Raw genomic sequence first — 105,611 nt, forward strand, 5'->3', positions numbered from 1 at the left:
GCCGTACATGAACAGGCCTTTGCGATCGAGCTCGTTGAAATGCTCCCACGTCGCCCATTTCGGCACGAGGTTCGAGTTCGCGAGCAGCACGCGCGGGGCGTCGGGATGGGTCTGGAACACGCCGACCGGCTTGCCGGACTGGATCAGCAGCGTCTGGTCGTCGTCGAGATCGCGCAGCGACGCGAGGATCTGGTCGAAGCAGGCCCAGTCGCGCGCCGCGCGGCCGATGCCGCCGTAGACGACGAGGCCCTGCGGGTTTTCCGCCACCTCGGCATCCAGGTTGTTCTGCAGCATGCGGTAGGCCGCCTCGGTCAGCCAGCTTTTACATGTGAGCTCGCTGCCGCGCGGGGCGCGGATGACGCGGGTGGGATCGAAACGCGGATCTCCGGCGGGAGAGGCTGTGGTCATGACGGACTCCTCGATAAGCGTTCCAGAAAGTCTAAGTTGTCTATACAACTCCGTCAAGGGCGATCATTGAACCTTGCGATACACCTGGCGGCCGCCGACCCAGGTCTCGAGGACGCCGATCTTGTGAATGTCGTAGGGCGATATCTTGAAGAGGTCGCGGTCGATGACGATGAAGTCCGCGTACTTGCCCGCTTCGAGGGAGCCCTGCGTCTGTTCCTGGTGGCCGGCGTAGGCCGCGTCGAGCGTGAAGCAGCGCAAGGCCTCTTTCAGCGACATCTCCTGCTCGGGATACCAGCCGGCGATCGGATTGCCGTTTGCGTCCTGGCGCGTGACGGCCGCGTGGATGCCGAAGAACGGATTCGGCGCCTCGACGGGGAAATCCGAGCCGCACGCGATGCGCGAACCCTGCGCGAGGAACGTGCGCCACGCGTACGCACCCTTGATGCGCTCGGGGCCGATGCGCTGCTCGGCCATGTTCTTGTCGGACGTCGCGTGCGTCGGCTGCATCGACGGGATGATGCCGATGCGCTTGAAGCGCGGGATGTCGGCCAGGGTCACGACCTGCGCATGCTCGATCCGGTGGCGCAGCGCCTGGCCGCGGTTGGCCGGGATCTCCTTCGCGAAGGTGTCGAGGATTTGCCGGTTGCCGGCGTCGCCGATCGCGTGCACGTTGACCTGGTAGCCCTTCTTCATGGCCTTGGCGATCATCGCGTCGATCTCGCCGTTCGAGTGGAACAGCAGGCCGTGCGAATGCGGATCGTCCGTGTACGGCGCCAGCAATGCGGCGCCGCGGCTGCCCAGCGCGCCGTCGGCGTACAGCTTCACGGCGCGCAGCGCGTACATGTCGTGGCCGTACGTGTTCAGCGGGCCGTTCTGCGCCAGTTGGTCGAAGTCGGCGCCGGTGCCACCGATCATCGCGTAGATGCGCGCCGTCAGCTTGCCGTGGTCCGCGTAATCGCGGTACAGCCGGTCCTGGGCGATGCCGATGCCCGCGTCGTGCGCACTGGTGAGGCCGACGCTGGCCATCGTGCCCAGCGCGCGGTCGAGCATCGTGCGCGCTTCCTGTTCGGTCGGTTGCGGCAGCACTTTCTGGATCATCGCCTGCGCCGCATCCACCAGCACGCCCGTCGCATGGCCGGCGGCGTCGCGCACGATCTTGCCGCCGACGGGGTCCGGCGTCTGGTCCGTGATACCGGCCAGCGCCAGCGCGCGGCCGTTGGCCCAGCCCGCGTGGCCGTCGACGCGCTCCAGCCACGCAGGCCGGTCGGCCACGACGCCATCGAGTTCCCGCGCGGTCGGGAAGCGCCCGAGCTTCCAGTTCTCCTGGTTCCAGCCACGCCCACGCACCCACGCGGCCCTGGCGTTGCCGCGCGCGTAGTCGCCGATGGCGGCCAGGGCCTGCGGCAGCGACGTCGTGGTGGACAGGTCGAGCTGCGTCAGCATCTCGCCCAGGCCGAACACGTGGCCGTGCGCGTCGATGAGACCCGGCAGCACGGTGCGGCCGGCCATGTCGACGCGCTTCGCCTGCGGGGCCTTCGCAGCGACGTCAGCGGCGGTGCCGACGGCGAGGATGCGGCCGGCGTCGTCGAACGCGAGCGACGCGAACTGTACGACGTCGCCCTTCGCGTTCAGCGTGTAGCCGTTGGCGTTGTCGATGACGGTGGTGGCGTGGGCCGTGGCGGTGGTGAGGGCCAGGGCGATCAGGGTGTGCCTGAGTTGCTTGTGGCGGGGGCGCATCGGGGTCTCCGTTGTCGTTGTGGATGAACCGGGGTACGGCTCAGTAGCAAGAAACAGAGTGTATAGAAATTTACATTGTGGTCAATCGCGGGCCTGTGGTTAGATCGCAAGAACCGGAGGGTGCGGCGTTTTACGCGGTGGTCCAATCGTGTTTTTTCACCGGAGATAACGATGCACACCCTGTACGATTACCTGCCCTCGCAGAACGCCTGGAAAGTCCGCCTGTTGCTGAACCATCTCGACATCCCCTATCGCACGGAGATCGTGCGCATCTTCGAAGGCGAAGGCCAGCGTCCCGACTTCCTTGCCGTGAATCCGACCGGCGCCGTGCCCGCGCTGCGCCTGCCCGACGGCCGCACGCTGGCCGAATCGAACGCCATCCTGACGTACCTGGCGCACGGCACGCCGTATCTGCCTTCCGATCCGTTCGGCGGGGCGAAGGTGCAGCAATGGCTGTCGTTCGAGCAGGACCACGTGGCGTCGATCGCGACGCTGCGCCACTGGACGCTGACGGGCAAGCTGGCGCGGCGCGCGCCGGCGCTGGTCGACCGCCTGCGCCGCGTCGCGGACAAGGCGCTGGCGATCCTCGACCGCGAACTGACGCAGCGCCCGTTCATCGCGGGCGCCGCGTACACGATCGCCGACATGTCGCTGTTTGCGTACGTCCACCGGGCCATTGATGCCGGGCTGGCGCTGGCTGACTACCCCGGCATCGTCGGGTGGATCGCCCGCGTGCGCGCGCAACCGGGATTCCTCGGCACCGTGTACCCGTACTCGATCGATCCGTTTTCGGGCGGCGAGCTGCCGTAAAGGGCGGGCTTACTCGAGCTGGATGCGCGTGATGTAGTACCCCGCGTAGGCGGCGCCCTGGCCTTGCCAGATGAGCGTGTCGATGGTCTTGCCGGCCGCGTTGATGTCCTTCAGCGGCACTTCGACGGCGGCCCACGTCTTCGCCTTCAGCTGGATGGCGAAGTCGGCCTCGATCGCCTTGCCGTCGGCCATGGCCTTGACCATCAGGGTCTGGCCGCCGTTCATGCCGCCGTTGATGACGAAGGTCAGCTTGCTGTAGCCCTCGGTGGAAAACGGTTCGTGGTGCAGGGCGAGCGCGCTCCACGGCTCGCCTTCGACGCGGATCGGCTTGCCGTTCCCGACCGGCACCGACAACTGCGTCTTCGCCCAGCTCCAGTTCTGGAAACCGTTCTTCAATTCGTCATCGTAAATGACGAGGGGTTGCGGCAAGTCCCCGGCCCGGGCCAGGCTCCCGCCAGACACGCTGGCCACGCCGAGGGCGGCCAGGAACAGGCGACGCGATACGCTCATGGTTGTCTCCGTTGGATTATCTTTTTTTATGCCTGCTAAGGTGCAGGTTTGTCGATGCTACGACGGAAACGTATGCATGCCCAACATCTGGTAAAAATTCTACTTCCCTTAGCACATTTCATAAAACCGGGGTCAGAGCCCGGTATTTGGAAAGATCCGCCTGAAAATGGTCCGAATACTTTGTACAGTTGATTTTCCTCGCTGTCTTCGGACGACGGTTTTGTATCGTCTCGTCTTCCGTAACGTTTCGCTTTCGCCATGCCACGTCCGCGCCGCCTTGTCCTGCCGTCGGTACCGCTCCATGTCATCCAGCGAGGAAACAATCGGATTCCGTGCTTCACCTGTCGAAGCGACTATCTGGTGTATCTCGACATATTGCGTGAATGCGCATACGACTGCGGTTGTGCTCTGCATGCCTATGTACTGATGACCAATCACGTCCATTTGCTATTGTCTCCAGATGATGAGCATGGAGCCAGCGTACTCATGCGGCGCCTGGGCCAGCGTTACGTTCAATACTTCAACCGTCGCCACACGCGTACGGGCACCTTATGGGAAGGCCGCTTTCGTTCCTGCCTCGTGCTCGACGAGGACTATTTTCTGGCATGTCAGCGCTACATCGAGTTGAATCCTGTGCGCGCACACATGGTGGACAAGCCAGAACATTACCCCTGGTCCAGCTACCAAACAAATGCCCTCGGACACGATAGCCCGCTGGTCAAGCCGCATCTCGCATATTTGCGCCTGCACCATGAAACGATCACGCGCCAGGCTGTGTACAGGCAGCTATGCGAAGACGCATTGCCCGATCGACTCATTTCCGAAATCAGGGTCGCCAGCAATGGCAATCGTCCTCTCGGCCTGGCAGCACCAAGCGAGACGACGCTAGACTAAGCGCTGGAGCAATTTCCAAAAATCGGGCTCTGACCCCGGTTCTCAACAAGCGTCGTGGAAGATGATCCCGAGCGTGTGCCGCTGCCCGCTGCGCACGCGGCTGACGCCGTGGCGCATGTTGACGCGGTAGATGCCGCGCGTGCCGTTGACGGGGCGCGTGTGCACGGGGAAGACGACGGCATCGCCCTGCCCCAGCGGCACCGCTTCGACCCGCGACTGCATGCGCGGACGCTGTTCCGTCAGGACGAATTCGCCGCCGCTGAAATCGACGCCGGGGCGCGACAGCAGCACGGCCACCTGCAACGGGAAGACAAAGTCGCCGTACAGGTCCTGGTGCAGGCAGTTGTAGTCGCCCGGACCGTATTGCAGCAGCAGGGGCGTCGGGCGCAACTGGCCGGCCGCGTGGCAGCGCGCCAGGTAGCCGGCATGCGCGTCCGGGTAGCGCTCCTCCAACCCGAGCGCCGCCTGCCAGCGGTTGGCGATGCGCGCCAGCGGCGGGTACAGCGCCGTGCGCAGGTCCGCCAGGCCAGGCGGCAGCGGATACGCGTAATAGCGATATTCTCCGCGCCCGAAGCCGTGCCGCTCCATCACGACGCGGCTGCGGAATTGCGCGTCGTCGCCATAGCCGGCCGCATACGCCGCGCACTGCTCCGCATCCAGCAGGGACGGCAGCACGGCGCAGCCGAAGGCGTCGAGGTCGTCGGCGACGCGGTCCCAGTCGATACTCATGACGCCTCGGCCTCGCGCTTGAGCAGCGCCTGCTTGCGTTCGACGCCCCAGCGGTAGCCGGAGATCGAGCCGTCGTTGCGCACCACGCGGTGGCAGGGAATCGCCACCGCCACCGGATTGGCGGCGCAGGCGCCGGCGATGGCGCGCGCGCCCTGCGGCATGCCGAGGCGCGCGGCCAGTTCGGCATAGCCGACCGTCTGCCCGGCCGGAATCTGGCGCAGCGCCTGCCACACGCGCTGCTGGAACGCGGTGCCGCGCACGTCGAGCGGCAGGTCGAGCCCGAGACGCGGCGCCTCGACGAAGGCGACGACCTGCGCCACCGTGCGTTCGAAGCCGGGTTCGGCGCCGATCAGCTCGGCCTTCGGAAAGCGGTCCTGCAGGTCGCGCACGAGGGCATCCGGATCGTCGCCCAGCAGGATGCAGCAGATGCCCTTGTCGGTCGCGGCGACGAGCAGCGCGCCCAGCGAGCACTGCGCCACGGCGAAGCGGATGGCTTCCCCGCCGCCGCCCGCGCGATAACGCTTCGGCGTCATGCCCAGCACGCCGGACGACGCGGCATAGAAGCGGCCGCTGGAATTGAAGCCGGCGTCGTAGGCGGCCGCGGTGACGCTGCCCGCCTGCGCCAGCCCCTGCTTCAATCGCTCGGCCCGGCGCGCCGCCGCATAGGCCTTCGGCGTGATGCCCGTGTGCGCCTTGAAGATGCGGTGGAAGTGGAAGCGGCTCATGCCGCAGGCCTCGGCCAGGCTGGCGAGGTCCGGTTCGTCCTCGGCGGCCTCGATCAGGCGGCACGCCTTCGCCACGGCCTCGGCCTGGCGTTCGGCCAGCGGCGGCGCGTCCGGGCGGCAGCGCAGGCAAGCACGAAAGCCCGCCGCCTCGGCATCGTGCGGCGTCGCGTGGAAAGCGACGTTGGCGCGGCGCGGTGTGCGCGACGGGCACGAGGGCCGGCAATACACGCCCGTGCTGCGCACCGAATAATAAAACTGGCCGTCGGCTGCGCGCGCGCGGGCGACCACGGCGGCCCAGCGCTCGTCGTCGGTGAGCCAGGCGGCAGCGGATTGGGGGAGGGTGGCGGTATTCATCTCGGTCTCCAGATTCTCGATGGCCCCATCGTAAGCGTTGGCGTTCCGGCAAACACTTCGGGTCTTGCTTTCGAATTCGCGATGCTAGAATGTCGCCTCCCCGACGAGGTGACAGATTCCGGAGAGTAGTTTGGACGAACAGATCGCGCAAGACAGCACGCCCATTTTCCAGCGTATCAAGGATTATCTGCTCGGCGAGATCGCGTCGGGCCGTTGGAAGGAAGGCGACCTGGTGCCGTCCGAGCAGGCGCTCGTGCGCCAGTTCGGCGTCTCGCGCATGACCGTCAACCGCGCCGTGCGCGAGCTGACGGCGGAACAGGTGCTCACGCGCCGCCAGGGTTCGGGCACCTACGTCGCGCCGCAGAAGTACCAGGCGACGCTGGTCGAGATCCGCAACATCGCCGACGAGGTGCGCGCGCGCGGCCACGTGCATGCGAGCCATCCGCGCCTGCTGGAACAAAGCCCGGCGGGCGAGACGCTGGCGCGCCAGTTCGAACTGGAACCCGGCACGCCGCTGTTCCATTCGCTGATCGTGCACGACGAGAACGGCCGGCCGATCCAGGTCGAGGACCGCTGGGTCAATCCGGCCTGCGCGCCCGCCTACCTGGACCAGGACTTCGCGCGCATCACGCCCAACGAACACCTGATGGAAGCGGCGCCGCTGCAGGGCGCCACGTACAGCATCGAAGCGCTGCCGGCGCCGCGCGAAGTGGCGGAGATGCTCGGCATCGGGACCGGCACGTCGTGCCTCGTGCTCAAGCGCCGCACGACGTCGGGCGGCCGGGTGGCCTCGGTCGTGACGATGTGGCACCCGGGACATTTATATAAATTCACCGGCAGCGTCGGCTAATTGTGGTGATAATTGGTGAGGTCAATCAAGAACCTTGAGCATGTTGAGATTTTGTACAAAGCTCACGAACACGTTCCAAAAAAATCGGTTATTATTCCGATTAAACCCCGCCTGACATCCTCTTGCAGCTCTTCCACTATTGAATATTGCACACATTGGCACCACCTTTGTGCAGCAAGCCAGTCTGACAAATATGGGAACCGGCTGACACTACCGAGCAGGATCGACGAGAGTCCGAAAGACCTGCAGGCGTTAATTACTTACCTCTCTTGAGGAAAACATGAGCGAAAACATCAAACACATCAGCGATGCATCTTTCGAAACCGACGTGCTCAAGTCCGAGCGCCCGGTCCTGGTCGACTTCTGGGCCGAGTGGTGCGGCCCCTGCAAGATGATTGCCCCGATCCTGGAAGAAGTCGCGAAAGAATACGACGGCAAGCTGCTGATCGCGAAGATGGACGTCGATGCCAACCAGGCCGTTCCGGCCAAGTTCGGCATCCGCGGCATCCCTACGCTGATCCTGTTCAAGAACGGTGTCGCAGCCGCCCAGAAAGTCGGCGCGATGGCAAAAGGCCAGCTGACTGCTTTCATCGATAGCAACATCTGATACCATAGGTGGCGGCAGCGCGCCCGCACTGCCGCCTGTTCCGGACCGGGTAGGCGATCGATTCCGATCCTATCCCTTTGATTAACCCACGCAGTTCCCTCCCCTACCTTTACTTTCCCGTCACGGGACACCCGACACATGCACTTATCTGAACTGAAGGCAATGCACGTCTCCGCCCTTCTGGAGATGGCGATCAGCCTGGATATCGACAACGCAGCTCGCCTGCGCAAACAAGAACTGATGTTCGCGATCCTCAAGAAGCGCGCGAAACAAGGCGAACAGATTTTCGGCGACGGTGCGCTCGAAGTGTTGCCGGACGGGTTCGGTTTCCTGCGTTCGCCGGATGCGAGCTACATGGCTTCCACCGACGACATCTACATCTCGCCATCGCAGATCCGCCGTTTCAACCTGCATACGGGTGACTCGATCGAAGGCGAGGTCCGCACGCCGAAGGATGGCGAGCGCTACTTCGCGCTGGTGAAGGTAGACAAGGTCAACGGAGAATCGCCGGAAGCCTCGAAACACCGCATCCTGTTCGAGAACCTGACGCCGCTGCATCCGAACGAGCCGCTGCGCCTCGAGCGCGACATGAACGGCGCGGAAAACATCACCGGCCGCATCGTCGACCTGATCTCGCCGATCGGCAAGGGCCAGCGCGGCCTGCTGGTCGCCTCGCCGAAGTCGGGCAAGTCGGTCATGCTGCAGCACATCGCCCACGCGATCACCGCCAACCACCCGGACTGCACGCTGATCGTCCTGCTGATCGACGAACGTCCCGAGGAAGTGACGGAGATGCAGCGCTCGGTGCGCGGCGAAGTCGTCGCGTCGACCTTCGACGAACCGGCCACCCGTCACGTGCAGGTCGCGGAGATGGTGCTGGAGAAGGCCAAGCGCCTCGTCGAGATGAAGAAGGACGTCGTGATCCTGCTGGACTCGATCACCCGCCTGGCACGCGCCTACAACACCGTGATCCCGGCCTCGGGCAAGGTGCTGACCGGCGGTGTCGACGCCAACGCGCTGCAGCGTCCGAAGCGTTTCTTCGGCGCCGCGCGTAACGTCGAGGAAGGCGGCTCGCTGACGATCGTCGCGACCGCGCTGATCGAGACCGGCTCGCGCATGGACGACGTGATCTACGAGGAATTCAAGGGCACCGGCAACATGGAAGTCCACCTCGAGCGCCGCCTGGCCGAGAAGCGCGTCTATCCGGCGATCAACCTGAACAAGTCGGGCACCCGCCGCGAGGAACTGCTGATCAAGCCGGACCAGTTGCAGAAGATCTGGATCCTGCGCAAGCTGCTGTACTCGATGGACGAGATCGAGGCGATGGAGTTCATCCTCGACAAGATGCGCGCGACCAAGAACAACGTCGAATTCTTCGACCTGATGCGTCGCGGCGGCTGATCCTCCAGCCCTGGCATCGAACGGAAAAGGCGAGTCGTACTCGCCTTTTTTGCTTTATGCGCTACGATTCATCTAGGTCAAGCCGAGGAGTGTCCAGGCGCGGAGAATCCGCACCAAGACAACCAAGGAGGCCAAGATGATCTTCAACGAATTACGCGACGTCCCGGCGCGGCACGACAAGGACGTCGTGCTCGACCGCCGGCTGACGGTTCTCGAAACCCGCTTCGACACCACGCTGACCATGTTACCCAACAAAGCAGACCTGTCGGAACTGAAGGCCGAACTCAAGGCCGACATCCATGGCGAATCGGCCCACCTGAGCAAGTGGATGGCGGCAACCGCCGTCACGATGCTCATCGGCTTCGGCCTCGGCTTCGGCGGCATGATCCTCACCATGATGTCGCGCCTGCACGGCGCCTGAACGGTGCCGAAACCGCAACGGTTGCCTTGGGTGCAGGGCTGGCTTATAATCGCCGGTTCCGTATCCAACCCTGGCAAGTGATCGGCAATCGGGTCAAGAAGCAGGTCGACCGACGAAGTGCCGTTTGGCTACCAACTTAAACCAAGGCAAAACCATGAAGACCGATATCCATCCGGATTACCGCGAAGTCGTGTTCCACGACCTGTCCTGCGATTTCAAATTCATCACCCGCTCGACCATCTCGACCCGCGAAACCATCAATTTCGAAGGTAAAGACTACCCGCTGGTCAAGATCGAGGTGTCCGCTGAATCGCACCCGTTCTTTACCGGCAAGCACAAGATCGTCGACACCGCTGGCCGCGTTGAAAAATTCCGCCAGAAGTTCGGCTCGGTCGGTTCGAAGACCAGCGTCGCCAACGGCTAAGTCCCCGACGAGCGAACATCCGGGAAGCCTCCTGGCCTCCCCAAAGGAAGCCCAGGGGCTTCCTTTTTTTTCGTCGTCGCCCACCCGCGTTACGCCTCGTAGCAATACCACCCGCGACGCTTTGCCACGGTCCCCTTATACTACGCGACATTAATTTATTGCATTACTTCGCGCGCTATCGATGAAACCCGTCCGCCTACCCGCCGCCGCCACCCTCGCGCTGCCACGCTGGGCTTTGTACGCACTCGGCCTGTTGTACATCCTGCCGGGCCTGATCGGGCGTGACCCGTGGAAGGATGACGCCGCCAGCTTCGGCATCATGTGGACGATGGCGCACGGCGGCATCCAGGATTGGCTGATGCCGCACATCGCCGGCCTGCCCGCGCCCGAGGAAGGGCCGCTGGCGTTCTGGCTCGGCGCACTGTGCATCAAACTGTTCGGCTGGCTCCTGGGCGACGTGCTCGGGGCGCGCATCTCGACCATCGGCATCTTCGTGCTGGGCACGGTATCGCTGTGGCACACGGCATTCCACCTCGGCCGGCGTTCGGAAGCCCAGCCGCTGCGCCTGGCCTTCGGCGGCCAGCCCGAGCCGGACGATTATGGCCGCACGCTGGCCGACACGGCCGTCCTGATCTACCTTGGCTGCCTGGGCCTGCTGCTGCACAGCCACGAGACGCTGGCCGTCACCCTGCAGGGTGCGCTGCTGTCCTGGTTCCTGTTCCGCTCGGTGCGCTACATCGAGGACAGCACGCCGCGCAACGCCGTGTACGTCGGCGTTGCGCTGGGCCTGCTCACCTTGACGCGCGGCTTCGCGCCGCCGCTGGCCCTGCTCGCCGCCCTCTACCTGTGCATCCGCTTCCTCAAGCTGCCGTCGGCCTCCCTGCTGCGCCATCTCGGCCAGGCCGCGGGCACCGCGCTGCTCATCACGCTCGTATGGGCCATCCCGGCCACGCTGGCGCATCCGTACGGCCTGTCGCCCGTCGGCGGCTGGCTGGCCTGGAATGCCGAGCAGCTGAGCGTGCCGGGCTGGCATGCGATCAAGGCGTTCTTCCGGGTCGGCATCTGGTATTTCTGGCCGGCGTGGCCATTCGCCGCTTGGGCCGCCTGGGCCTGGCGCCGCCAGCACGGGCTGCTGCACATCATCCTCCCGACCTTCTTCGTCGGCGTGCTGACGCTCGTGATCCTGTGCGACCCGATTCCCGAAAGCGGCGACCTGCTGAAGCTGTTGCCGCCGATGGCGCTGATGGCCGCGTTCGGCCTGCCGACGATGAAGCGCGGCGCGATCAATGCGATCGACTGGTTCTCCGTGATGGTACTGACCCTGCTGGGCGGCCTCGTCTGGGTGTTCTGGATCGCCAAGCTGACGGGCTGGCCCGCGCAATTCGCCAAGAACGCCCTCAAGCTGGTCCCGGGCTTCAAGCCGGAATTCGGCATCGTCGCCTTCCTCGTCGCGGCCGCGACGACGGTCGGCTGGATCTTCCTCGTGCACTGGCGCCTGTCGCGCCAGCCTTCCGTGCTGTGGCGGGCCGTGGTGCTGTCGTCGGGCGGCCTGATCCTGCTGTGGGTGCTGCTGATGACGCTGTTCCTGCCGGACCTGAACTACGGCAAGAGCTACGCCAGCGTGGCCCAGCAGATCGCCGCGCGCCTGCCGGCCGGCGCCGACTGCATCGACACGAACGTCGGTGCGCCCCAGCGTGCGTCGTTCGCCTACTTCGGCCACTTGCCGTTCGCCCCCGTCGACGGCGGCGCGTGCAGCTACATGCTGCTGCAGGACAGCGTCGGCCAGAAGGGGCCTGCCCAGTCGGGCGCGATGCAGAACGGCGCGCTCGTGCGCGGCGGTGCGGCGCTGCCGTTCCACGGCCGCGACTGGACGCTGCTGTGGGAAGGCCGCCGCCCGTCCGACCGCGACGAACGCTTCCGCCTGTACCGGCGCGTGCGCTGAGCGCTCAGCGGCGCCGTACGTCCGCGCGCACGCGCGCGGGCTGGCGCCGGCGCCATGCCAGCGTCGTCAACACGCCCAGGCCGGCCAGCAGCATGCCCCAGGTCTGCGGCTCCGGCACCGGCGAGATCGTCAGATCCGCCCCGAACGCCCCGCCCCCGACACCGCGCACCTCGCCATTCACCTGGACCGCGTAGGCGCCGCTCGTCAGCCCGAAGCCCGACAGCGCCCACGAATCCGGCGCATCGGCACCCGAACCCGTCAGATCGATGCCCGCGATGGCGGTCCCCAGCACGGCCTTCGTGACCGGATCGTAGCGGTACAGGGAGAGGCCCGTGATCAGGAGGTCCTTCGTCTGCGGCGTGTTCAGGTAGGCCGACGTCAGCGAGGCGGCCGCGTCGAACGGCGTGCCGACGTCGAACGTGAAGACGTCGCTGAAGGTGCTGCCGGTGGTCGACTGTGCGAACGTGTCGCCGAAATGCGCGTTGAAGCCGCCCAGGCCATCGTCCGTCGTGACGACCGGGGCCGTGCGGTTGACTGTCGCCGCCCCCGCGCCTTGCGCCATCAGGGCCGCGCCCGCGACCATGGCCAGAACGAGAGATTTGAGTTTCATGATAGTTCCGTTGAGAGATTAATCGGACTCGCTATCCAGGAGCAGGTGTCTTTACACCGATCCGTCGGAACAGCTTAAGTTCCGAAAGCCTGACTAACCGTTAGATCTCGCACAAATTTCTATCATTTCTGAATAGAAAAGAATTTTCCGACCAGGAACCTTTCATTCCAAAACAATTCTTCTCGGAAAAAGCGAATTTGAGAAAGGTCAATCCGCCCTGGGGGCGCTTGATCAAAATGGAATTTGTAGCTGGTCCCAGCCGTCGTTCAACGTAAGGAGTGCGACATGAAAAGCGTGACGTTTTCCGAAATCGAGCGCGTCCGGAAGGAAGCGCACCGCCCCACCTCCCCCGCTCCCGCGCAACGTCGGATACTTCTCTTGCTGAGCATGGTGCTGGGCCTGGCTGCGCTGGCCTTCGCCTTCCACCTCGTCGATCCGACGGCGCCGCTCGGCTACATCGTCGTGCCGGTACTGCTGGGTGGCCTGCTGCCGGCGATCGCGCCCACGCTCCCCGGCCGCCTCGAGGTCACGACCCGCTTTTCGGCCTGCCACCTGGTCGGCACCTTGGACGATGCAATGGAACGTCTCGGCTACGCGCCGGCCGAACGCGGCCCCGGCACCGTGCGCTACCGCATGCGCGCGGCACGCTGGCCTGCGGGGAAGAACGCCGACATCACGGTAACCGTGCGCGACCACATGCTCGAAGTCGCCGGCCCCGTGCGCACGCTGCACGCGCTGCGCCAGCAACTCAGCTGCTGACGAACCTCACACCTTCATCGGCAGGATCACCATCTGCAAGCCTTCCAGGTGCAGGCGGCGCTGCACCGCCAGCGACGCCTGGTTGTGCAGCAGCCGCGTAAACCAGTTGTCGGATGCGAAGATCAATTTACTGGTGAAGAAAATCGAGTTCGGATACTCGCGGTTGATCTGCTCGCACATGCGGGTCACCTCTTCCACCGCATCCGTGCCGAAGCCGATGTACGACGCCGACGCCATCCCGTGGCTCTGGCAGAAATCGACGAAGTATTCCAGTGTCCGCGCCGCATCCTTCCGCATCTTCTCGAGCGCGCCCTCGCCGCCGTAGGCATGGGCGTCGACCGTGCGCGCGTTCACGAACAGGAAATTCTTGAAGTGGCCGGGGAACATGCGCAGCACCCACAGCAGCGCATGCAGGCCGCCGCCGCGCGAGTTACCGACGATGAAGACGGCCGTCTGCGCATCCGGTTCCGGATCGACGGCTTCCTTCACCGGGCCGAACGGCTGGTTGGCGAACACGCGGTCGACGGAACGGATGGCGCGCTTGGTTTCGCGGTAGTGGTTGCGGATGAAGATGCACAGGCCCGCGATGGCCGCGATGATCAATGCCGTGGCCCAGCCGCCCTGCGTGAAGCGCTCGACGAGCAGCACGGCGAGGATGCCGGCGCAGATGATGAAACCCGTCAACGACAGCAGGAAGCGCCGGACCCAGCGCGCATCCTTGCGATGACGCCACCAATACAGGCACAGGCCGAACAGCGAGATCGCGAACGTGAGGAACACGGAGATCGAATACAGCACGACGAGCAGCGTGACCTGGCCGCGCGTCCAGAACAGGATCGCCAGCGCGGCGACGCCCATCACGAGGATGCCGTTCTGCGTGACGAGGCGCGTGGACAGGTAGCGGAACTGGTGCGGCACCCACGAATCGCCCGCCATGTTCGACAGCACGGACGGTCCGCCGAGGAAGCCGGTATTGGCCGCCACGAACAGGAGCCCGGCCTCGAACGCGAGGACGACGGCGAGCACGATTTGGTTCACGAGCTCGCCGCCCAGGCCCATGCTGGCGATGATGCGGCGGAAGGTGGTCGCGTTCAGCGTCTCGCCCGCGGTCGGCTGCGCATCCCACAGCAGGTACAGCAAAATGATGCCGCCGGCCGTGACGGCCAGCGACAGGGCCATGTAGAACATCGTCATCTTGCCCGTGCGGACGCGCGGCTCGGCCAGCAGGTTGACGTTGTTCGACACGGCCTCGAGGCCCGTATAGGTACCGCCGCCCTGCGAATACGCGAGCAGCAGCATGCCGGCCACGCCGGCCCAGCCGATCTCGCCGGCCAGCGAACCCGTCTCGGCGACCGTACTGGGCACGAGCTGCGGCAGGTGCGACGCATGCGCGACGATGCCGTACACGATCAGCACGAGGTGCGTGGCGACGAAGCCGAGGAAGATCGGCAGCAGGATCTGGATCGCCTCCTTCAGCCCGCGCAGGTTCATCACGATCAGGAGGCCGATGAAGAACGCCTCGGCCCAGAGTTTATAGGGCTGGAAGCCGAGCGGCAGGAACGACGCGAGCGCATCGACGCCGGACGCGATCGAAATCGCGATGGTCAGCACGTAGTCGAGGATCAGGGCGGCGCCGGACACGAGGCCGAGATACGGCCCGACGAGCTTGGTGGCCACGCGGTAGCCGCCGCCCCCGGTCGGGAACAGTTCGATCACCTGGTTGTACGCAAGCGCGATGATGAAGACGGTGACGGCGGTGGCGACGGCCATGTACAGGCCGAGGTGGGTATGGGCGCCGAGCGCGCGAAAGGTTTCTTCCGGACCGTACGACGAGGAGGACAGGCCGTCCGCCCCGAGCCCGACCCAGGCAAGGAAGGCGACCAGGGCCATCGAGTGACGCGTCTCGCTCTTCATGGGGTCGAGCGGCTTGCCGAGGATGATCTCGCGTATTTTCTTATTCTTCATCGTACAGGCCGTCTTGCCGGACGGCGCGTTTGCTCAGGTAGGCGAGATCATACGCCGGAACGCCCCCTGCGCCCACTGCGGGCGCACGCACTCTGGTCAGTTTTGCATTCCATGTGCTAATATGCGCGCCTGCGCTTGCAGCCTCTGTGGCGGAATTGGTAGACGCACTTGACTCAAAATCAAGCGCCGAAAGGCGTGCCGGTTCGATTCCGGCCGGAGGCACCACCTACTCATCCGTAGTAGTCCCGCAAAGTCCAAGAAGCCGCGTTTCTCCCCCTGGGAACGCGGTTTTTTTGTGCGTCGAAGTTTGAGCTCGTCCATTACCAGCCATCGTTTTTGTCGTAAGCGGATGCTGCGCTGTCGGGCAACGCATACAAGCCGCGACCCAGCTTGAGCAGCCGGCGTTCGTCGGTCAGCGACGCGAGTATTGCGAGCGATACGCCGGCGCAGTCCACAACGCGTGTACTCGGCACGCCCTTGAATCGTGCCAGCTCAAGAATTTGGTCGGCCTGGAGCTTTATCTCACCACCCCATACAAAACCTCGACCGGCGTCGCGCAAAGAGGCGGGTTTTCGTCATGACGGAATTTGTCCTGCCAACCTTGTCAAAGGTTGCCCATTTGAAACAAAAATATAGATATTGAACAGCTCCGCATTACAATAGCAATTAGCTCAACAGCAACGACAGCAGTCGATGTCCGCTATCCCCTATTACGAACAGCACGCAACTCGGCTGGTTACTCAGTACGAGTCGCTGTCTTTTGAGGACGTCCACGCGGACCTGATCGGCATACTGCCGGCGTCGGGAAGCACGGTCCTCGATATCGGCGCAGGTTCCGGCCGGGACGCGGCGTGGCTCGCGGCAAAGGGATACGACGTCGTGGCCGTCGAGCCATCCGAAGCCATGCTCGCCCACGCGCGCGCAAAACACACGTTGAGCCGGATCCAATGGCTGTCCGACAGCCTGCCTGACCTCGCGAACGTGCGCCGCCTCGGCTTGAGCTTCGACCTCATCCTGCTGTCCGCCGTCTGGATGCACATTCCTCCATCCGATCGGCAGCGTGCGTTGCGCAAGCTGGCGACGCTGCTGGCGCCGAAAGGACGTATCGCCATCAGCCTCCGGCTCGGCGCGCCCGACACCGAACGCGCGATGCACGAGGTCTCGCTGCCGGAACTGGCCGGCCTTGCCCAGCAATTCGGGCTGCGCATCGTCCACACCAGCGACAGCCAGGACAAGCTGGGGCGGAGCGAAGTGTCGTGGACGAACGTCGTGCTGGGGCTTCCCGACGACGGCCTGGGCGCCCTGCCCCTGCTGCGGCACCTGATCCTCGTGGACGAAAAGTCGTCGACGTACAAGATCGCGCTCCTGCGCGTGCTTGCCCGCAGCGCGGATACCGCTGCGGGACTGGCCCGCTACGACGCGGATTCCGTGGTCGTGCCGCTGGGTCTCGTATCGCTGTTCTGGCTGCGCATGTACAAGCCCCTGATCGAACACGCCCTGCCCCAGATGCCGCTCACGCGGCTCGGGACCGGCCCCGGTTTCGTCACCAACAGCTTCACCTCGCTGCGGCCCGTGACCGCGGTCGAACTGCGGATCGGCTCCGTGTTCAGCGACCAGACGGCGAAGCACCTGCACCAGAGTCTTTCCGAGATTTCGCAGGTAATCCGCAACATGCCCGCGAACTACCTGCGCTGGCCCGCGAGCGACAAACCGATCTTCGACGTCACGCGGCGCCGCATGGCATCGACGCCGTCCCCGCTGCAGATCGACGAAGCCTTCCTGTGGAGCCTCGGCGACTTCCGCATCCCGCTCGAGATCTGGCAGGCGCTCACGCATTACAACGTGTGGATCGAGCCCGTGCTCGTGTCGGAGTGGGTCAGGCTGATGGAGTCCTATTGCAACGACGGGCGACCGGACGTTCGCGCCCTCGCCCACTCGCTGCTCGCATGGGTGGATCCCGCGCGCGACACCGGCTTCGCGAGGGCGGCGGTCGACCGCATGCGCGCGGCCGGCAAGCCGGTGTACTGCGTCTGGTCCGGCGCGCGCCTGCGCGACGAGTACGACGTCGACCACTGCTTCCCGTTCGCCGCCTGGCCCTGCGGGGACGCATGGAACCTGATGCCGGCGTCACGCCAGGTCAACATCCAGAAGTCGAACCGGCTCGTCACCCAGGCCGCGCTGGAACGCGCCAGCGACACCATCAGCAGCTGGTGGAACGACGCCTTCCTGAGCCAGGGCGACGGTCTGAGGCGCCAGTTCTTCCTCGAGGCGTCGCAGACGCTGCCGATTCTCGTGGCCACGCCGGAGCCGGCCGACGTCATCGACGCGATGAAAGTCCATCGCATCAGGTTGAGCAAGGATCAGGGACTGCGTCCTTGGGAGCCGGCCAATACCTCCGATCGCAACCGGGCAGCGGCCGCAAGCCTCCCATCGATGCATCAACCGACTATCGAATGAGTTCGCACACATGAAAACTATCTTCGTCATCGTCATCCTTGCCGTTCTTCTAGCGGGAATCTTCGCAGTGCAGTTGAAGACGGCGAAGGGAAAAGGTCGCACCGGTGCGTACCGCCGCCGCAGATTCATGACCGATAACGAGGAGGAGTTCTTCGGCCGACTCGTCGTAGCACTTCCTGACCATTACATTTTTCCGCAGGTCGCGATGTCAGCCCTGCTCGACACGGCGAGTAGCGACAAGCGAACAGCCCATGGCGACCGATTGCGGATCGCCCAGCAGCGCGTCGATTACGTCGTCTGCACCCGACGCTGCGAGGTCGTCGCGGTCGTCGAACTGGACGACAAGACGCACTCGCGCGCAAAGGATGAACTGCGGGACGCGCGACTCGAACAGGCGGGCATACGGACTATCCGCTTCCAGGCGCGTAACAAGCCAAAGGTCGAGGCCATCCGGGCCATGATTCTCGGCCCCACGGTGACCGAGGCCGGCAAGGCTGCAACCGAACCTACCGGTCAGGGTGCCGTGCCTGCCGGCGCTACGTCACTCACACAGCAATAGTCCGCGCATGCGCCGGATTTCGTCATGACAAAATTTGTGGTTCGGGCTGCCGTGATGGCGGCCCTTCCATCATTGCGAACGACGGCGAACTCGCAGACACGCCCGACAGCTCCGATGTGATCCGGTAGTTCAACCATCGTCCCGACCGGGCATCGCTGCAAATGGACGACACGAATCAGGGCTCTTAGCCACCGTGCCGGCAGGCTTAAGGCCAGCGTCTATCGAGCGCGGGTAGTCAGGACAATCGGATAACATGCCGGGCGGTAACTCGACCGAGTCAGCGCCGTCGTCTGAGTGCGCGTCTGCGCCAAGGCCTGATGTCATGGCCGCCTCGGGAGGTTCTGTCGACGACAGCTGCGACTAGGGCGACGTGCAGTGAGCGGTGTCGGACGGTGTGCGCAAGGGGACTGGCGATGCAGGAAGTATCACGTGTCTGGAACGATCTGAAGCGAAAAGAAGACCAGTTGACGTGGAGCGGTGGCCATCCTGGTCACGGCGAACAGTACGACAGCATGGGACGGCCCGCCGGTACCTCGGCTCACCTGGGCGGCGCGTGGGGCTATGACCAGCTCGGCCGCGTAAATCGTGTGCGCAAGGCGCTGCACAACTCCGGGCCGCTGGCGCAGCGCATGATCGTCGAGCGCCTCGCTGGTATCGACTTGTCGATGATCGCCTCCATCCTTGTGTCGGCGTGCCAGGACCTGGCACTGATCTACGGTGGCTCGACCGTTATCGGTGGATTCATCGGCGGTGTCGGCGGCGCCTTCTTTGGTGGCATCGGTGCGGTGCCGGGCGCTGCCGCCGGCGCCGCCGCGGGCAGCTACGTCGGCGGTCTCATTTTGAGCGTGCTGGGCCTGAAGTCGCTGGTGGAAGGCATCGCAGAGGCGATACCGGCCGCGCTGCGGCACTACCAGAAAGGCATCGCGGAAGCATGGGGTCCCGAGCGGCAGGACGACCGCTTGCGCCTGGGCCTGGGTATGCGCGGCGACACCGCCGTGGCAGCGTTCGACCTCGCCAACGGCCACGTGATCGTGATGATGGCGATCCTGTCCGTCATGACGGCGTATATGTCGCGAGGGAAGGCTGACCGGGTGGTCCTGCTGAACGAAATCGAGCGCAGCCCCCGGCTTGGTCCGCGCGTCGCGGCCTGGGTTGAGCAGAACGAAGAGCGGCTACGTCGGCAACCGGCGCTGCAGGCGACTCATGGAGGCGCTGGCGGTCCGCACGGACCCGCGCAGGAGCCGCCGCCATCGCGGCCGCGTGACGGACGACGCGAGAGCGAGGGATCCCGCCCGCTCCTGATGCCGACGGCGAAGGTTCCGTGTTTCAAGACCAACGGCTTGCCGTCGACTCGCTTTCCTGAATTCGACCGCCAACTGGCCGGGCAGGAGACCGGGCTCAACGACATGACGGTGGCCGATTACCTCGATGGTCGCGACGCGTTCGAAACCCGCACGGTGGTGCGCAATCCGAATATGGCGCGCACGGCCCGTACAACCCATAAAGGCAAGCTGGAACGCAAGTTCTTCAACACACTGCGCAACCAGGGATTGTCTGGCCTCGAAGCGACGGCGAAGGCCGCCGAGATGGCGACCGACCAGATGAAAGTCCTCGCCGCACTGCATAATCCGGATATGGTCGCCGGCGGGAGGGACGTGATCGCCGGGTTTGGCGACCGCTCGATCAATTCGCGTATCGGAGCACAATGGAAGGCGTGGACTAAAGAGAACGGCGCGAGAACCACTCGACTGGCCGAGCTGGACAAAGCCGCCGAACGCGTACCCGAATCGCTGCGCACTACAATGAAAATGAACGCAAAACTTGAACGCTGCAAATGAGGATACCCCCAAACATGGATGAGGATTTCGCTCTTTTTCTAACGCATTTTGGACCACCGATTGACAGGCGTTACGTGCCACCCTCGACGATTGATCGTTACCGCGGCAAACTCCCTGACCAGTTGCTGGCATACTGGGAAGAGTATGGCTGGTGCGGCTATGCGGACGGGTTATTCTGGACCGTGAATCCCCAGGAGTACGAGCCAGCACTGGAGGCATGGATCGGCGAGACCCCGTTCATGGAGCAGGACGCCTACCACGTCATAGCACGCAGCGCTTTCGGCACCCTATACCTCTGGGGCGAAGAGACCGGAGACACACTCAGCGTGATGGCGCCGGCCTCGACCTGTTTCACCTCGCCTCCCGATGACGACATCGACCGCGATTTCCAAATGCGTTTGTTCTTTGGGGGGATGTCGCGCGGGGCCAATGATGTCGAGGGCCTGTTCGCGCCGGCGTTGCAACAGTTGGGGCGCCTCGCGCACGACGAAATGTACGGCTTCGTTCCGGCGCTCGCGCTCGGTGGCGCTCTAACGCTCTCCAACCTGCGCAAGGTCAAAGCAGTCGAGCACCTCGTCATCCTTGCACAGCTTGCGCCGCTTCACGTAACTGAAATCTGATCGGCGGGCGCCGTCCGGCCGCGTGACCGGCCTCAGTCCAGGCCTGCGATGGCGCAGCCGCTTCCCGCCAAAGGACGCTTGACATGGATGAAGATTTCGCCTGCTTCTTGGCAGAGTTTGGACCGGCGATCGATAGGCGCGACGTGCCGCCATCGACGATCGCACGCTATCGCGGCAAGCTGCCGGACCAGTTGTTGGCGTACTGGGACGAGTACGGCTGGTGTGGCTATGCGGATGGGTTGTTCTGGACCGTCGATCCTCAGGAATACGAGCCTGCGCTCGAAGCGTGGATCGGCGATACACCATTCATGGAACAGGACGCCTACCACGTCATCGCACGCAGCGCTTTCGGTAAGCTTTACCTCTGGGGCGAAGAGACCGGGGACACACTCAGCATATTCGCGCCAGCCTCGACCTGTTTCGCATCGCCTCCCGACAACGACATCGACCGCGATTTCGAAATGCGTTTGTTCTTTGGGGGAATGTCGCGCAAGGGCATTGACGTCGAGGGCCTGTTCGCGCCGGCCCTGCAGCATTTGGGGCGCCCCGCGCACGACGAAATGTACGGCTTCGTTCCGGCACTCGCGCTGGGCGGCGCTCTAACGCTCTCCAACCTGCGCAAGGTCAAGGCGGTCGAGCACCTCGTCCTCCTTGCACAGCTTGCGCCGCTTGACGTAACCGTAATGTGATCGGGCGGGTGCCGTCCGGCCGCGTGACCGGCCTCAGTCCAGGCCGTGATGGCGCAGCCGCTTCCCGCCAAAGGACCCTTGACATGGATGAAGATTTCGCCTGCTTCCTGGCAGAGTTTGGACCGGCGATCGATAGGCGCGACGTGCCGCCATCGACGATCGCACGCTATCGCGGCAAACTGCCGGACCAGTTGTTGGCGTACTGGGACGAGTACGGCTGGTGCGGCTATGCGGATGGGTTGTTCTGGACCGTTAATCCTCAGGAATACGAACCTGCGCTCGAAGCATGGATCGGCGATACGCCGTTCATGGAACGAGACGCGTATCACGTCATCGCCCGCAGTGCGTTCGGCACGCTTTACCTGTGGGGCGAGAAAACCGGCGACACGCTGCGTATCTTTGCGCCGGCGTCGTGCTGCTTTTCGTCTATGCCGGATGAAAGCATCGATCGCGACTTCGCCATGCGCGTGTTCTTCGGGGGATTGTGGCGCCACTTCAATGACGTCGAAGGCTTGTTCGCACCCGCATTGCAAAAGCTGGGACGCCTTGCACACGACGACATGTACGGCTTCGTTCCGGCGCCCGCGCTCGGTGGAACGCTAACGCTCGCTCACCTGCAAAAGGTCAAGGCGGTCGAGCACCTTGCCTTCATCGCGCAGCTCGCGCCGCTCCACGTGATCGAAGTCTGATCGGCAATAGCTGGCGCAACGTCAGCCTTTCCTCGCCTCGAAACGACAGTGAACCAAGATTCACGACAAAGGTCAAAGTGATCAGCGGGATTCCGCGTTAGAAAACCGCATCCATACCCTAAACGGTTGAGCATCCATGGGTGTATCCATGCCACAGCCGAGCCCGCCACGAAAACCCAGCAGCCACGCGCCTTCCAGCGAACTCATCGATTCCGGCCAGGCACCACCTACTCATCCGTAGTAGTCCCGCAAATTCCAAGAAACCGCGCTTCTCCCCCCTGGGGAACGCGGTTTTTTTGTGCGCCGAAGTCTGAGCCGGCAGTCCGCTCCTGATTGCCCGGCGCCCGCCGGATTCACTGCGTTCAGAGAAACCGCAGGCGGATCGGGTACACGCCAGTGATGGATTCCACGCAGCCTTCGGCGACCAGAATCGGCGCCAGCACGGACGCCAGCCTGCGCGACTTGGCCGGGTAGTGTTGATTGATCCAGTAGCCAAGCGTGCCGGGCTCGACATCGCCGGTCATGTTGGCACCGAGACCAGCTTCCTCGCCCGCTGGAAAATCGTTCAGCAAATCTTGCAGGAAGTCACTGTCGATGGTGAACGGCGTCTCGCTCCAGACGCCCGAAAATCCGATGTGGACGTTGCCCGCGTAGCTGATGTTGGGTGTCTTGCCGTTCAGCGTGCTGATCAGCGTGCGCGGCAAACCCGCATGATCGCGCCTGAGCCGTGCCGCCCCCGCCCGCTGGATGTGCTTGCGTTGCCGCTCGTCGATGCCAGCCCCCGGCGCGTTCTCCTTCAGGCAGCTGACGTCGTAGCCGATCATGAACAGGCTCGCTTCGAACGCATGCATGCGGTCTTTTGCCGCCTCTGCCGCGAACAGCCCGGGCGCTTTCTCCGACACCGCGGCCATCAGCCAGCCAAGCCGGATCTTTGCGCTGCACCAGTCGGCGGCCGTCGCGGCGGCGGCGGCGGGTGCGTACGACAGCACGCCGGGGCTCTGCGCATCCGCGAACAGGCTGTGCACGGAGCGGTCGGACGGTGTCGCCGGAAAGGCCAGTTCGGATGGCAGCGGTGCGCCTGCCTTGCCCTGCGAGCGGCGCCACAACTCGACGAGCGCAGCGATCGCCGCCGCGACCCGCGAATCGTAAATCGGCAATCCGTCGTGCGATGCGAGCGCGTGGACCTTGGTCAGCATCGAGTTCATCTTCACAGCCTGCGGCCGACTGGCGTCAACGACGGCGACGTCGAGCGCGAATGCGCGGCTTGATGTGCCCAGGTATTCCGCCAGCTTTCCCTCCGCATGCAACGCTTTCAGGAACGGCATGGCGCCTTTTGCATCGTTACGGTTACCACCCCACGCGAGGACGCGGCGGCAGACGTCCAGCACCTCGTCCTCGTTGCGGCCGGCGATGGCCCGCTTCAACGCATCGCCCAGTTCGTGCAGATAATCCCGCGTTTCCTGCCAGTTGCCTGTTTCGCTGCCCTTCGTTCGCCAGCGGTAATGCCGCAGCAAGTCCAGTCCAGAAACGTCCGTACGGATGCCACCCGGGACGAAGCGCGACGATTTGATGTCGAGCCGGATCGACAGGCTACGATAGTGTTCAGCCAGCCAGTCCGTGAATGCGGCGACGTCCGACGACGCGATAAATGCGTTTCTGTTCATGCGATAAACTTTCTTTAAAGAAACTTTGATCCGAATTATAGCAATGCGGGTCAAGCGCGCGTTTCGGTCAAAAATAACGCCAGCGTTCGTCGTCGAACCTGGCGCCCGGGGGCACGAGGCCGGCGTCGATCAATGCGCGGAAGAGCAGCGTCTTGAGTTCATCCGCACCGGCCGCGGTATATTCGCCGTTGTGATGCGATTGCGCGGGAATGAAGCGCGCCGGCCGCTTCGCCGGATCTTCTTCCGTGATGTCGACGGTTACGTGGATGATCAGCCCCGGCGTCCCGTCCGCCGGCCGGATCCCGCGCGTGCCGATTGTCGCGAACGTATGGTCGCGGCTGACGTACACGGCCAGGCCACCCGGCGGATCCCTGACCGGTTCATGCTCCTCGTGCAGGGTTCTGGCGCTGTAGAAGAAACCCATGGATGCGGGCCCAGGCGTCGAACGGGGATGCAGCAGGGCGCCCACCGAAGGACAGCGCTGGACGAAATACCCGCCGAGTGCGGCGTACACCTGGTTCAGAGCCGTCTGCACCTGCCGGATGGTTCGGTCATTCAACGTGCGCGCGTACGCCGGCGCCAGCTCGAACTGCTGCTGTTCGATGGCGGCCTCGTCCCCGCCCCACCGGGCCGGATGTGGATCGATGGGCAGAACGGTGCGCGCCAGCGTGCGTCCATCCGGCGCGACGCATCCCGACCGGTAGTGCGCCTGCACGCCGCGGTACCACTGGCTCTCCGGCGCGAAATGGCGGTCCACGATTTGTACCAGCGTTGGATTGGCGGGGATCACGAGCCGGTCGCGCACGACGTCCGCGAGTAGCGCCCCCGTCGTGCGCACGTGTCCGTCGACGCGGGCGAAGCACGCATTCGCATCCGCGATCCTGTCCGCATCGACCGTGTCGTCGGCGTGGATAAACCCGCGCGCGAGATGCCCGGCCAGCCGGTTGACTTCACGGCAAAGTCCGTCGACTTCGACATACACGCGGTAATACACTGGCCAGTGCCGGACGATCACGTGCGGACCGGTAAACATGCCGAACACCAGGTTGCCCAGCTCCGTCAGTTCGCGCAACAGGTGTGGCGCGCTCGTCGTCTGCTTCAATGCGTTCTCCTTTCGATATCCGATTCCCGCGGCTTGTTGCCCGGCACCGGTACCGATATAGTGCGACGGATTAGCGACAAAATACGTCGGGAACCATGCCCAGAGATTCCACCGAACGACAGCTGGCCCGCAGGCTGGCGATCATCGACCTGTTGCCCCTTCTGCCCGAGCACGGTACCGGACAGGGGGCGACAGTCGACCAGCTCATCAACAGGCTGGGAGACACCTTCGCGGTGGATCGGCGCACGTTCGAACGTGACCTGCGGGACCTCGCCGACCCGCAGGGTCCGTGGCGGCGACAGTTCGGCCTCGAGGTGGAGTCCCGTCCCAGCGCGGACGACGGCAGGGTCAACGAATGGTTCACGACCGCGCACAGCAAGATCCCTCTGTTCAAATCGGTGACGGCCGTCGACGCGCTGGTGGCCAGCTTCGCCCGCCAGGAACTGGGGCCGTTCCTGCCGCGCGACGCGCGCCGGGCGCTGGACGAGCAGGTCGCGACGATCGAACGGAAACAGCGGCATCTGCACCAGACCGACGCGCATCGGCAAGTCATCGCCTACCAGGACAAGATCCGCCGCCTGCCGGACGGCCGGCCGATGGGACCTGGCAAGGTGGCTCAGGCGCATCTGCAGACCGTCAACGACGCCTTGATGAAGCATCTGATGCTGCGTCTCGTCTATCGCGCGGCCAGGTCCGAGGTGAACAAGACGCATCGCGTGTATCCCGTCGGCCTCGTGATTCATGATCGTACGCTGCGCCTGCTGGCTGTCGACGAGGCCGAGGTCACCCTGGATCCAGCGGCGATGACGGTCAAGAGTTTCCACCTTCACCGCATGCGGGAAGTAGCCCTGGGCGATCCGGTCGCGCGCAACATCAGGGTGCCCACGTTGGACGAGGCGCTCGCGCGCGGCACGCTGGAGATGTGGTCGAAGGGCCGTATCACCCTTCACCTGCGCTTCGCCGGCGGCGAGAACGCGGACGTCTTCGCGCGTACACTGGAAGAGATGCCGTTGTCCGACGACCAAACCATCTTCCTCAACATGGCCGGACAGCGGGAATTGATGGCCACCGTGACCAATACGTCGACGCTGCGTCGCATGTTGCAAAGCATGGCCCGCGAAGCCAAGGTGCTGGCGCCAGCCGATCTCAAACAGGAGATGTGCGCCTTCCTGGCCGAGGCGCTCGCCTTGCAACAGGGCGACTGACGGAACGGCCAGACAGCCTTGACCGGCACGCCGATCGCCTGCCCGATCCCGGTCGCATGAACGGTCAGCGCGACTTCACGCCCCAGCCGTCGTACTTGTGCACGATCGCGCTCGAGGTCCCGTCGCGCTCCATGGCTTCCAGGGAACCGTTCATGCGCGCGACGAGCGCATCCGGCACGGCGCGGTTGCAGGCCAGGTAGACGCGGATGCGGTTGAACACGAGGACCGGGACCACCTTGCCCGCGTAGCCCAGGCGGTCGAGCGTGAGGCTGCCGCGGCGGATGCTGGCGGCCCACAGGTCGATGCGGTCCATCATGAGCTTGCGGGGATTGATCAGGTCGTTCGGCGCGGGGTCGACGTTGAAGCCGCGCGCGCGCAGGAACTGGTCGCGCGCGTCGCCGTTGTAGGTGCCCACGCGGTAGGCGCGCGCGTCGTCCAGGGTGCGCACGTCGAAACGGCGGTCGGCGCGGCCCATCAGGACCCACTCGGCCTCGCCGATCGGTCCGATCCATTTGAAATGCGATTCGCGCTCCGGCGTGCGCGTGGTCGAATAGACGCAGGCGTCCTTGCGTTCCAGCGCGGCCGTGTAGGCGCGCTTCCAGGGCAGCAGGTCGATCGAATAGGCGATGCCGGAGCGGACCATGATCTCGCGCACCATGTCGGTACCGATCCCCGTCACGCGGTCGCCTTCGCGCATGCTGTACGGTGCCGAGGTCTCGGTGGTCAGGTACAGCCGCGGCGCCGGCTCCGCCCGCGCCCACGTGCAGGCTACCGCCAGCAATGCGGCAAGAACTGTCGTTTTCATACGTTCGCACCCAGTGCGGGCGTCCCCGGCGGACAACCCGTTTAACTAGCATAGCAGCAACATCGCGCACGCGGCAACGCATAACAAGCCGGCAATGTTGACCACTCACCGGTAGCGTATTTGCGACATTTTGCCGAGTCAGTTGGCGTTAAATTCTTCCAAGCAAGACTTTCAGTGGTGAAAGTGCCATACTTTGGCCATTCTCACCAAAAATCACACGCCATGCTGTCCGTGTTCACGCTTCCTTCCGACCCGTCGCTGCTCAGCTACGGGCTGTACACGCCGAAGCTCGTCGCGTTGTCCATCCTCGTCGCCATCTTCGCATCCTGGATGGGCCTGCAAATCGCCGGCCAGGCCGCCGCCAACCGCGCCCAGCGCTGGATCATCCTCGGCACGGGCAGCCTTGCGCTCGGCGCCGGCGTGTGGGCCATGCACTTCATCGGCATGCTCGCGTTCGACCTGTGCACGGAGGTCGACTACGATCCGTCCGCCACCATCCTCTCCAGCCTGCCGAGCATCGGCGCCTCGTTCGTGGCGCTGACCCTGATCGCGCGCGAGCGCCTGGGCGGCTGGGGCCTGCTGGCCGGCGGCGTGATCGTCGGCGCGGGCATCGGCGTGATGCACTACGCGGGCATGACCGGCATGCAGATGGGCCTGGAACTGCGCTACGACCCGTTCATGTTCGGCCTGTCGATCGTCGTCGCCGTCGTGCTGGCGACGCTGGCGCTGTGGGTGCGCTTCGGCCTGTCCAGCCTGTCGCACCGGCTGAGCGAACAGCGCCGCCTGCTCCTGGCCGCCATCGTGATGGGCTGTGCCATCGCCGGCATGCATTACACGGGCATGGCCGCGGCGCGCTTCGTCGGCCACACGGTGACGCCGGCGACCCACAAGACCAGCACCTTCCTCGCACTGGCGATCACGCTGATCACCGTCGCGTTCACCGTCTTCGTGCTGGCCGCCAACGGCCTGCTGCGCTACCGCCAGATGTTTCGCGAACTGTCGCGCAGCGAGGCGTGGATGCGGGCACTGCTCACCACCACCGTCGACGGCGTGATCACGGTCGACCGCCAGGGCACCATCCGCGAGTTCAATGCCTCGGCCGAGCGCATCTTCGGCTGGCGCCGCGACGAGATCGTCGGCCACAACATCCGCCTCGTGATCGGCAACGAAACCGCGTCCGAGGAAGTCGGCCTGCTGCACTCGCTGCGCATGGGCCAGATCAGCCCCAGCGCGCGCGGCGCCGAGGTGACGGGCCGCCGCAAGGACGGCAGCATCGTGCCGATCCGGCGCGCCCTCGGCCATGCGCGCCTGGACGGGCAGGACCTGTTCGTCTGCTTCATCACCGACATCACCGACCGGCGCAAGATGGAGCAGGCGCTGCGCGCCAGCGAGCAGCAGTTCCGTTCGCTGATCGGCAATATTCCCGGGATCTCGTACCGCAGCAGCCTGATCGAAGGCGAGGCGCCGATGCTGTTCATCAGCGACGCCGTCGAGCGCATCACCGGCTATCCGGGCCGCGACTTCCTGGGCGCCACGCCGCGCCGCACGTTCGCGCCGCTGATCCATGCGGCCGACCGCGTGCGCGTGTCGGAAACGATCGCCACCGCGCTGCGCGAGGACCGGCCGTACCTCGTCGAATACCGTTTATTGCATGCGGACGGCAGCACCCGCTGGATGTGGGAAAACGGCACCGGCGTGCGCAACGAGGCGGGCGAGCTGTGCTGGCTGGACGGCGTCATCCTCGACATCACGGAGCGGCGCGAGATGGAAGACGCGCTGCGCGTGGCGAAGGAAAACGCCGAACAGGCGGCCGCGGCGCGCGCGAGCTTCGTCGCCAACATGAGTCACGAGATCCGCACGCCGATGAATGCCATCCTCGGCTTCACCGACGTGCTGCTGGACGGCGAGCTGAACGTCGACCAGCGCCGCCACCTGGACACGATCCGCAGCTCGGGCCGCGCCCTGCTGCGCCTCCTCAACGAGATCCTCGACACCGCCAAGCTGGAAAAAGGCGCGGTGGAGCTGGAACATAACGACTACAACCTGCTGTCGCTGATCGACGAGCTGTCGTCGACGCTGGCCGCGAACGCGCGCGCCAAGGGCCTGCACGTCGACATCCATTACGATCCGGCGCTGCCGACCTGCCTGCGCGGCGACGAGCTGCGCGTGCGCCAGGTGCTCACCAACCTGCTCGACAACGCGATCAAGTTCACGGAACAGGGCAGCGTCACCCTGCGCGCCGACCTGAAGGACGAACACCTGCACTTCACGGTCAGCGACACCGGCATCGGCATCGCGCCAGAGCGCCTGGCCGCCATCTTCGAACCGTTCACCCAGGCCGACGCGTCGATGACGCGGCGCTTCGGCGGCACGGGCCTCGGCACGACGATCTGCAAGCAGCTCGTCGAGCTGATGGGCGGCCGCATCTGGGCCGAGAGCGAACCGGGCCGGGGCACGACCTTCCATGTCGTGCTGCCGCTCGCACTGGCGCGCTTCGCCCCGCAGCAGCCGCGGGTGCGCACGGCCGCCGCGCTGCCGCCGCTGCGCGTGCTGGTGGCGGACGACGTGCCGCAGAACCAGGAACTGCTGCAGCTGCTGCTGGCGCGCCGCGGCCACACGATGACGGCCGTCGGCGACGGCGCCGCCGTCGTCGAGATCGCGGCCCGCGAGCGCTTCGACGTCATCCTGATGGATTTCCAGATGCCGACGCTGGACGGTCTCACTGCCACGCGCATGATCCGCGAACAGGAAGCCGCCACCGGCCGGGCGCGCGTGCCGGTCATCGCCATGACCGCCAGCGTGCTGGCCGAGCACCGCCGCGCCAGCGCCGAGGCGGGCATGGATGGCTTCGCGAGCAAGCCGGTCGACTGGTTCGCGCTGTCGCACGAGATCGCGCGCGTGCTGGGCCTTGGCCCCGGCCACCACGCGGACGACCTGCCGGCGCAGGAACGCCAGACCCTCAATCGTCACGCCGGCCTGCGCCGCTGGAGCGACAAGGAAGACGCGTGGCTGGAAGCCCTCGCCCACTTCGCCGCCCAGCACGACGGCCTCGGCGCCACGCTCGCGGCCCACGCCACGGCGGCCGACTACCGCGCGCTGCGCATGCACGCGCACAAGGTGCGCGGCATCGCCGCCAACCTCGGCCTGGAACTGCTGGCCGATGCGCTCGCCAAGCTGGAAGGCCTCGTCGACGGCGACAGCGGCAAGCTGTATCCGGCCGCCGAGTCCACGCTGGAAGCGTCGCTGGAGGACCTGCGCGGCCTGCTCGACACCGCGCTGGACGCGATCCGCGCCGCCCTGCCGAAGCCGGCCGCCGCCAAGCCGCAGGCGGCCCGCCCCGTGGCCGACCTGGACCGCGCGCGCCGCGCCGGCAACGTGCTGCGCGATGCGCTCAAGCGCGGCGGCCTGGACGACGCCGCGCTGGCGGGCCTCGCCGCCGCCACGAGCGGCCATCCGCTCGCCTCCCGCGTCGCGCAAGTCCACGCCGCCATTTCCGATTTCGACTTCGACCTCGCCCTGCAACAACTTGACACCGTGCTGGCCGCCATCGACGAGCCGACACAGGAGACCATCGAATGACCACCGTCAACCAACCGCTGATCCTCGCGGTCGACGACGAGGCCAGCAACCTCCAGCTGCTGCGCCAGATCCTGCAAGACCACTTCCGCCTGCGCTTCGCCAAGGACGGCCCGCGCGCGCTCGAACTGGCGCGCGAAGAGACGCCCGACCTGATCCTGCTCGACGTGATGATGCCCGGCATGAGCGGCTACGAAGTGTGCGCCGCCCTCAAGGCCGATCCGGCGCTGGCCGCCGTCCCCGTCATCTTCGTCACCGCACTGAACGACACGAGCGACGAGGTGGAAGGCTTCGAGGCCGGCGCCGTCGACTACATCACCAAGCCCGTCAGCCCGCCGATCGTGCGCGCACGCGTGCGCACCCACCTGTCGCTCGTGCGCATGGAAGAACTGCGCGCGTCGCGCCTGGAGATCGTCCAGCGCCTCGGCCTGGCCGCCGAATACAAGGACAACGAGACGGGCCTGCACGTCATCCGCATGAGCCATTTCGCGCGCATCCTGGGCCTCGCGGCCGGCATGACGGAAGCGGAAGTGGACGACCTGCTGCACGCCGCGCCCATGCACGACGTCGGCAAGATCGGCATTCCCGACCGCGTGCTGCTGAAACCCGGACCGCTCGATCCGGACGAATGGAAGATCATGCAGAGCCACGCGCAGATCGGCGCCGAGATCATCGGCCACCACGACCATGGCGTGCTGGCTCTGGCGCGCAACATCGCCCTCACGCACCACGAGAAATGGGACGGCAGCGGTTATCCGAACGGACTGGCCGGCAAGGACATTCCGCTCGAAGGCCGCATCTGCGCCATCGCCGACGTGTTCGACGCGTTGACGTCGATCCGGCCGTACAAGAAGGCGTGGACGGAACAGGAGGCGCTCGACTTCCTCGTCAAGCAGAAGGGCAAGCACTTCGACCCGGAGCTGGTCGACCTGTTCCTCGCGCAGATGCCGGCCATCCGCGCGATCCGCGAGCGGTGGGCGGAGCAGGAAGTGGAACCCGCGGCAGCGCCGATGCAGGCGGCGGCGTAATCAGCCGAGGCGTGGCGCGGCCGCGAGCCGCACTTCCGCCCGGCGCGCCACCAGTTCCTGGTACAGGCGCGCATAGTTGTCGGCCATCTGCGCCGACGTGAACAGCTGCCAGTAGCGCGCCTCCGCGCGCTGGCCCATCTCCTGCGCCATCTGCGGATCGTGCCACAGCCGCGTCATCGCGGCGCGCAGCGCCTCGTGGTCGGACGGCGGCACGACCAGGCCGGTCTCGCCGTGCACGTTGATGTACGTGGTGCCCGTGCCGATCTCGCTGGAGATCATCGGCTTGCCGTACATCGCGCCTTCCAGCAGCGAGATGCCGAAGGCTTCCGAGCGCAGGTGCGACGGGAAGGCGACGGCGTAGCAGAGCTTGAGCAGCGCCGCCTTGTCGAGGTCGTCCACGGCGCCGACGAACTGCACGCGCTTCAGGCCCAGGCGCTCGGCGTGCGCCTTCAGTTCCGCCTCGATCGGCCCCGCACCGACGATCACGACGGGGTAGTCCGTGCCGGCCACGGCGTCGAGCAGGATGTGCAGCCCCTTGTAGTAGCGCAGCACGCCCACGAACAGGAAGAATTTCGGGCCCACCCGCGCGCGCCAGTGGTCCAGGCGGGCCTGGTCCGGTTCCGGGTAGCCGGATTTGTCGAGGCCGAACGTGATCACGCGCGTCTTGTCGCGGTAGCGGTCGAGCACGGCCGACGACGCCAGGTAGTTGGGCGACGTCGCGACGATCGTGTCGACGCTTTCCAGGAACCGGTGCTTCAGGGGCTGGTACAGCTTCAGCAGCGCTTTCTGGCGCACGATGTCGGAGTGATACGTGACGACGGTCGGCTTGTCGATGCGGGCGATGAAGTGCGCCAGGTCCATGAACGGCCACGGGAAGTGGTAGTGCACGACGTCGGCTTCCGCCGCCATGCGCGCCAGCTTGCCGATCGCCTGCACCGACACCGCGTTCGACGCCACCTCGAAGTTCAGCGGCACGCGGTGCACCGTATGGCCTTCGTAGTCGAACGGTTCCAGGCGCCGGTCGCGCGACAGCGACAACACCTGGTTCGTGATGCCCAAACGCCCTGTTCCCACGCACATCTGACGGATGACCTGTTCGACACCGCCGACCGAATCGGGGAAATAGGTCTTGTAGAAGTGCAGGACACGCATGGGCTGGGACATGGAGGCAGTCTGGTCAGAGTAAAGAGCGGTAGACGGCGGCGGTCTGGCGCGCCGTCGCGTTCCAGGTCAGCTGGGCGGCGCGCGCGCGCCCGGCCGCGATGCAGCGCACCCGCACGGCGGGTTCGCGCGCCAGCGTGAGCATGGCGTCGGCGATCGCGCCGGTGTCGAGCGGATCGACCTCCAGTGCCGCGCCGGCCGTCACTTCCGGCAGCGACGTCGTGTTCGACGCGACGACCGGCACGCCGGACGCGAACGCCTCGACGACCGGGATGCCGAAGCCTTCGTACAACGACGCGAACACGAACACGCCCGCGCCCGCGTAGACGTGGCGCAGTTCGGTGTTGTCGGTGAGGCGGTTCAGCCAGACGACGTTCGCGCCGTCCTGCACAGCGGCGGCGATGCGGCGCAGCAGTTCTTCCGAACGCGCACCGGCACTGCCGACGATGACGAGCTGGCGCTCCGCGCGCACGGCGGGCGGCAGCGACAGGTAGGCGTCCAGCAGGCGCTCGACGTTCTTGCGCGGCTGCAGCGTGCCCACGAACAGGAAATATCCCGGACGCAGTCCGTTGGCCTGCAGGGTCGTCGCCACGGCATGCGCCGGCGGGGGCGCCAGCCATTCTTCATCCACGCCGCACGGCACGACGGTGATGCGGCGCTCGTCGATGCCGAAGCAGTCGACCAGTTCGTCGATGGCGAAGTGCGACAGCGCGATCACGTGGTCGGCCTTTTGCGCGGCCTTGCGCTGCAGCCAGTTCTTCAGGCCACGCATGCGCGGGTTGCACCACTCGGGATGTTTCACGGGCAGCGCATCGTGCAGGCTGGCGACCACGGGGCAATCCATGCGCACGACGCGGTAGTCCGTCACGTGGAACACGTCGACGGGCATGTGCACGCGGTGCGCGTCCGGGGTCATGAGGTCGACGAAGGACGCGCGTTCGAACGTATGGGGCAACGCTTCGCCCTTCGTCACGGGCCCGGCGCTGCGCAGGCGCGGCCAGGAATACGGCCGCATCGCGCAGCCGGCGTGCGGCAGGTGGCGCAGCAATGCCTGCGTATAGACGCCGATGCCGTCCAGGTGTCCGCCCGTGAACGCGGGTTCGATCATGGTCGTGCCGATGCCGATGCGCAGGTCCGGCTGCACGAGCGCATCGTTGGCGGCCTCGGCGGAACCAGGGAGCGCGCGCAGGCGGTCCTGGAGGGCGGGCGCGCCGTCCGGTCGTCGTTTAGGGAGGCCCAGTTCGATCATGGTGGTGTCCAGGCCGGTCGGGACCCTGTTCATGCCTGGTACATCCAGCGCAGCGTGTCGACCAGCGGCGTGGGCTCGATCGTACCGATCGTGCCCGCCAGCTTGGCGTTGCTGCCGGACAGCGTGAGCACCTCGTTGGCGCGCACGAAGGCGGGGTTGACGTGCACTTCGATGCGGTAGCCGGCGATGTCGCTCATCATGTCGATCAGGCTCTCCAGCGAGTGCGAGCGGCCGGAGCAGACGTTGAAGACTTCGCCGGCGGGCGCCGCCGCGAGCAGGCGCCGGTAGCTCTTCGCCACCGTGCGCACGTCGGAAAAATCGCGCGCGATCGCCAGGTTGCCCAGCTCGATGCGGCGCGCGCCCTTGCGGAAGTGCGACACGATCTTGGGCAGCAGGAAGTTCTCGTTCTGGCCGACGCCCGTGTAGTTGAACGGCCGCGCGATCACGATCGGCAGCTTGTCCATCCACAGGCGCGCCATGTATTCCATCGCGAGCTTGCTGACGGCGTAGTCGTTCGCCGGCGCGGGCGGCACGAATTCGTCGATTACGGGCACCGCGGCGTTGCCGTAGATATTGGCGGACGACGCGAGCAGCACCTTGGATGGCTTGTGCGCACCGTGCGCCAGCGCTTCCAGCAGGTTGCGGGTGCCGACCACGTTGACGCGGTACATTTGCTCGGCGTCGTTGTGGGCCACGAACGCGATGGCGGCCAGGTGGACCACCACGTCCGGCCGCACCTGTTCGATGACCGCGGCCAGCGCGGCGCGGTCGGTCAGGTCGACGGTGAAGATATCCGGTCCGGTCTCGCTGCCCGGCAACACCGTGCCGAACACGTGATAGCCCGCGGCGGTGAGCTCGCGCGCCATGTAGTAGCCGGTGAAGCCGCGCAGGCCGGTGATGAGGGCGCGCTTGCCCTCGCCTTCCTTGGGCTCAACCATCCGGACGAGGTCTTCCGTGACCATGCGGTTCATGTCAGAACGAAAAACCGGTCTCGTTGCGACGCAGGTCGGCGTCGACCATCATCTGGCACAGCTGTTCGAGCGACGTCTCGGCCTTCCAGCCCAGCTCGCGCTGCGCCTTGGACGGGTCGCCGATCAGCAGGTCGACCTCGGCCGGACGGTAGAACTTCGGCGACACGCGCACGAGCAGCTTGCCGGTACGGGCGCAATGCCCCGTCTCCTGCTCGCCCTTGCCTTTCCACTCGACGTCCAGGTTGGCGCCGCGGAAGGCCATGGTGACGAAGTCGCGCACGGTTTCGGTGCGATTGGTGGCCAGCACGAACGTATCGGGCTCGTCGGCCTGCAGGATGCGCCACATGCCTTCCACGTATTCGCGCGCATAGCCCCAGTCGCGCTTGGCGTCCATGTTGCCCAGTTCCAGCACATCCAGCTTGTTCAGGACGATCTTGGCGACGGAATCCGTGATCTTGCGGGTGACGAACTCGCGGCCGCGCAGCGGCGACTCGTGGTTGAACAGGATGCCCGAGCTGCCGAAGATGCCATAGGATTCGCGGTAGTTCACGGTCATCCAGTGGGCGTACAGCTTGGCGACGCCGTACGGGCTGCGCGGGTAGAACGGGGTCGACTCGACCTGCGGCACGGCCTGCACCTTGCCGAACATCTCGGACGTGGAGGCCTGGTAGAAGCGCGCTTTCGGGTGGACGATGCGGATCGCTTCCAGCAGGTTGACGGCGCCGATGCCGGTGATCGAGGCGGTGGTCACGGGCTGGTCGAACGAGACGCCGACGAAGCTCTGCGCGGCCAGGTTGTACACCTCGTCGGGACGGGTGGATTCGATCAGGCGGATGCTCGAGGAGAGATCGGTGAGGTCGTATTCGACGAGGTTCAGGTTCGGATGCTGCTCGATACCGAGTTCGGCAATGCGCCAGAAATTAACCGAGCTGGACCGGCGAAAAGTGCCGGTCACCAGGTAGCCCTTTTCGAGGAGCAATTGTGCCAGATAGGCTCCATCCTGCCCGGTAATACCGGTAATCAGGGCCTTTTTTGTTGTTTGCATGTTCTTGGTGATCCAGTGGTGGTCCGTAGCGGCCGCCGCAACAGCCGAGGCGGGTCGGCATGCGGATTGTCGGCCGCGCTGGCGCGGACCAGATAATTTTCCAACAACCCCGCATTGTAACAGAGTGGTGCTTGGGCCCTTGCACAAAAGAAATCGTGCAAAAGAAACAATATGTACTCGTCTATTATCGCCTGAAAGCCCGCAAACACGTCGCGTGATTACGCATTGTTACGAGTCCCTCAAGCTTTATTACATATTCACGAAATGTCGGGAACTTCTACATTTCAATGACAAAAGGGCCGCAATGGGCCCTTTTGAGTCATTTCGTCACAGGTGGCAAATCTACAACACAAAGGTGTCGTATCAACGCTCCGAGACGGCGTCGACGACGCACAGCGCCGTCATGTTGACGATGCGGCGCACGGTCGCCGACGGGGTCAGGATGTGCACCGGACGCGCGCAGCCCAGCAGCACGGGGCCGATGGCGACGCCGCTGCCGGCTGCCGTCTTGACCACGTTGTAGGCGATGTTCGCGGCCTCGATATTCGGCATGACGAGCAGGTTGGCGTCGCCCTTCAGCGTCGATTGCGGCATGATCTTCGCGCGCAGCTTCGCATCCAGGGCCGTGTCGCCGTGCATCTCGCCATCGACTTCCAGGTTCGGCGCCTTTTGCTGGATGAGGCCCAGCGCGGCGCGCATCTTCTTGGCCGACGCGCTGTTCGACGTGCCGAAGTTCGAGTGCGACAGCAGCGCCACGCGCGGCGTGATGCCCAGGCGCTCCAGTTCCTCGGACGCCATCAGCGTGATCTCGGCCAGCTCTTCGGCGGTCGGATTCTCGTTGACGTGCGTGTCGACCATCGCGATCTGGCGTTCCTGCGTGATGATGAAGTTCAGCGCCGCATAGACGTTGCTGCCGGCACGCTTGCCCAGCACCTGCTCGATGTACTGCAGGTGCACGTCGGTCGTGCCGTAGGTGCCGCAGATCATGCCGTCGGCGTCGCCCTTGTGGATCATCATCGCGCCGATCAGCGTGTGACGGCGGCGCATCGCCAGCTTGGCGAGGTCTTCCGTGACGCCCTTGCGCATCACCATCTGGTGGTACGACTGCCAGTAATCGCGGTAGCGCTCGTCGAAGTCGGGGTTGATGACGTCGAAGTGCTTGCCCTGCTTCAGGCGCAGGCCGAATTTCTCGATGCGCTTTTCCAGCACGGCCGGACGGCCGACGAGGATCGGACGGGCCAGGTTCTCGTCGACGACGACCTGCACCGCGCGCAGCACGCGCTCTTCCTCGCCCTCGGCGAAGACGATGCGCTTGCGCTCGGCCGGCGCGCTCTTGGCGATCTGGAACAGCGGCTTCATGAAGCTGCCGCTGCGGTAGACGAATTGCTGCAGGCTCTCGGCGTACGCGGCCAGGTCGGCGATCGGACGGGTGGCGACGCCGCCGTCCATCGCGGCCTTGGCGACGGCCGGCGCGATGTGCGTCAGCAGGCGCGGGTCGAACGGCATCGGGATCAGGTATTCCGGCCCGAACGACAGGTTCGAGATGCCGTAGGCGGACGCCACGATGTCCGACTGTTCGGCGTGGGCCAGGTCGGCGATCGCGTGCACGACGGCGATTTCCATCTCGCGCGTGATCGTCGTCGCGCCGCAGTCCAGCGCGCCGCGGAACATGTACGGGAAGCACAGCACGTTGTTGACCTGGTTCGGGTAGTCCGAACGGCCGGTGGCGATGATGACGTCGTCGCGGACGGCCTTCGCGTCTTCCGGCAGGATTTCCGGGTTCGGGTTGGCGAGCGCCAGGATCAGCGGGTTCGGCGCCATCTTCGCGACCATCTCCGGCTTGAGCACGCCGCCGGCGGACAGGCCCAGGAAGATGTCGGCGTCGGGGATGATCTCGGCCAGCGTGCGGTGCGGGGTGTCCTGCGCGAAGCGTTCCTTGTCCGGGTCCATCAGCTCGGTGCGGCCCTTGTAGACGACGCCGGCGAGGTCGGTCACGTAAATATTCTCGATCGGGAAGCCGAGGTCGACGGCCAGGTCGAGGCAGGCCAGTGCCGCCGCGCCCGCGCCGGACACGACCATCTTGCACTTCTTGAGATCCTTGCCGACGACCTTCAGGCCGTTCAGGATGGCGGCGCCGACGATGATCGCGGTGCCGTGCTGGTCGTCGTGGAAGACCGGGATCTTCATGCGCTCGCGCAGCTTGCGCTCGATGTAGAAGCACTCGGGCGCCTTGATGTCCTCCAGGTTCACGCCGCCGAACGTCGGTTCAAGCGCGGCGATCACCTCGATCAGCTTGTCCGGATCGGTTTCGTTGATCTCGATGTCGAACACGTCGATGCCGGCGAACTTCTTGAACAGCACGCCCTTGCCTTCCATGACCGGTTTCGAGGCAAGCGGGCCGATGTTGCCAAGGCCGAGCACGGCGGTACCGTTCGAGATCACCGCGACCAGGTTGCCGCGCGCCGTATATTTATACGCCGTGGAGGGGTCCTTGACGATTTCTTCGCACGGCGCGGCAACGCCCGGCGAATACGCCAGGGCCAGGTCACGCTGGTTCAAGACGGATTTGGTCGGGGTGACGGCGATCTTGCCGGGAGAGGGAAACTGGTGGTACTCGAGCGCGGCAGCCCGCAGTTGTTGACGTAGTTCTTCTTTTTTATCGATTGACGAATCCATGCTTTGCAGCCTTCCTGAACTGACCGGGGGTCTCCGATTTTAGCAGAGTGTCACCGCGCACCGTCTACGTATTTCTTGGTATCGACAGTAGTGACCGGAGGCAGGTAGCATGGCACCTGCCTCCGCTTCTCTCCCGTTTCCGCTTCAGGCGGGCGCTTTCGGGAAGTCCACCACCGTATCGTTGATGCGGTTCAGCAGGTTCGTGAACGTGATGCTGGTGACCGCGAAGATCGTGTCCACCACCTGCGTATCGGTGTAGCCGGCCGCCCTGAACGCATCCACCACCGGCTGCGGCACGGTGCCGCGGGTGCCCGCCACTTCACGCACGAACGTCGACAGCGCGTCCAGTTTCGCATCGCCGCCCGGGTTGCCCTTGCGTGCGGCGAGGATCGCCTCCGGGCCCAGGCCGGCCATCTTGCCCATCAGCGTGTGCGCGGCCAGGCAATAATCGCAACCGCTCACTTCGCTGACGGCCAACTTGATCACCTCGATCTCTTTTTTCGACAGGCTCGTGTCGGCCAGCTTCGCATCGAAGCTCAGCAGCGCCTCCAGGGCCACGGCGCTGTTGCTGCCGATCGTGTCGTACGCGTTCGGGACCTTGCCCAGTTTCGCTTTGATGGCGGTGAAGAGTTCGGCGGTACGGCCGGTGGCGTTGGTACCCAGTGCGTTAAGACGGCTCATGATCTTTCCTTTCGTTGTGGGTTGGTGTGGAAAGAAGTCTAGGCCTTCGGACTAGTACGATGAATGCCCGGATGCTGCGATAATTTGCCCGATCGTCTCATCTGATAAAAACATGGATACCCTGAGCCGCCTGCTGTCCCTCTACACGATCCGCACCTCCCTCGACATCCGCTGCGAACTGGCGGCGCCCTGGGTGCTGGACGAACCCGCCGCGACGCCGGGCGTGGCGCCATTCCACGTGATCGTCGAAGGCGGCGCGCGCGTCGACGTCCCCGGACACGCCACGCTGGACCTGGCCACGGGCGACGTCGTCGTCTTCCCCAGCGGCAGCGCGCACCGCCTGCACGCGGGGCCGGCCGCGGACGCCGCCCCGGTGCGGTCACTCGGCGCCGACGGCCCGCTGCAACGCAAGGGCAACGAGGGCGATGGCCCCGCCACCGCGATCCTGTGCGGCAGCTTCGTGTTCGACGGCGCCGCGCGCCAGGCCCTCGCGCGCGCCCTGCCCGACGTGATGGTCGTGCGCGCCAGCCGCGCCGATGACTTCCCCGGCCTGCATGCGCTCGTGCGGCTGCTGCAGCACGAGACGACCGCGGTGCGGCCCGGCGGCGACGTCGTCGTCGCCCAGCTGTCGGGCGCCCTGTTCGCGCTACTGCTGCGCGCCTGGCTGGACGGGACCGGTCACGAGGCGCCCGGCCTGTTCGCCATCCTGGCCGACCGCCGCCTGGGCAACGCGCTCGCCCGCATGCTGGAATCGCCCGAGCGGCCGTGGAAGGTGGAAGACCTGGCAGAGGCCTGTCACATGTCGCGCGCCACGTTCGCCCGCCTGTTCGCGCGCCTGTGCGGCATGCCGCCGGCCGACATGCTGACCCAGCTGCGCATGGCGCGCGCCGCCCGCGCCCTGCTGCAGGGCGAAGGCGCCGTCGGCGACGTCGCGCTGGCCGTCGGCTACCAGTCGGAGGCGGCGTTCAACCGCGTGTTCAAGCGCCATTACGGGATCGGCCCTGGCGGCTACCGGCGCGCGGCCCACGTGGCGACGATCACGGATTAGAATCGCGGCATGCTCTCCGAATTCGATCTCATCAAACGCTACTTCCAGCGCGACCGTGCGCCCGGCCCCAACACCTTCCTGGGCATCGGCGACGATTGCGCGCTGCTGTCCCCCACGCCCGGCAAGGTGCTCGCCATCTCGTCCGACATGCTGGTCGAGGACCGCCATTTCTTTGCCGGCGCCGCCCCGTTCACGCTCGGGCACAAGTGTCTCGCCGTGAACCTGTCGGACCTCGCCGCGATGGGCGCGCGGCCGCTGGGCTTCACGCTGGCGCTGTCGCTGCCCGCGGCGGAACCCGACTGGCTCGACGCCTTCTCGCGCGGCCTGTTCGCGCTGGCCGACGCCCACGGCTGCGAGCTGGTCGGAGGCGACACGACCAAGGGCCCGCTGAACGTCTGCATCACGATCTTCGGCGAACTGGCGCCCGGCCAGGCACTGCGGCGCGACGCGGCGCGCGCGGGCGACGACATCTGGATCTCGGGCACGCTGGGCGATGCGCGCCTGTGGCTGGCCGCGCGCCGCAGCGAGGTCGCGCTGGACGCCGCCGACCACGCCGCCACCGGCCAGCGCATGCACGCGCCCACGCCGCGCGTGGCGCTCGGGCGCCTGCTCGCGGAAGGCGGCCTCGCGCACGCCGCGCTCGACATCTCGGACGGCCTCGTGGGCGATGTGAAGCACATCCTTGCCGCGTCGCGCGTGGGCGCCGTGCTGGACGTGGACGCGCTGCCGGCCGGCCCGGCGCTGGCCCGCCAGCCGGTCGGACTGCGCCGCCGCTTCGCCGCGGCCGGCGGGGACGATTACGAACTGTGCTTCACGGCGCCGGTGGCGCAGCGCGATGCCATCGTGGCCGCCGGCACGGCCTGCGGGACGGCCGTGACGCGTGTGGGGTCGATCACTGCCGAACCGGGCCTGCGCCTCGTCGACGCGGACGGTGCGGCGCTGGATTTGCAGCTGGCCGGCTGGGACCACTTCAGTCCGGGCTGACCTACGCCGCTTCCTCGTCCCCCCGCGGCGTCTTGCGGTCGTCGTACGGCCCGTGCGTGAGCCAGTACTGGCGGAACGCGAGCCGCACGTTGTCGCGCAATTCCGTCTCGTTCCACGGCTTCGTGTAAAAACGGTAGATGGCGCCCCGGTTGATCGAATCGAGCACCGTCTCCACGCCCGTGTAGCCGGACAGGATGATGCGCATCGTGTCCGGATACATCTCCTTGACCTTGCTGAGGAATTCGGTGCCGTTCATCCCGGGCATCTTCTGGTCGCACAGGATCACCTGCACGTGGTACAGCGCCAGCAATTCAAAACCCTCGGACGGCGACGCGGCCGTCAGCACACGGTAGTTGTCGCGCCTGAACAGCCGGTGCAGCGCGCCCAGCACGTTGACGTCGTCGTCCACCAGCAGCAGCGTCTGGACGTTGCGGTCGTCCTCCGCGGGCCGCGTGGGCTGGGCGCGGTTCTCCAGCACCAGCCGGGCCAGGTCGGCCGGCAGCAGCGCGCGCGAAAAATGAAAACCCTGGATCTCGTCGCAGCGGTGACGGCGCAGCAGCGCCATCTGCGCGCGCGATTCCACGCCCTCCGCGATCACTTGCATGTGCAGGCTGTGCGCCATGCTGATGATGGCCAGCGCGATCGCCGCGTCGTCCGGGTTCGTCGTGATGTCGCGCACGAACGCGATGTCGATCTTCAGCTTGTCGATCGGGAAGCGCTTCAGGTACGCGAGGCTCGAATAGCCGGTGCCGAAATCGTCGATGGCGATGCGGATGCCCAGCGCCTTCAGGCGCTCCAGCACCTGCACCGTGTGCTCGAAGTTCGACATCAGCGCGCTTTCCGTCAGCTCCAGTTCGAGTAGGCCCGGGTCCACGCGGTGTTCCGCCAGCGCCGCGCGGATGTCGCCTTCCAGGTCGCCCTCGACGAACTGGCGGCTCGACACGTTGACGGCCACGCGCACGTCGCGCACGCCTTCCGCGTTCCAGGCGGCGATCTGGCGGCAGGCCTCGCCGATGATCCACGCGCCCACGCGCACGACCATGCCCGTGTCCTCCATGACGGGCACGAATTCGGCCGGGTACACGAGGCCCACGCCGGGACGGCGCCAGCGCAGCAGCGCCTCCACGCCCGTCACGCGACCCGTGTTCAGGTCCAGCTTGGGCTGGTAGTGCAGCTCGAACTGCTCGCCGTCGATGGCCGCGCGCAGCGCCAGTTCCAGGTCGAGCCGCGCCAGCACCTGCACGTTCATCCCGGCCGTGAAGAAGCGGTAGCCGTCGCGGCCCGCCTCCTTCGCGCGCACCATCGCCACGTCCGCGTATTTCACCAGCGTGCCCGGGTCCGTGGCGTCGTCCGGGTACATCGCGATGCCGATGCTGGCCGTCAGCACGGCCTGCTGGCCGTTCAGGTCGAACGGCGCGCGCAGCGCCTCGCGCACCTCGTTGGCGACACTGACCGCTTCGTCCTCCGTCTGCTCGCGCGTCATCGTCAGAATCAGCGCGAACTCGTCGCCGCCCAGCCGGCCGATCGTGTCGCGCAGGCGTACGCAGCGCACCAGTCTCGTGCTGAACTGGCGCAGCAGTTCGTCGCCCAGCGCGGGGCCGAGCGAGTCGTTGACGATCTTGAAGCGGTCGAGCGTGATGAACAGCACGGCGATGCGCCAGTTCTTGTCCTGCGCGAGCTCGATGGCGTCGCGTAGCGTATGGAAAAACAGGCTGCGGTTCGGCAGGCCGGTCAGGCTGTCGTAGTTCGACATGTGCTTCAGGCGCTGCGCGGCCTGCAGGCGCTCGCTGATGTCGCGCGCGACGGCGATCAGGATGCGGTGGCTGTTGTCCTGCTGCTGCAGCTGCCAGCTGATCTCGACCGGCACCGCGCCCTGCCCGTCCGAGCGCAGCAGCTCCGTCTCGACGATGTCGTGCTCGCGCGACGTGGACGCCGGGTCCGCATAGCGTTCGAGCTGCGCGCGTTCCGCGAGGCCCAGCGCCACCGGATCGATGCGCAGCAGCGCCTCGCGCGAAAAACCCAGCATGCGGCAGGCGCCGTCGCTCACGTCGATCATCGCCATCGTGCGCGCGTCGACGAGGAAGATGGCGTCGGTGGTCGCGTCCATCGCGCCGCGGAAGCGCTGCAGCTCGGCCGTCCGCTCGCGCACCGTGCGCTCCATGCGCGCGCCGTAGTCCTGCGACTCCTTGTGGAACAGCCGCACTTCGAGCAGGTTGCGGATGCGCGTCAGGACCTCCACCGTGTCGAACGGCTTGCCGATGAAGTCGCGCGCGCCCGCTTCCAGCGCGGCCAGCTTCTTGTCCGGCTCCGCCGTCACCACGAGCACGGGCAGCCAGGACTCGCGCTCCATCGGCTTCAACGCTTCCATCACCTGGAAGCCGTCCATGTGCGGCATCTGCAGGTCGAGGATGATCAGGTCGTAGCGGTGCTGCAGGTGCAGCGCGGCCACCTGGCGCGGGTCGGTGGTGCTGGCGACGTTCTCGTAGCCGCTGGTCTTGAGCAGGAACTCGAGCAGCTGCACGTTCACCGGCTCGTCGTCGACGACGAGGATGCGCGCGTGGCGGATGTCGGCGGGGGAAATCATGGGGTCGTCCTCATTCGGGCTGACAGTACGGCGTCGATCGCCTCGTTGAACTGGCCGATGTCGATCGGCTTGGTCAGGTAGTACGTGAAGCCGGCCGCCAGCGCGCGGTCGATGTCGGCGCGCATGGCGTTGGCGGATACCGCGATGGCCGGGATCCGCGCGGTCTCGGGTTCGCGGCGCAGCTGCGCCAGGACCTCGAACCCGGAGAGGCCGGGCAGGTTCAGGTCCATCAGGATGATGTCGGGTTTCTGGCTGCGCGCGAGCGACAGGCCGAAGTGGCCGTCCGGCGCGCTCACGAGGCGCAGGTCGGACCGGAAGCGCACGATCTCCTGCACGAGCTTCAGGTTGGCCGGATTGTCTTCGATGTACAGCACCGTATGCGGCTCTCCGGGTCCGGCGCCGTCCGCCGGGACGGGCACCGACCGCGCGGCAGGCGGAGCGGCGGGCAGCGCGCCATCCGTACCGGCGACGGCCAGCTCGATCCAGAACACGCTGCCCACGCCGGGGCTGCTGGTCACGCCGATCTCGCCGCCCATCAGCTCGACGAGGCGGCGCGTCACCACGAGGCCGATGCCCGTGCCTTCCTGCGTGCCCGCTTCCTGGCCCAGGCGGTTGAAGGGCTGGAACAGCCCCGCGACCTGTTCGGGGCTCAAGCCCATGCCCGTGTCCTGCACCGACAGGCGCAGGCGCTGCGGCGCCGGTTGCGCGCAATCGACGACGATGGCGCCGCCGTCGCGGTTGTACTTCACCGCGTTCGACAACAGGTTCAGCAGGACCTGCTTCAGGCGCGTGCGGTCGGCCTGCAGGCGCGCCGTCGGCGCCTCCGGGAACAGCACGCGCACGCCGCGCGCGGCGGCCAGCGGCGCGATCATGCCCTCGCATTCGGCGAGCACCTCGGCCAGCAGCACCGGTTCCATCGACAGGCTCACGGCCCCCGCCTCGACCTTGGCCAGGTCGAGGATCTCGTTGATCAGGGTGAGCAGGTGCCGGCCGGATTTCAGGATGTGGCCGGAGAATTCGAGCTTCTGCTCCGGCGTCGTCGGCATGTCCTTCGATGCCAGGATCTGCGCGAAGCCGAGGATGGCGTTCAGCGGCGTGCGCAGTTCATGGCTCATCGACGACAGGAACGCGGACTTGGCCTGGTTGGCATTCCGCGCCTCGTCGATCGCGAGTCCCAGTTCCGAATTGGCGAGCTCCAGTTGGGCCGTGCGTTCCTGCACGCGCGCTTCCAGGCCTTCGTTCAGGCGCACGATCTCGCGGTTCGAGTCTTCCAGCGCGCGCGTGCGCTGCTCGATCTCGGTCAGCATCGCGTTGAAGGAGTCGACGAGTTCCGCCGCCTCGTCCTCGCTGATGCGCGGCGCGCGCCGCGAATAGTCGCGCCGCGCCACGACCTCGCGCGCGATCCTGGTGATGGCGTCGATGGGCGTCGTGATCGTGTGGCCGAGACGGCGCACGAGCAGCCACGCGGTGAACAGGGCCAGCACCGTCACGCACGCGCAGATGACGAGATAGTCGCGCATGCGTTCCATCAGCTGGTTTTCCGAGCGCAGGTAGACGGTGCCGAGCAGGTCGCCGTTTTCGATGATCGGCTTGTACAGCACCAGCTCGTCGCCGCTCCCGACATAGGTTTCCGTGCCGCCCGCATGCACGGACCGGCCGCCCTTCGCGGGCCGCGCCGGGAACGTGCTGTCCGCGCCGGGCGCCACGTAGGTCGCGAACAGCGCGCCCTTCTCGTCGTAGATCGCGGCGGCGCGCACCGACGGCCGGCTGCGCAGCAGGGCCAGGTTCTCGCGCGCCAGGCGCGCATCGTCGAAGGCCAGCGCGGCCGACGTCATGTGCCCCACCAGTTCGGCCTGCGTCGCGAGGTCGTTCAGCAGCGCATGTTTATAGCTGCGCAGGTCGTACACGACGACGGTGCCGACGGACACGGCCAGCGCGGCGAGCGTCGTCGACATCACGATCGTGACGAGTTTTTCCCGAATGGAGCGGCGCGGACGGATCATGGCGTCACCACGTCGCCAGCGCCAGCAGGCGCGCGCTGATGCGCAGCTGCGCGGCCATCGCTTCGAGCCGGTCGATGCGCAGCCGCAGGCGATCCCCGTCCGCCACGAGTCCGACGACGCAACCGAGTTCGGGGACGCCGTCGCACACCGTCAATACGGGCTGGCTGCGCACGGCCGCGAGCAACCGGCCGCGCGCGGGCGATGCGGCCACGTACAGGACGTGCAGGCCGGGCGGCAGCGCGCGCGGGTCGACGCGGCGGACCGCCAGCTGGCGGCCATGCACGAGGCGGCCCGTCATGAACTGTGCGGCTTCGATGGCCAGCGCGTCGTTGCCGGCGACGCCGACCAGCAACGGGCTCCCGGCGCGTGCGAACGCGGCGTCCGGCCAGTCGACGAACGTGGCCACACGGTACAGGTAGGCCGCCTTGAGCTTGTGCTCAGGCGCGCCAAGCGGGCCTGTGCCGGCCTGGCCGGCACCCGCGAAGATCAGCAGGCACAGCGCCGCCCGGCGGACAGGCCGCGCGGCTGCGCGTGAAAAGACCATCATGAGTACGCTGGCCCCGGATGGTCATGCGCGAAACGGTCGAGCGGCATGCGAGGTCCTGGTTCGGTCAATGAACAAGAAGCGGGCCAGCCCGCAAGGCGAGGAGGATAGCAGCACGACCGGGGGTGATGTCGCACGGAACGGGGCCTGCCATTTACAGCGGTAAAGACATTTGCGTTTGTAAGGACAGCAAAGGCATAACCGCAAGAATGGCTTTTCGTTAAGATTACGACGCCGCAGGGCGGGAAGGCGCGCTAGAATGGACGCGAGCGCGCAGCGGAACATTTCCGCGACCGGCACACGGCGGCGCCTCGGTTGGATCCTGGAGACCTGGCGGTTCTCTGCTACCGCCATTACAAGGAGGAGCGACACGTGACGAACGACATCATCGACCTGGCCACCCGTGTGGGCCGGGCACTCGAATCCAAGAACCTGCTGCTGGCCACCGCCGAATCCTGCACCGGCGGCGGCGTCTCCCAGGCCATCACGGAAATCCCCGGCTCGACCGGCTGGTTCGAATGCGGTTTCGTGACGTATTCGAACGCCTCCAAGACGGAAATGCTGGACGTGCCGGCCGCGCTGATCGCGCAATTCGGTTCCGTCAGCGAGGAAGTCGCGGGCGCGATGGCCGAGGGCGCGGTCGCCAACAGCAACGCCGACGTGGCCGTGTCCACGACCGGCATCGCCGGCCCGACCGGCGCCGTACCCGGCAAGCCCGTGGGCACGGTGTGCTTCGGCTGGTCGAAGGGCGACACGACGTACACCGAACGCCTCGTGTTCTCCGGCGACCGCCACGCGGTACGCGAGCAGACGGTGGCGCACGCGCTGGCCGGCCTCTTGCGGCTGCTCGAGTAAGGATGCGCCGTCTGGCCGCGGCCGCGCTCCTGGCGGCCGCTTCCTTGAACGCGGCCGCAGCAAGTCCGGACCAGGGCATCACCGTGTACGCGGCCGGCGACATCGCGCGCTGTGCGTACCGCGATCCGGCGTATTCGGGCGCGGCCGACACGGCCGCCACCGTCGCCGCCGGCCTCGCGCAGGACCCGCGGGCCGTCGTGCTGGCGCTGGGCGACCTGACCTATCCGCGCGGCGCCATGAAGGAATTCACCGGCTGCTACGCGCCGACGTGGGGCCGCTTCAAGGACCGCACGTGGCCCGCACCCGGCAACCACGAGTACTACACGCCGGGCGCGAAGCCCTATTTCGACTGGTGGGGCGCGCGCGCCGGCCGCGGTTACTACAGCTTCGAGCTGGGCACCTGGCACATCGTCTCGCTGGACAGCAACCTCGCCCCGGCCCAGCACGCGGCCCAGCTGGACTGGCTGCGCGCCGACCTCGCCGCCCACCCCGCGCGCTGCACGCTCGCCTACTGGCACCATCCGCTGTACAGCTCGGGCGGCCACGGCAGCATCCCGAAGATGCGCGACGCCTGGCAGCTGCTGTACGCGGCCGGCGCCGAGCTGGTGCTGTCCGGCCATGACCACGACTACGAACGCTTCGCCCCGCAGGACGCGGATGGCCGGCTCGACCGGACGCACGGCATCCGCCAGTTCGTCGTCGGCACCGGCGGCGCGTATCCGACGCCATTCCTGTTCACCGTCGCGCACAGCGAAGTCCGCGACAGCAACCGCACCGGCGTGCTGCGCCTGCGCCTGTACGCGGGCGGCTACGGCTGGGAATTCGTCGAGTCGACGCGGCTCGCGTCCTTCAGCATCGCCCCGCCCGACCGCGGCAGCGCCGCCTGTCATTAAAAAACGGAGCCCGCATGAAACGCCTCCTGTCCTGCTTGTTTCTGTCCCGATTTTCCCTGCTCCTCCTCCTCGCAGGGCCGGCGGCAGCGGCCGAGGTGCCTGAGGTCCGCTACGACAAGACGACGCTCCCCAACGGCCTGGAAGTGATCCTCGTCGAGGACCACCGCCTGCCCATCGTGGCCGTCAACATCTGGTACCACGTCGGCCCCGCCAACGAGGCGCCAGGGCTCACGGGCTTCGCCCACCTGTTCGAGCACATGATGTTCGCCGGGACGCGGCACCTGCCGCGCGGCCTCGCCGACCGCCTGCTGGAAGGCGCCGGCGCCACCGACAGCAACGGCAGCACCGACTACGACCGCACCAATTACTACGACACGGTGCCGGCTAACCAGCTCGAACTCGCGCTGTGGGTCCACGCCGACCGCATGGGCTACCTGCTCGACGTGCTGGACCAGGCGGCGCTGTCGAACCAGCAGGACGTCGTGCGCAACGAGAGGCGCCAGAGCGTCGAGAACCGCCCGTACGGCGTCGTCGAGGAAGCGCTGAACCACGCGCTGTTCCCGAAGACGCACCCGTATTACGCGGCCGTCATCGGCTCGCACGCCGACATCCAGAACGCGAAGCTGGCCGACGTGCGCGACTTCTTCAAGCGCTACTATGGCCCGAACAACGCCAGCATCGTCATCGCCGGCGACATCGACAAGGTCAAGACGCGCGCCCTCGTCGCGAAATACTTCGGCAGCTTCAAAAAGAGCCCGCCGGTCGTGCATCCGAAGGTGGCCACGCCCGCCATCACGCGCGAGCGCCGCATCACGGTACCGGACCGCGTGGAGCTCCCGCGCCTGTACATGGCGTGGCTCACGCCGCCGGCCTTCCAGCCGGGCGACGCCGAGCTGGCGGTGACGGCGCAGATCCTCGCCGGCGGCAAGTCCAGTCGTCTGTATAAAACCCTCGTGTACGAGCGCCAGATCGCGCAGGAAGCGGCGGCCGCGCAGAATTCGAACGCGCTCACCTCGACCTTCATCGTCGACGCGACCGCACGCCCGGGCCACGAACCGTCCGAGCTGGAGACGGCGATCGATGCGGAACTCAAGGCGCTGCGCGACGCGGGACCGTCCGAACAGGAAGTCGAACGCGCGCGCAACACGATCGAGACGGCGATGCTGACGTCGATCGAAAAGCTGGGCGGCACCGGCCTCGCGAACCAGATCAACCAGTACAACCAGTACACGGGCGACCCGGGCTACCTGCCGAAGGACATCGAGCGCCTGCGCCGCGTCACCGCCGCCGACGTGCGCCGCGTGGCGCAGGCCTACCTGCAGCCGAACGCGCGCGTGATCGTCGCCGGCGTACCGGGCAAGCCGGACCTCGGTCCAGACGTGCCGGCGCCGCCCCAAGTCTCGAAGGCCGGCAGGACCGACCGCGCCGCCGGCATCAACCACGACGAAGCGTGGCGCCGCACGCCGCCGAAGCCGGGCCCGGTGCCGCGCTTCACGCTGCCGCAAGGCGACGCGTTCAAGCTGCCGAACGGGCTGACCGTCATCGTCCACCCGAACCCCGCGCTGCCGCTCGTGGCGGCGGAACTGGTCGTGAAAAGCGGCTCCGACGCCAATCCATCCGACCAGCCGGGCCTCGCCGGCTTCACGGCGCAGATGCTGGACGAAGGCACGGCCATCCGCAGCGCGCCGCGCATCGCCGACGAGATCGCGCAGCTCGGCGCCTTCCTCGGCAGCGGGAGTACGGCGGACGCGTCGACCGTGTCGCTGCTGGCGCTGCGCTCCACGTTCCCGCAGGCGCTGGACGTGCTGGCCGACGTCGTGCTGCATCCGGCCTTCCCGACCGCCGAAGTCGAACGGCAGCGCGCCTCCCGCATTGGCGAACTGACGCAGCAGCGCGACGATCCCGCCCTCGTCGCCGCCGTCGCCGCGGCCGGTGCCCTGTACGGCCCGGATCATCCATACGGCTACGGCCAGCTGGGCACGGAACAGGCGATCCGCGCGACGACGCGCGAAGACCTCGTGCGCTTCTGGCGCCGCCACTACCTGCCGGGCAATGCGGCCCTCGTCGTCTCCGGCGACATCACGGCGGACGAGCTGCGCACGCTGGCGGCGGCCCGCTTCGGCGGCTGGGAACGCGCCGATGCGGCCGTGACGTCGGTCGGCGATCCATCCGGCACCCGGGCGCGCCTCGTCGTCGTCGACAAGCCGGGCACGCCGCAGACGGCGCTGCGCGTGACGACCATCGCGGCCGCGCGCAGGACGCCGGACTATCCGGCCATGCAGGTGATGAACGCGGCGCTGGGCGGCCTGTTCTCGAGCCGCATCAACCTCAACCTGCGCGAAGAAAAGGGCTACAGCTATGGCGTGTTCTCGGCATTCCGCTACGACCGCACGCCGGGCCCATTCACCATCGCGGGCAGCGTGCGCACGGACGTCACGGGGCCTGCCGTCGCCGAGATCTTCAGGGAAGTGAACGGCATGCGCGACAAGCCGCTGCCGGGCCCCGAACTCGGGGGCGCGCGCGACTCGCAGGTGTATTCGCTGCCGGGACAGTTCGAAACGAACAGCGGCATCGGGGCGAGCCTGGCCGAGACCTTTGTGTTCGACCTGCCGGCGGATTACTGGCGCACCCTGCCCGACCGCTATCGCGCCGTGACGGCGGCGCAGGTGCAGGCGGCGGCGCAGAAATACTTGAAACCCGAGCAGTTGAAAGTCATCGCCGTCGGGGATCGGGCGGCGATTTTGCCGCAGTTGCAGAAGCTCGGGCTGGGGCAGCCCGAAACGCGCGATACGGACGGCCAGCTTCCGTAACGCATCGCTTCACCACGCTTGCATACGATATGGCTTGCGTCCGCCACGTCTATGCGATTAACATGTGAACAGTTCTTCAAACGTTAAGCATGAGCATCCCACCCGACATCGACAACGCGGTCGACGAACTCGCCGACCTGTTCCACCTGCTGGGCGACCCCACGCGGTTGCGGATCGTGCTCGCCTGCCTGGCGCAGCCGACGGCCGTGGGCGACATCGCCGGCGCGTTGAACCTGTCCAGTTCGCTGGTCAGCCACCACCTGCGCCTGTTGCGCGCGGCCCGCATCGTCAAGGCGGAGCGCCAGGGCAAGCAGGTGTTCTATGCGGCCGCCGATGCCCACATCAGCGGCCTGCTCTCCAATATGTTCGAACACATCGCCGAACCCACCACCGGACTGGACGCATGAGTCACCACCATTCCCACGGCCATGGACATGGCCATCATCATCACCCGACGCCGGGCGACAACGGTCGCGCGTTCGGCATCGCCATCGGCCTGAACACCGCGTTCGTCGCCATCGAATTCATCTACGGCTTCATCGCCAACTCGACGGCGCTGATGGCCGATGCCGGCCACAACCTGTCCGACGTGCTGGGGCTGGGCCTCGCCTGGGGCGCCGCGCTGCTGACGAAGAGCGCGCCCACGCGCCGTTTCACGTACGGCATGCGCGGCACGACCATCCTGGCCGCCCTCGCCAACGCCCTGCTGCTGATGGTGGCCTGCGGCGCCATCGCGTGGGAAGCCGTGCACCGCTTCGCCCATCCGGAACCGGTGGCCGGCACGACGGTGTCCATCGTCGCCTTCGTCGGCGTGCTGATCAACGGCTTCTCGGCCTGGCTGTTCGTGGCCGGCAGCAAGGACGACATCAACGTGCGCGGCGCCTACCAGCACATGGCGGCCGATGCCTTGCTGTCGCTGGGCGTCGTCATCTCCGGCGTCGTGATCATCTACACCGGCTGGTCGTGGCTCGACCCGGTCGTCAGCCTCGTGCTCGTCGTCGTGATCGTCGTGGGCACGTGGTCGCTGCTCAGGGAGTCGATCCAGATGGTGCTGGCGGGCGTACCGGCCAGCGTCGACGCGACCGGCGTCACGGCCTACCTCGCCGCGCAACCGGGCGTGACCGAAGTGCACGACGTGCACATCTGGGCGATGAGCACGACGGAAACGGCCCTCACGGCCCACCTCGTGATGCCGGACGGCTATCCGGGCGACACAGCCATCGACAGCATCGTGGAACACCTGCGCGAATATTTTTCCATCCACCACTGCACGCTGCAGGTGGAACAAGGAACGACCAAGCACCGCACTTGCAGCCTGCACGATGGACTGGAGGCGCATGCGCACGATGACCACGACCACAACCACGACCACGACCATCCACACGGTCACTCGCACGCGCATTAAAAAAGGCCCGCATGCAAGCGGGCCTTGTCGTCGAGGGAAGCCTGATCAGCCGGCCAGGTCCGCGTACAACGCCGTACTGAGATAGCGCTCGCCGAACGACGGAATGATCGTCACGATCAGCTTGCCCGCATTTTCCGGCCGTTTGGCGACCTGGATCGCGGCCCACAGGGCAGCGCCGGACGAGATGCCGACCAGCAGCCCCTCCTCGCGCGCGGCCGCACGAGCCGTCTCGAAAGCATCCTCGTTCTTGACGGTGATGACTTCGTCGTAGGCTTTCGTGTTCAGCACGTCCGGAATGAAGCCGGCGCCGATGCCCTGGATCGGGTGCGGGCCCTTCGTGCCCTTCGACAGGATCGGCGACGCTTCCGGTTCCACGGCGATGGCCTGGAACGACGGCTTCCTCGCCTTGATCACTTCGGCCACGCCCGTGATCGTGCCGCCCGTGCCGATGCCGGCCACGAGGATGTCGACCTTGCCGTCGGTATCGCGCCAGATTTCCTCGGCCGTCGTGCGGCGGTGGACTTCCGGGTTGGCGGGGTTGTTGAACTGCTGCGGCATGAAGCAGTTCGGGTCGGCCGCGACGATTTCCTCGGCGCGGCGGATGGCGCCCAGCATGCCTTCCGGCCCCGGCGTGAGCACCAGTTCGGCGCCGTACGCGCGCAGCAGCATGCGCCGTTCGTTGCTCATCGTTTCCGGCATGACGAGGCGGCAGCGGTAGCCGCGCGCCGCGCACACCATTGCCAGCGCGATGCCCGTGTTGCCGCTGGTGGGCTCGACGATGATGGTGTTCGGGCCGATCTTGCCGGCCTGCTCGGCCGCTTCGATCATGGCCCAGCCGATCCGGTCCTTGACGCTGTGGGCCGGATTGTAGAACTCGAGCTTGGCGGTGAGGTCAGCGCCGGCGCCCTGCGCCAGGCGGCGGATCCGCACCAAGGGGGTATTGCCGATCAGTTCCGTCACGTCGTTCGCGATGCGCATGCAGTCCTCCTGGTTGATGAGTTTTGACTTAAGAAAACATCGAAAAACCTACTGCGCGTTGCACTGTCGGTCTTCGATGCTCGCTGTACTAGCGTACAGCTGCGCTTCTCAACCGACATTGCTGCCGCTCGTGACGGTTTTTCGAGGTTCCCTTATTTGACCTTCAGGAGTTCCACGTCGAAGATCAGGTCGGAATCCGGCGGAATCGAACCGCCGCCGGCGCCGCGCTTGCCGTACGCGAGTTCGCTCGGGATGATCAGCGTGCGCTTGCCGCCCACCTTCATGCCCTGCACGCCCTGCTCCCAGCCCTTGATGACCTGGCGCGCACCGAGCTGGAACTCGAGCGGTTCGCGGCCCGCGTCCAGCGACGAGTCGAATTTGCGGCCGCGTTGCTTGGCGGCCAGCGGCTTGTAGAACCAGCCCGTGTAGTTGACGACGACCGTGCTGCCGACGCTGGCTTCGGCACCCTTGCCGATCACGTGGTCGATGACCTGCACCTTCGGCCCTTGCTGTTCCTGGCCAGCGGGCGTCGGGTCGACGGGATTGTTCGGGTTACCGGGATGGGCCGCGTTGGCGGTGGCCTGGGCCGGGTCCTTGGGACCTTGCAGGCCGTCGCCGGCCTGCTGGGATGCGTCCTGCGCGTTGGCGGCGACGGCCGCCAGCAGCAGGCTGGCTACGGCAATACGACGGATCATGGAGCCTCTTTTCACGAATCAGTAAAAAACTGATCCTATGATAACAAGGCCTCTTCCACTTGGACAGCGTCGACGGATTCGGTTACATGTACCGGCACGGCATTCGCCTCCTCCGCCATCTTGCGCAGCATGTGGCCGGCCGCGACCATGCCGAACGTCGCGGTGACGACCATGCTCGAGCCGAAGCCGGCGCAGTTCAGGCCCGTGATGCTGTTCGCGTCGACTTCGCAGGCGTCGCCGGACTGCGGGTAGCGCAGCGGTTCCATCGAGAACACGGCGTCGATGTGGTACTTGTTCTTTTCGCCGCGCGCGAAGCCGTAGCGGGCACGCAGGATCTTGCGCACTTTTTTCAGCAGCGGCTCCTGCTCGGTACGGGCGAGGTCGCGCACTTCGATCCTGGTCGGATCCAGCTGGCCGCCGGCGCCGCCGATGACGATCAGCGGGATCGCATGCTGGCTGCAGTAGGCGATCAGCGCGGCCTTGGCCTGGACGCTGTCGATCGCGTCGACGACGTAGTCGAATCGGGCCGCGCCGGGCTTGTTCGTCCCGATCATCTGCGGGATGTTGTCCGGATCGATGAAGTCTTCGACGAGCTCGACTTCGCAGTACGGATTGATGAGCGCAATGCGCTGTTTCAGCGCCTCGATCTTGGGCATGCCGACCGTGGTCGACAGGGCCTGGATCTGCCGGTTGATGTTGGATTCGGCCACGTTGTCGAGGTCGATGAGCGTGAGCCGGCCGACGGCGCTGCGGGCCAGCGCCTCGACGATCCAGGAGCCGACGCCGCCGACGCCGACCACGCAAACGTGCGCCGCACGGAACCGTTCCAGTGCACGCTCGCCGTAGAGGCGGGCAATGCCGCCGAAGCGCCGCTCGAAGTCGACGTCATCGAAGAGGGAGGTGGAAATCGTAGTCATGATCCCTTCATTTTACCGGACGGAATGGCGCTCATTGCTCTAAAATAACTTTCAGTCAATCAAAAAATTTCCGCATTCTGCACGTCCACAACAGCGATCATGAACAACCTTCTAGCCGACCCCGCTCCCGATTTCGACCAACCCGTCGCCGTCCTCAAACATTGCCACGGCCGCATCCGCAAACAGCTTGCGACCATCGAAAAACTGCTCGCCCACCTGCCCGAACACGGCGCCGACGAGCAGGCACGCCAGGCGGCAACGGCCGTACTGAAATACTTCGACAAGGCCGCCCACCTGCACCACGAAGACGAAGAGCAGGACCTGCTGCCGATGCTGCTCGCCGTCGCCAAGGGCGAGGATGCGGCCACGCTGCAGGCGCTCGTGCCCGTGATCCTGCAGGAACACAAGGACATGGATGCGATGTGGCAAGACCTGCACGAGCAACTGACGGGCATCGCGGACGGCAGCGGCACGCAGCTGTCGGCGTCGATCGTGCGGCGCTTCGTGCAGGGCTATCACGGCCATATGGAACGCGAAGAAGGCATCGTCGCGCCGATGGCGCTGCGCCTCTTTGGTCCGGATCAGATGGCGCGCCTGGGCGGCGCGATGCGCCAGCGCCGCGGCCTCGAACAGGCGGTGGCCCCGGCACCTTCCATCGGCGAAAAAGTCGCCGACCTGCGCAAGGATTACGGCCAGGCCCGCCTGGACGAAAGCGACGTCGCCGACGACCCGATGGACCAGTTCACGCGCTGGTTCGAGGAAGCGCTGAAGGCCGAAGTGAACGAACCGAACGCGATGAGCGTGGCCACCGTGGGCGAGGACGGGCGGCCGACGTCGCGCATTGTTCTCGTCAAGCAATTCGATGCGCGCGGCTTCACCTGGTACACGAATTACGACAGCCAGAAAGGCAAGCAGTTGGCAAGCAAGCCTTTTGCAGCTCTGCTATTCTTCTGGAGTGAACTTGAACGGCAGGTGCGGATCGAAGGCAGGGTTGAGCGCACGAGTGCCGAGGAAAGCGATAAGTATTTCAACAGCCGACCATTGAAAAGCCGGCTGTCGGCGATCGCGTCCGAACAAAGCGAGCCGATCGCAAACCGTGCCGCCCTCGAAGAACACTACGAGGAAGTGGCGCGTCAATATGGCGAAGCACCGCCACGGCCACAACACTGGGGCGGTTTTCGCCTGGTGCCGGAACGGATCGAGTTCTGGCAGGGGCGGCGTTCACGCTTCCACGACCGCATCGTCTATATGCGGCAGGAAGATGGCAGCTGGACGCGGCAACGTTTGCAACCCTGACCCGGTGCATCCGGTTCAGGATCAGCCGGAGAAGACGCGTGTTCGATCAAATGAAGCTTTCCGCCTGGACCTCAGGCATACGCAGTAAATTCAACCTGCCCCTGCGCGTGGAATTATGGAATGGCGCGCAGGTGGACTTGTCCCCTGAGCAGCCACGCGTGAAAATCCGCGTCCCGAACCCGGGCGGCCTGCGCTACCTCCTCGCGCCGTCGCTGGGCAACCTCGGGGAAGCCTATGTCGAAGGCGCGCTCGAGATCGAAGGACGCGCGGCCGACATGATCCAGGTGGGTTCCGCCCTCGCGGAAACGACGGGCAAGCCGGCGCGCGCGAGCCGCGTCGCCAGCGCCGCCCTGCGCCTCGTCTCGCCGCACACGCGCGAGAAGGATGCCGAGGCAATCCGCTACCACTACGACGTCTCCAACGAGTTCTACAGCCTGTTCCTCGACCCGGCCATGGTCTATTCCTGCGCCTATTTCGAGAACGGCGACGAGGACCTGGCCACCGCCCAGCAAAAGAAGATCGACCACATCCTCACCAAGATCGGCGTGCAGCCGGGCCAGACGCTGCTCGACATCGGCTGCGGCTGGGGCGCGCTCGTGATCCGCGCGGCCAGCAGGTTCGGGGCGCGCTGCGTCGGCGTCACGCTCTCCGAACGCCAGTACGAGCTGGCGCGCGAGCGCGTGGCGCAGGCCGGATTGCAGGACCGTGTCGAGATCCGCTTGCAGGACTACCGCGACGTCGCGGGCAGTTTTGACCGCATCACGAGCGTCGGCATGTTCGAGCACGTGGGCGTGGACAATTTACCGGAATACTTCCGCCGCATCGGCAAGCTGCTGGCGCCGGGTGGCGTCGTGATGAACCACGGCATCACCACGACCGATGTCGAGCAGCGCAACAGCCCGCACGGCAGTGGCGAGTTCATCGACAAATACGTGTTCCCGCACGGCGAGCTGGCGCATCTGTCCACCGTCATCCGCACGATGCAGGAAGGCGGACTCGAAGTCCGCGACGTGGAAAACCTGCGCCGCCACTATGCCCGCACGTGTGCGCTGTGGACCGAGAATTTCGAGAACAATGCCGACCGCATCCGGGCGACGTGCGATCCGAAGACGTTCCGCATCTGGCACGTCTACCTGGCCGGCTGCGCGTACGGCTTCGCACACGACTGGATCAGCCTGTACCAGATCGTGTGCGGCAAGGCGGGCGAGGAACCGGACCTGATTCCGTGGTCGCGGCGGTACATGTATCGTTAGCGCTATTTCACTCGGTCCGTGAACATCTTGCGGAACTTGGCCACCTTGGGCGCCACCACGAACGCGCAATACCCCTGTAACGGGTGCTGCGCAAAATAATTCTGGTGGTAGTCCTCGGCCTTGTACCACGGCTCGGCCGGCAGCACATGCGTGACGATAGTCGCATCCCACACGGCGGCCATCTCGGCCATCACCTTGCGCGCCGTGGCTTCCTGTTCCGGCGACGTGAAGAAGATCACCGAGCGGTATTGCGTGCCGACGTCGTTGCCCTGGCGGTTCAGCGTCGTGGGGTCGTGGATGGTGAAAAAGATTTCCAGGATGTCGCGATAACTGATCACGTTCGGATCGAATTCCAGGCGCACGACTTCCGCGTGGCCCGTCGTGCCCGCGCACACCTGCTCGTAGGTCGGCGCAGGGGCCTCGCCGCCCATATAGCCCGATTCCACGCGGAGAATACCGCGCGCTTCCAGATAGACGGCTTCCAGGCACCAGAAACACCCGCCGCCCAGGATGGCCACTTCGGTTGCTGATTGCTGGCTCATGCTGACTCCTCGAGGGATAAATAGTTGTCCATGGTTTCACTGTAAACGAAAGTGCGCGGTCGTGCAGGCTCGGGGAGGCTGCGGCCATTGATGGCATAATGCGCGCATGAACACCAGCTCACCTCGCGCCACCACGCGCGGTTTCGATTCCGCCCATTTTCGCCAGGCCCTGTCCCAATTCGCGACCGGCGTCACCGTCATCACGACCCGCCTGGGCGACGGCAAATTCCGCGGCCTGACCGCGTCCTCTTTCAATTCCGTATCGCTGGAGCCGCCGCTGGTGCTGTGGAGCCTGTCGAACGTCGCCAACAGCCTGCCCATCTTCACCGGCAATTCGCACTACGTCATCAACGTATTGTCCGCCGGCCAGGAAGAGCTGGCGCGCCGGTTCTCGCGACGCGGCCACGATCCGTTCGAAGGCGTCGAGTACGAATTGTCGCGCACCGGCCAGCCGATCCTGAAAGGCGTCTCCGCCTGGTTCGAATGCCACAACCGCAGCCGCTACCCGGAAGGCGACCACGTGATCTTCGTGGGCGAAGTGGAAGACTGCGCCGTGCACCCGCAGTCCGCCCTGCTGTTCCATGGCGGGCGCTTCGGCAGCACCTGATCCCTGTTTGAAAAATGAAAATGCCTGTCGCAGTTTGAAAAGATGCGGCGGGGCTGGGTTTCTATAATGGATCGACCCGGGCGGCCATCCATTCGCCCGCCACATTCTTACAAAGATTGAGACAGGAGCCCCATGAGCCGTTCCGATACGCCCCGCAAAGCCCAGTTCCATTGGGATGACCCGTTGCTGCTGAACGAGCAGTTGCTCGACGAAGAACGCATGGTGCGCGACGCCGCCGCGGCCTATTGCCAGGACAAGCTGCTGCCGCGCGTCCTCGAAGCCTTCCGCCACGAAACCACCGACGCGTCCATCTTCCGCGAGATGGGAGAGCTCGGCCTGCTGGGCCCGACCATCCCCGAGCAATACGGCGGCCCCGGCCTGAACTACGTCAGCTACGGCCTGATCGCGCGCGAAGTCGAGCGCGTCGATTCCGGTTACCGCTCGATGATGAGCGTGCAGTCGTCGCTCGTGATGGTGCCCATCCATGAATTCGGCAATGAAGAGACGAAGCAGAAATACCTGCCGAAACTGGCCACCGGCGAATGGATCGGCTGCTTCGGCCTGACCGAACCGAACCACGGCTCCGACCCGGGCTCGATGGTCACGCGCGCGCGCAAGGTCGACGGCGGCTACTCACTGTCCGGCTCGAAAATGTGGATCACGAACTCGCCGATCGCCGACGTGTTCGTCGTCTGGGCGAAGGATGACGAAGGCAAGATCCACGGCTTCGTGCTGGAAAAGGGCTGGAAAGGCCTGTCGGCGCCGGCCATCCATGGCAAGGTCGGCCTGCGCGCGTCGATCACGGGCGAGATCGTGATGGACGAAGTGTTCTGCCCCGAAGAAAATGCTTTCCCGGAAGTGCGCGGCCTGAAGGGTCCGTTCACGTGCCTGAATTCGGCCCGCTACGGCATCGCCTGGGGTGCGCTGGGCGCCGCGGAAGACTGCTGGCATCGTTCCCGCCAGTACGTGCTGGACCGTAAGCAGTTCGGCAAGCCGCTGGCCGCCAACCAGCTGATCCAGAAAAAACTGGCGGACATGCAGACGGAAATCACGCTGGGCCTGCAGGGCGTCCTGCGCCTGGGCCGCATGAAGGACGAGGGCACGGCCGCGGTCGAGATCACGTCGATCATGAAACGCAATTCCTGCGGCAAGGCACTGGACATCGCACGCATGGCGCGCGACATGATGGGCGGTAATGGCATCAGCGACGAGTTCGGCGTGGCGCGTCACCTCGTCAACCTGGAAGTCGTCAACACGTACGAAGGTACGCACGACATCCACGCGCTGATCCTGGGACGTGCGCAGACCGGTATCGCGGCGTTCTGATCGCCCCGGTGCACGAAAAAAAACCCGCCGAACACGGCGGGTTTTTTATTGCGCGAAACGCGATCAGAACTTGTAGCCAAGGGTCAGCACAGTCGACTTCGGGTCCAGCTTCATGTGCTGGTTCTGCCCCGTCGAGAAGTGCACGTCGGTCCGCAGGCGGGTCTTCACGAGCGCGGCGTTGAGGAACCATTTCTCGTTGAAGTTCCAGACGGCACCGATCTGGCCCGAATAGGTCAATTTGTTGTCGATGCTAAACGTCGTCGGCGGACCGCCCGGGTCCGTTAGCGCGGTCATGCGGAACGAGCCGGTTTCCTTGTAAAAGTAGGCATAGGTCACGCCCAGGCCGACGTACGGACGGAACGCCGCGTTCGGCGAGAAGAAACGGTATTGCGCGAACAACGTCGGCGGCAAGGCATGTGCCGTGCCCAGCTCGCCCGTACCGGCGATGGAACCCGCGCCGTAGATGCTGTGCTTGTATGGCTTCGCGATGGTGAATTCGGCGGTGATGTTGTCGGTGATCCCGTAGTTGATGATCGCCACCGGTTCCGTGTCCTTGCCGACGTCGCCCAGCGAATTCGGCAGGGCCGGAGCGGAAATCGCGCCGCTTTCCACCTTTGGTTCGATCTCGATGGCGCCCAGCGACACGGCCCACTTCCCCTTGGCCTGTGCCGCGGCGCTGCCCGCCACGGCCAGCGCGCCAGCAGCGACCAGCAGCTTCACGACATTGGAACTTACTTTCATGTTATCTCCTGATTCTTATTGATGGCCCGTCCGCGGGGACGAGCCTGTCGTGATGATTACAGCCAGCCTTTGACTTCCATCTTCTCGAGAACATAGCGCGCGAGCAGCCAGTTCACGAACGGCGTCGGATGGACTTCGTCGGCGAACATGTAGTGGCTGACGTCGCCTGCGATCACGTTCTTCGCGTTGCAGACGAGGGACGTGGTACCCAGCGCGTTCGGGCCGCAGGCCGGGGTCGACGTATTGGTGAGGCCATACGGTGCCGGATTGATCACTTCGTCGTGGCTGACGCTCCACACGTCGACGTACAGGACTTTCGGCTCGTCCGCGACACCGGCTTGCAATTGCGCATTGAAGGCGTCGACGGCTTTCACGATCAGGGCCTGGACGGCCGCGGACTGCGACTTGCCCGACGGCGTCGATGCCACATCCGGCAGGTTGTTCACGACCACATAATTCGCGCCCTTGGCGACGATCTGCGTCTTGACCAGCGCGGCCAGCTCGGCGCCGGCCGTCGCCATGGCGGTGACGACACCCGCGGCATTCGCGGTCAGGTAGTCGGCGCCTGCTTTCTGGCCGGCGGCCGTGGCGTCCGCCTGGGCCTTGGCGACCATCGGGCCGTACACGGTCGCCTGCGCGGCGGCAGTGTTCCCGGCCATGACGGCGGCGGTGACGGCGGCTTGCACGATCGAGGCGTCGGTGTGGCCGGCGCGCGCCGCTTCCGTCTGGATCGCGAGGCCGATGGCCTGGGCCGCGGTGGCCGGGTTCGTCGCACCGGCGGCCAGTTGCGTCGTCAGCGACACGGCGAAGGCCTGGGAACCGGCGGCAGTGCCGGCGGCGGTGGCGCTCGACGACAGCTGGCCCAGCAGGAACAGGATGTCGTTACCGCCGGCCATCACGGTCACGAGTTCGGTACCGCTGAATTTGCCCCCGGTCTTGGCCAGGTGGTTCGCGATCTGCGTCACCACGGGCACGGTGGTCAGGCCCAGCGTCGGGTTCACGACCTTGTTGTTCGGGCCGATCGGATTCGTCACGCGCGAGCCGCCTTGCGCGTAATTGAGGCAGTTGGTGTTGAAGGAGACAGGGACGGCGAAGCCCTTGGTCGCGTCGCCCTGCAGGCCGGTCTGGGCCGGGCACGGTGCTGGCAGGCTCATTTGGGCCGCGACGAGTTCGGTCCAGTTCTTGCCGGTCAGTTCCTTGTTGATCGACGTGTTGTCGCCGTTGATCGTGAACTTGCCGCCGCCCAGCGCCTTGACGGTACCGACGGCATACGAGCCGACGTCGGACAGGCTGTCGCCGAACGATACCTGTGCGCTGAACTTGGTAACCGGGGTCTGGTCGCCGCCGCGAGGGCTGGTGCTGCTGCCGCCGCAAGCCGACAGGACGGCAGCGGTCAACAGCGCGAGCGCGAATGAGGTCTTACGCATTGTGTCTCCTAAAGAAATTTTTCTCTTATGCAACGAACGGCCGTGCTATTCGTGTGCCAACTAATATGCCAGTGTTCGGCATCGTTGTATAGCGAAAAGCTTTGTCGTGCACCGGCAACAACACCCTGTTGCGACGGCTGGGAGACGAGGCCGGCAGCGCGGCCGATTATAGCAACGCCGCCGGCGAATTCATGTCTTAATGTGACAATGTTGTTTGAAAATAATCGCGTGTCGCCGCCATGCAGAACGGCGCCACGAGACCGGCGTGATAGGCCGACGCGACGGCGCCATCGCCTGACGACGCGCGCAGGATCGTCCTGGCCGCCACGAAGCCTGCCTTGGCCGAGCGGTACGGGTCGTTCAGGCTCGGCGTGTCGTCGATGTCGAGCAGCGTGATCCTGCTGCCGCGCGCGCTGAAATAGCTCGCGGCCGACGTCGCGTTGAAGAACGGGACGACAGGGTCGTCATGGCCGCCGCACAGCATCGTGGGTGCGTTCGGCATATAGCTGCGCAGGTCATTGCGCACGAGCCATTTGCGCAGGTTGTGGGCTGGAGAACAGGCCAGCGGCGACGTCGCGCTCTGGTCGCACGGGTGCGCGGCGAGATCGGCCAGGTAGCCGCTGCGGTAGGTCGTGCGGATCAGGTTGTTGGCGCCGAAATACGCCGTGTAGCCGGGCGTCTGCGGCTGCGAATCCGCGGCGAACAGGGCTGATGCCGGCAGCTTGCCCTGGTCGACGAGGTCACCGCTGCCGAGGCTGCCCGGCACCAGGTCGGCGATCGATGCGGCGTACTGCGTCTCGTAGACATCCGATGGGGTCGCGTACAGCGCGGCACTCGCATGCTGGCCCGCGTTGATGATCATCGGCACGATCACGGTGGCACCACTACGCGGTGCGCCGCCGAACAGGTCATCGCCGAAGCGGGCGATGGCATACGGGCCCGACATGCCGGACGCCGCCGTCAGCGTGAACTCGTTCGTGCCCATGTCTTGCATGGCGCGCTGCGTGGCCAGCGCGACATAGCCGCCTTGGGAATAGCCGGTGACCATCAACTTGCCGGAATCCTTGGCGCCGATGGCCCCGAACGACGTGCGTGCGGCGCGCAGCGCGTCGATCATGTCGGCGGCCTGCGCGACGCGGTCCAGGTACGGGTGGTAGCCCAGCGACGAGCCGCTGTAGCCCGTGTAGTTCGGCGCCACGACGATGAAGCCCTGGGCCGCGAACACGGCCGCCGCGAGGCGCGCTTCCGTGTTGTTGGCGATGTCGGCCATGTCGTAGGATTTCTGCAACGAGGTGCCGTGCGCATACAGCACGACGGGCCGCGAGTTGCTGCACGACGCGCCGCCGCCGGTGGGTACGAAGACGGCGGCGCTGCCGTCCGTCGCTTCGCCGGCGCCGCCGATGGTGTTGTAGTGGACCTTGTACACGGAGACCGAGCACTGCGGCTGTCCCGCAACGGCCAAGGTGCCCTGCTGGGCCGATTCGAGGAAGCCGGCCAGCACGGTCGGAGTCAATGTGGTGAGACTTGCACCGCCGACGCTGACGGCCACGGAGGCGGCCTGCCCCACGATGCTGCCGCGCGTCGCGACGGGCAGCGGTTCAGGATTCGCGACGCCGGTCGGCGTGCCGCCGGCGGTGGTGCCGCCGCTGCAAGCGGCAAGCAAATAGCCCAGCCCGAGGCTGCAGGCCAGGGTTAAGAGGGAACGCATGGGTGTCCTTCGACTCACTGATCAAGACAAAAGGCCCGCGCAGAAAGGCGGGCCGGGATTGCCGAGTAGCATGCACCGGACTAGCGTTTTTGGGAAGATTCCCGACTGATTACAGCGCGGTAGTGTTGTTTATCAACCCGTGCACGATGCCGGTCGAACCATGCGCGGCGCGGCGCAGGCGGTCGTTGACGCCCAGCCAGGGCCCATCCTGCGGCGGCGCCTCGACGAGGATGACGTCGGCACCCGCGCCATCCATCGCGCGCAGCGCCGCGTACAGCGCATGCGCAAAGCCCTCCGGCGAGGCGGGCAGGCGGACGGCCGCGTGCGTGGCGGCCAAATCCGAATAATGGATCAGCGCAACCTTGCGTCCCGCCTCTTGCAACCTGGACAAGGTGTCGGCCAAGGTCGCCGTGTCCTGCATCGCGACCGGCGTGTGCGGCGCGTAATGCGATTCCAGCGTGCCCGAGGCGCGGGGTGCCGCGGCATCCGGACGGGCCGGCACCTGGTCGATCACGGCCGCGATGGCATCCGCCGAGATATGGCCCGGACGCAGCAGCACGGGGCCGTGCGTCGCCAGGCGCGACAGGTCGACGATCGTCGATTCGATGCCGACCTCGCTCTGGCCGCCATCCAGCACGAAGGCGATGCGGCCGTGTTCTCCGATGTCGTCGCCGAACTCGTCGCGCACATGCTGCGCGGTCGTCGGGCTGACGGCGCCGAATTTATTCGCGGATGGCGCCGCGATGCCGCCCTTCCCGCCCTTGAATGCCTGCAGCAGTTCGATCGCCACCGGATGCGACGGGCAGCGGATGCCGACCGTGTCCTGCCCGCCCGAGACGGCGTCCGGAATGTGCGGCGCACGTTTCAGGATCATCGTTAGCGGACCGGGCCAGAAGGCATCGGCCAGCTGGCGTGCTTCCGACGGGATGTCGGCCGCCCAGTAGTCGAGATCGACGCCAGGAGCCACATGCACGATCACGGGGTGATCCTGCGGGCGGCCCTTGGCGGCATAGATCGCGGCAACCGCGGCCGGGTTCTCCGCGTCGGCGCCGAGGCCGTACACGGTCTCGGTCGGCAGCGCGACGAGGCGGCCGGCCTCGAGCGCGAGCGCGGCGGTTTTGATCACATCGGTCACAGCGCGATCCCGAGGATGGTGCAGGCCTGCGCAAAGTTTGCTTGCGCCTCTTGCAGCGTCGGCGCGACGAACGTCACGTGCCCCATCTTGCGGCCGCGGCGCGGGTCGGTCTTGCCGTACAGGTGCAGGTTGGCGCCGGGCAGCGCCAGCACGGCATCCCATGCCGGTTCACGGACGGTCTCACCATCGAACCACACGTCGCCGAGGATATTCAGCATCACGGCCGGCGAATGCTGGCGCACGTCGCCCAGCGGCAGTTTCGCCATCGCACGGACTTGCTGCGCGAACTGGCTCGTGATGCACGCGTCGATCGTGTAGTGGCCGCTGTTGTGCGGCCGCGGCGCCATCTCGTTGACGACCAGCGAACCGTCCGCCAGCACGAAGAATTCGATGCACAGCACGCCGACATAACCGAGCTCGGCCACGATGGCACGGGCCGCATCCTGCGCCTTGCGCGCGCATTCGGCGGACACGTTCGGGCCCGGCACGGTCGTCGTGAACAGGATGCCGTCGCGGTGCACGTTTTCCGCGATCGGGTAGACGACCGACTGGCCATCCGCCCCACGCGCCGTCAGCACGGACACCTCGTACGCGAGCGGCAGCATCTTTTCCAGCAGACAGGTCACGCGGTCCATGGATTCGAACGCGGCGCGGACGTCCTCGCGCGTGCGCACGCGCACCTGGCCCTTGCCGTCGTAGCCCATGCGCACCGTTTTCAGGATGCCGGGCAGCAGGTCGTCGGCGATGGCGTCGATGTCGGCATCGCTCGCGATCACCTTGTGCGGCGCCGGCATCACGCCGGATTTACTTGCGCAGGCGACGAAGAAGGATTTTTCCGCGATGCGGTCCTGGGCGACGGACACGCCGTGCGCGTTCGGCGCCACGAACACCTGCTGCGCGAGGCGCGACAGGCTGGCGGCCGGGACGTTTTCGAATTCGGTCGTGACGGCCACGCATTGCGCGGCCAGCGCATCCAGGCCGGCCGCATCTTCGTAGCCGGCCTCGACGAGGCGCTCGGCGACCTGGCCGGCCGGGCAGTCATCCGACGGCTCCAGCACGGCCACGCGGTAGCCCATCGCCTGTGCGGCGTGGGCAAACATGCGGCCCAGCTGGCCGCCGCCCATCACGCCCAGCCACGCAGGTTCCGCGGCTTCCGGCAAATAGGCTAGTGACTTCGTATCACTCATCAGTCGTTCACAGGCAGGGTCATGGCCTTGGCGGCGGCGGTCTGTTGCTGGCGGAATTGTTCAAGCTGGCCCGCCAGGGCGTCGTCGGTGGTGGCGATGATGGCGATCGCGGTCAGCGCGGCATTCGCGGCGCCGGCTTCGCCGATGGCGAACGTCGACACGGGCACGCCCTTCGGCATCTGCACGATCGACAGCAGCGAGTCTTCGCCGCGCAGGTATTTCGACGGGACGGGCACGCCCAGCACGGGCACGACCGTCTTCGCGGCGACCATGCCCGGCAGGTGCGCGGCACCGCCGGCACCGGCGATGATGGCACGCAGGCCGCGGCGACGGGCGGATTCCGCGTACGCGAACATCTCGTCCGGCATGCGGTGCGCCGAGATCACCTGCGCCTCGAACGGCACGCCGAACTGCTTCAGCATGGCGCAGGCGTGCTGCATCACGTCCCAGTCGGAGCTGGAGCCCATGATCACGCCGACCAGCGGCTTATTCTGCTGATCCGCCATCTCAGACCTTCAGCTTCTCGCCGGTCAGGCGTTCGATGGCTTCGAAGTACTTGGCCTGGGTCTTGTCGATGACGTCCTGCGGCAACGCCGGTGCCGGCGGGGCCTTGTTCCAGTCCTTCAGCGTTTCCAGGTAGTCGCGCACGAACTGCTTGTCGAACGACGGCGGCGACATGTCCGGGGCGTACGAGTCCGCCGGCCAGAAACGCGAGGAATCGGCGGTCAGGACTTCGTCCATCAGGTGCAGCACGCCGTTCTCGTCCAGGCCGAATTCGAACTTGGTGTCGGCGATGATGATGCCGCGCGTGGCGGCGTAGTCGGCGGCGGTCTTGTACAGCTGGATACTGATGTCGCGGATTTTATTTGCCAGTTCCGAACCGATGCGCTGTTCCATGTCGGCGAAGCTGATGTTCTCGTCGTGCTCGCCCAGGTCGGCTTTCGCGGCCGGGGTGAACAGCGGCTCGGGCAGCTTGTCGGCCTGGCGCAGGCCGGCCGGCAACTGGATGCCGCAGACGGATCCGGTCGCCTGGTAATCCTTCCAGCCCGAACCGATGATGTAGCCGCGCACGACGGCTTCCACGAGGATCGGCTTCAGGCGCTTGGCGACGACGGCGCGGCCTTTTACCTGCTCCACTTCCTCGGGTGCGACCACGGATTCCGGCGCCACGCCGGTCAGGTGGTTCGGCACGATGTGGCCGAGTTTTTCGAACCAGAAATCGCTCATCTGGTTCAGCACCATACCCTTGCCGGGGATCGGTTCGTTCATGACGACGTCGAAGGCCGACAGGCGGTCGGTCGTGACGATCAGGATCTTGTCGTCGCCGACGGCGTAGTTGTCACGGACCTTGCCATGGCCCAGCAATGGCAGGGAGGAAATAGTGGATTGGTAGAGGCTTTTCATAGAGGGGATATCTTGATAAAGCGAAACCGGCGAAGAGGCCGGTCGGATGGGCGAAGGCTAGTGAGAGCCGGTGCCAAAGCGATATTTTACGCGAATATTGCGTGGAAATCGTCGCCCCCGCGAAAGCGGGGGCCCATGCTGAGGTTCCGAAGTTCGTGTTCAAAAGCCTCGCGCTGCTTTCAACTTACCGAATCTGGCGATTCAGTATGGGTTCCCGCCTTCGCGGGAACGACGGCTTGGGGATTACTGAACGATCTGCGCCAGCTCACCCGCCTTGTAGCGCTCCGCCATTTTCTCCAGCGGAATCGGCTTGATCTTGGCAGCCATGCCTTCGCAGCCGAAGGAGATATAGCGTGCCTTGCAGATCTGCGTCGCGGCTTCGCGGGCCGGCTTCAGGTAGTCGCGCGGGTCGAATTTCGACGGGTTCTCGAACAGGTATTTGCGGATCGCGGCCGTCATCGCCAGGCGGATGTCCGTGTCGATATTGATCTTGCGGACGCCGTGCTTGATGCCTTCCTGGATTTCCTCGACCGGCACGCCATACGTTTCCTTCATGTCGCCGCCGAATTCGCGGATGATCGCCAGCAGCTCCTGCGGAACCGACGACGAACCGTGCATCACGAGGTGCGTGTTCGGGATGCGCGCGTGGATTTCCTTGATGCGGTCGATGGCGAGGATGTCGCCGGTCGGCTTGCGCGTGAATTTATACGCGCCGTGCGAGGTGCCGATGGCGATGGCCAGCGCGTCGCACTGGGTGCGCGCGACGAAGTCGGCGGCCTGCGCCACGTCGGTCAGCAGTTCTTCGCGGGTCATGGTGCGGTCCGCGCCGTGGCCGTCCTCCTTGTCGCCCTTCATCGTTTCCAGCGAACCGAGCACGCCCAGTTCCGCTTCGACGGTCACGCCGATCGAGTGCGCGAATTTCACCACTTCCTTCGACACCTCGACGTTGTAGTCGTAGGAGGCGACGGACTTGCCGTCCGCTTCCAGCGAGCCGTCCATCATGACGGACGTGAAGCCCGAACGGATCGCGGCCATGCAGACGGCCGGCGACTGGCCGTGGTCCTGGTGCATGACGACGGGAATGTGCGGGTAGGCTTCGACGGCGGCGTCGATCAGGTGGCGCAGGAACGCTTCGCCGGCATATTTGCGGGCGCCGGCCGAAGCCTGCATGATCACCGGGCTGCCGGTCTGGTCGGCCGCGGCCATGATGGCCTGGACCTGCTCCAGGTTGTTGACGTTAAACGCCGGGAGGCCGTAGCCGTGTTCGGCGGCGTGGTCCAGCAGTTGACGCATTGATACGAGTGCCATGGTTTAGCTCCATAGGAATAAAGAAACCTTTCCGGGTCTCACACCTTCTGCGCGTGCGTGCGTCTGGCCTCGCGCGAAGGCGCGTCAGCCATGCACATCATCCGTTCGACAGTCTGGCGCGGCCGCGGTTGCGGCCGCGCGCTCAGGTGTTGAGCTCCCTCTTAATTGAATTCACCGACGCGAACGATCTTGAGCGCGTTCGTGCCGCCGACCTGGCCCATCGGCTCGCCCCACGTGACGACGATCGTGTCGCCCTTCTTGACGATGCCGTTGGCGACCAGCAAGTCTTCCGCCTGTTTCAGGACGGCGGCGCTGTCGCCGCGCTGCGTCAGGTGGTACGCATGCACGTTACGATACAACGCAACCTTGCGTTGGGTGGTGACGCTTGGCGTCAGGGCGAAGATCGGGGTGTCGACGCGGTGGCGGCTCATCCACAGCGCGGTCGAACCGGACTCGGTCAGCGCGACGATCGCCTTCACGCGCAGGTGGTGCGCGGTGAACAGGGCGCCGTACGCGATCGACTGGTCGATGCGGGTGAACTGCACGTTCAGGAAGTCGGCTTCCAGCTTGTTGTATTCGGAACGTTCCGCTTCGACGCAGATCGCGGACATCATCTCGACCGTCTCGACCGGCCACTTGCCGGCGGCGGTCTCGGCCGACGTCATCACGGCGTCGGTGCCGTCCAGCACAGCGTTGGCCACGTCCGACACTTCGGCGCGGGTCGGCACGGCGTTGACGATCATCGACTCCATCATCTGCGTGGCGGTGATCGCCAGCTTGTTGCAATCGCGCGCCATGCGGATCATGCGCTTCTGCAGCGCCGGTACGGCCGCGTTGCCCACTTCGACGGCGAGGTCGCCGCGGGCGACCATGATGCCGTCGGAGGCGTCCAGGATCTCTTGCAGAACGGGAATTGCTTCCGCGCGCTCGATCTTCGCGATCATCATCGGCTTGTGGCCGAACGGCTCGCCGGCGATGTTCGCCAGCTGGCGCGCCATTTCCATGTCGGTCGCCGTTTTCGGGAACGAGATCGCCAGGTAGTCGGCCTGGAAGGTCATCGCGGTCTTGATGTCCTCCATGTCCTTCGCGGTCAGCGCCGGCGCCGTCAGGCCGCCGCCCATGCGGTTGATGCCCTTGTTGTTGGACAGGTCGCCGCCCACCTTGACGATGGTGTGGATCTCGCTGCCGGCCACGCGCTCGACGATCAGCACGATCAGGCCGTCGTTCAGCAGCAGCGTGTCACCCGGACGGACGTCGTTCGGCAGTGCCTTGTAGTCGAGGCCGACGCGTTCCTGGTTGCCCAGCTCGCCGTTCTCGCCCCAGCGGGCGTCCAGGATGAAGCGGTCACCGTTGTTCAGTACGATCTTGCCTTCTTCGAACTTGCCGACGCGGATCTTCGGGCCCTGCATGTCGGCCATGATCGCCACTTCGCGGCCGCACTCGGCCGCGGCGCGACGCACCAGGTTGGCACGGTCGATATGGTCCTGGGCGCGGCCGTGCGAGAAATTCAGGCGCACGATGTCCACGCCCGCGCGGATCATGCGGACGAGCGTATCGAAGTCGGAGGAAGCGGGGCCGATGGTTGCGACGATCTTGGTACCACGAGACATTGATCTATCCTTGAAGTGAAAAGCGCAGCCCGTGGGCTGCGCCGGTGACCGTGAGGTGTTATTTCGCAGCGCTACGCTGCAGCAGGATCTCCACCGCCGGAAGCGTCTTACCTTCGAGGAACTCGAGGAAGGCGCCGCCGCCGGTCGAGATATAGCCGACTTGGTCGGCAATATTGTATTTTGCGATGGCAGCCAGGGTGTCGCCGCCGCCCGCGATCGAGAAGGCTTTCGATGCGGCGATGGCCTGGGCCAGGGTCTTGGTGCCTTCGGCGAACTGGTCGAACTCGAACACGCCGACCGGACCGTTCCACACGATGGTGCCCGCCTTGGCGATCTGCTCGGCGAGCTGGGCCGCGGTCTTCGGGCCGATGTCCAGGATCATGTCGTCGTCGGCCACATCCTTGACGTCCTTGACGGTCGCGGTGGCGGTCGGCGAAAACTCCTTCGCGCACACGACGTCCACCGGGATCGGCACGGTCGCGCCACGGGCGGCCATCTTGTCGATGATGGTTTTCGCCTCGCCGACGAGGTCCGCTTCCGCCAGCGATTTGCCGATGTTCAGGCCCACGGCCTTCATGAACGTGTTGGCGATGCCGCCGCCCACGATCAGGTTGTCGACCTTGTCGGCCAGGCTCTGCAGGATCGACAGCTTGGTCGACACCTTGGAGCCGGCGACGATCGCCAGCAGCGGACGCTGCGGCGCGCCCAGGGCCTTGCCCAGCGCATCCAGCTCGGCCGCCAGCAGCGGACCGGCGGCGACCACGGGCGCGAACTTCGCGATGCCGTGCGTGGTCGCTTCGGCGCGGTGCGCGGTGCCGAAGGCGTCATTCACATAGATGTCGCACAGCTTGGCCATCTTCTGCGCCAGCTCGTCCGAATTCTTCTTCTCGCCCTTGTTGACGCGGCAGTTTTCCAGCAGCACGACCTGGCCCGGCGCGACGTCGACGCCATCGACCCAGTTCTGTTTCAGTTCAACCGGCTGGCCCAGCAGCTCGGACAGGCGCTTGGCGACCGGCGCCAGGCTGTCTTCCGGCTTGAACTCGCCCTCGGTCGGACGGCCCAGGTGCGACGTGACCATCACGGCCGCACCCGCATCAAGCGCAGCGCGGATCGCGGGAACCGAAGCACGCACGCGCGTGTCTTCCGTAATGTTGCCGGCGTCGTCCTGCGGGACATTCAGGTCGGCGCGGATGAAGACGCGCTTGCCTTTCAGCGCGTCTTGGTCGATCAGGTCTTGCAAGCGGGTGAAATTGAGAACGGCCATTGTCAACAATCTTGGAATGTTTAAAAAACGCTATTTTACCTTAGCCGACCCCATGGAAAACACCAGAAACGCGCAGCACAGTAAATACCACCATGCCAATAACGATGGTCTGCAACATGTTCCGCCGCCACAGGTAGTAGGCCAGCGAGATGATACCGGCCAGGAGTTTCGGGTTCGTGACGGCCAGCTCGACCTCCCCCTGCGGCCCCAGCATGAAATCGGGCGCGACGATCGCGGCCAGCGCGCAGGCGGGCGCATAGCGCAGCATTTCCTGCACGCGCCGGGGAATCGTCACGCGGTGGCCCACCATCCACAAGGCGCTGCGGCAGCATGCGGTGGCGACACCCAGCACCACGATGACGGTCCAGATTTCCCAGTCAGCCATGGCGGACCTTGCGGCGTTCCTGCGTTTCCTCGATGGCGATGGCGGTGACCATGCCGACGAGAACCGCAAGCAGCAGCCCGAGCTTGTACGGCAGGCCATGCGCCAGCACGGACACGATGCCCGCCACGAGCACGCCGCACAGGGCCGCGCTGTTCATGACCAGCGGGACGAGGATGCACAGGATGGCGAGCGTGCCGGCAAAGCCCAGCTGCCATTCCGTCGGCACGGCGCTGCCCAGGAAGATGCCGATGAACGTGCCGACCTGCCACGCGACCCAGCTCGGATACAGCAAGCCCTTCAGGAACGACAGCTTGCCCCGTTCGGGCGCCGTGCGGGGATAGCGCTGCAGGAAGAGCGCGGTGGTCAGGTCGCCGGAGATATGGCCAAGATAAAAACGCTGCACCACCGGCAGGTGCGAGAAATGGGGGGCGAGCAGTGCGGAAAAGATGACGAACCGCAGGTTGACGACGAAGGCGGTGGCGAAGATGACGCCGATGGGGGCGCCGGTGGCGATCAGCGGCAGCGATGCAAGCTGCGCCGAACCGGAATACACGATCAGCGTCATGGCGCTGGCTTGCAGCACCGTGAGGCCGCTCTTGACCATCGCGACCCCGACCACGATGCCCCATGCGCCGAGGCCGAACAGCGTGGGCAGGCCGACCTGGAAACCCTCGCGCCAGGCGACGGGGTCGTGCCCGTCGACATCGTTGCCGCTCTCCATGCGCACTCCGCTCATGTCGCGTTCCTGCAACAAAAGCGGTCGACAAGCATGGCGGACAGGCTGCGTTCGGACATGAAACGAGGGCGTGAAAATGCGCGTAGATTTCCCTGTCGGAAATTCTACTCGACAGTATTAAGGTTGCTATTCTACCGGACCATTCCGGCAATCAGGTCGAATCCGTTAGAATCGTGGTTTTGGGAATGCTGTGTTTCCCTACCTATTAGCTGACGGAGAAATGAATGAACGACAAGACCATCCCGGTCGTGGAACTGGAAGCCAAGGACCTGCCGGCCTATTGCCCGAACCCTGCCATGCCGCTGTGGTCGTCGCACCCGCGCGTGTTCCTGGACTTCGATCATGACGGCAACGCAAAGTGCCCGTACTGCGGCACCCAGTACCGCCTGAAGCCGGGCACCGTGCTGGCGCATCACTGATTTCTTTCCTGTCGGGAGCTTGCCGTGAACCAAGCGGGCGCAGCAGGCTACCAGGCGCCGTGGTGGCTGCCGGGCGGTGACCTGCAGACGATTTATCCCGCCGTCTGCATCCGCAAGCCGGCCGTCGCCTACCGGCGCGAACGCTGGAACACCCCCTGCGGCCAGGATTTCATCGACGTCGACCTCGTCGACGGCGCCTCCCCTGCTTCTCCCTGCGTACTGCTGTTCCATGGCCTGGAAGGGTCGTCGGACAGCCATTACGCGCGGTCGCTGATGGCGGCCGCCAAAGCGCGCGGCTGGCATGGCGCGATCCCGCATTTCCGCGGCTGCTCGGGCGAGCCGAACCTCGCGCCCCGCTTCTACCACTCCGGCGACGCCGAAGAACTCGACTGGATCATCCGCCGCCTGCGCCCCCGCCATTCCGGGCCGTTCTACGTGGCCGGCGTCTCGCTGGGCGGCAACGCGCTGCTGCGCTGGCTCGGTGAACAGGGCCATGGCGCGGGCATCGTCGATGCCGCCGTGGCCATCTCCGCCCCGCTCGACCTGGCGGCCGGCGGCGCCGCGCTGTCGGCCGGCTTCAACCGCCTGTACACCCGCATGTTCCTGCAGACGTTGAAGCCGAAGGCATTGGCCAAGCTGGACCGCTTTCCCGGCCTGTTCGACCGCGACCGCCTCCTCGCCGCGAACGATTTATATAGTTTCGACAACGTCGTCACCGCCCCGCTGCACGGTTACCGCGACACGGACGATTACTGGCACCGCGCCAGCGCCCGCCACGTCCTGCACGACATCGTCGTGCCGACGCTCGTGCTGAATGCGCAGAACGACCCGTTCCTGCCCGGCCGGCACCTGCCGCGGACAGCTGCACACGCGGTGACCCTGGAGTATCCCGAGACGGGCGGTCACGTCGGCTTTTCCGTCGGTCCCTTCCCGGGGCGGCTCGACTGGCTGCCGCAACGCATCCTGACATTTTTCGACGACACGGCCATGCGCGCGCCCGCGCCCGCGCGGCTGTGCGAAGCTTGAACCATGGACGACATCGTAAAACAGGCAATGGCCAAGTGGCCGAACGTGCCGTACTGCTACGGCTGGCTGGCACTGGACGCGCGCGGCGCCTGGCGCATGCGCGACGAGGCGGCCCAGCGCGCGGGCGCCCCTGGCGACAAGCTGACGAATGCCGCACTGGTCGGCTTCATCGCCCGCAATTATTTATCGGATGAGCGCGGCTGCTGGTATTTCCAGAACGGTCCGCAGCGCGTGTACATCAACCTCGAGACAACGCCCTTCATCGCGCGCACGGATCCGGCGCAGGGCCTCGTGCTGCACACGGGGCAGCCGCTGGGCGCGCCGGAAGAAACGTTCATGACGGACGCCGGCGGCATCGTGCTGCGTGCTGGCCGGACGGTGGCCCAGTTGGACGACCGCGACGCGGCGCAATTGCTGCAGGCGTTCGAGCTGGATGGGCGGCCTGCGTCTGACGACGAGGTGATGACGTGGATGGCAGGCGGCGCCGGAGAGCTGGCGCTGCGCTGGCAGGACAGGCGTATTGCGGTGGGACGGCTAACGGCGGACGAGGTGCCGGCACGCTTCGGGTTCGTGCGGCTGCCGGACTTGCTGCAAGGGCAAAAATAGATAACATGTGAACGTCGATCCCGCGAAGGCGGGAACCGAATTTTTGGGTAGGTCGCTCACGCAAAATTAGGCCCCTGCCTTCGCAGGGGCGACGTGGTTTTGGGTTACCGATCCTTGTCCTTCTTCTCTTTCTTCTCGTCCTTCTGCCGCTCGTTCAGCTCGCGCTCGCGCGCATCGATCACGGCCTGGTCGTAGAACGACACATCCTTCGCCTTGCGCGCGAGATTGAGCTGGTCGACGGCCGCCGGCAACGCGCCCGACAGCACATACGATTCTGCCAGCGCCATATGCTGCAGCGCGATCTTGCCCTGGGCCGCATAGGCCTTGGCGAGCTGGTCGTACAGCTTGGGCTCTTCGCGGTATTGCTGCACCTGGTCGCGCAGGAACTGGGCCGCCTTGTCCAGCTGGCCGTCCGCGATCAGCGCGTCGGCATACTGGCGCGCCAGCATGCGCGACAGCGGGAATTTCTGGTACGCGGCTTCCGCATCCTGCACGGCCTGGTGGACGACGGCGGGCGGCTGCCCCGGCGCCAGCTTGATCTCGGTGCCGAGGGCGGCGAACATGGCGCTGCCATCGGTACCGCTGCGCTCGCTCGAAAACACGCCGGGACGCGGCCTGGTCGATGCCTTCGCCTTGTCGAGCCAGCTCTGCGCCCCTTTCAGGTCGCCCTGCTTCAGCGCGAGGAACGACAGGCCGTACATCGCGGCCGTCTGCTGCTGCGTGTTCGGCTGGGCCAGCTGGCTGTCGAACGTGGATTTCGCTTCGTCGCGCCCCTTCTGGCTTTCGTCCTGCAGCACGCGCGCGCGCGCGCGTACGAGGTGGAACTCGATGCTGTCCGGCCGGATGTGCATCACCTTCGGATTGTCGCGGATGCGCGCCTGGATGTCGGCGATGCGCTCACCCGTCAGCGGGTGGCTGCTGAGCCAGGCCGGCGCCTCGCCATAGACGCGCGTCGTGCTCTGCAGGCGCTTGAAGAACGCCACCATGCCCGACGTGTCGTAACCGGCCGCGCGCATCGTCTGGAAGCCGACGCGATCGGCCTCGCGCTCGGCGTCGCGGCTGAAATTCAGCTGGCGCTGGATGGCGAGACCTTGGCCGCCCAGCATGACGCCCATCGCCGCATCGGCCCCGCCGCCGGCCTTGCCGACGAGCGCCGCCAGCAGCAGCGCGGCCAGGGGCAACAGCGCATCCTGCTTCTGCTGGCCGATCATGCGCGCGATGTGGCGCTGCTGCACGTGGCCGATCTCGTGCGACAGCACGGAGGCCAGTTCCGACTCGTTCTGCGCCGAAATGATCAACTGCGAGTGCACGCCGATGAAGCCGCCGGGCAGCGCGAACGCGTTGATCATCGGATCGCGCACGGCAAAGAAGAAGAAATCGGCATTCGTCTCGCCGCGTGCGCCGGGCGCGAACGACACGAGGTTTTCGCCGAAATTGTTCAGGAACTCGATGATCGCGTCGTCGTCCAGGTAATCGGGATCGCGCCGGATATCGTTCATGATCTCCTCGCCCAGCTTGCGCTCCAGGAAGGGCGACAAGTCGGCACGCGCGGTATCGCCGAGCGTCGGCAACCCGGTCGTATCGGCGCTGCCGCGCAGGACGGGGACGGTAGGGGCGGCAAACGCGCCGGCGGTGGCCACGACCAGGCCGACGGCGGCGGCGACACGGCGCCATGGCCACCTTGGTGAAAGCTGCAACATCGCTGAAATCGGGTTAGGTTTCACGATGCTATGATAACCGCTTCCCGGCCATCGCTACTGCTGGGCCATATTTTGTTACTTCGTTCCCTCGACAACATGACAACATCCCCTCTGACCCACTTCGACGCCACCGGACAAGCCCACATGGTCGACGTCGGCGCCAAGGACGCGACCCACCGTATCGCCGTCGCCGCCGGCACCATCCGCATGCTTCCGGCCACCCTGGAACTGGTGACGTCGGGCTCGGCCAAGAAGGGCGACGTGCTGGGCGTGGCGCGCATCGCGGCCATCATGGCGGCCAAGCGAACGAGCGACCTCATCCCCCTGTGCCATCCGCTGGCCATCACGCGGGTCGCCGTCGATTTCGAGATCGACGCGGCGAACAACAGCGTGCACTGCCGGGCGCAGGTGGAGACCTACGGCAAGACCGGGGTCGAGATGGAAGCGCTCACTTCGGTGCAGGTCGGCCTGCTGACCATTTATGACATGTGCAAGGCGGCGGATCGGGGGATGGTCATGACCAATGTGCGGGTGCTGGAAAAGCATGGCGGCAAGTCGGGCGACTGGACGGCGGCGGTGTGATTAATGTGTTTAGACTCGTTGGGTTATATGCCCATCCGTAGCTGGCCACTCTTCAAGAGTCGGTCAACGACAGAAGATTCGTCCGCACGGGCACCCGTTTAATAATCGAAGAAAATTCCAGAAACCCCATTCTTGAGACTTGATTTTTCCCCTTCACTTCACTTGACAGTTACCAACGACGGCGCCAGCGGCCCGGTCGAAAATATTCGCTTCCCTCAACTTGTACCGGAGAGAAGCATGGCTACTGACGTTTATCTGAGTATCGATGGAATCAAGGGCGAGTCAGCAGACTCTGCGCACCAAGGATGGATCGAGCTGACTTCGGCACAATGGGGCGTCACACAGCCCCGTAGCGCAACCGCATCCACAGGAGGCGGCCATACTGCGGAACGCTGCGAGCACCGCACCCTCGCAATCAGTAAGCTTGCGGACCTCGCCTCCCCCGTTCTGATGCAGACCTGCTCGATGGGTAAAACGATCCCGAAGGCCAAGCTGGAGTTCATGCGCGCTGATGGCGATGGTGTCCGCGTCAAGTATTACCAAGTCGAGTTAGAAAACGTCATGATCGCCAACATGGAGCAAATGGTGCATGGGGGCGGCATCCTGCATGACGAAATCGGACTACGCTTCTCCAAGATCAAATGGTCGTACACGCAGCAGAAAATCGGTGGGGGCGCCGGTGGATCGACAACGGGCGGCTGGGATCTGGCTTGCAACAAATGCGCCTGAGGAGGCTACCCCATGCCTACCGAATGGACGACCGAAGACGACGACAGGTGCCCCGACCCGATCCGTCCTCGCCCGACACAGGATTCGCGAGGCTTCTTCATGCTTCCACAAGCGCCTATGGACTCGGGCTACTATGTGTATGGTGATCTCTACAAGAAGCCGGCTAAAGGCGCCTATCAGTACGCTCACCCGATCATGATGACGGCCGTGCTTCGTGTGGCGCTGGAGTGGCAGGCCATCGATAAGCGACGTATCGGTATCGGAGACATCAGCCTCCCGGACGGCAGGAGAACCCCGGATCACAACTCACATATGAGCGGGCTGGAGGTTGATGTGCGGCCGCTACGCAAGGACGGTCTCGAACTTCCGGTGTTCTGGTGGGATGCGGAATGACAAACAAGGCACCGCAAAGCTGATCGAGATGTTCAGAACATTTGCTCCAGTCGCTTTTGTATTGTTTAACGGCCCCGATATCCCGTTCGTCAGAAAGGCCACGAATCACGACCATCATTTTCATGTGAAGCTACGGGGCTGACATGCGCAAAACGATAACCTTACTGACCTTGGGCGCGACGGCAATCGCGCTGTCGCTCGCCCATGCTGCCGACCCGTCTTCCGATCCGTACCGTCTCTGGAAACCAATGCAAGGGGCAATCTACAAAGTCCATTCCGGCATCGTTTCAGATCGCACGCCGGCAACGGCGAACGATCGCAAGCTGACAGTTCTCGTCGATGGCAAGTCTGCGAAAGACATTTTCGATTCCATTGGTCCGGACCTGCCCGAAACATGTACCGGAGAACCGGGCGACCGGATGCGGAAAAAAAAAGGCCTTCATTGCAGCTACACCGCGCAGGACAAGGGAACGAAAGATGGCCCCTATCGATGCTGGATCGGTCTCGATCTTCGGACTGGGGACAGCGTCGGAACCGTGAGTTGCTAGCTACCGCTCCCACGCAACCGCGTCCCGACCCACCAGTAATTCCCCTGCGCGTCCTGCCCCCCCGCCGTCCGGTCCCCATACGGCTGGTCGCGCGGCTCGGACAAGCTGGTTGCGCCATGGTCCAGCGCCCGCGCATAGACCCGGTCGACATCCTCGACATACACGTGCACCGAGGCGATCAGATCGGCCCCCGGCCGGCATCCCATCATCACCACGGAATCCCCGATCCTGACCTCCGCGTGCCGGATCCCGCCGTCGGCGTCCGGCTGGCGCCGCAGCTCGGTCGCGCCGAACGCGTGGGCGAGAAAATCGAGCATGGCGCGCACATCCTTCACAAGCAAATACGGCGATACCGCGTTATAGCCGTCCGGTTTGTATCGTTCGTCCATCTGCGTCTCCCAGTGTTCACACGAAACTGAACAATTCTGTCACAGATGTATCGTCGTGCAATACAACTGTTCATCTTTGACACAGGCCTGCCCAGCAAATAGAGCGCCACGCCATGTGGCATGGATATTGCGAATTCCTCCTTGACTGCGCGCCGCGCATTCATAACCCATCCAACGATCAAGGAGACAACCATGGCCTGGACCAAACCCGAATTCATCGACTGGCGTTTCGGCTTCGAAATCACGATGTACATCGCGAATCGCTGATGCAGCCCACGCCCGCGGCAGCGCCGCGGGCTTACCGGATCCCCGTCATGAAGATCGTCGTATTAGGCTCCGCAGCCGGAGGCGGTTTCCCGCAGTGGAACTGCAATTGCCGCAATTGCGCCGGGCTCCGTAACGGCACCGTCCGCGCGACGGCGCGCACGCAATCGTCGATCGCCGTGTCGGCCAACGGGACCGACTGGGTGCTGATCAACGCGTCGCCGGACATCCTCGCACAGATCCGCGCCACACCCGCGCTGCAGCCGGCACGCGGCCAGCGCGATACGGGCATCGCCGCCGTCATGCTGATGGATGCGCAGATCGACCATGTCACCGGCCTCCTGATGCTGCGCGAGGGGAAAGAGCTGCCCCTCTATTGCACCGCACAGGTCTGGCGCGAACTCAACCAGGGGCTGCCGCTCGTGCCCGTGCTGTCGCACTATTGCGGCGTGCGCTGGCATGCGCTGCCGATCGAAGGCGGCATGCACGTGCCCGGCATCGACGGCATCCGCTTCACGCCGCTGGCACTGAACAGCAAGGCGCCGCCCTATTCCGACCACCGCAACGATCCTCACCCGGGCGACAACATCGGCCTGCTGATCGAGGACACGCAAACAGGCAAATCCGTGTTCTACGCACCTGGTCTTGGCGCAATCGATCCGCAGGTGGATGCCGCGCTGCAGACAGCGGATTGCGTGCTCGTCGACGGCACGTTCTGGCGCGCGGACGAGATGATCGCGCTGGGGTTTTCCAAAAAAATGGCGGCCGACATGGGCCACCTGCCGCAGTCCGGCGACGGGGGCATGATCGCCGTCCTCGACGGCATCAAGGCGCGGCGCAAGGTGCTCATCCACATCAACAACACGAATCCGATCCTGGACGAAGACTCGGCAGAGCGCGCCCTGCTCGCGCGCCACGGCATCGAGGTCGCGTTCGACGGCATGGAGATCAAGTCATGAGTACCGAAGCCTGGAGCCGCGACGAGTTCGAGGCGCAATTGCGCGCCCGAGGTGCCGGCTACCACATCCATCATCCGTTCAACGTCAACATGAACGAGGGCCTGCTGGGCCCGGACCAGATCCGCGGCTGGGTCGCCAACCGGTTTTATTACCAGGTCAATATCCCGCAAAAGGATGGCGCCATCATCGCCAACTGCCCGGACCGCGCCACACGGCGCCGGTGGGTGCGCCGCATCCTCGACCATGACGGCTGGGGCGATAACGAAGGCGGCATCGAGGCGTGGGTGCGGCTCGGCGAGGCCGTCGGCCTGACGCGCGAGGCACTGTGGTCGCAGCGTCACGTCGTGCCCGGCGTGCGCTTCGCGGTCGATGCGTACGTCAATTTTGCACGCCAGGCGCCGTGGCAGGAAGCCGTCTGCTCGTCGCTGACGGAGATGTTCGCGCCGAAGATCCACAAGGACCGGCTGGCCAACTGGCCGACGCATTACGCGTGGATCGATCCCGACGGCTTGCAGTATTTCCGCAGCCGCATCTCGCTCGCCGAGCGCGACGTCGAGCACGGCCTGGAAGTGACGCTCGGCCATTTCACCACCCGCGCCCAGCAAGAGCGCGCGCTCGAGATCCTGCAGTTCAAGCTCGACATCCTGTGGGCCATGCTCGACGCCATCGAGAAGGCCTATCCCTGAGGAGGCAAGCCATGCACACCGTTCCCGATCAACCCGCCCTGTCGCGCCTCTTCCGCATGCAGTGGGAAGAGGCCCAAGGCAACTACGTACTCCTGTATCCGGAGGGGATGGTCAAGCTGAGCCAGAGCGCGGCCGAGATCCTGAAGCGCTGCGATGGCGCCCGTACCGTGCCGGCCATCGTCGGCGAGCTCGAACAGGCGTTCAACTGCGGCGGCCTGCGGGACGACGTCGACGATTTCCTGCGCGTCGCCAGCGAACGCGGCTGGATCGTGTGAGCCCATCATGAATGCCCCGACCTTCCGCCCCGCCATCGCGCCGCCGCTGTGGCTGCTGGCCGAGCTGACCTATCGCTGCCCGCTGCACTGCCCGTTCTGCTACAACCCGGTCGATTCCGCCAATGACCGCACCGAACTGACGACCGAGCAATGGTTCGACGTGATGCGCCAGGCGCGCCAGCTCGGCGCCGCGCAACTCGGCTTCTCGGGCGGCGAACCGCTGCTACGGGACGATCTCGAAGAACTGGTCGGAGAAGGCCGCCGGCTGGGGTTTTATACGAACCTGATCACGTCCGGCATCGGCCTCACCGAATCGCGCCTCGCCCGCATGAAGGAACTGGGCCTCGATCACATCCAGCTGTCGTTCCAGGATTCGACGCGCGAACTGAACGATTTCCTGTCGAGCACGAAGACGTTCGACCTGAAGGCGCGCGTCGCCCGGCTCATCAAGCAGTACGCCTATCCGATGGTGTTGAACGTCGTGCTGCACCGCTTCAATCTCGACCACGTGGAGCGGATCATAGCCATGGCGCTCGAGATGGGCGTCGAGTACCTGGAACTGGCCAACACGCAGTATTACGGCTGGGCGCTCGTCAACCGCGACCAGTTGATGCCGACGCGGGAGCAGGTCGCGCATGCGGAAAGCGTCGTGAACGCATGCCGCGCGCGGATCGGCAACAAGATGCGCATCCTGTTCGTCGTGCCCGACTATTTCGAGGCGCGGCCCAAGGCGTGCATGAACGGCTGGGGCGGCGTATTCCTCGGCATCGCACCGGACGGTACCGCCCTGCCCTGCCACGCGGCCCGCACATTGCCGGGCATCGATTTTCCGAATGTGCGGGACACGCGCGTGAAGGAGATCTGGTACGACAGCGACGCATTCAACCGCTACCGCGGCGATGCCTGGATGAAAGATCCGTGCCGCACCTGCGACGACAAGGCGAAGGACTTCGGCGGCTGCCGCTGCCAGGCGTATGCGCTGACGGGCGACGCCGCCAACGCGGACCCGGTCTGCGCGAAGTCGGCGCGGCACGGCGACGTGCAGGCGATCGTCATGCATGCACAGCGAACACAGCAAGACGCCGTGTGGCAGCCGGCGCAACCGATCGTGTTCCGAAAAAATCCCCAAAAATAGGTCTCTGCACAACAATCTTTTATTGAACAGATATCGAACGACGCAGGCACGAACGTAAGTGTTGGAAAAACGCGCCAAATCGTACATACGGACCCGAATTCTCACAGATTATTTCCGCACATCAATTAACATTTACCTGAACTCATCATCAGGAGATGTGCCATGTTCAAACAGATGAAGGTCGCGACCCGGCTGACCCTTGGTTTTCTTGCCGTCGTCGTGCTCGGCGCCATCGTCGCCGGCATTGCGATCTATAACATGACGCAGATGAACGAGCGCGCCAAGCGCATGTACCAGAAGGAATTGCTGGGCATTTCCTACGTCAAGGAAGCCGATCTGAACCAGGTCTCCCTCGGCCGTTCGCTGCGCGGCGCCATGCTGGCGTCGACCGACGACCAGCGCACCAGGATGCTGGCCAACGCCGACAAGTACAAGCAGCTGCTGCAGGAAAACCTCGACAAGGCGCGTCCGCTGTTCCACTCGGACGAAGGCAAGCGCATCTTTGCCGAAGCCGATGCACAGCTGCGCGACTTCGACGGCATGACCACGGACCTGGTCAAGCACGTGAAAGCGGAGCCGCTCGAGACGAAGCGCGATTCCGTCGACTACCTGTTCGGCACGCTGCTGCCGAAGTCGCAAGACCTCGACGCCAAATTGGCGGAACTGGCCCATAACAAGGAAGCGATGGCCCAGGAAACCAATCTGAGCAACAAGAGCGCCTATGAAAACAGCCGCGCCACGCTGCTCGTGCTCGTCGCGCTCAGCGCCCTGCTCGGCACGGGCTTCGGCATCCTGATCACCCGGAGCCTGACGCGCCAGCTGGGCGGCGAGCCCGCCTATGCGGCCGAAGTCGCAGGCCGCATCGCCGCCGGCGACCTGGGCACCGACGTGCAACTGCGCGCCGGCGACGAGAGGAGCCTGCTGTTCGCGATGAAATCCATGCGCGACCGCCTGGCCCGCATCGTCAGCGAGGTGCGCCAGGGTACGGACGCCATCGCTTCCTCCTCCGCCGAAATCGCGAGCGGCAACCTGGACCTGTCGTCGCGCACGGAACAACAGGCCAGCTCGCTCGAGGAAACCGCGTCGTCGATGGAAGAGCTGACGTCGACCGTGAAGCAGAACGCCGACAACGCGCGCCAGGCCAATGTGCTGGCGCAAACGGCGTCGACCGTGGCCGGCCAGGGCGGCGACGTCGTGGCGCAGGTCGTGCAGACGATGGGCTCGATCAACGACTCGTCGAAGAAGATCGTGGACATCATTACCGTCATCGACGGCATCGCGTTCCAGACGAACATCCTGGCGCTGAACGCCGCGGTCGAGGCCGCGCGTGCCGGCGAACAGGGCCGCGGCTTCGCGGTCGTCGCGGGCGAAGTGCGCACGCTGGCCCAGCGCTCGGCCGCCGCGGCCAAGGAAATCAAGGGCTTGATCGGCGACTCCGTCGACAAGGTCGAAATCGGCACCAGGCTCGTCGACCAGGCCGGCAGCACGATGCACGAGGTCGTCTCAAGCATCCAGCGCGTGACGGACATCATGGCCGAGATCAGCGCCGCCAGCCAGGAGCAGACCAGCGGCATCGAGCAGATCAACCAGGCGATCAGCCAGATGGACAACGTGACCCAGCAGAACGCGGGCCTCGTCGAGGAAGCCGCGGCCGCGTCGGAAGCCCTGCAGAACCAGGCGGGCAAGCTGGCGGAACTAGTCAGCGTGTTCCGCCTCGACGACCGTGTACAGGCGGCCGCACCGGCCGCGCCGGCGGCGCCGGTCCGTGCCGCGAAACGTGCCGCGACGCTGGCGGCACCGAAGCCGGCACCTGTCGTCAAGCCGGCACCGGTACGCGCGCCCGCGAGGGCGCCGGCCGCTGCGGACGAGTGGGCAGAGTTCTAAGGCCCGTTCCCTGCTCCATCTTTCGCGTGGTAAATTGCTGCCTTTCACCGGCTGAGCCAACAGGCGCAGCCGTGTATTCACAAGCCACAAGCGAGAGGACAGGATGAAATTACGTATGCTGGCGCTGGCCGCCGCCCTGACGGGCGCGGCGCTCGGCGCGACGGCCGCACCGCGCGGATTTACGGTCGAAGACCTGGTGACGATGGAAAGAGTCGGCAGCCCGGCGGTGTCGCCGGACGGCGGCAAGGTCGTCTATACGGTGCGCACGACCGACATGGGCAAGAACCGCGGCCATACCGACCTCTACCTGGTCGACCTGCGCGCCGCCGATCCGGTGCCGCAACGCCTGACGTCGGATGCCGCCAGCAGCACGGATCCGGAATGGTCGCCGAACGGCGACGCGATTTACTTCCTGTCGGCGCGCTCGGGATCGGGCCAGGTGTGGCGCGTGCCGGCGGCCGGCGGCGACGCGGTCCGCGTGACCGATCTGCCGCTCGACGTGGACGCCTTCCGCGTCGCGCCGACGGGCGACCGCATGCTGCTCAGCATGGCCGTATTCCGCGACTGCGCCGACCTCGCCTGCACGAAGGCGCGCGTGGACGCGAAAGAGAAGGACAAGGCCAGCGGCAAGGTCTACGACCGCCTGTTCGTGCGCCACTGGGACACGTGGTCGGACGGCCGCAACAACGTGCTGTACGCGGCGCCGCTGGATGCGGCCGGCCGCGTGAACGGCACGCCGGTCAGCCTGTCGGGCGCGCTCGACGGCGACGTGCCGTCGAAACCGTTCGGCGATCGCGAGGAATTCCGCTTCAGCCCGGACGGCAAGACCGTCGTGTTCTCGGTGCGCATCGCGGGCAAGACCGAGGCGTGGTCGACGAACTTCGACGTGTACACCGTCCCCGCCACGGGCGGCACGCCGCGCAACCTGACTGCCGACAATAACGCCTGGGATACGAAAGCGGTGTTTTCGCCGGACGGCCGCACCCTCGCCTACCTGGCCATGACCCGCCCCGGCTTCGAGGCGGACCGCTACCACATCGTGCTGCTCGATCTCGCCACCGGCAAGAAGCGCAACGTGGCCGACAGCTGGGACCGCTCGCCGGGCAGCATCCAGTGGACGGCCGACGGCAAGACGCTCATCGCGGACGCCGAGGACATCGGCCAGCACCGCCTGTTCGCCATCGACGTGGCCAGCGGCAAAGTGTCGCCGCTGACCGACAAAGGTTCCATCGGCGGCTTCGACGTGCGCGGCAATACCGTCGCGTTCACGCAAACGAACCTCGCGTCGGGCGCGCAATTGTTCGGCATGCAGATGGGCACGAACAAGGCGAAGCAACTGACCCACGTGAACGAAGCCAAACTGGCCGACGTGCGCTGGGGCGACTATGAACAGTTTTCGTTCAAGGGCGCGAACGGCGACACCGTCCATGGTTACGTGATGAAGCCGTGGAATTACGAGCCGGGCAAGAAATATCCGATCGCCTTCCTCGTGCACGGCGGCCCCCAGGGCAGCTTCGGCAACGGGTGGAGCTACCGCTGGAACCCGCAGGTGTACGCGGGCGCGGGCTACGCGACCGTGTTCATCGATTTCCACGGCTCGACCGGCTACGGCCAGAAGTTCACGGACGCCATCAGCGGCGACTGGGGCGGCAAGCCGCTCGAGGACCTGAAAAAAGGGCTGGCAGCGGCCACGACGAAGTACGCCTGGCTGGACCGTTCGCACGCGTGCGCGCTGGGCGCGTCGTATGGCGGCTACATGATGAACTGGATCGAAGGTAACTGGTCCGACGGATTCAAGTGCATCGTCAACCACGACGGCGTGTTCGACACCCGCGGCATGGCGTATTCCACCGAAGAACAATGGTTCACCGATTGGGAAAACGGCGGTCCGTACTTCGCCGTGCCGGACAAGCACGAGCGCTTCAACCCGGTGCTTCACGTGAACAAGTGGAAGACGCCGATGCTCGTCGTGCAGGGCGACCTCGACTTCCGCATCCCGACGACCCAGGGCCTGTCCACGTTCACGGCACTGCAGCGCCGGGGCATCGACAGCAAGCTGCTCGTGTTCCCGGACGAGAACCACTGGGTACTGAAGCCGGCCAACTCCGTGCTGTGGCATCACACCGTGATCGGCTGGCTGGACCAGCACCTGAAGCAGTAAATCCGCGCAGTATTCTTGCCTGGATGACGAAAAACGCCTGTACGTACAGGCGTTTTTTTCGTTTCCAAAGAATTGCCCCAGTGCTACTATTGGTCGCTTACGAAGATGAAAACATCATGAACGACCCGCAAGCGGACCGCGAACTCAAACCCCAGGAATTCGAATTCGAATCGATGAACCTGCAGGTCGGCGTACGCCTGCAATTCATCACGCACCGGCGCCTGAAACCCGTGCAGCACTTCTCCACGCTGATCGGCTGGTTGAAGGACGAATACCTGATCGTCAAGATCCCGATGGACAACGGCGCGCCGATTCCCCTGGTCGAGGGCGAGCGCGTGACGATGCGCGTATTCTCGGGCATCCACGTGTGCTCGTTCGCATGTACGGTCGAGCGCGTGTTCGGCCGGCCGTTGTTGTATGCCCACATCTCCTTCCCGCGCACGATCCAGGGCACGAGCCTGCGGACGGCGATGCGGGTCAAGGTCGACATCCCCGCCAAGGTCATCCCGAAAAACGCGACCGTCCCCGGTGCCGACTGCCTGCTGACGAACCTGAGCGTGAACGGCGCCCGCGTCGAATCGAAGAAGAGCCTGCCCCAGGACGAGGACGAAATCGACCTGGAATTCGCCCTGCTGGCCCCGCCCAATAACCAGGAAATCCGCGTCCGTACGCGCGCGGCGGTGCGCAACATCAGTGCCTTGTCGGGCGGGTCGGAACAGGCCGAGGGGTTTGCATACGGCGTCCAGTTCGTCAGCCTCGACCCCGTGCACTACACGTTGTTGCAGAACCTGACGTATGAGGCGTTGCTGGCGGATCGCCAGAAGATCGTCTGATCAGAAGTAGCCGGCCTTCCACAGGCGGGGCCATTGCGAGCCCGTGTTGACCGCCTGCTGCGCCGGCGTCGGATCCTCGCTGCGCAGCCTGGCGCCCGCGTCCGGCCCTGCGCCGGCGACCACCCCCGCCATTGCCGCGACGATGCACACCGCACCTACGCCATAGCGGACGCCGCCCGGTACGGCGGTTGGCGCCGGGCCGGCGATCCGGTGCCAGCCGATGGCGCACCCCAGATACAACGCAACAGCGAGCTGGCTCTGCGGCATCACGAAAATGCCGGACACGAGCCCGTCGACGAGGATCGCCACGGCGCCCGTGAGCAGCGCGGCGAAAACGGCCTGGTTGGCGCCGTCGTCGTCGCGGACGCGCGCGCCGGATCGCAGCAAGGCGCGCAGCCCGTACGCGAGCGCGGCAAGCAGGCACGCAAGGGCGGGCAATCCCCATTCGGCGGCTACCTGGAACAGCCAGTCGTGCGGATGGGCACCGATGTGCAGATAACCGGCATGGTGTGCGAAATGCATCGGTCCGACGCCAAGCCACGGATGCTGTTCAATCAGCGCGGCGGCAAGCCGCCACAGCAGCATGCGGCCGGACGCCGGATCGGCGGCCGTGCGTTGGAACGTAGACGAAAACGAGCTCATCCCGGCGGCACCCAGCAAGGCCGGCACGATGGTCAGGAAGAAGAAGTACGCGACCAGGCCCAAAGCGGCCGTCATGGCGACATGGCGCAGATAGGGTACGGCCCGCCGCCGCGCCAGTACGGCGGCAACGGCGCAACCGGCCATCATGCCCACCAGCGTGCCGCGGCCCGCCGTGGCATACAACGCCATCCACCAGTACGCCGCCACCGCCGTCCACAGCCAGCCCACCCTGGACGCACGCGGCGTCAGGCAGCACAGCAGGATCAGCAGCGGCAACGTCGAGGTCTGCGTATGGTTGAAAAAGCGGATGTTGCTGAAGTTGGTCGTGAAATCGTCCCGGGCCAGCGGGATACCGAGGCTGAGCCCGCCGACATACGCGACGATGAACAGGAAGACATAGAACGCGCACATGCCGCCCAGGCAGCGAAGGACCAGCAGGAGGGCCGATTGCCCGTTACGCGTGATCTCGGCCGCGACCATGGCGGCCAGCACGTACAGCAGAAACAGGTTGGCAACCTCGAAGGCGGCGAAGCGCGGCGAGAAGGCGGCTGCGATGCTCAGGATGCCGAGCAGGAAGAACGCAGCCAGCGCCATGCCGGGGCGTCCGGAAAACAGGCCGGAGAGGGTCTTGCGCTCGACCAGGGCGATGCTGCCGCCCAGCAGCACGGTGCCGATCTGGACGAGGCGCTGGTGATCGTGGCCGGCCACCAGCATGAAGTTGGCCAACAGGGCGAGACACAGCAGCGCCGTGAAGCGCATCTGCAACAGCGCCGATGGATGGGTTGCCGTCGTAAGCACGCTAGACCTCGTTCGATCCGGTAATAAAAAAGCCGCCCAGCTTACACTGGGCGGCTCCTTGACGCTATGTCCGTTGAGTCAGGACAGATTAGCTGCCGGTGCAGGACGTGCCAGCGATCTTCGGAATGTCAGCCACGTCCAGAGTCGATTTGCACGACCAGGCGCCGTCGTCGCCACGGGTCAGCGTAATCGTCTTCCCCTGCACGGTGGTCGGGCCGCCCTGGATCTTGCAGAGCAGGGTCGTGCCCGTCGCGTCGAACTCACAGTTGGAGGTCGGCGTCGCTTTTGCCGCGAGGCCAACTTGTTCCGGAGCGGAAATGGTTGCGCCTTCGTTCAGTTTCACGTCGAAACCGGTCTTGCCTGCGGACACTTCAGCCAGCGCAGCCGTGAACTTCGACTTGGCAACATAGTTCTGGTAAGCCGGGATGGCCACGGCGGCCAGGATACCGATAATCGCGACAACGATCATCAGTTCGATCAGGGTGAAGCCGGCTTGGGCTTTCTTGACGATTTTCGGTGCTTTCATGATGTCTCTCCAGGTGGGGCACTGCAAAATTAAGGGGTACTGCGTATCTGGTTACTGCCTGCTTCTGCCCTTTACACTATGCAATCGGCGTGCCAGGACGTTTCCGCACGGAATCGTTAGCACGGTGCCATCAAATAGTGAGTTTTTGCGTGGTTTTTGCATTGCCGCATGACAATTTTTGTCACGCGGGCATGGCGAAAATTGTCACCCCGACCGTTTTTGTTGAGTTGCGACAAAAATTGTCAGCCCCAAAAAAACGGGACGCCGAAGCGTCCCATTCATTGGATGCGAATCCAGAGGATTACAGCATCGCCTTCAGCAGACGAGCCATTTCCGATGGGTTCTTGGTGACCTTGATGCCGCAGGCTTCCATGATTTCCAGCTTGGCGTCGGCGGTGTCGGCACCGCCCGAGATCAGCGCGCCGGCGTGGCCCATGCGCTTGCCCGGCGGCGCGGTGACGCCGGCGATGAAGCCGACGACCGGCTTCTTCATGTTGTCCTTGATCCAGTACGAAGCATTGGCTTCGTCCGGGCCGCCGATCTCGCCGATCATGATGACGGCGTCCGTGTCCGGATCGTCGTTGAACATCTTCATCACGTCGATGTGCTTCAGACCGTTGATCGGGTCGCCACCGATGCCGACTGCCGACGACTGGCCCAGGCCCAGTGCGGTCAGCTGGCCGACAGCTTCATACGTCAGCGTGCCCGAACGGGACACGACGCCGATGCGGCCTTTCTTGTGGATGTGACCCGGCATGATGCCGATCTTGATCTCGTCCGGGGTGATCAGACCCGGGCAGTTCGGGCCCAGCAGCAAGGTCTTCGAACCGGCCTTGGCCATGCGGTCCTTGACTTCCATCATGTCGCGGACGGGGATGCCTTCGGTGATGCAGATTGCCAGGTCCAGCTCGGCTTCCACGGCTTCCCAGATGGCGGCGGCGGCGCCTGCCGGCGGAACGTAGATGACCGACACGGTCGCGCCGGTGTTCTGCTTGGCTTCCTTGACGCTCGCGAAGATGGGGATACCCTCGAAGTCCTCACCGGCTTTCTTCGGGTTCACGCCTGCGACGAAGGCTTCACGGCCGTTCGCGTAGTCGCGGCACATGCGGGTGTGGAATTGGCCGGTCTTGCCGGTGATACCTTGGGTGATGACTTTGGTGTCTTTGTTAATCAGAATCGACATGTTATTTCCTTTGCGAATTAGGCTTGGCCAGCTGCAGCGGCAACGACCTGCTTCGCTGCGTCTTCCATGGTGTCGGCCGAGATGATCGGCAGGCCGGAGTCGGCCAGCATCTTCTTGCCCAGGTCTTCGTTGGTGCCCTTCATGCGGACGACCAGCGGCACTTGCAGCGACACGGCCTTCGATGCGGTGATCACGCCTTCGGCGATCACGTCGCAGCGCATGATGCCGCCGAAGATGTTGACCAGGATGGCTTTCAGGCCCGGGTTCTTCAGCATGATCTTGAAGGCTTCGGTGACCTTCTCGGCGGTTGCGCCGCCGCCGACGTCCAGGAAGTTGGCCGGCTCGCCGCCGAACAGCTTGATGGTGTCCATGGTGGCCATGGCCAGACCGGCGCCGTTCACCAGGCAGCCGATGTTACCGTCCAGCGAGATGTACGCCAGGTCGAATTTCGATGCTTCGACTTCGGCCGGATCTTCTTCGTCCAGGTCGCGGTAGGCGACGATTTCCGGGTGACGGAACAGGGCGTTCGAGTCGAAGTTGAACTTGGCGTCCAGGGCGATCACTTTACCGTCGCCGGTCAGGATCAGCGGGTTGATTTCAGCCAGCGATGCGTCGGTTTCCCAATACGCTTTGTACAGGCCTTGCAGGTTTGCGCGCGCAGCGGCGATCGAACCTTCCGGCACGCCGATCTTGCGGGCGATGTCGTCGGCATCCGCATCGGTCAGGCCGACGCTCGGTTCGATCACGACGTTGTGGATCTTTTCCGGGTTGCTGTGTGCAACTTCTTCGATGTCCATGCCGCCTTCCGACGAGGCCATCAGCACGACTTTCTGGGTGACGCGGTCGGTGACCAGCGACACGTACAGTTCTTTCTTGATGTCGGCGCCTTCTTCGATCAGCAGGCGGCGGACTTTCTGGCCTTCCGGACCGGTCTGGTGGGTCACCAGCTGCATGCCCAGGATCTGGTTCGCGTATTCGCGCACTTGTTCCAGCGACTTGGCAACTTTCACGCCGCCGCCTTTACCACGGCCGCCAGCATGGATCTGGGCCTTGACCACCCAGACCGGTCCGCCCAGCTCTTCAGCGGCTTTGACAGCCTCGTCGACCGACAGGCATGGAATGCCGCGCGGAACGGTCACTCCGAATTTTCGGAGGATCTCTTTGCCCTGATACTCATGGATTTTCATGCTGGCTTCCCTTCTTCTGTTACTGATGTAGTTTAGAAATGCGGTTGAAAAATAAAGCGACAAATCCGGAGTCTACTCCGGACAACACTACCCCGGCACCGCCTTGAGCGACCAGCGCGGGTAATACGTTTCGACGGCGGGGCCGTCGAGACGCAGCGCGTGGCAGCGGTCCAGTTCGTAAGGCCGCCCGGCCGAAGCATCGGCCGGGCGGTTGGCCATCGCGTCATCGGCGAAGGCCTGGATTGCCGCGGTGGGCAGGACTTGCGCGAGTTCGGTCAGGTGGGTGCAGCCGAGTACCCCGGACAGGCGGTCCTTCAGATGCAATCGGAAATGTTTCAGCAGCGACAAGCCGATGAGTTTTTTATACGCAGGGGCGATGGTGTCGCAGAAACCGGGATAGGGTACGGCATCGGACGCGGCTTCGGCGTCGACGATGTTCATGTCGCGGTCGATAGTCACCCGCAATTTGAGTTCGTGCACCGGCAGGCCGGCCGGACGGGCGCCGGAAGGCAGGGCAATGTCATGCGTCTTGGTGTCGCGGATGCACGCGTCGAGGTCCCACAGGCCATCGTCGCGCGCGAACGCTTCGACGCTAATGGCGCGCGTGTGCCTTGGCTTACGCGGAGCGGGAGGAGACAGGGGCATAAACACCAATGCCGGAATGCGGCGAAAAAATTTGCAGCCGTTGTGCCTGATGCACGTTGCCGCAGCTTCTACGGCAACAACCGCTCTTGCGGCGCTGCTTAAACCATGAAAGTTTAGCACAGGGTAACGGGCTGTGCACCGTCTCCCCGGTTACAGAAGGGTTTTTGCAGGGAAGATAAGGGGAGATGTTGCGAAGTTGTGATGCCGAAAGCGCAAGCTTGCCGTCATAAACGGAACGACAGTCCGTTATTCACAACGATGAGATCAGAGGTCGTCGTCGTCGTGGCCGCCCTTCAGCGCGGCACGCACCGCACTCTGGGAAAAGCCGCGTTGCAACAGGAAGCGCATCTGTTTGCTGCGTTCTTCGGCATCCTGTGGAACCGTGCCGAACTTGCGGCGCCAGACTTCACGCGCCCGTGCCGTTTCGGATTCCTTCAGTTCGGACTTGAGTTCGTCGAACGCTTCGCCGTTGACGCCATGCTGCTGGAGTTCGGCGAGCACCCGGGCGTTACCGTAGCGTCCGGCTCGCCGGTGAACCAGCGATTCGGCAAACCGCTCCTGCGACAGCCAGTTGTTCTTTTCAAGGAAATCGAGGAGGGCTTCGACGTCGTCGCCCTCCTCCGCATAGCGGGACAATTTGCGCGCCAGCTCGAGCCGGCTGTGCTCGCGCGTCGACAGATACTTCAACGCGCGAGCCTTGAGGCTCAGCTGCTGGCGCGGCATCAGGACGATTACTCGTCGTCGCCGATGGCTGCCGGCTCGACCGCAGCACTGCCGGCCGGGGCCGGCGGCAGTTCGCGCACGCCGAGGGCGGCGCGGACCTTGTTCTCGATTTCGCGTGCCAGTGCCGGACGCTCCCTCAAGAAGATACGGGCGTTGTCCTTGCCCTGGCCGATGCGCTCGCCACCGTAGCTGTACCACGAACCCGACTTCTCGACGATCTTGTTGTCCACGCCCAGGTCGATGATCTCGCCTTCGCGCGACGTGCCTTCGCCATACAGGATGTCGAAGTGCGCTTCCTTGAACGGGGGCGCGATCTTGTTCTTGACGACCTTGACCTTGGTTTCGTTACCGATCACCTCGTCGCCGGTCTTGATCGAACCGGTACGGCGGATGTCCAGGCGCACGGAGGCGTAGAACTTCAGCGCGTTACCGCCGGTCGTCGTTTCCGGGCTGCCGAACATGACGCCGATCTTCATACGGATCTGGTTAATGAAGATCACCAGGGTGTTCGTACGGTTGATCGAACCGGTCAGCTTGCGCAGCGCCTGCGACATCAGGCGGGCTTGCAGGCCCGGCAGGGAGTCGCCCATGTCGCCTTCGATCTCGGCGCGCGGCGTCAGCGCCGCCACCGAGTCGATGACCACCATGTCGACACTGCCCGAACGCACGAGGGCGTCCGTGATTTCCAGTGCCTGTTCACCCGTGTCCGGCTGCGAGATCAGCAGCTCGTCCAGCTTGATGCCCAGCTTTTGCGCATAGGTCACGTCCAGCGCGTGCTCGGCGTCGATGAACGCGCAGGTGCCACCCAGCTTTTGCATCTGGGCGATGGTCTGCAGGGTCAGCGTCGTCTTGCCCGACGATTCCGGACCGTAGATCTCGACGATACGGCCGCGCGGCAGGCCGCCGACGCCGAGTGCGATGTCCAGGCCCAGCGAGCCGGTCGAGACGGTTTGCACTTCCTCGACGGGCGCATTGGCATCCATGCGCATCACCGAGCCTTTACCGAATTGCTTTTCGATCTGCGCGAGGGCTGCTGCCAGCGCCTTGCCCTTCTCGGCTGCATTTACTGCGGATTTTTTGTCGTCCATAACTTTCTTTCTGTCCTAGAGTGAACCAAGGTGTGGGCCGCTCGCGCGATTTCAATAGGAAGTACTGTATAAAATCCCAGTGGTTTTGGCAAGCGATATTTACCATCGCTCGCCCGATTCGACATGTTGCGAAACTTCACACACAATAAGCGAACGTCGAAAAACCTGCTGCGCGTTGCACTGTCGTCCTGCGATGCTCGCTGTACTACTCGTACAGCTGCGCTTCTCAAACGACATTGCTGCCGCTCGCGACGGTTTTTCGAGGTCCGCACACGCGAGTTAGCTGGGTCGAACAACGAAAGCCGGGGGAAAAGATGCGTATTTTACTAGCCGAAGATGATAGCGTATTGGCCGATGGGCTGACGCGCTCCTTGCGCCAATCCGGCTACGCCATCGACTGCGTCAAGAACGGCCAGGACGCGGACACGGCGCTGTCGACCCAGGAGTTCGATCTCCTGATCCTCGACCTCGGCCTGCCCAAGCTGTCCGGCCTGGACGTGCTGCGCCGCCTGCGTGCGCGCGGCTCGCTGCTGCCGGTGCTGATCCTCACGGCTGCCGACTCCATCGAGCAGCGCGTGGGCGGCCTCGACGCCGGCGCCGACGATTACATGCCCAAGCCGTTCGCGCTGTCCGAACTGGAAGCGCGCGTGCGTGCCCTCACCCGGCGCGGCCAGGGCGGCGGCTCGACCGTCATCCGCCACGGCCCGCTCGTGTACGACCAGGTCGGCCGCAGCGCGTACATCAACGACCAGATGCTCGACCTGTCCGCGCGCGAACTGGGCCTGCTGGAAATCCTGCTGGCGCGCACGGGACGCCTCGTGTCGAAGGAACAGCTCGTCGACCACCTGTGCGAATGGGGCGAGGAAGTGTCGAACAACGCCATCGAGGTCTACGTGCACCGCCTGCGCAAGAAGATCGAGACGGGCGGCATCCGCATCGCCACCGTGCGCGGCTTGGGCTACTGCCTGGAGCGCTTTTCCGATACACCCCGCGACAGCGCCCGCAAGAGCGCCGAAGCAGCCAGCGGCCAGAAGTGAAGCGGTTCAAGCGGCGCGCGGCCGGACCGGATCCGCTCGCCGTCACGGAACCGGTCGACGACCTCTACGTCCCGCCCAGGCCGGAACCGGAAGAAAGCATCCAGCATTCGCTGTTCGGCGAAATCCTCGACTGGATGCTGGCCCCGCTGCTGCTGCTGTGGCCGATGAGCATCGCGATCACCTACCTGGTCGCGAAGTCGATCGCGAATCAGCCGTTCGACCATGCGCTGGAAGACAGCGTCACGGTGCTCGCGCAGCAGGTCAAGGAGGTCGACGGCCAGGTCGTCGCGCGCCTGGGCGGCACCGCGCGCGACATCCTGCGCGCGGACGACGTCGACAGCGTGTATTTCCAGATCAGCGGCCCGCACGGCGAGATCGTCGACGGCGACCGCGACCTGCCGCCGCCGAACCCCGACGACGCCGAGCGCAGCGGCCGCGTGCACTTCCGCACCGAGACCCTGCACGGCACGCCGATACGCATCGCCTATGCCTGGGTCAATTTGCAGCCGTTGCTGGACGCCACGCAGGAACCGCGCCTCGCGCTCGTGCAGGTGGCGGAAACGCTCGACAAGCGCGCGCAGCTGGCCAACGAGATCATCAAGGGCGTGATCCTGCCGCAGTTCATCATCCTGCCCGTGATCCTGGCCCTCGTCTGGTTCGCGCTGTCGCGGGGCCTGTCGCCGCTGGCGCAGCTGCAGGAACGCATCCGCGCCCGCCCGCCGGACGATTTGTCGCCCATCGATTCGCGCCAGGTGCCGGAAGAGATTTCGCCGCTCGTGGGCTCGCTGAACGACATGCTGGCGCGCCTCGCGCACACGATCGACGTGCAGAAGCGCTTCATTGCCGACGCCGCGCACCAGATGAAGACGCCGCTCGCGGGCATGCGCATGCAGTCGGAGCTGGCGCTGCGCCAGGTCGATCCGAACGAGATCCACCGCTCGCTCGAGCAGCTGGCCACGAGTTCGGAATCGGCCACGCGTCTCGTAAACCAGCTGCTGGCACTGGCCCGCGCGGAAAACCAGCCCCATGCGGGCCAGACGCTGGAACCGCTCGACCTTGCCGCATTGGCGCGCGACGTCGTCCAGGACTGGGTGCAAGCCTCGTTCGCGCACGAGATCGACCTCGGCTACGAAGTCATCGGCGACCCGCCGGAGATCGACGGCAGCGCCATGATGCTGCGCGAGCTGCTGTCGAACCTGATCGACAACGCGCTGCGCTACACGCCGCCCGGCGGCAGCGTCACCGTGCGCGTGCGCGGGACGAACATTGGCAACGGCAGCCAGGCTTTACTCGAAGTCGAGGACACGGGCCCCGGCATCGCGCCGTCCGAGCGCCATCGCGTGTTCGAACGTTTTTATCGCATCCTCGGTTCGAGCGCGTCCGGTTCCGGCCTCGGTCTCGCCATCGTGCGCGAGATCGCGCAGCAGCACGGCGCCGACATCGAGATCTTCAACAACCCGCGCAGCACGCACAAGAAATTCCCGGGCAGCCTGTTCCGGCTGACCTTCCCGCCCACCGTCACGCTTGTCCCCGATGCCGACCGAGACCGCCCCTTCCTCTGACCCCGACCGCGAGCGCCAACGCATCGTCGCCGCACGCGCCGCGCACTGGGCGCGCGCGCGCCGCCTGATCGCGCTGCTGCTGGCGCTGTGGCTCGCGACCAGCTTCTGCACCGTGTTCTTCGCGCGCGACCTCGCGCACCTGTCCGTGTTCGGCTGGCCGCTGTCGTTCTACCTCGCGGCGCAGGGCGCGTCGCTCACGTACCTCGCCATCATCGGCGCGTACGCCTGGCGCATGCGCATCCTCGACCGCGATTTCCAACGCATGCTGGAGGGCCGTTCATGACCGGGACGGCCGCCAAGACCCGCAGCTACTTCCGCCGACTGGCCCGCTACTACCTGTGGTTCACGCTGTGCTTCGCGCTGTTCCTGGGCGCGCTGGCGATCCTGGAACACGAAGGCATGCCGCGCCAGTGGATCGGCCACCTGTACATGTTCGCGACGATCGTCCTGTACGCGATCATCGGCGTCGTCAGCCGCACGTCGAACGTGTCCGAATACTACGTGGCGGGACGGCGGGTGCCGGCGCTGTTCAACGGCATGGCGACGGCGGCCGACTGGATCTCGGCCGCCAGCTTCATCAGCCTGGCGGGCACGCTGTACCTGCACGGCTTCGACGCCCTCGCCTACGTGATGGGCTGGACGGGCGGCTACTGCCTCGTCGCCCTGCTGATCGCGCCCTACCTGCGCCGCTTCGCCCAGTACACGATCCCCGACTTCCTCGCCGCCCGCTACGGCGGCGAGACCGCTACGCGGCAGGGCAGCATCGTGCGCGCGCTCGCGGTCGGCGGCACCATCGTCGTCTCGTTCACGTACGTCGTCGCGCAGATCTATGCCGTCGGCCTGATCGCGTCGCGCTTCACGGGCGTCGATTTCTCGGTCGGCATCTTCCTCGGCCTCGCCAGCATCCTCGTGTGCTCGTTCCTGGGCGGGATGCGCGCCATCACGTGGACGCAGGTGGCGCAGTACATCATCATCCTCGTCGCCTTCCTGATCCCGACGATCTGGCTGTCGATGAAATTCGCGGGCAACCCGGTGCCGCAGGTCGCGTACGGCTCCGTGCTGCCCAAGCTGGCCGCGCGCGAAGCCCAGCTGGCGGCCGACCCGCGCGAGGCCGAAGTGCGCGCCCGTTTCCACGCCCGCGCCGACGACTACGCGGCGCGCATCGCCGCCCTGCCCCATTCCTGGGAAGCGGGCAAGATCGAAGCACAGCGCCGGCTGGACAAGGCGCGCGGCCGCAACGCGCCGCTGACCGAGGTGCGCAGCGCGGAACGCGAGCTGCTCGACTATCCGCGCACGGCCGACGAAGCCGCGCGCGCGTGGACCGAACTGCGCGCCGCCAACCTGGCGCGCGCCCAGCCGCCGGAACCGCACGCGGAACCGTTCCCCGGCAAGACGCGGGAAGAATCGGACATCCGCCGCAACAATTTTCTATCCCTCGTGTTCTGCCTGATGTTCGGCACCGCGGCGCTGCCGCACATCCTGATGCGCTCCTACACGACGCCGTCCGTGCACGAGACGCGCGTATCCGTGTTCTGGACGCTGTTCTTCATCCTGCTGATCTACCTGACGATGCCTGCGCTGGCCGTGCTGGCCAAGTACGACATCTACACGGCCCTCGTCGGCACGGGCTTCGATTCCCTGCCGACCTGGGTCTCGTACTGGGCCAACGTCGACAAGTCGAATCCCCTGATCAGCATCGTCGACATCAACGGCGACGGCATCGTGCAGCTGGCCGAGATCGCGATCGACGGCGACGTGCTCACGCTCGCCACGCCGGAGATCGGCGGCCTGCCGTACGTGATTTCCGGGCTGGTGGCGGCCGGCGGCCTGGCGGCGGCGCTGTCCACGGCGGACGGGCTGCTGCTCGCGATCTCGAACGCGCTGTCGCACGACATCTACTTCAAGATCGTCGATCCGAGCGCCTCCACGCAGAAGCGCGTGACGATCTCCAAGCTGCTGCTGCTGGCCGTCGCGTTCATCGCCGCGTACGTCGCGTCGCAGAAGCCGGCCGACATCCTGTCGCTCGTCGGCGCCGCGTTCTCGCTCGCGGGGTCGACGATGTTCCCCGCGCTGGTGGCGGGCGTGTTCTGGAAGCGGGCCAATTTCGCGGGCGCGATCGCGGGCATGGCGACCGGCTTCCTCGTCTGCATCTACTACATGCTGCACACGAACCCCATGCTGGGCGGGAACCTCGATGCGGTCTGGTTCCACATCGCGCCCATCTCCGCAGGCGTGTTCGGCGTGCCGGCGGGGGCGCTGGCGCTGGTCGTGGCGAGTCTGGTGACGGCGCCACCGCCGCGCGCGAGCGGCGGGCTCGTGGCGCATATCCGGGCGCCGGAATAAATGTTATCTTTATGCAATGTTCTCACTGAGGATCTTGCATGCTCCCGCGCCGTACCCTGCCGTATTTTTTCGCTCTCTCCGCTTCGCTCGCCGGTGCCGCCTGGGCCGCGCCGGCCGCTGTAGCCACGCCGCCGGCCATCGCCTTTTTCCAGCATGCCGCCATCCATCGCGTCGCGCTGTCGCCCGATGCGCGCTACCTGGCGGTCCGTGCGGGCGCGCCCGACCGCAAGGACTATCTCGCCGTGATCGACCTCGCCACCAACAAGCCAACCGTGGTGGCCGCGTTCGACGATGCCGACATCGACGACTTCGAATGGGTGAACGGCACCCGGCTCGTCTTCGACCTGACCGAAAAGAATACCGGCCAGGGCGACGTGCGGCACGGCCCGGGCCTGTACGCCGTCGACCGCGACGGCCAGCATTTCGCGCAGCTGGCCGACCGCTATTTCGACTCCGCTTCGCGCCACGAACTGATCGGCAAGGTGCCGATGCAACCGTGGAACACGTTCCTCATCCGCCAGCGTCCACGCAAGGACGACATGATCTATGTGTCCCGTCCCATCTGGGATGCGGGCGATGAACACCTCTACACCGACCTGGTCCGCCTGAACACGCGCACGGGCCACGCACAAACCATTCCCCGCCCGGGACCGGTGACCAGCTGGCTGCTCGATCACGAAGGCGAACCCCGCCTCGCCACCGCCGTCAAGGATGGACGGATGACGATCTACTACCGCGATCCCGCCGACCAGGACAAGTGGCGCACGCTGGCGCAGTTCGCGGCCTATACCGCGAGCGAAGGTGCGTTCAGTCCGGTAAGCTTCGGTCCCGACGGCACGCTGTACGTCGCCGCCCACAACGGCCACGACACGGAGGCGCTCTACGCCTACGATCTCAAGGCCGGCAAGCTTGCCGCCGAGCCGCTGCTGGTCACCAGGGGCTATGACTTCACCGGCAGCCTGGTCAAGAGCCGCACGAAACTCCTGGGCGCGCTCATCACCACCGACGCCCGGTCGAACGAGTGGTTCGATCCGGGCATGAAGGCGCTGCAGGACAAGCTCGACAAACTGTTGCCCGCCACCGTCAACCTGATCGACGTTCCGGCCGACGATTCGCCCTGGGTGCTGATACGGTCGTATTCCGACGCGATCCCGATGCGCTACACGTTGTACAACACGGCCACCGACCAGTTCAACGACATCGGTTCGTCGCGCCCGGCCATCGATCCGAAGCGTATGGGCCGCCAGCAGATGGTGCGCTACAAGGCGCGCGACGGCCTGGAGATCCCGGCCCTCCTGACCCTGCCGCGCGGCGCGAACAAGAACCTGCCGATGGTCGTGCTGGTGCACGGCGGACCATGGGTGCACGGCGCGGTCTGGGGCTGGGACCCCGATTCGCAATTCCTCGCCTCGCGCGGCTACGCGGTGCTGGAGCCGGACTACCGCGGCAGCACCGGCTATGGCTTCCGCCACTATCAGGCAGGCTGGAAGCAATGGGGCCGCGCCATGCAGGACGACCTGGCCGACGGCACCCGCTGGGCGATCGCGCAGGGCTACGCCGATCCGAAGCGGATCTGCATCGCCGGCGCCAGCTACGGCGGCTACGCTACGCTGATGGGCCTCGTCAACGACCCGGACCTGTACAAGTGCGGCGTGGACTGGGTCGGCGTCACCGACATCAACCTGATGTACACGGGCGCCTGGAGCCGCGAGTCCGACCTCACGGACCAGTGGAAGGCCTACGGCATGCCGGAACTGATCGGCGACCGCGTGAAGGATGCGGCGCAACTGAAGGCCACGTCGCCCATCGAGCAGGCGGCCCGCATCACGCAGCCCGTGCTGCTGGCCTACGGCGGCGTCGACCGCCGCGTGCCGCTGTACCACGGCCAGAAGTTCTACGACGCCGTCACGAAGACCAACAGGAACGTCGAGTGGATCGAGTACCCGGAAGAAGGCCATGGCTGGCACCTGCCGAAAAATTCGGTCGACTTCTGGACCCGCGTCGAGGCCTTCCTCGACAAGAACATCGGTCCTGGCGGGGGCCGATAACGACACACGCGGCGGCGCTGCTGATTTCGTACTCCGCACATGACAACGGGCGCCACGCGGCGCCCGTTGTTCATCGCCTGCGCAATGGTTACACGATGAAATCCCAGTCGGTGGCCGCACGCTGGTGGCCGATCATCTCGACGGATGCCACGAACTCCGTGGCAATATGCTCGAGGCTGACGCCATTGCGCATCGCTTCGGTCCAGAAGGCCAGGCCCGGCGCGTCGGGAGCGCGGTCGAACAAGGCCTGGTAGAGCATGCCGACATCGTGCTCGGCATTGCCGTTGAACGCGTCGTGGCTGGCCGCGTACTCGGGCGAACGGATGATGTCCAGCGCAATCCTGCCCCAGCTGACGCCCGCCTGGTGCGCGTCGGCCCAGAACTCGATGCCGTACATATCGGCCTGGCGCCCGAGCGCGGTCTGGTAGATGCTGGCCAGCGTATCCATGGCGCCGCTGTCCTCGACCTTGACGGTGGCATCGCTGAACTGCAGCTGCTCGACGTTGACGACCAGCGCCTTGGCCGCCGGCGCGGCCTTGCTGCTCACCACCAGGTAGCCGTTGTGGGTTTCCACGTCGAAGTCGGCACGGGCGCCGGCGAACGTCGCGGTGTCGCTGCCCGTGCCGCCGTGCAGGACCGTGGTGGCCGGCGTCGACGCGGCATTCGCGTGGGCCGCGCCGCTGGCGCTCGCCGCCCGCGCCGCCGGTACACCGAAGCCGAGCGTATCGTCGCCGCCGCCGCTGAACACCTGCGTGTCGCCGCTGGACGCCAGCGTGACGTGCTGGCTGGCCGCATCGCCGGTCAGTATCTGCGTGCCGCCCTGGACGACGATATTGGCTGCGCCGACGATCGCCGCAAAATTGACGTTCTGCAGCGCGATGGTGCTGCCGGGCGCCAGGCCGCCGGTCTGGATCACGAGTGCCACTTGCTGCTGGGCGCTGCTCGCGGCACTCAGGGTCAGGACACCGTCCAGCCCCCCCTGGCTGCTGACCGGCGCGATGGTCTGGACCAGCAGCGATTCGCTTCCCTGCAGTTGCGCCAGGTAGCTCTGGCCGTTGCCGCTCATGTGGACGAGGTCGCCGCCGGACGTGGTCGCCGCCTGGATAGCGGCGATCAGGCCGGCGCCGCCGTTTGCCACCGTCGTATTGGCGCCGCCGCTGGCGGTCAGTCCGTAACCGATGCCCACGTGGGCCATCAGCAGATCGGTACCGCCGGCCAGCGGAATGTCCGCCGTGGCGGCCGCACCGGTCTGCTCGACGCGGCCTGCACTGACGATCGGGACCTGGACCTGGCTGCCGGACGCGCCGCCCGGCAGCGAGACCGGCACCGTCACCACGCGCACCCCATCCACCAGCGGCACCGGCGCTTCCTCGACCGTCAGGGCGAAACTGCCGCTCGCCGCGGACACGTTGCCTGCGGCATCCGTATCGGTCACGCTCAGCGTGTGCCGGCCGAGGCCCAGCGCCTGGGCGGCGATGCTCCAGTGGCCGTGCGCGTCCGCATGGGTCGTGCCCACCACGGTCGTGCCGTCGTACAGGGTGACGAGGTCGTTCGCCGCCGCATTGCCCTCGAGGACCGGCACCGCGTACGTGACGCCGTCGCCGACCGAGTCCGTATCGGATTGCGCCTGCAGCTGCGGGGCCGCGGGCGCCGCCGGTGCGGTCGTGTCGACCGTCAGCGTGAGGGCCGGGCTGGCGGCCGATTCGTTGCCGGCCGCGTCGACCTGCCTGACGGTCAGAACGTGCGTGCCATCGGCCAGCGGGGACGCCGGCATGATCCAGTTGCCGTCGGCATCGGCCCCCGTCGAGCCGAGCGCGGTGGTGCCGTCGGTGTCGTACAGCGTCACCCAGGCCCCGGCTTCGGCCGTGCCGCTGAACGTCGGCCTCGTGACCTTCGTGATGTGGTCGCCCGCGATGCCGCTGTCGCTCGCGGTGGACAGCACCGGGGCGGCCGGGGCCGACGGCGCGTGCGTGTCGATCACGACCGCCAGCGCGGCGCCTTGTGCCGAGACATTCCCTGCCACGTCGGTCTGCGTGATACGTAACTGGTGGGTGCCGTCGGCCAGCGTCGGGGTGGTGAGGCTCCACATGCCGCCGGCATTGGCGGTCGTGGTGCCCAGCACCGTCGCGCCGTCGTACAGGGTGACGAGCGCATGCCCTTCCGCCGTACCGTTGACGGTCGGCGTCGCGTCGGCGGTGATGCCGTCGGTGGACCAAGCGCCGGTGTCGCTGGCTGGTTGCAGCACCGGGACCCTCGGCGCATCCGGCGCCAGCGTGTCGAAGTGAAGCGACGGGGTCGTCCCCGCGCCGCCCGTGTTGCCCGCCGTGTCGGCATAGCTGCCGGCGCCGATCGTGATGCTGGCGGTGCCGCCGTCCGTGCTGGCGTCCGGCGTAAAGGTCGCCGTGCGCACCAGGCCCGAACCGCTGATGGCGGACAGCGTGCCGCCGCTGACGATGACGTCGCCCTGCGTGCCGTTCCAGGTGAAGCTCGCACCCGGATCTTCGCNGCACCAGGCCCGAACCGCTGATGGCGGACAGCGTGCCGCCGCTGACGATGACGTCGCCCTGCGTGCCGTTCCAGGTGAAGCTCGCACCCGGATCTTCGCTGAACGTGAACGTGACGGTGGCGGTCTCGCCGGCCTTGAGCGCGGCGACGTCGCTGGTGATCGTCACCGTCGGCGCCGCCGTGTCCAGCACGTAGGCCTGTGAGGCCACCGGCCCGGCATTGTCGACGGCGTCGACCACGCGCGCCTGCAGCGTGCCGCTGCCGGCCAGCGTGGCCGCCAGCGACCAGGCCGTACCGTTGACCTGGTCCGCCGTCCAGCTGGCGCCGTTGTCGAGCGAAACCTCGACTTGCTCGCCGGTCTGCAGCGCGGCGCTCAAGGNTGAGGCCACCGGCCCGGCATTGTCGACGGCGTCGACCACGCGCGCCTGCAGCGTGCCGCTGCCGGCCAGCGTGGCCGCCAGCGACCAGGCCGTACCGTTGACCTGCGCCGCCGTCCAGCTGGCGCCGTTGTCGAGCGAGACCTGGACTTGCTCGCCGGTCTGCAGCGCGGCGTTCAAGGTGCCGCTGATCGTCTGTGCCGCGGTGTCCGTGATGAAGTCGGTGCCCGATGCGCCATGATCGGCCGAAAACGCGATGCCGCCCACGGTGGTCGTGGGGGCGGTCAGGTCGACGGTGAACGTCAGGCCGCCCGAGGCGCCGCTGGCGTTGCCGGCGGCATCCGTCACGATCGTGGACACCGTGTGCTGGCCGGCGCCCAGCGTCGAACTGGTGATGCTCCAGGTGCCGCCCGTGGCAACGGTGCTGCCCAGCAGCGTGCTGCCTTCGTACAGGTCGACCGTGGCGCCCGCCTCGGCCGTACCCGTGAAGGTCGGCGTGGTCGCGGCCGTGATGCCGTCGCTGTTCGATACGCCCGTGTCGCTGGCGGCGTCCAGCACCGGCATCGACGATGCGGCCGGCGCCAGCGTGTCGAAATGAAGCGACGGGGTCGTCCCCGCGCCGCCGACGTTGCCCGCCGTGTCGGCATAGCTGCCCGCGCCGATCGTGATGCTGGCGGTGCCGCCGTCCGTGCTGGCGTCCGGCGTGAAGGTCGCCGTGCGCACCATGCCCGAACCGCTGATGGCGGACAGCGTGCCGCCGCTGACGATGACGTCGCCCTGCGTGCCGTTCCAGGTGAAGCTCGCACCCGGATCTTCGCTGAATGTGAACGTGACGGTGGCGGTCTCGCCGGCCTTGAGCGCGGCGGCGTCGCTGGTGATCGTCACCGTCGGCGCCGCCGTGTCCAGCACATAGGCCTGTGAGGCCACCGGGCCGGCATTGTCGACGGCGTCGACCACGCGCGCCTGCAGCGTGCCGCTGCCGGCCAGCGTGGCCGCCAGCGACCAGGCCGTGCCGTTGACCTGCGCCGCCGTCCAGCTGGCGCCGTTGTCCAGCGAGACCTCGACTTGCTCGCCGGTCTGCAGCGCGGCGCTCAAGGTGCCGCTGATCGTCTGTGCCGCGGTGTCCGTGATGAAGTCGGTGCCCGATGTCCCATGATCGGCCGAGAACGCGATGCCGCCCACGGTGGTCGTGGGNCTTCCGATCTCTCGACTTGCTCGCCGGTCTGCAGCGCGGCGCTCAAGGTGCCGCTGATCGTCTGTGCCGCGGTGTCCGTGATGAAGTCGGTGCCCGATGTCCCATGATCGGCCGAGAACGCGATGCCGCCCACGGTGGTCGTGGGCGCGGTCAGGTCGACGGTGAAGGTCAGGCCGGCCGAGGCGCCGCTGGCGTTGCCGGCGGCATCGGTCACGATCGTGGACACCGTGTGCTGGCCCGCGCCCAGCGTCGAACTGGTGATGCTCCAGGTGCCGCCCGTGGCGACGGCGCTGCCCAGCAGCGTGCTGCCTTCGTACAGGTCGACGGTGGCGCCCGCTTCGGCCGTACCCGTGAAGG

The 105,611-nt window shown here is 65.6% G+C and carries 95 protein-coding genes, 1 tRNA gene and 3 pseudogenes (1 of these 99 cut by a window edge); 50 read left to right on the forward strand and 49 right to left on the reverse strand.

What is annotated here, in order from left to right:
• On the reverse strand, positions 1–408 hold the 5' portion of the coding sequence (gene hutU, locus ASD28_RS04295; RefSeq protein ID WP_056124517.1) for a urocanate hydratase. 1,311 nt of this gene lie to the left of the window's left edge; 408 of the gene's 1,719 nt are visible here — the first part of the coding sequence; the start codon lies at positions 406–408; its stop codon lies beyond the left edge, outside the window.
• A 63-nt stretch (positions 409–471) separates the two neighbouring features.
• Positions 472–2,145 (reverse strand): amidohydrolase, encoded by a 1,674-nt coding sequence (locus ASD28_RS04300; RefSeq protein WP_056124520.1) that lies wholly within the window; start codon positions 2,143–2,145, stop codon positions 472–474.
• Between the two features lie 171 nt (positions 2,146–2,316).
• On the opposite strand from ASD28_RS04300, the gene ASD28_RS04305 reads away from it, so the two are divergent.
• Entirely contained in the window at positions 2,317–2,955 is a 639-nt protein-coding gene (locus ASD28_RS04305; protein ID WP_056124523.1) for a glutathione S-transferase family protein, read from the forward strand.
• A gap of 9 nt (positions 2,956–2,964) precedes the next feature.
• Here the strand turns inward: ASD28_RS04305 and ASD28_RS04310 are convergent, their stop codons facing one another.
• Complete coding sequence (locus ASD28_RS04310; RefSeq protein WP_056124525.1) at positions 2,965–3,465, reverse strand: hypothetical protein; 501 nt, start codon at positions 3,463–3,465, stop codon at positions 2,965–2,967.
• Positions 3,466–3,723: 258 nt separating this feature from the next.
• Between ASD28_RS04310 and ASD28_RS04315 the strand changes: the two genes are divergently transcribed.
• A complete protein-coding gene (locus tag ASD28_RS04315) occupies positions 3,724–4,359 on the forward strand; it encodes a transposase (RefSeq protein ID WP_082577103.1) in 636 nt (211 codons plus the stop codon).
• A 42-nt stretch (positions 4,360–4,401) separates the two neighbouring features.
• On the opposite strand, the gene ASD28_RS04320 is transcribed toward ASD28_RS04315, so the two are convergent.
• Positions 4,402–5,088, reverse strand: a complete 687-nt coding sequence (locus ASD28_RS04320; protein ID WP_056124528.1) for a 2OG-Fe(II) oxygenase — start codon at positions 5,086–5,088, stop codon at positions 4,402–4,404.
• On the reverse strand, positions 5,085–6,167 hold the full coding sequence (gene ada / locus ASD28_RS04325) for a bifunctional DNA-binding transcriptional regulator/O6-methylguanine-DNA methyltransferase Ada (RefSeq protein ID WP_056124531.1): 1,083 nt from the start codon (positions 6,165–6,167) through the stop codon (positions 5,085–5,087). The genes ASD28_RS04320 and ada overlap by 4 nt, the downstream gene beginning before the upstream one ends.
• Before the next feature lie 130 nt (positions 6,168–6,297).
• On the opposite strand from ada, the gene hutC reads away from it, so the two are divergent.
• The 6 genes from hutC to ASD28_RS04355 all read left to right on the forward strand — a co-directional run bounded on the left by hutC (position 6,298) and on the right by ASD28_RS04355 (position 11,812).
• On the forward strand, positions 6,298–7,017 hold the full coding sequence (gene hutC, locus ASD28_RS04330; protein ID WP_156650879.1) for a histidine utilization repressor: 720 nt from the start codon (positions 6,298–6,300) through the stop codon (positions 7,015–7,017).
• Between the two features lie 280 nt (positions 7,018–7,297).
• Positions 7,298–7,624 (forward strand): thioredoxin TrxA, encoded by a 327-nt coding sequence (trxA, locus tag ASD28_RS04335; protein WP_036236119.1) that lies wholly within the window; start codon positions 7,298–7,300, stop codon positions 7,622–7,624.
• Positions 7,625–7,762: 138 nt separating this feature from the next.
• Positions 7,763–9,025 (forward strand): transcription termination factor Rho, encoded by a 1,263-nt coding sequence (rho, locus tag ASD28_RS04340; protein ID WP_036236120.1) that lies wholly within the window; start codon positions 7,763–7,765, stop codon positions 9,023–9,025.
• 136 nt (positions 9,026–9,161) lie between these two features.
• Complete coding sequence (locus tag ASD28_RS04345) at positions 9,162–9,446, forward strand: hypothetical protein (RefSeq protein WP_056124534.1); 285 nt, start codon at positions 9,162–9,164, stop codon at positions 9,444–9,446.
• Between the two features lie 154 nt (positions 9,447–9,600).
• A complete protein-coding gene (locus ASD28_RS04350) occupies positions 9,601–9,870 on the forward strand; it encodes a type B 50S ribosomal protein L31 (RefSeq protein WP_056124537.1) in 270 nt (89 codons plus the stop codon).
• Positions 9,871–10,051: 181 nt separating this feature from the next.
• Positions 10,052–11,812 (forward strand): glycosyltransferase family 39 protein, encoded by a 1,761-nt coding sequence (locus ASD28_RS04355; protein ID WP_056124538.1) that lies wholly within the window; start codon positions 10,052–10,054, stop codon positions 11,810–11,812.
• Between the two features lie 4 nt (positions 11,813–11,816).
• On the opposite strand, the gene ASD28_RS04360 is transcribed toward ASD28_RS04355, so the two are convergent.
• Positions 11,817–12,422, reverse strand: a complete 606-nt coding sequence (locus ASD28_RS04360) for an FxDxF family PEP-CTERM protein (RefSeq protein ID WP_082579099.1) — start codon at positions 12,420–12,422, stop codon at positions 11,817–11,819.
• 285 nt (positions 12,423–12,707) lie between these two features.
• Here ASD28_RS04360 and ASD28_RS04365 point away from each other — a divergent pair, with 285 nt between their 5' ends.
• Complete coding sequence (locus ASD28_RS04365) at positions 12,708–13,181, forward strand: hypothetical protein (RefSeq protein WP_156650880.1); 474 nt, start codon at positions 12,708–12,710, stop codon at positions 13,179–13,181.
• Positions 13,182–13,187: 6 nt separating this feature from the next.
• On the opposite strand, the gene ASD28_RS04370 is transcribed toward ASD28_RS04365, so the two are convergent.
• Positions 13,188–15,146, reverse strand: a complete 1,959-nt coding sequence (locus ASD28_RS04370) for an APC family permease (RefSeq protein ID WP_056124547.1) — start codon at positions 15,144–15,146, stop codon at positions 13,188–13,190.
• A 140-nt stretch (positions 15,147–15,286) separates the two neighbouring features.
• Between ASD28_RS04370 and ASD28_RS04375 the strand changes: the two genes are divergently transcribed.
• Positions 15,287–15,371: transfer RNA gene (locus ASD28_RS04375), tRNA-Leu, on the forward strand.
• A gap of 95 nt (positions 15,372–15,466) precedes the next feature.
• Here ASD28_RS04375 and ASD28_RS32400 read toward each other — a convergent pair.
• Positions 15,467–15,706, reverse strand: a complete 240-nt coding sequence (locus ASD28_RS32400; RefSeq protein WP_200948772.1) for a type IV toxin-antitoxin system AbiEi family antitoxin domain-containing protein — start codon at positions 15,704–15,706, stop codon at positions 15,467–15,469.
• Positions 15,707–15,839: 133 nt separating this feature from the next.
• Between ASD28_RS32400 and ASD28_RS04380 the strand changes: the two genes are divergently transcribed.
• The 6 genes from ASD28_RS04380 (at position 15,840) to ASD28_RS04405 (ending at position 21,998) form a co-directional block, all read left to right on the forward strand.
• On the forward strand, positions 15,840–17,603 hold the full coding sequence (locus tag ASD28_RS04380) for a class I SAM-dependent methyltransferase (RefSeq protein WP_056124550.1): 1,764 nt from the start codon (positions 15,840–15,842) through the stop codon (positions 17,601–17,603).
• 10 nt (positions 17,604–17,613) lie between these two features.
• Positions 17,614–18,162 (forward strand): DUF2726 domain-containing protein, encoded by a 549-nt coding sequence (locus tag ASD28_RS04385; protein WP_056124553.1) that lies wholly within the window; start codon positions 17,614–17,616, stop codon positions 18,160–18,162.
• A 413-nt stretch (positions 18,163–18,575) separates the two neighbouring features.
• Positions 18,576–20,000, forward strand: coding sequence for a DUF6861 domain-containing protein (locus ASD28_RS04390; protein ID WP_156403691.1), 1,425 nt, complete (start codon positions 18,576–18,578; stop codon positions 19,998–20,000).
• A 14-nt stretch (positions 20,001–20,014) separates the two neighbouring features.
• On the forward strand, positions 20,015–20,620 hold the full coding sequence (locus tag ASD28_RS04395) for a GAD-like domain-containing protein (RefSeq protein ID WP_056124767.1): 606 nt from the start codon (positions 20,015–20,017) through the stop codon (positions 20,618–20,620).
• A gap of 83 nt (positions 20,621–20,703) precedes the next feature.
• Positions 20,704–21,309, forward strand: a complete 606-nt coding sequence (locus tag ASD28_RS04400) for a GAD-like domain-containing protein (protein ID WP_056124558.1) — start codon at positions 20,704–20,706, stop codon at positions 21,307–21,309.
• 83 nt (positions 21,310–21,392) lie between these two features.
• Positions 21,393–21,998, forward strand: a complete 606-nt coding sequence (locus tag ASD28_RS04405; protein WP_056124561.1) for a GAD-like domain-containing protein — start codon at positions 21,393–21,395, stop codon at positions 21,996–21,998.
• Between the two features lie 362 nt (positions 21,999–22,360).
• Here ASD28_RS04405 and ASD28_RS04410 read toward each other — a convergent pair whose 3' ends face one another.
• The gene (locus ASD28_RS04410) at positions 22,361–23,662 is read right to left on the reverse strand and encodes a hypothetical protein (RefSeq protein ID WP_056124564.1); all 1,302 of its coding nucleotides are present in this window, start codon (positions 23,660–23,662) and stop codon (positions 22,361–22,363) included.
• A gap of 67 nt (positions 23,663–23,729) precedes the next feature.
• Positions 23,730–24,764 (reverse strand): hypothetical protein, encoded by a 1,035-nt coding sequence (locus ASD28_RS04415; protein ID WP_056124567.1) that lies wholly within the window; start codon positions 24,762–24,764, stop codon positions 23,730–23,732.
• A gap of 95 nt (positions 24,765–24,859) precedes the next feature.
• Here ASD28_RS04415 and ASD28_RS04420 point away from each other — a divergent pair, with 95 nt between their 5' ends.
• Positions 24,860–25,969, forward strand: a complete 1,110-nt coding sequence (locus ASD28_RS04420; protein WP_056124570.1) for a YafY family protein — start codon at positions 24,860–24,862, stop codon at positions 25,967–25,969.
• Between the two features lie 64 nt (positions 25,970–26,033).
• Here the strand turns inward: ASD28_RS04420 and ASD28_RS04425 are convergent, their stop codons facing one another.
• Positions 26,034–26,774: an ABC transporter substrate-binding protein gene (locus tag ASD28_RS04425; RefSeq protein ID WP_056124573.1), complete on the reverse strand. Its 741-nt coding sequence runs from the start codon at positions 26,772–26,774 to the stop codon at positions 26,034–26,036.
• A 222-nt stretch (positions 26,775–26,996) separates the two neighbouring features.
• Here ASD28_RS04425 and ASD28_RS04430 point away from each other — a divergent pair, with 222 nt between their 5' ends.
• Positions 26,997–30,353, forward strand: coding sequence for an MHYT domain-containing protein (locus ASD28_RS04430; protein WP_056124576.1), 3,357 nt, complete (start codon positions 26,997–26,999; stop codon positions 30,351–30,353).
• On the forward strand, positions 30,350–31,378 hold the full coding sequence (locus ASD28_RS04435) for a two-component system response regulator (protein ID WP_056124578.1): 1,029 nt from the start codon (positions 30,350–30,352) through the stop codon (positions 31,376–31,378). The genes ASD28_RS04430 and ASD28_RS04435 overlap by 4 nt, the downstream gene beginning before the upstream one ends.
• On the opposite strand, the gene ASD28_RS04440 is transcribed toward ASD28_RS04435, so the two are convergent.
• From ASD28_RS04440 to ASD28_RS04465, 6 genes are all read right to left on the reverse strand, one after another.
• Complete coding sequence (locus ASD28_RS04440) at positions 31,379–32,530, reverse strand: glycosyltransferase family 4 protein (protein ID WP_056124582.1); 1,152 nt, start codon at positions 32,528–32,530, stop codon at positions 31,379–31,381. It lies immediately after the preceding gene.
• Between the two features lie 25 nt (positions 32,531–32,555).
• The gene (locus ASD28_RS04445; RefSeq protein WP_307167210.1) at positions 32,556–33,821 is read right to left on the reverse strand and encodes a glycosyltransferase family 1 protein; all 1,266 of its coding nucleotides are present in this window, start codon (positions 33,819–33,821) and stop codon (positions 32,556–32,558) included.
• On the reverse strand, positions 33,818–34,759 hold the full coding sequence (locus tag ASD28_RS04450; RefSeq protein ID WP_082577100.1) for a GDP-mannose 4,6-dehydratase: 942 nt from the start codon (positions 34,757–34,759) through the stop codon (positions 33,818–33,820). Before ASD28_RS04450 ends, ASD28_RS04445 begins: the two co-directional genes overlap by 4 nt.
• 1 nt (position 34,760) lies before the next feature.
• On the reverse strand, positions 34,761–35,804 hold the full coding sequence (gene gmd, locus ASD28_RS04455) for a GDP-mannose 4,6-dehydratase (protein ID WP_056124584.1): 1,044 nt from the start codon (positions 35,802–35,804) through the stop codon (positions 34,761–34,763).
• A gap of 363 nt (positions 35,805–36,167) precedes the next feature.
• Positions 36,168–38,480, reverse strand: coding sequence for an NADP-dependent malic enzyme (locus ASD28_RS04460; RefSeq protein ID WP_056124587.1), 2,313 nt, complete (start codon positions 38,478–38,480; stop codon positions 36,168–36,170).
• 144 nt (positions 38,481–38,624) lie between these two features.
• Positions 38,625–39,161: a carboxymuconolactone decarboxylase family protein gene (locus ASD28_RS04465; protein ID WP_056124590.1), complete on the reverse strand. Its 537-nt coding sequence runs from the start codon at positions 39,159–39,161 to the stop codon at positions 38,625–38,627.
• A 112-nt stretch (positions 39,162–39,273) separates the two neighbouring features.
• Between ASD28_RS04465 and ASD28_RS04470 the strand changes: the two genes are divergently transcribed.
• On the forward strand, positions 39,274–40,209 hold the full coding sequence (locus tag ASD28_RS04470; protein ID WP_056124593.1) for an AraC family transcriptional regulator: 936 nt from the start codon (positions 39,274–39,276) through the stop codon (positions 40,207–40,209).
• A gap of 9 nt (positions 40,210–40,218) precedes the next feature.
• Entirely contained in the window at positions 40,219–41,193 is a 975-nt protein-coding gene (thiL, locus tag ASD28_RS04475) for a thiamine-phosphate kinase (protein WP_056124596.1), read from the forward strand.
• A gap of 1 nt (position 41,194) precedes the next feature.
• On the opposite strand, the gene ASD28_RS04480 is transcribed toward thiL, so the two are convergent.
• The 3 genes from ASD28_RS04480 to ASD28_RS04490 are packed head-to-tail and all read right to left on the reverse strand — an operon-like array spanning position 41,195 to position 46,327.
• Positions 41,195–43,777 carry an EAL domain-containing protein gene (locus tag ASD28_RS04480; protein WP_056124598.1) on the reverse strand — a complete coding sequence of 861 codons (2,583 nt, stop codon included), beginning with the start codon at positions 43,775–43,777 and terminating at the stop codon, positions 41,195–41,197.
• Complete coding sequence (locus tag ASD28_RS04485) at positions 43,774–45,780, reverse strand: ATP-binding protein (RefSeq protein ID WP_056124601.1); 2,007 nt, start codon at positions 45,778–45,780, stop codon at positions 43,774–43,776. The genes ASD28_RS04480 and ASD28_RS04485 overlap by 4 nt, the downstream gene beginning before the upstream one ends.
• A gap of 4 nt (positions 45,781–45,784) precedes the next feature.
• Complete coding sequence (locus tag ASD28_RS04490; RefSeq protein ID WP_056124605.1) at positions 45,785–46,327, reverse strand: YfiR family protein; 543 nt, start codon at positions 46,325–46,327, stop codon at positions 45,785–45,787.
• Between the two features lie 369 nt (positions 46,328–46,696).
• Between ASD28_RS04490 and ASD28_RS04495 the strand changes: the two genes are divergently transcribed.
• The 5 genes from ASD28_RS04495 to ASD28_RS04515 all read left to right on the forward strand — a co-directional run bounded on the left by ASD28_RS04495 (position 46,697) and on the right by ASD28_RS04515 (position 52,287).
• Positions 46,697–47,179 carry a CinA family protein gene (locus tag ASD28_RS04495; protein WP_036236278.1) on the forward strand — a complete coding sequence of 161 codons (483 nt, stop codon included), beginning with the start codon at positions 46,697–46,699 and terminating at the stop codon, positions 47,177–47,179.
• 2 nt (positions 47,180–47,181) lie between these two features.
• Complete coding sequence (locus ASD28_RS04500) at positions 47,182–48,072, forward strand: metallophosphoesterase (RefSeq protein WP_056124608.1); 891 nt, start codon at positions 47,182–47,184, stop codon at positions 48,070–48,072.
• Between the two features lie 14 nt (positions 48,073–48,086).
• The gene (locus tag ASD28_RS04505; RefSeq protein ID WP_056124610.1) at positions 48,087–50,882 is read left to right on the forward strand and encodes a pitrilysin family protein; all 2,796 of its coding nucleotides are present in this window, start codon (positions 48,087–48,089) and stop codon (positions 50,880–50,882) included.
• Between the two features lie 89 nt (positions 50,883–50,971).
• Positions 50,972–51,289 carry a helix-turn-helix transcriptional regulator gene (locus tag ASD28_RS04510; protein ID WP_036236165.1) on the forward strand — a complete coding sequence of 106 codons (318 nt, stop codon included), beginning with the start codon at positions 50,972–50,974 and terminating at the stop codon, positions 51,287–51,289.
• Complete coding sequence (locus tag ASD28_RS04515) at positions 51,286–52,287, forward strand: cation diffusion facilitator family transporter (protein WP_056124613.1); 1,002 nt, start codon at positions 51,286–51,288, stop codon at positions 52,285–52,287. The genes ASD28_RS04510 and ASD28_RS04515 overlap by 4 nt, the downstream gene beginning before the upstream one ends.
• A gap of 45 nt (positions 52,288–52,332) precedes the next feature.
• Here the strand turns inward: ASD28_RS04515 and cysK are convergent, their stop codons facing one another.
• The 3 genes from cysK to tcdA form a co-directional block, all read right to left on the reverse strand.
• Positions 52,333–53,265 (reverse strand): cysteine synthase A, encoded by a 933-nt coding sequence (gene cysK, locus ASD28_RS04520; RefSeq protein WP_056124615.1) that lies wholly within the window; start codon positions 53,263–53,265, stop codon positions 52,333–52,335.
• 152 nt (positions 53,266–53,417) lie between these two features.
• The gene (locus ASD28_RS04525) at positions 53,418–53,960 is read right to left on the reverse strand and encodes an FKBP-type peptidyl-prolyl cis-trans isomerase (protein ID WP_056124617.1); all 543 of its coding nucleotides are present in this window, start codon (positions 53,958–53,960) and stop codon (positions 53,418–53,420) included.
• Positions 53,961–53,995: 35 nt separating this feature from the next.
• Positions 53,996–54,877: a tRNA cyclic N6-threonylcarbamoyladenosine(37) synthase TcdA gene (gene tcdA, locus ASD28_RS04530; protein WP_082577099.1), complete on the reverse strand. Its 882-nt coding sequence runs from the start codon at positions 54,875–54,877 to the stop codon at positions 53,996–53,998.
• Positions 54,878–54,976: 99 nt separating this feature from the next.
• Here tcdA and pdxH point away from each other — a divergent pair, with 99 nt between their 5' ends.
• Together pdxH and ASD28_RS04540 are read left to right on the forward strand one after the other, a co-directional pair.
• Entirely contained in the window at positions 54,977–56,173 is a 1,197-nt protein-coding gene (gene pdxH / locus ASD28_RS30840) for a pyridoxamine 5'-phosphate oxidase (RefSeq protein WP_082577098.1), read from the forward strand.
• Positions 56,174–56,211: 38 nt separating this feature from the next.
• A complete protein-coding gene (locus ASD28_RS04540) occupies positions 56,212–57,426 on the forward strand; it encodes a cyclopropane-fatty-acyl-phospholipid synthase family protein (protein WP_056124620.1) in 1,215 nt (404 codons plus the stop codon).
• A 2-nt stretch (positions 57,427–57,428) separates the two neighbouring features.
• Here ASD28_RS04540 and msrA read toward each other — a convergent pair whose 3' ends face one another.
• Positions 57,429–57,968, reverse strand: coding sequence for a peptide-methionine (S)-S-oxide reductase MsrA (gene msrA, locus ASD28_RS04545; protein WP_056124623.1), 540 nt, complete (start codon positions 57,966–57,968; stop codon positions 57,429–57,431).
• Between the two features lie 106 nt (positions 57,969–58,074).
• On the opposite strand from msrA, the gene ASD28_RS04550 reads away from it, so the two are divergent.
• Together ASD28_RS04550 and ASD28_RS04555 are read left to right on the forward strand one after the other, a co-directional pair.
• The gene (locus tag ASD28_RS04550) at positions 58,075–58,575 is read left to right on the forward strand and encodes a flavin reductase family protein (RefSeq protein WP_056124627.1); all 501 of its coding nucleotides are present in this window, start codon (positions 58,075–58,077) and stop codon (positions 58,573–58,575) included.
• Positions 58,576–58,707: 132 nt separating this feature from the next.
• Positions 58,708–59,901 carry an acyl-CoA dehydrogenase gene (locus ASD28_RS04555; protein WP_056124630.1) on the forward strand — a complete coding sequence of 398 codons (1,194 nt, stop codon included), beginning with the start codon at positions 58,708–58,710 and terminating at the stop codon, positions 59,899–59,901.
• A gap of 63 nt (positions 59,902–59,964) precedes the next feature.
• Here the strand turns inward: ASD28_RS04555 and ASD28_RS04560 are convergent, their stop codons facing one another.
• The 12 genes from ASD28_RS04560 to ASD28_RS04615 all read right to left on the reverse strand — a co-directional run bounded on the left by ASD28_RS04560 (position 59,965) and on the right by ASD28_RS04615 (position 72,806).
• Positions 59,965–60,642, reverse strand: a complete 678-nt coding sequence (locus ASD28_RS04560; protein WP_056124634.1) for an OmpW family protein — start codon at positions 60,640–60,642, stop codon at positions 59,965–59,967.
• Between the two features lie 56 nt (positions 60,643–60,698).
• Positions 60,699–62,069 (reverse strand): SGNH/GDSL hydrolase family protein, encoded by a 1,371-nt coding sequence (locus ASD28_RS04565; RefSeq protein WP_056124636.1) that lies wholly within the window; start codon positions 62,067–62,069, stop codon positions 60,699–60,701.
• Between the two features lie 196 nt (positions 62,070–62,265).
• Positions 62,266–63,777 carry a S9 family peptidase gene (locus tag ASD28_RS04570; RefSeq protein ID WP_056124640.1) on the reverse strand — a complete coding sequence of 504 codons (1,512 nt, stop codon included), beginning with the start codon at positions 63,775–63,777 and terminating at the stop codon, positions 62,266–62,268.
• A gap of 109 nt (positions 63,778–63,886) precedes the next feature.
• The gene (locus ASD28_RS04575) at positions 63,887–64,912 is read right to left on the reverse strand and encodes an L-threonylcarbamoyladenylate synthase (protein ID WP_056124643.1); all 1,026 of its coding nucleotides are present in this window, start codon (positions 64,910–64,912) and stop codon (positions 63,887–63,889) included.
• Positions 64,909–66,099 carry a 5-(carboxyamino)imidazole ribonucleotide synthase gene (locus ASD28_RS04580; protein ID WP_056124646.1) on the reverse strand — a complete coding sequence of 397 codons (1,191 nt, stop codon included), beginning with the start codon at positions 66,097–66,099 and terminating at the stop codon, positions 64,909–64,911. Before ASD28_RS04580 ends, ASD28_RS04575 begins: the two co-directional genes overlap by 4 nt.
• Complete coding sequence (gene purE / locus ASD28_RS04585; protein ID WP_036236192.1) at positions 66,099–66,605, reverse strand: 5-(carboxyamino)imidazole ribonucleotide mutase; 507 nt, start codon at positions 66,603–66,605, stop codon at positions 66,099–66,101. The genes ASD28_RS04580 and purE overlap by 1 nt, the downstream gene beginning before the upstream one ends.
• A 1-nt stretch (position 66,606) precedes the next feature.
• Positions 66,607–67,503, reverse strand: coding sequence for a phosphoribosylaminoimidazolesuccinocarboxamide synthase (locus tag ASD28_RS04590; protein WP_056124649.1), 897 nt, complete (start codon positions 67,501–67,503; stop codon positions 66,607–66,609).
• A gap of 243 nt (positions 67,504–67,746) precedes the next feature.
• Positions 67,747–68,811, reverse strand: coding sequence for a class II fructose-bisphosphate aldolase (gene fba / locus ASD28_RS04595; RefSeq protein ID WP_056124652.1), 1,065 nt, complete (start codon positions 68,809–68,811; stop codon positions 67,747–67,749).
• Between the two features lie 161 nt (positions 68,812–68,972).
• Positions 68,973–70,421: a pyruvate kinase gene (pyk, locus tag ASD28_RS04600; protein ID WP_056124654.1), complete on the reverse strand. Its 1,449-nt coding sequence runs from the start codon at positions 70,419–70,421 to the stop codon at positions 68,973–68,975.
• Positions 70,422–70,479: 58 nt separating this feature from the next.
• On the reverse strand, positions 70,480–71,685 hold the full coding sequence (locus ASD28_RS04605) for a phosphoglycerate kinase (protein WP_056124658.1): 1,206 nt from the start codon (positions 71,683–71,685) through the stop codon (positions 70,480–70,482).
• Between the two features lie 40 nt (positions 71,686–71,725).
• Positions 71,726–72,070, reverse strand: coding sequence for an AzlD domain-containing protein (locus ASD28_RS04610; protein WP_056124661.1), 345 nt, complete (start codon positions 72,068–72,070; stop codon positions 71,726–71,728).
• Positions 72,063–72,806, reverse strand: a complete 744-nt coding sequence (locus tag ASD28_RS04615) for an AzlC family ABC transporter permease (protein ID WP_056124664.1) — start codon at positions 72,804–72,806, stop codon at positions 72,063–72,065. Before ASD28_RS04615 ends, ASD28_RS04610 begins: the two co-directional genes overlap by 8 nt.
• 224 nt (positions 72,807–73,030) lie before the next feature.
• On the opposite strand from ASD28_RS04615, the gene ASD28_RS04620 reads away from it, so the two are divergent.
• From ASD28_RS04620 to ASD28_RS04630, 3 genes are read left to right on the forward strand one after another with little or no spacing between them, the layout of a single operon-like run.
• Positions 73,031–73,225, forward strand: coding sequence for a zinc-finger domain-containing protein (locus ASD28_RS04620; protein WP_036236204.1), 195 nt, complete (start codon positions 73,031–73,033; stop codon positions 73,223–73,225).
• Between the two features lie 24 nt (positions 73,226–73,249).
• A complete protein-coding gene (locus ASD28_RS04625; protein WP_056124667.1) occupies positions 73,250–74,251 on the forward strand; it encodes a YheT family hydrolase in 1,002 nt (333 codons plus the stop codon).
• A gap of 3 nt (positions 74,252–74,254) precedes the next feature.
• The gene (locus tag ASD28_RS04630) at positions 74,255–74,857 is read left to right on the forward strand and encodes a DUF2946 family protein (protein ID WP_056124671.1); all 603 of its coding nucleotides are present in this window, start codon (positions 74,255–74,257) and stop codon (positions 74,855–74,857) included.
• A gap of 104 nt (positions 74,858–74,961) precedes the next feature.
• On the opposite strand, the gene ASD28_RS04635 is transcribed toward ASD28_RS04630, so the two are convergent.
• Positions 74,962–76,557 (reverse strand): M48 family metalloprotease, encoded by a 1,596-nt coding sequence (locus tag ASD28_RS04635; protein ID WP_082577097.1) that lies wholly within the window; start codon positions 76,555–76,557, stop codon positions 74,962–74,964.
• 96 nt (positions 76,558–76,653) lie between these two features.
• Between ASD28_RS04635 and moaC the strand changes: the two genes are divergently transcribed.
• From moaC to ASD28_RS30845, 4 genes are all read left to right on the forward strand, one after another.
• On the forward strand, positions 76,654–77,139 hold the full coding sequence (gene moaC / locus ASD28_RS04640; protein ID WP_056124673.1) for a cyclic pyranopterin monophosphate synthase MoaC: 486 nt from the start codon (positions 76,654–76,656) through the stop codon (positions 77,137–77,139).
• Positions 77,140–77,376: 237 nt separating this feature from the next.
• Positions 77,377–77,868 carry a type VI secretion system tube protein Hcp gene (locus ASD28_RS04645; RefSeq protein ID WP_056124678.1) on the forward strand — a complete coding sequence of 164 codons (492 nt, stop codon included), beginning with the start codon at positions 77,377–77,379 and terminating at the stop codon, positions 77,866–77,868.
• Positions 77,869–77,880: 12 nt separating this feature from the next.
• Positions 77,881–78,261 (forward strand): penicillin-insensitive murein endopeptidase, encoded by a 381-nt coding sequence (locus tag ASD28_RS04650; RefSeq protein ID WP_056124681.1) that lies wholly within the window; start codon positions 77,881–77,883, stop codon positions 78,259–78,261.
• A gap of 143 nt (positions 78,262–78,404) precedes the next feature.
• Positions 78,405–78,809: a hypothetical protein gene (locus tag ASD28_RS30845; protein WP_202114410.1), complete on the forward strand. Its 405-nt coding sequence runs from the start codon at positions 78,405–78,407 to the stop codon at positions 78,807–78,809.
• Here the strand turns inward: ASD28_RS30845 and ASD28_RS04655 are convergent.
• Positions 78,806–79,198 carry a VOC family protein gene (locus ASD28_RS04655; protein ID WP_082577096.1) on the reverse strand — a complete coding sequence of 131 codons (393 nt, stop codon included), beginning with the start codon at positions 79,196–79,198 and terminating at the stop codon, positions 78,806–78,808. The two genes, ASD28_RS30845 and ASD28_RS04655, sit on opposite strands and share 4 nt — an antisense overlap.
• Before the next feature lie 192 nt (positions 79,199–79,390).
• Between ASD28_RS04655 and pqqA the strand changes: the two genes are divergently transcribed.
• The 8 genes from pqqA to ASD28_RS04690 all read left to right on the forward strand — a co-directional run bounded on the left by pqqA (position 79,391) and on the right by ASD28_RS04690 (position 87,395).
• A complete protein-coding gene (gene pqqA / locus ASD28_RS31610) occupies positions 79,391–79,465 on the forward strand; it encodes a pyrroloquinoline quinone precursor peptide PqqA (RefSeq protein ID WP_081984033.1) in 75 nt (24 codons plus the stop codon).
• A 47-nt stretch (positions 79,466–79,512) separates the two neighbouring features.
• Complete coding sequence (gene pqqB / locus ASD28_RS04660) at positions 79,513–80,421, forward strand: pyrroloquinoline quinone biosynthesis protein PqqB (protein WP_056124687.1); 909 nt, start codon at positions 79,513–79,515, stop codon at positions 80,419–80,421.
• Positions 80,418–81,107 carry a pyrroloquinoline-quinone synthase PqqC gene (gene pqqC / locus ASD28_RS04665; RefSeq protein ID WP_056124689.1) on the forward strand — a complete coding sequence of 230 codons (690 nt, stop codon included), beginning with the start codon at positions 80,418–80,420 and terminating at the stop codon, positions 81,105–81,107. The genes pqqB and pqqC overlap by 4 nt, the downstream gene beginning before the upstream one ends.
• Positions 81,108–81,118: 11 nt before the next feature.
• Positions 81,119–81,382 carry a pyrroloquinoline quinone biosynthesis peptide chaperone PqqD gene (gene pqqD, locus ASD28_RS04670; RefSeq protein ID WP_056124691.1) on the forward strand — a complete coding sequence of 88 codons (264 nt, stop codon included), beginning with the start codon at positions 81,119–81,121 and terminating at the stop codon, positions 81,380–81,382.
• 7 nt (positions 81,383–81,389) lie between these two features.
• Positions 81,390–82,517, forward strand: a complete 1,128-nt coding sequence (gene pqqE / locus ASD28_RS04675) for a pyrroloquinoline quinone biosynthesis protein PqqE (RefSeq protein ID WP_056124693.1) — start codon at positions 81,390–81,392, stop codon at positions 82,515–82,517.
• 162 nt (positions 82,518–82,679) lie between these two features.
• Positions 82,680–84,401, forward strand: coding sequence for a methyl-accepting chemotaxis protein (locus ASD28_RS33145; protein ID WP_156403690.1), 1,722 nt, complete (start codon positions 82,680–82,682; stop codon positions 84,399–84,401).
• A 115-nt stretch (positions 84,402–84,516) separates the two neighbouring features.
• Complete coding sequence (locus ASD28_RS04685) at positions 84,517–86,562, forward strand: S9 family peptidase (RefSeq protein WP_200948786.1); 2,046 nt, start codon at positions 84,517–84,519, stop codon at positions 86,560–86,562.
• A 116-nt stretch (positions 86,563–86,678) separates the two neighbouring features.
• Positions 86,679–87,395: a flagellar brake protein gene (locus ASD28_RS04690; RefSeq protein WP_056124788.1), complete on the forward strand. Its 717-nt coding sequence runs from the start codon at positions 86,679–86,681 to the stop codon at positions 87,393–87,395.
• Here the strand turns inward: ASD28_RS04690 and ASD28_RS04695 are convergent, their stop codons facing one another.
• The 7 genes from ASD28_RS04695 to recA form a co-directional block, all read right to left on the reverse strand.
• Positions 87,396–88,835, reverse strand: a complete 1,440-nt coding sequence (locus ASD28_RS04695) for an O-antigen ligase (protein ID WP_056124699.1) — start codon at positions 88,833–88,835, stop codon at positions 87,396–87,398.
• An 88-nt stretch (positions 88,836–88,923) separates the two neighbouring features.
• Complete coding sequence (locus ASD28_RS04700) at positions 88,924–89,361, reverse strand: pilin (protein WP_056124701.1); 438 nt, start codon at positions 89,359–89,361, stop codon at positions 88,924–88,926.
• Positions 89,362–89,662: 301 nt separating this feature from the next.
• On the reverse strand, positions 89,663–90,544 hold the full coding sequence (gene sucD / locus ASD28_RS04705; protein WP_056124704.1) for a succinate--CoA ligase subunit alpha: 882 nt from the start codon (positions 90,542–90,544) through the stop codon (positions 89,663–89,665).
• Positions 90,545–90,561: 17 nt separating this feature from the next.
• Positions 90,562–91,731: an ADP-forming succinate--CoA ligase subunit beta gene (gene sucC, locus ASD28_RS04710; protein ID WP_056124707.1), complete on the reverse strand. Its 1,170-nt coding sequence runs from the start codon at positions 91,729–91,731 to the stop codon at positions 90,562–90,564.
• An 87-nt stretch (positions 91,732–91,818) separates the two neighbouring features.
• Positions 91,819–92,376 carry a DUF2889 domain-containing protein gene (locus tag ASD28_RS04715; protein ID WP_056124710.1) on the reverse strand — a complete coding sequence of 186 codons (558 nt, stop codon included), beginning with the start codon at positions 92,374–92,376 and terminating at the stop codon, positions 91,819–91,821.
• Between the two features lie 264 nt (positions 92,377–92,640).
• Complete coding sequence (gene recX, locus ASD28_RS04720) at positions 92,641–93,099, reverse strand: recombination regulator RecX (RefSeq protein ID WP_056124713.1); 459 nt, start codon at positions 93,097–93,099, stop codon at positions 92,641–92,643.
• 8 nt (positions 93,100–93,107) lie between these two features.
• A complete protein-coding gene (recA, locus tag ASD28_RS04725; protein WP_056124717.1) occupies positions 93,108–94,187 on the reverse strand; it encodes a recombinase RecA in 1,080 nt (359 codons plus the stop codon).
• 314 nt (positions 94,188–94,501) lie between these two features.
• On the opposite strand from recA, the gene ASD28_RS04730 reads away from it, so the two are divergent.
• Genes ASD28_RS04730 through ASD28_RS04750 form a run of 5 tightly spaced genes read left to right on the forward strand, consistent with a single transcriptional unit; the run spans position 94,502 to position 101,177 of the window.
• The gene (locus ASD28_RS04730) at positions 94,502–95,224 is read left to right on the forward strand and encodes a response regulator transcription factor (RefSeq protein WP_056124719.1); all 723 of its coding nucleotides are present in this window, start codon (positions 94,502–94,504) and stop codon (positions 95,222–95,224) included.
• Positions 95,221–96,786, forward strand: coding sequence for a sensor histidine kinase (locus ASD28_RS04735; protein ID WP_056124723.1), 1,566 nt, complete (start codon positions 95,221–95,223; stop codon positions 96,784–96,786). Before ASD28_RS04730 ends, ASD28_RS04735 begins: the two co-directional genes overlap by 4 nt.
• Positions 96,758–97,069 (forward strand): DUF4212 domain-containing protein, encoded by a 312-nt coding sequence (locus ASD28_RS04740; protein ID WP_082577094.1) that lies wholly within the window; start codon positions 96,758–96,760, stop codon positions 97,067–97,069. Before ASD28_RS04735 ends, ASD28_RS04740 begins: the two co-directional genes overlap by 29 nt.
• On the forward strand, positions 97,066–99,129 hold the full coding sequence (locus tag ASD28_RS04745; RefSeq protein ID WP_056124725.1) for a sodium:solute symporter family protein: 2,064 nt from the start codon (positions 97,066–97,068) through the stop codon (positions 99,127–99,129). The genes ASD28_RS04740 and ASD28_RS04745 overlap by 4 nt, the downstream gene beginning before the upstream one ends.
• Before the next feature lie 38 nt (positions 99,130–99,167).
• Positions 99,168–101,177 carry a prolyl oligopeptidase family serine peptidase gene (locus tag ASD28_RS04750; protein WP_056124728.1) on the forward strand — a complete coding sequence of 670 codons (2,010 nt, stop codon included), beginning with the start codon at positions 99,168–99,170 and terminating at the stop codon, positions 101,175–101,177.
• Positions 101,178–101,265: 88 nt separating this feature from the next.
• Here the strand turns inward: ASD28_RS04750 and ASD28_RS33280 are convergent, their stop codons facing one another.
• From ASD28_RS33280 to ASD28_RS33295, 4 genes and pseudogenes are all read right to left on the reverse strand, one after another.
• Positions 101,266–103,587 (reverse strand): Ig-like domain-containing protein, encoded by a 2,322-nt coding sequence (locus ASD28_RS33280; protein WP_056124731.1) that lies wholly within the window; start codon positions 103,585–103,587, stop codon positions 101,266–101,268.
• 96 nt (positions 103,588–103,683) lie between these two features.
• Positions 103,684–103,921: pseudogene (locus ASD28_RS33285) on the reverse strand (Ig-like domain-containing protein); the annotation flags it as partial.
• Positions 103,922–104,062: 141 nt separating this feature from the next.
• Positions 104,063–105,241, reverse strand: a pseudogene (locus ASD28_RS33290) (Ig-like domain-containing protein); the annotation flags it as partial.
• 13 nt (positions 105,242–105,254) lie between these two features.
• Positions 105,255–105,611, reverse strand: a pseudogene (locus tag ASD28_RS33295) (Ig-like domain-containing protein); the annotation flags it as partial.

The organism is Massilia sp. Root133 (genome assembly GCF_001426525.1).
In the GTDB taxonomy this organism is placed as follows: Bacteria; Pseudomonadota; Gammaproteobacteria; order Burkholderiales; family Burkholderiaceae_D; genus Telluria; species Telluria orientalis.

Coding starts and splice junctions, on each gene's coding strand:
- ASD28_RS04300 (WP_056124520.1), bottom strand. CDS start 2,145: ATGCGCCCCCGCCACAAGCAACTCAGGCACACCCTGATCGCCCTGGCC.
- ASD28_RS04305 (WP_056124523.1), top strand. CDS start 2,317: ATGCACACCCTGTACGATTACCTGCCCTCGCAGAACGCCTGGAAAGTC.
- ASD28_RS04310 (WP_056124525.1), bottom strand. CDS start 3,465: ATGAGCGTATCGCGTCGCCTGTTCCTGGCCGCCCTCGGCGTGGCCAGC.
- ASD28_RS04315 (WP_082577103.1), top strand. CDS start 3,724: ATGCCACGTCCGCGCCGCCTTGTCCTGCCGTCGGTACCGCTCCATGTC.
- ASD28_RS04320 (WP_056124528.1), bottom strand. CDS start 5,088: ATGAGTATCGACTGGGACCGCGTCGCCGACGACCTCGACGCCTTCGGC.
- ada (WP_056124531.1), bottom strand. CDS start 6,167: ATGAATACCGCCACCCTCCCCCAATCCGCTGCCGCCTGGCTCACCGAC.
- trxA (WP_036236119.1), top strand. CDS start 7,298: ATGAGCGAAAACATCAAACACATCAGCGATGCATCTTTCGAAACCGAC.
- rho (WP_036236120.1), top strand. CDS start 7,763: ATGCACTTATCTGAACTGAAGGCAATGCACGTCTCCGCCCTTCTGGAG.
- ASD28_RS04345 (WP_056124534.1), top strand. CDS start 9,162: ATGATCTTCAACGAATTACGCGACGTCCCGGCGCGGCACGACAAGGAC.
- ASD28_RS04350 (WP_056124537.1), top strand. CDS start 9,601: ATGAAGACCGATATCCATCCGGATTACCGCGAAGTCGTGTTCCACGAC.
- ASD28_RS04355 (WP_056124538.1), top strand. CDS start 10,052: ATGAAACCCGTCCGCCTACCCGCCGCCGCCACCCTCGCGCTGCCACGC.
- ASD28_RS04360 (WP_082579099.1), bottom strand. CDS start 12,422: ATGAAACTCAAATCTCTCGTTCTGGCCATGGTCGCGGGCGCGGCCCTG.
- ASD28_RS04365 (WP_156650880.1), top strand. CDS start 12,708: ATGAAAAGCGTGACGTTTTCCGAAATCGAGCGCGTCCGGAAGGAAGCG.
- ASD28_RS04370 (WP_056124547.1), bottom strand. CDS start 15,146: ATGAAGAATAAGAAAATACGCGAGATCATCCTCGGCAAGCCGCTCGAC.
- ASD28_RS04380 (WP_056124550.1), top strand. CDS start 15,840: ATGTCCGCTATCCCCTATTACGAACAGCACGCAACTCGGCTGGTTACT.
- ASD28_RS04385 (WP_056124553.1), top strand. CDS start 17,614: ATGAAAACTATCTTCGTCATCGTCATCCTTGCCGTTCTTCTAGCGGGA.
- ASD28_RS04390 (WP_156403691.1), top strand. CDS start 18,576: ATGCAGGAAGTATCACGTGTCTGGAACGATCTGAAGCGAAAAGAAGAC.
- ASD28_RS04395 (WP_056124767.1), top strand. CDS start 20,015: ATGGATGAGGATTTCGCTCTTTTTCTAACGCATTTTGGACCACCGATT.
- ASD28_RS04400 (WP_056124558.1), top strand. CDS start 20,704: ATGGATGAAGATTTCGCCTGCTTCTTGGCAGAGTTTGGACCGGCGATC.
- ASD28_RS04405 (WP_056124561.1), top strand. CDS start 21,393: ATGGATGAAGATTTCGCCTGCTTCCTGGCAGAGTTTGGACCGGCGATC.
- ASD28_RS04410 (WP_056124564.1), bottom strand. CDS start 23,662: ATGAACAGAAACGCATTTATCGCGTCGTCGGACGTCGCCGCATTCACG.
- ASD28_RS04420 (WP_056124570.1), top strand. CDS start 24,860: ATGCCCAGAGATTCCACCGAACGACAGCTGGCCCGCAGGCTGGCGATC.
- ASD28_RS04425 (WP_056124573.1), bottom strand. CDS start 26,774: ATGAAAACGACAGTTCTTGCCGCATTGCTGGCGGTAGCCTGCACGTGG.
- ASD28_RS04430 (WP_056124576.1), top strand. CDS start 26,997: ATGCTGTCCGTGTTCACGCTTCCTTCCGACCCGTCGCTGCTCAGCTAC.
- ASD28_RS04435 (WP_056124578.1), top strand. CDS start 30,350: ATGACCACCGTCAACCAACCGCTGATCCTCGCGGTCGACGACGAGGCC.
- ASD28_RS04440 (WP_056124582.1), bottom strand. CDS start 32,530: ATGCGTGTCCTGCACTTCTACAAGACCTATTTCCCCGATTCGGTCGGC.
- ASD28_RS04445 (WP_307167210.1), bottom strand. CDS start 33,821: ATGAACAGGGTCCCGACCGGCCTGGACACCACCATGATCGAACTGGGC.
- ASD28_RS04450 (WP_082577100.1), bottom strand. CDS start 34,759: ATGAACCGCATGGTCACGGAAGACCTCGTCCGGATGGTTGAGCCCAAG.
- gmd (WP_056124584.1), bottom strand. CDS start 35,804: ATGCAAACAACAAAAAAGGCCCTGATTACCGGTATTACCGGGCAGGAT.
- ASD28_RS04460 (WP_056124587.1), bottom strand. CDS start 38,480: ATGGATTCGTCAATCGATAAAAAAGAAGAACTACGTCAACAACTGCGG.
- ASD28_RS04465 (WP_056124590.1), bottom strand. CDS start 39,161: ATGAGCCGTCTTAACGCACTGGGTACCAACGCCACCGGCCGTACCGCC.
- ASD28_RS04470 (WP_056124593.1), top strand. CDS start 39,274: ATGGATACCCTGAGCCGCCTGCTGTCCCTCTACACGATCCGCACCTCC.
- thiL (WP_056124596.1), top strand. CDS start 40,219: ATGCTCTCCGAATTCGATCTCATCAAACGCTACTTCCAGCGCGACCGT.
- ASD28_RS04480 (WP_056124598.1), bottom strand. CDS start 43,777: ATGATTTCCCCCGCCGACATCCGCCACGCGCGCATCCTCGTCGTCGAC.
- ASD28_RS04485 (WP_056124601.1), bottom strand. CDS start 45,780: ATGATCCGTCCGCGCCGCTCCATTCGGGAAAAACTCGTCACGATCGTG.
- ASD28_RS04490 (WP_056124605.1), bottom strand. CDS start 46,327: ATGATGGTCTTTTCACGCGCAGCCGCGCGGCCTGTCCGCCGGGCGGCG.
- ASD28_RS04500 (WP_056124608.1), top strand. CDS start 47,182: ATGCGCCGTCTGGCCGCGGCCGCGCTCCTGGCGGCCGCTTCCTTGAAC.
- ASD28_RS04505 (WP_056124610.1), top strand. CDS start 48,087: ATGAAACGCCTCCTGTCCTGCTTGTTTCTGTCCCGATTTTCCCTGCTC.
- ASD28_RS04510 (WP_036236165.1), top strand. CDS start 50,972: ATGAGCATCCCACCCGACATCGACAACGCGGTCGACGAACTCGCCGAC.
- ASD28_RS04515 (WP_056124613.1), top strand. CDS start 51,286: ATGAGTCACCACCATTCCCACGGCCATGGACATGGCCATCATCATCAC.
- cysK (WP_056124615.1), bottom strand. CDS start 53,265: ATGCGCATCGCGAACGACGTGACGGAACTGATCGGCAATACCCCCTTG.
- ASD28_RS04525 (WP_056124617.1), bottom strand. CDS start 53,960: ATGATCCGTCGTATTGCCGTAGCCAGCCTGCTGCTGGCGGCCGTCGCC.
- tcdA (WP_082577099.1), bottom strand. CDS start 54,877: ATGACTACGATTTCCACCTCCCTCTTCGATGACGTCGACTTCGAGCGG.
- pdxH (WP_082577098.1), top strand. CDS start 54,977: ATGAACAACCTTCTAGCCGACCCCGCTCCCGATTTCGACCAACCCGTC.
- msrA (WP_056124623.1), bottom strand. CDS start 57,968: ATGAGCCAGCAATCAGCAACCGAAGTGGCCATCCTGGGCGGCGGGTGT.
- ASD28_RS04550 (WP_056124627.1), top strand. CDS start 58,075: ATGAACACCAGCTCACCTCGCGCCACCACGCGCGGTTTCGATTCCGCC.
- ASD28_RS04555 (WP_056124630.1), top strand. CDS start 58,708: ATGAGCCGTTCCGATACGCCCCGCAAAGCCCAGTTCCATTGGGATGAC.
- ASD28_RS04560 (WP_056124634.1), bottom strand. CDS start 60,642: ATGAAAGTAAGTTCCAATGTCGTGAAGCTGCTGGTCGCTGCTGGCGCG.
- ASD28_RS04565 (WP_056124636.1), bottom strand. CDS start 62,069: ATGCGTAAGACCTCATTCGCGCTCGCGCTGTTGACCGCTGCCGTCCTG.
- ASD28_RS04570 (WP_056124640.1), bottom strand. CDS start 63,777: ATGCGTTCCCTCTTAACCCTGGCCTGCAGCCTCGGGCTGGGCTATTTG.
- ASD28_RS04580 (WP_056124646.1), bottom strand. CDS start 66,099: ATGAGTGATACGAAGTCACTAGCCTATTTGCCGGAAGCCGCGGAACCT.
- purE (WP_036236192.1), bottom strand. CDS start 66,605: ATGGCGGATCAGCAGAATAAGCCGCTGGTCGGCGTGATCATGGGCTCC.
- ASD28_RS04590 (WP_056124649.1), bottom strand. CDS start 67,503: ATGAAAAGCCTCTACCAATCCACTATTTCCTCCCTGCCATTGCTGGGC.
- fba (WP_056124652.1), bottom strand. CDS start 68,811: ATGGCACTCGTATCAATGCGTCAACTGCTGGACCACGCCGCCGAACAC.
- pyk (WP_056124654.1), bottom strand. CDS start 70,421: ATGTCTCGTGGTACCAAGATCGTCGCAACCATCGGCCCCGCTTCCTCC.
- ASD28_RS04605 (WP_056124658.1), bottom strand. CDS start 71,685: ATGGCCGTTCTCAATTTCACCCGCTTGCAAGACCTGATCGACCAAGAC.
- ASD28_RS04610 (WP_056124661.1), bottom strand. CDS start 72,070: ATGGCTGACTGGGAAATCTGGACCGTCATCGTGGTGCTGGGTGTCGCC.
- ASD28_RS04615 (WP_056124664.1), bottom strand. CDS start 72,806: ATGAGCGGAGTGCGCATGGAGAGCGGCAACGATGTCGACGGGCACGAC.
- ASD28_RS04620 (WP_036236204.1), top strand. CDS start 73,031: ATGAACGACAAGACCATCCCGGTCGTGGAACTGGAAGCCAAGGACCTG.
- ASD28_RS04630 (WP_056124671.1), top strand. CDS start 74,255: ATGGACGACATCGTAAAACAGGCAATGGCCAAGTGGCCGAACGTGCCG.
- ASD28_RS04635 (WP_082577097.1), bottom strand. CDS start 76,557: ATGTTGCAGCTTTCACCAAGGTGGCCATGGCGCCGTGTCGCCGCCGCC.
- moaC (WP_056124673.1), top strand. CDS start 76,654: ATGACAACATCCCCTCTGACCCACTTCGACGCCACCGGACAAGCCCAC.
- ASD28_RS04645 (WP_056124678.1), top strand. CDS start 77,377: ATGGCTACTGACGTTTATCTGAGTATCGATGGAATCAAGGGCGAGTCA.
- ASD28_RS04650 (WP_056124681.1), top strand. CDS start 77,881: ATGCCTACCGAATGGACGACCGAAGACGACGACAGGTGCCCCGACCCG.
- ASD28_RS30845 (WP_202114410.1), top strand. CDS start 78,405: ATGCGCAAAACGATAACCTTACTGACCTTGGGCGCGACGGCAATCGCG.
- ASD28_RS04655 (WP_082577096.1), bottom strand. CDS start 79,198: ATGGACGAACGATACAAACCGGACGGCTATAACGCGGTATCGCCGTAT.
- pqqB (WP_056124687.1), top strand. CDS start 79,513: ATGAAGATCGTCGTATTAGGCTCCGCAGCCGGAGGCGGTTTCCCGCAG.
- pqqC (WP_056124689.1), top strand. CDS start 80,418: ATGAGTACCGAAGCCTGGAGCCGCGACGAGTTCGAGGCGCAATTGCGC.
- pqqD (WP_056124691.1), top strand. CDS start 81,119: ATGCACACCGTTCCCGATCAACCCGCCCTGTCGCGCCTCTTCCGCATG.
- pqqE (WP_056124693.1), top strand. CDS start 81,390: ATGAATGCCCCGACCTTCCGCCCCGCCATCGCGCCGCCGCTGTGGCTG.
- ASD28_RS33145 (WP_156403690.1), top strand. CDS start 82,680: ATGTTCAAACAGATGAAGGTCGCGACCCGGCTGACCCTTGGTTTTCTT.
- ASD28_RS04685 (WP_200948786.1), top strand. CDS start 84,517: ATGCTGGCGCTGGCCGCCGCCCTGACGGGCGCGGCGCTCGGCGCGACG.
- ASD28_RS04690 (WP_056124788.1), top strand. CDS start 86,679: ATGAACGACCCGCAAGCGGACCGCGAACTCAAACCCCAGGAATTCGAA.
- ASD28_RS04700 (WP_056124701.1), bottom strand. CDS start 89,361: ATGAAAGCACCGAAAATCGTCAAGAAAGCCCAAGCCGGCTTCACCCTG.
- sucD (WP_056124704.1), bottom strand. CDS start 90,544: ATGTCGATTCTGATTAACAAAGACACCAAAGTCATCACCCAAGGTATC.
- sucC (WP_056124707.1), bottom strand. CDS start 91,731: ATGAAAATCCATGAGTATCAGGGCAAAGAGATCCTCCGAAAATTCGGA.
- ASD28_RS04715 (WP_056124710.1), bottom strand. CDS start 92,376: ATGCCCCTGTCTCCTCCCGCTCCGCGTAAGCCAAGGCACACGCGCGCC.
- recX (WP_056124713.1), bottom strand. CDS start 93,099: ATGCCGCGCCAGCAGCTGAGCCTCAAGGCTCGCGCGTTGAAGTATCTG.
- recA (WP_056124717.1), bottom strand. CDS start 94,187: ATGGACGACAAAAAATCCGCAGTAAATGCAGCCGAGAAGGGCAAGGCG.
- ASD28_RS04730 (WP_056124719.1), top strand. CDS start 94,502: ATGCGTATTTTACTAGCCGAAGATGATAGCGTATTGGCCGATGGGCTG.
- ASD28_RS04740 (WP_082577094.1), top strand. CDS start 96,758: ATGCCGACCGAGACCGCCCCTTCCTCTGACCCCGACCGCGAGCGCCAA.
- ASD28_RS04745 (WP_056124725.1), top strand. CDS start 97,066: ATGACCGGGACGGCCGCCAAGACCCGCAGCTACTTCCGCCGACTGGCC.
- ASD28_RS04750 (WP_056124728.1), top strand. CDS start 99,168: ATGCTCCCGCGCCGTACCCTGCCGTATTTTTTCGCTCTCTCCGCTTCG.